General features: G+C 56.7%; 105 protein-coding genes (2 of these 105 running past the window's edge). 57 read left to right on the top strand and 48 right to left on the bottom strand.

The annotated features are described in order from the left end of the window. A protein-coding gene (locus B150_RS21400; RefSeq protein WP_020400837.1) for a TonB-dependent receptor crosses the window boundary here: on the top strand, positions 1 to 2,498 show its 3' portion. Its footprint begins 337 nt before the window's first position; only the last 2,498 of its 2,835 coding nucleotides appear in the window; its start codon lies beyond the left edge, outside the window; it ends in the stop codon at positions 2,496 to 2,498. A 110-nt stretch (positions 2,499 to 2,608) separates the two neighbouring features. Next, a complete protein-coding gene (locus B150_RS0115385; protein WP_020400836.1) occupies positions 2,609 to 2,992 on the top strand; it encodes an STN domain-containing protein in 384 nt (127 codons plus the stop codon). Between the two features lie 350 nt (positions 2,993 to 3,342). Here B150_RS0115385 and B150_RS22600 read toward each other — a convergent pair whose 3' ends face one another. From B150_RS22600 to B150_RS0115360, 5 genes are all read right to left on the bottom strand, one after another. Further along, on the bottom strand, positions 3,343 to 3,837 hold the full coding sequence (locus B150_RS22600; RefSeq protein WP_020400835.1) for a nuclear transport factor 2 family protein: 495 nt from the start codon (positions 3,835 to 3,837) through the stop codon (positions 3,343 to 3,345). 182 nt (positions 3,838 to 4,019) lie between these two features. After that, complete coding sequence (locus tag B150_RS0115375; protein ID WP_020400834.1) at positions 4,020 to 4,412, bottom strand: nuclear transport factor 2 family protein; 393 nt, start codon at positions 4,410 to 4,412, stop codon at positions 4,020 to 4,022. 59 nt (positions 4,413 to 4,471) lie between these two features. Continuing rightward, positions 4,472 to 5,629, bottom strand: a complete 1,158-nt coding sequence (locus B150_RS0115370) for an NHL repeat-containing protein (RefSeq protein WP_020400833.1) — start codon at positions 5,627 to 5,629, stop codon at positions 4,472 to 4,474. A 5-nt stretch (positions 5,630 to 5,634) separates the two neighbouring features. Further along, positions 5,635 to 6,084, bottom strand: a complete 450-nt coding sequence (locus B150_RS0115365; protein WP_020400832.1) for a YiiD C-terminal domain-containing protein — start codon at positions 6,082 to 6,084, stop codon at positions 5,635 to 5,637. Between the two features lie 83 nt (positions 6,085 to 6,167). Next, entirely contained in the window at positions 6,168 to 8,798 is a 2,631-nt protein-coding gene (locus B150_RS0115360) for an ATP-binding protein (RefSeq protein ID WP_020400831.1), read from the bottom strand. A 117-nt stretch (positions 8,799 to 8,915) separates the two neighbouring features. On the opposite strand from B150_RS0115360, the gene B150_RS0115355 reads away from it, so the two are divergent. The 3 genes from B150_RS0115355 (at position 8,916) to B150_RS0115345 (ending at position 11,819) form a co-directional block, all read left to right on the top strand. Beyond that, a complete protein-coding gene (locus B150_RS0115355; RefSeq protein ID WP_238322396.1) occupies positions 8,916 to 9,203 on the top strand; it encodes a DUF4212 domain-containing protein in 288 nt (95 codons plus the stop codon). Between the two features lie 13 nt (positions 9,204 to 9,216). Continuing rightward, positions 9,217 to 10,992: a sodium:solute symporter family protein gene (locus tag B150_RS0115350; RefSeq protein ID WP_020400829.1), complete on the top strand. Its 1,776-nt coding sequence runs from the start codon at positions 9,217 to 9,219 to the stop codon at positions 10,990 to 10,992. 62 nt (positions 10,993 to 11,054) lie between these two features. Next, entirely contained in the window at positions 11,055 to 11,819 is a 765-nt protein-coding gene (locus B150_RS0115345) for a MauE/DoxX family redox-associated membrane protein (protein ID WP_020400828.1), read from the top strand. A gap of 49 nt (positions 11,820 to 11,868) precedes the next feature. On the opposite strand, the gene B150_RS0115340 is transcribed toward B150_RS0115345, so the two are convergent. Genes B150_RS0115340 through B150_RS0115325 form a run of 4 tightly spaced genes read right to left on the bottom strand, consistent with a single transcriptional unit; the run spans position 11,869 to position 16,159 of the window. Continuing rightward, the gene (locus tag B150_RS0115340; protein ID WP_020400827.1) at positions 11,869 to 13,056 is read right to left on the bottom strand and encodes an ABC transporter permease; all 1,188 of its coding nucleotides are present in this window, start codon (positions 13,054 to 13,056) and stop codon (positions 11,869 to 11,871) included. A gap of 2 nt (positions 13,057 to 13,058) precedes the next feature. Then, a complete protein-coding gene (locus B150_RS0115335; protein WP_020400826.1) occupies positions 13,059 to 14,360 on the bottom strand; it encodes an ABC transporter permease in 1,302 nt (433 codons plus the stop codon). After that, positions 14,357 to 15,052: an ABC transporter ATP-binding protein gene (locus tag B150_RS0115330; protein WP_020400825.1), complete on the bottom strand. Its 696-nt coding sequence runs from the start codon at positions 15,050 to 15,052 to the stop codon at positions 14,357 to 14,359. Before B150_RS0115330 ends, B150_RS0115335 begins: the two co-directional genes overlap by 4 nt. Before the next feature lie 51 nt (positions 15,053 to 15,103). Further along, a complete protein-coding gene (locus B150_RS0115325) occupies positions 15,104 to 16,159 on the bottom strand; it encodes an efflux RND transporter periplasmic adaptor subunit (protein ID WP_020400824.1) in 1,056 nt (351 codons plus the stop codon). A 277-nt stretch (positions 16,160 to 16,436) separates the two neighbouring features. On the opposite strand from B150_RS0115325, the gene B150_RS23285 reads away from it, so the two are divergent. Further along, positions 16,437 to 18,509 (top strand): M10 family metallopeptidase, encoded by a 2,073-nt coding sequence (locus B150_RS23285; RefSeq protein ID WP_020400823.1) that lies wholly within the window; start codon positions 16,437 to 16,439, stop codon positions 18,507 to 18,509. A gap of 77 nt (positions 18,510 to 18,586) precedes the next feature. Here the strand turns inward: B150_RS23285 and B150_RS0115315 are convergent, their stop codons facing one another. Next, positions 18,587 to 20,431: an alkaline phosphatase D family protein gene (locus tag B150_RS0115315; RefSeq protein WP_020400822.1), complete on the bottom strand. Its 1,845-nt coding sequence runs from the start codon at positions 20,429 to 20,431 to the stop codon at positions 18,587 to 18,589. Positions 20,432 to 20,754: 323 nt separating this feature from the next. Between B150_RS0115315 and B150_RS0115310 the strand changes: the two genes are divergently transcribed. After that, positions 20,755 to 22,323 carry an EAL domain-containing protein gene (locus B150_RS0115310; protein ID WP_020400821.1) on the top strand — a complete coding sequence of 523 codons (1,569 nt, stop codon included), beginning with the start codon at positions 20,755 to 20,757 and terminating at the stop codon, positions 22,321 to 22,323. Positions 22,324 to 22,340: 17 nt separating this feature from the next. On the opposite strand, the gene B150_RS22590 is transcribed toward B150_RS0115310, so the two are convergent. Further along, complete coding sequence (locus B150_RS22590) at positions 22,341 to 22,988, bottom strand: TetR/AcrR family transcriptional regulator (protein ID WP_025895804.1); 648 nt, start codon at positions 22,986 to 22,988, stop codon at positions 22,341 to 22,343. Between the two features lie 242 nt (positions 22,989 to 23,230). On the opposite strand from B150_RS22590, the gene B150_RS21385 reads away from it, so the two are divergent. From B150_RS21385 to B150_RS0115290, 3 genes are all read left to right on the top strand, one after another. Further along, complete coding sequence (locus B150_RS21385; protein WP_081611483.1) at positions 23,231 to 24,169, top strand: alpha/beta hydrolase; 939 nt, start codon at positions 23,231 to 23,233, stop codon at positions 24,167 to 24,169. 14 nt (positions 24,170 to 24,183) lie between these two features. After that, positions 24,184 to 25,014, top strand: a complete 831-nt coding sequence (locus B150_RS0115295; RefSeq protein WP_020400819.1) for an SDR family NAD(P)-dependent oxidoreductase — start codon at positions 24,184 to 24,186, stop codon at positions 25,012 to 25,014. A gap of 138 nt (positions 25,015 to 25,152) precedes the next feature. Continuing rightward, entirely contained in the window at positions 25,153 to 26,592 is a 1,440-nt protein-coding gene (locus B150_RS0115290; RefSeq protein WP_020400818.1) for an aldehyde dehydrogenase family protein, read from the top strand. A 72-nt stretch (positions 26,593 to 26,664) separates the two neighbouring features. Here the strand turns inward: B150_RS0115290 and B150_RS21380 are convergent, their stop codons facing one another. Continuing rightward, a complete protein-coding gene (locus B150_RS21380) occupies positions 26,665 to 29,550 on the bottom strand; it encodes a TonB-dependent receptor plug domain-containing protein (protein ID WP_020400817.1) in 2,886 nt (961 codons plus the stop codon). A 379-nt stretch (positions 29,551 to 29,929) separates the two neighbouring features. On the opposite strand from B150_RS21380, the gene B150_RS0115280 reads away from it, so the two are divergent. Continuing rightward, positions 29,930 to 30,652, top strand: a complete 723-nt coding sequence (locus tag B150_RS0115280; protein ID WP_020400816.1) for a PepSY domain-containing protein — start codon at positions 29,930 to 29,932, stop codon at positions 30,650 to 30,652. A gap of 3 nt (positions 30,653 to 30,655) precedes the next feature. On the opposite strand, the gene B150_RS0115275 is transcribed toward B150_RS0115280, so the two are convergent. Then, positions 30,656 to 31,264: a thymidine kinase gene (locus B150_RS0115275; protein ID WP_020400815.1), complete on the bottom strand. Its 609-nt coding sequence runs from the start codon at positions 31,262 to 31,264 to the stop codon at positions 30,656 to 30,658. Between the two features lie 117 nt (positions 31,265 to 31,381). Between B150_RS0115275 and B150_RS21375 the strand changes: the two genes are divergently transcribed. The 4 genes from B150_RS21375 to B150_RS0115255 are packed head-to-tail and all read left to right on the top strand — an operon-like array spanning position 31,382 to position 38,037. Further along, positions 31,382 to 32,926: an amidohydrolase family protein gene (locus B150_RS21375; protein ID WP_162139713.1), complete on the top strand. Its 1,545-nt coding sequence runs from the start codon at positions 31,382 to 31,384 to the stop codon at positions 32,924 to 32,926. A 44-nt stretch (positions 32,927 to 32,970) separates the two neighbouring features. Next, positions 32,971 to 34,590 (top strand): SulP family inorganic anion transporter, encoded by a 1,620-nt coding sequence (locus B150_RS0115265; protein ID WP_020400813.1) that lies wholly within the window; start codon positions 32,971 to 32,973, stop codon positions 34,588 to 34,590. 55 nt (positions 34,591 to 34,645) lie between these two features. After that, on the top strand, positions 34,646 to 35,617 hold the full coding sequence (deoC, locus tag B150_RS0115260; protein WP_020400812.1) for a deoxyribose-phosphate aldolase: 972 nt from the start codon (positions 34,646 to 34,648) through the stop codon (positions 35,615 to 35,617). Between the two features lie 11 nt (positions 35,618 to 35,628). Beyond that, on the top strand, positions 35,629 to 38,037 hold the full coding sequence (locus tag B150_RS0115255) for an aldehyde dehydrogenase family protein (protein ID WP_020400811.1): 2,409 nt from the start codon (positions 35,629 to 35,631) through the stop codon (positions 38,035 to 38,037). Positions 38,038 to 38,108: 71 nt separating this feature from the next. Here the strand turns inward: B150_RS0115255 and B150_RS0115250 are convergent, their stop codons facing one another. Genes B150_RS0115250 through upp form a run of 3 tightly spaced genes read right to left on the bottom strand, consistent with a single transcriptional unit; the run spans position 38,109 to position 40,142 of the window. Beyond that, positions 38,109 to 38,927, bottom strand: coding sequence for a purine-nucleoside phosphorylase (locus tag B150_RS0115250; RefSeq protein ID WP_020400810.1), 819 nt, complete (start codon positions 38,925 to 38,927; stop codon positions 38,109 to 38,111). A gap of 15 nt (positions 38,928 to 38,942) precedes the next feature. After that, entirely contained in the window at positions 38,943 to 39,497 is a 555-nt protein-coding gene (locus tag B150_RS0115245; RefSeq protein WP_020400809.1) for a phosphoribosyltransferase, read from the bottom strand. A gap of 6 nt (positions 39,498 to 39,503) precedes the next feature. Next, positions 39,504 to 40,142, bottom strand: coding sequence for a uracil phosphoribosyltransferase (gene upp, locus B150_RS0115240; protein WP_020400808.1), 639 nt, complete (start codon positions 40,140 to 40,142; stop codon positions 39,504 to 39,506). A 240-nt stretch (positions 40,143 to 40,382) separates the two neighbouring features. Here upp and B150_RS0115235 point away from each other — a divergent pair, with 240 nt between their 5' ends. The 10 genes from B150_RS0115235 to B150_RS0115190 all read left to right on the top strand — a co-directional run bounded on the left by B150_RS0115235 (position 40,383) and on the right by B150_RS0115190 (position 53,320). Next, entirely contained in the window at positions 40,383 to 41,375 is a 993-nt protein-coding gene (locus tag B150_RS0115235) for a BMP family lipoprotein (RefSeq protein ID WP_020400807.1), read from the top strand. Between the two features lie 21 nt (positions 41,376 to 41,396). Next, positions 41,397 to 42,932 carry an ABC transporter ATP-binding protein gene (locus B150_RS0115230; protein ID WP_020400806.1) on the top strand — a complete coding sequence of 512 codons (1,536 nt, stop codon included), beginning with the start codon at positions 41,397 to 41,399 and terminating at the stop codon, positions 42,930 to 42,932. Beyond that, on the top strand, positions 42,932 to 44,041 hold the full coding sequence (locus B150_RS0115225) for an ABC transporter permease (RefSeq protein WP_020400805.1): 1,110 nt from the start codon (positions 42,932 to 42,934) through the stop codon (positions 44,039 to 44,041). The genes B150_RS0115230 and B150_RS0115225 overlap by 1 nt, the downstream gene beginning before the upstream one ends. After that, positions 44,041 to 45,012, top strand: a complete 972-nt coding sequence (locus B150_RS0115220; RefSeq protein ID WP_020400804.1) for an ABC transporter permease — start codon at positions 44,041 to 44,043, stop codon at positions 45,010 to 45,012. The genes B150_RS0115225 and B150_RS0115220 overlap by 1 nt, the downstream gene beginning before the upstream one ends. Next, positions 45,013 to 45,441 carry a cytidine deaminase gene (gene cdd, locus B150_RS0115215; RefSeq protein ID WP_020400803.1) on the top strand — a complete coding sequence of 143 codons (429 nt, stop codon included), beginning with the start codon at positions 45,013 to 45,015 and terminating at the stop codon, positions 45,439 to 45,441. After that, the gene (gene deoA, locus B150_RS0115210) at positions 45,434 to 46,780 is read left to right on the top strand and encodes a thymidine phosphorylase (protein ID WP_020400802.1); all 1,347 of its coding nucleotides are present in this window, start codon (positions 45,434 to 45,436) and stop codon (positions 46,778 to 46,780) included. The genes cdd and deoA overlap by 8 nt, the downstream gene beginning before the upstream one ends. Positions 46,781 to 46,782: 2 nt before the next feature. Continuing rightward, positions 46,783 to 48,000, top strand: coding sequence for a phosphopentomutase (locus B150_RS0115205; RefSeq protein ID WP_020400801.1), 1,218 nt, complete (start codon positions 46,783 to 46,785; stop codon positions 47,998 to 48,000). 28 nt (positions 48,001 to 48,028) lie between these two features. Beyond that, the gene (locus B150_RS0115200) at positions 48,029 to 48,817 is read left to right on the top strand and encodes a S1/P1 nuclease (protein ID WP_020400800.1); all 789 of its coding nucleotides are present in this window, start codon (positions 48,029 to 48,031) and stop codon (positions 48,815 to 48,817) included. 425 nt (positions 48,818 to 49,242) lie between these two features. After that, complete coding sequence (locus B150_RS0115195; RefSeq protein WP_020400799.1) at positions 49,243 to 52,539, top strand: TonB-dependent receptor; 3,297 nt, start codon at positions 49,243 to 49,245, stop codon at positions 52,537 to 52,539. 124 nt (positions 52,540 to 52,663) lie between these two features. Then, a complete protein-coding gene (locus B150_RS0115190) occupies positions 52,664 to 53,320 on the top strand; it encodes a TetR/AcrR family transcriptional regulator (protein ID WP_020400798.1) in 657 nt (218 codons plus the stop codon). Here the strand turns inward: B150_RS0115190 and B150_RS0115185 are convergent. The 6 genes from B150_RS0115185 to B150_RS0115160 all read right to left on the bottom strand — a co-directional run bounded on the left by B150_RS0115185 (position 53,317) and on the right by B150_RS0115160 (position 63,364). Then, a complete protein-coding gene (locus B150_RS0115185; protein WP_020400797.1) occupies positions 53,317 to 54,969 on the bottom strand; it encodes a sulfatase-like hydrolase/transferase in 1,653 nt (550 codons plus the stop codon). The two genes, B150_RS0115190 and B150_RS0115185, sit on opposite strands and share 4 nt — an antisense overlap. A gap of 64 nt (positions 54,970 to 55,033) precedes the next feature. Continuing rightward, entirely contained in the window at positions 55,034 to 56,326 is a 1,293-nt protein-coding gene (locus tag B150_RS0115180; RefSeq protein WP_020400796.1) for a spinster family MFS transporter, read from the bottom strand. Positions 56,327 to 56,492: 166 nt separating this feature from the next. After that, the gene (locus B150_RS0115175) at positions 56,493 to 59,780 is read right to left on the bottom strand and encodes a S41 family peptidase (protein WP_020400795.1); all 3,288 of its coding nucleotides are present in this window, start codon (positions 59,778 to 59,780) and stop codon (positions 56,493 to 56,495) included. Positions 59,781 to 59,923: 143 nt separating this feature from the next. After that, entirely contained in the window at positions 59,924 to 61,120 is a 1,197-nt protein-coding gene (locus B150_RS0115170) for a dipeptidase (protein ID WP_026168421.1), read from the bottom strand. A 124-nt stretch (positions 61,121 to 61,244) separates the two neighbouring features. Beyond that, on the bottom strand, positions 61,245 to 63,086 hold the full coding sequence (feoB, locus tag B150_RS0115165; protein ID WP_020400793.1) for a ferrous iron transporter B: 1,842 nt from the start codon (positions 63,084 to 63,086) through the stop codon (positions 61,245 to 61,247). After that, on the bottom strand, positions 63,083 to 63,364 hold the full coding sequence (locus B150_RS0115160; RefSeq protein ID WP_155860092.1) for a FeoA family protein: 282 nt from the start codon (positions 63,362 to 63,364) through the stop codon (positions 63,083 to 63,085). The genes feoB and B150_RS0115160 overlap by 4 nt, the downstream gene beginning before the upstream one ends. A 162-nt stretch (positions 63,365 to 63,526) precedes the next feature. Between B150_RS0115160 and B150_RS0115155 the strand changes: the two genes are divergently transcribed. Beyond that, complete coding sequence (locus B150_RS0115155; protein ID WP_020400791.1) at positions 63,527 to 64,801, top strand: NAD(P)/FAD-dependent oxidoreductase; 1,275 nt, start codon at positions 63,527 to 63,529, stop codon at positions 64,799 to 64,801. 9 nt (positions 64,802 to 64,810) lie between these two features. On the opposite strand, the gene B150_RS0115150 is transcribed toward B150_RS0115155, so the two are convergent. From B150_RS0115150 to B150_RS0115125, 6 genes are all read right to left on the bottom strand, one after another. Then, the gene (locus B150_RS0115150) at positions 64,811 to 65,272 is read right to left on the bottom strand and encodes a Dps family protein (protein WP_020400790.1); all 462 of its coding nucleotides are present in this window, start codon (positions 65,270 to 65,272) and stop codon (positions 64,811 to 64,813) included. A gap of 86 nt (positions 65,273 to 65,358) precedes the next feature. Beyond that, positions 65,359 to 66,018, bottom strand: coding sequence for an SdpI family protein (locus tag B150_RS21370; RefSeq protein ID WP_020400789.1), 660 nt, complete (start codon positions 66,016 to 66,018; stop codon positions 65,359 to 65,361). Next, positions 66,002 to 66,292, bottom strand: a complete 291-nt coding sequence (locus B150_RS0115140; protein WP_025895827.1) for an autorepressor SdpR family transcription factor — start codon at positions 66,290 to 66,292, stop codon at positions 66,002 to 66,004. Before B150_RS0115140 ends, B150_RS21370 begins: the two co-directional genes overlap by 17 nt. 70 nt (positions 66,293 to 66,362) lie before the next feature. Further along, positions 66,363 to 67,199: an EamA family transporter gene (locus B150_RS0115135; RefSeq protein ID WP_020400787.1), complete on the bottom strand. Its 837-nt coding sequence runs from the start codon at positions 67,197 to 67,199 to the stop codon at positions 66,363 to 66,365. Between the two features lie 21 nt (positions 67,200 to 67,220). Continuing rightward, the gene (locus B150_RS0115130; protein ID WP_020400786.1) at positions 67,221 to 68,423 is read right to left on the bottom strand and encodes a pyridoxal phosphate-dependent aminotransferase; all 1,203 of its coding nucleotides are present in this window, start codon (positions 68,421 to 68,423) and stop codon (positions 67,221 to 67,223) included. Between the two features lie 457 nt (positions 68,424 to 68,880). Beyond that, positions 68,881 to 69,600, bottom strand: a complete 720-nt coding sequence (locus B150_RS0115125) for a TorF family putative porin (RefSeq protein WP_020400785.1) — start codon at positions 69,598 to 69,600, stop codon at positions 68,881 to 68,883. 331 nt (positions 69,601 to 69,931) lie between these two features. Between B150_RS0115125 and uvrB the strand changes: the two genes are divergently transcribed. From uvrB to B150_RS0115110, 3 genes are all read left to right on the top strand, one after another. Further along, a complete protein-coding gene (uvrB, locus tag B150_RS0115120; protein ID WP_020400784.1) occupies positions 69,932 to 72,076 on the top strand; it encodes an excinuclease ABC subunit UvrB in 2,145 nt (714 codons plus the stop codon). An 11-nt stretch (positions 72,077 to 72,087) separates the two neighbouring features. Beyond that, entirely contained in the window at positions 72,088 to 72,468 is a 381-nt protein-coding gene (locus B150_RS0115115) for an MmcQ/YjbR family DNA-binding protein (RefSeq protein ID WP_020400783.1), read from the top strand. Between the two features lie 90 nt (positions 72,469 to 72,558). Then, positions 72,559 to 72,873 (top strand): cupin, encoded by a 315-nt coding sequence (locus B150_RS0115110; protein WP_026168417.1) that lies wholly within the window; start codon positions 72,559 to 72,561, stop codon positions 72,871 to 72,873. Here B150_RS0115110 and B150_RS0115105 read toward each other — a convergent pair. The 3 genes from B150_RS0115105 to B150_RS21365 form a co-directional block, all read right to left on the bottom strand. Next, a complete protein-coding gene (locus B150_RS0115105) occupies positions 72,870 to 73,712 on the bottom strand; it encodes a hypothetical protein (protein WP_155860091.1) in 843 nt (280 codons plus the stop codon). The genes B150_RS0115110 and B150_RS0115105 overlap by 4 nt on opposite strands. An 82-nt stretch (positions 73,713 to 73,794) precedes the next feature. Next, positions 73,795 to 74,289: a GNAT family N-acetyltransferase gene (locus B150_RS0115100; RefSeq protein WP_020400780.1), complete on the bottom strand. Its 495-nt coding sequence runs from the start codon at positions 74,287 to 74,289 to the stop codon at positions 73,795 to 73,797. Between the two features lie 75 nt (positions 74,290 to 74,364). After that, positions 74,365 to 74,661, bottom strand: a complete 297-nt coding sequence (locus B150_RS21365; RefSeq protein WP_020400779.1) for a hypothetical protein — start codon at positions 74,659 to 74,661, stop codon at positions 74,365 to 74,367. A 136-nt stretch (positions 74,662 to 74,797) separates the two neighbouring features. On the opposite strand from B150_RS21365, the gene B150_RS0115090 reads away from it, so the two are divergent. The 3 genes from B150_RS0115090 to B150_RS0115080 are packed head-to-tail and all read left to right on the top strand — an operon-like array spanning position 74,798 to position 76,291. Beyond that, entirely contained in the window at positions 74,798 to 75,229 is a 432-nt protein-coding gene (locus B150_RS0115090; protein WP_020400778.1) for an MAPEG family protein, read from the top strand. Between the two features lie 3 nt (positions 75,230 to 75,232). Then, positions 75,233 to 75,775: a pyridoxamine 5'-phosphate oxidase family protein gene (locus tag B150_RS0115085; protein WP_020400777.1), complete on the top strand. Its 543-nt coding sequence runs from the start codon at positions 75,233 to 75,235 to the stop codon at positions 75,773 to 75,775. Positions 75,776 to 75,781: 6 nt separating this feature from the next. Then, entirely contained in the window at positions 75,782 to 76,291 is a 510-nt protein-coding gene (locus B150_RS0115080; RefSeq protein ID WP_020400776.1) for a hypothetical protein, read from the top strand. Here the strand turns inward: B150_RS0115080 and B150_RS0115075 are convergent. The 9 genes from B150_RS0115075 to B150_RS0115035 form a co-directional block, all read right to left on the bottom strand. Further along, a complete protein-coding gene (locus B150_RS0115075) occupies positions 76,286 to 78,478 on the bottom strand; it encodes a xanthine dehydrogenase family protein molybdopterin-binding subunit (RefSeq protein ID WP_020400775.1) in 2,193 nt (730 codons plus the stop codon). The genes B150_RS0115080 and B150_RS0115075 overlap by 6 nt on opposite strands. Before the next feature lie 11 nt (positions 78,479 to 78,489). After that, the gene (locus B150_RS0115070; protein ID WP_020400774.1) at positions 78,490 to 78,957 is read right to left on the bottom strand and encodes a (2Fe-2S)-binding protein; all 468 of its coding nucleotides are present in this window, start codon (positions 78,955 to 78,957) and stop codon (positions 78,490 to 78,492) included. 119 nt (positions 78,958 to 79,076) lie between these two features. Continuing rightward, complete coding sequence (locus tag B150_RS0115065; protein ID WP_020400773.1) at positions 79,077 to 80,456, bottom strand: glutamate--cysteine ligase; 1,380 nt, start codon at positions 80,454 to 80,456, stop codon at positions 79,077 to 79,079. A 123-nt stretch (positions 80,457 to 80,579) separates the two neighbouring features. Then, on the bottom strand, positions 80,580 to 81,119 hold the full coding sequence (locus B150_RS22585) for a cysteine dioxygenase (RefSeq protein WP_020400772.1): 540 nt from the start codon (positions 81,117 to 81,119) through the stop codon (positions 80,580 to 80,582). Between the two features lie 207 nt (positions 81,120 to 81,326). Beyond that, a complete protein-coding gene (locus B150_RS0115055; RefSeq protein ID WP_020400771.1) occupies positions 81,327 to 82,070 on the bottom strand; it encodes a 16S rRNA (uracil(1498)-N(3))-methyltransferase in 744 nt (247 codons plus the stop codon). A gap of 24 nt (positions 82,071 to 82,094) precedes the next feature. Next, positions 82,095 to 82,574: a GNAT family N-acetyltransferase gene (locus tag B150_RS0115050; protein ID WP_020400770.1), complete on the bottom strand. Its 480-nt coding sequence runs from the start codon at positions 82,572 to 82,574 to the stop codon at positions 82,095 to 82,097. A gap of 15 nt (positions 82,575 to 82,589) precedes the next feature. Further along, the gene (locus B150_RS0115045; RefSeq protein WP_026168415.1) at positions 82,590 to 84,269 is read right to left on the bottom strand and encodes an acyl-CoA dehydrogenase family protein; all 1,680 of its coding nucleotides are present in this window, start codon (positions 84,267 to 84,269) and stop codon (positions 82,590 to 82,592) included. A 61-nt stretch (positions 84,270 to 84,330) separates the two neighbouring features. Continuing rightward, the gene (locus tag B150_RS0115040) at positions 84,331 to 86,034 is read right to left on the bottom strand and encodes a monovalent cation:proton antiporter-2 (CPA2) family protein (protein ID WP_020400768.1); all 1,704 of its coding nucleotides are present in this window, start codon (positions 86,032 to 86,034) and stop codon (positions 84,331 to 84,333) included. Positions 86,035 to 86,131: 97 nt separating this feature from the next. Next, positions 86,132 to 86,764 carry a LysE family translocator gene (locus tag B150_RS0115035; RefSeq protein WP_020400767.1) on the bottom strand — a complete coding sequence of 211 codons (633 nt, stop codon included), beginning with the start codon at positions 86,762 to 86,764 and terminating at the stop codon, positions 86,132 to 86,134. 120 nt (positions 86,765 to 86,884) lie between these two features. On the opposite strand from B150_RS0115035, the gene ubiA reads away from it, so the two are divergent. The 4 genes from ubiA to B150_RS0115015 all read left to right on the top strand — a co-directional run bounded on the left by ubiA (position 86,885) and on the right by B150_RS0115015 (position 90,213). Continuing rightward, positions 86,885 to 87,817, top strand: coding sequence for a 4-hydroxybenzoate octaprenyltransferase (ubiA, locus tag B150_RS0115030; RefSeq protein WP_020400766.1), 933 nt, complete (start codon positions 86,885 to 86,887; stop codon positions 87,815 to 87,817). 62 nt (positions 87,818 to 87,879) lie between these two features. Continuing rightward, positions 87,880 to 88,413 carry an inorganic diphosphatase gene (gene ppa, locus B150_RS0115025; RefSeq protein WP_020400765.1) on the top strand — a complete coding sequence of 178 codons (534 nt, stop codon included), beginning with the start codon at positions 87,880 to 87,882 and terminating at the stop codon, positions 88,411 to 88,413. A 140-nt stretch (positions 88,414 to 88,553) separates the two neighbouring features. Then, the gene (locus tag B150_RS0115020; RefSeq protein WP_020400764.1) at positions 88,554 to 89,732 is read left to right on the top strand and encodes a serine hydrolase domain-containing protein; all 1,179 of its coding nucleotides are present in this window, start codon (positions 88,554 to 88,556) and stop codon (positions 89,730 to 89,732) included. 49 nt (positions 89,733 to 89,781) lie between these two features. After that, positions 89,782 to 90,213 (top strand): truncated hemoglobin, encoded by a 432-nt coding sequence (locus B150_RS0115015; protein WP_155860089.1) that lies wholly within the window; start codon positions 89,782 to 89,784, stop codon positions 90,211 to 90,213. An 11-nt stretch (positions 90,214 to 90,224) separates the two neighbouring features. On the opposite strand, the gene B150_RS0115010 is transcribed toward B150_RS0115015, so the two are convergent. The 3 genes from B150_RS0115010 to B150_RS0115000 form a co-directional block, all read right to left on the bottom strand. Continuing rightward, positions 90,225 to 90,941: a glutathione S-transferase family protein gene (locus B150_RS0115010; RefSeq protein WP_020400762.1), complete on the bottom strand. Its 717-nt coding sequence runs from the start codon at positions 90,939 to 90,941 to the stop codon at positions 90,225 to 90,227. An 11-nt stretch (positions 90,942 to 90,952) separates the two neighbouring features. Further along, positions 90,953 to 91,675, bottom strand: coding sequence for a glutathione S-transferase family protein (locus B150_RS0115005; protein WP_020400761.1), 723 nt, complete (start codon positions 91,673 to 91,675; stop codon positions 90,953 to 90,955). A gap of 160 nt (positions 91,676 to 91,835) precedes the next feature. Next, positions 91,836 to 92,105, bottom strand: coding sequence for a hypothetical protein (locus tag B150_RS0115000; protein WP_020400760.1), 270 nt, complete (start codon positions 92,103 to 92,105; stop codon positions 91,836 to 91,838). A gap of 250 nt (positions 92,106 to 92,355) precedes the next feature. Between B150_RS0115000 and B150_RS0114995 the strand changes: the two genes are divergently transcribed. Both B150_RS0114995 and B150_RS0114990 read left to right on the top strand, forming a co-directional pair. Then, positions 92,356 to 93,060 (top strand): CoA transferase subunit A, encoded by a 705-nt coding sequence (locus B150_RS0114995; RefSeq protein WP_020400759.1) that lies wholly within the window; start codon positions 92,356 to 92,358, stop codon positions 93,058 to 93,060. Continuing rightward, complete coding sequence (locus tag B150_RS0114990) at positions 93,060 to 93,689, top strand: CoA transferase subunit B (RefSeq protein ID WP_020400758.1); 630 nt, start codon at positions 93,060 to 93,062, stop codon at positions 93,687 to 93,689. The genes B150_RS0114995 and B150_RS0114990 overlap by 1 nt, the downstream gene beginning before the upstream one ends. Here the strand turns inward: B150_RS0114990 and B150_RS0114985 are convergent, their stop codons facing one another. After that, positions 93,690 to 94,583: a LysR substrate-binding domain-containing protein gene (locus B150_RS0114985; RefSeq protein WP_020400757.1), complete on the bottom strand. Its 894-nt coding sequence runs from the start codon at positions 94,581 to 94,583 to the stop codon at positions 93,690 to 93,692. It lies immediately after the preceding gene. Positions 94,584 to 94,710: 127 nt separating this feature from the next. On the opposite strand from B150_RS0114985, the gene B150_RS0114980 reads away from it, so the two are divergent. Then, positions 94,711 to 95,406, top strand: a complete 696-nt coding sequence (locus B150_RS0114980) for an FMN-dependent NADH-azoreductase (protein ID WP_020400756.1) — start codon at positions 94,711 to 94,713, stop codon at positions 95,404 to 95,406. Here the strand turns inward: B150_RS0114980 and B150_RS0114975 are convergent. Continuing rightward, positions 95,384 to 96,097: a transporter substrate-binding domain-containing protein gene (locus tag B150_RS0114975; RefSeq protein ID WP_162139712.1), complete on the bottom strand. Its 714-nt coding sequence runs from the start codon at positions 96,095 to 96,097 to the stop codon at positions 95,384 to 95,386. The genes B150_RS0114980 and B150_RS0114975 overlap by 23 nt on opposite strands. 209 nt (positions 96,098 to 96,306) lie before the next feature. Between B150_RS0114975 and B150_RS0114970 the strand changes: the two genes are divergently transcribed. After that, positions 96,307 to 96,882 carry a PAS domain-containing protein gene (locus tag B150_RS0114970; RefSeq protein WP_081611480.1) on the top strand — a complete coding sequence of 192 codons (576 nt, stop codon included), beginning with the start codon at positions 96,307 to 96,309 and terminating at the stop codon, positions 96,880 to 96,882. Here B150_RS0114970 and tldD read toward each other — a convergent pair. Further along, positions 96,879 to 98,312: a metalloprotease TldD gene (gene tldD / locus B150_RS0114965; RefSeq protein ID WP_020400753.1), complete on the bottom strand. Its 1,434-nt coding sequence runs from the start codon at positions 98,310 to 98,312 to the stop codon at positions 96,879 to 96,881. The genes B150_RS0114970 and tldD overlap by 4 nt on opposite strands. Before the next feature lie 324 nt (positions 98,313 to 98,636). Here tldD and coxB point away from each other — a divergent pair, with 324 nt between their 5' ends. From coxB to B150_RS0114910, 11 genes are all read left to right on the top strand, one after another. Beyond that, positions 98,637 to 99,530, top strand: a complete 894-nt coding sequence (gene coxB / locus B150_RS0114960) for a cytochrome c oxidase subunit II (RefSeq protein WP_020400752.1) — start codon at positions 98,637 to 98,639, stop codon at positions 99,528 to 99,530. Between the two features lie 22 nt (positions 99,531 to 99,552). Then, positions 99,553 to 101,157, top strand: a complete 1,605-nt coding sequence (gene ctaD, locus B150_RS0114955; protein ID WP_020400751.1) for a cytochrome c oxidase subunit I — start codon at positions 99,553 to 99,555, stop codon at positions 101,155 to 101,157. Positions 101,158 to 101,187: 30 nt separating this feature from the next. Beyond that, on the top strand, positions 101,188 to 102,108 hold the full coding sequence (locus B150_RS0114950; RefSeq protein WP_020400750.1) for a heme o synthase: 921 nt from the start codon (positions 101,188 to 101,190) through the stop codon (positions 102,106 to 102,108). After that, on the top strand, positions 102,105 to 102,233 hold the full coding sequence (locus tag B150_RS23545; RefSeq protein ID WP_020400749.1) for a hypothetical protein: 129 nt from the start codon (positions 102,105 to 102,107) through the stop codon (positions 102,231 to 102,233). The genes B150_RS0114950 and B150_RS23545 overlap by 4 nt, the downstream gene beginning before the upstream one ends. Then, a complete protein-coding gene (locus B150_RS0114940; protein WP_020400748.1) occupies positions 102,230 to 102,796 on the top strand; it encodes a cytochrome c oxidase assembly protein in 567 nt (188 codons plus the stop codon). The genes B150_RS23545 and B150_RS0114940 overlap by 4 nt, the downstream gene beginning before the upstream one ends. Positions 102,797 to 102,851: 55 nt before the next feature. Further along, entirely contained in the window at positions 102,852 to 103,703 is an 852-nt protein-coding gene (locus B150_RS0114935; protein ID WP_020400747.1) for a cytochrome c oxidase subunit 3, read from the top strand. Between the two features lie 3 nt (positions 103,704 to 103,706). After that, the gene (locus B150_RS0114930) at positions 103,707 to 104,126 is read left to right on the top strand and encodes a DUF983 domain-containing protein (protein WP_026168414.1); all 420 of its coding nucleotides are present in this window, start codon (positions 103,707 to 103,709) and stop codon (positions 104,124 to 104,126) included. Beyond that, positions 104,119 to 104,832: an SURF1 family protein gene (locus B150_RS22580; RefSeq protein WP_020400745.1), complete on the top strand. Its 714-nt coding sequence runs from the start codon at positions 104,119 to 104,121 to the stop codon at positions 104,830 to 104,832. The genes B150_RS0114930 and B150_RS22580 overlap by 8 nt, the downstream gene beginning before the upstream one ends. Positions 104,833 to 104,902: 70 nt before the next feature. Beyond that, a complete protein-coding gene (gene thrC / locus B150_RS0114920) occupies positions 104,903 to 106,312 on the top strand; it encodes a threonine synthase (protein WP_020400744.1) in 1,410 nt (469 codons plus the stop codon). Further along, on the top strand, positions 106,309 to 107,547 hold the full coding sequence (locus tag B150_RS0114915; RefSeq protein WP_020400743.1) for a M16 family metallopeptidase: 1,239 nt from the start codon (positions 106,309 to 106,311) through the stop codon (positions 107,545 to 107,547). The genes thrC and B150_RS0114915 overlap by 4 nt, the downstream gene beginning before the upstream one ends. Before the next feature lie 115 nt (positions 107,548 to 107,662). Then, positions 107,663 to 108,358 carry a PAS domain-containing protein gene (locus tag B150_RS0114910; RefSeq protein ID WP_162139711.1) on the top strand — a complete coding sequence of 232 codons (696 nt, stop codon included), beginning with the start codon at positions 107,663 to 107,665 and terminating at the stop codon, positions 108,356 to 108,358. 21 nt (positions 108,359 to 108,379) lie between these two features. Here B150_RS0114910 and B150_RS0114905 read toward each other — a convergent pair whose 3' ends face one another. Next, positions 108,380 to 108,943 carry a YqgE/AlgH family protein gene (locus tag B150_RS0114905; protein WP_020400741.1) on the bottom strand — a complete coding sequence of 188 codons (564 nt, stop codon included), beginning with the start codon at positions 108,941 to 108,943 and terminating at the stop codon, positions 108,380 to 108,382. A gap of 182 nt (positions 108,944 to 109,125) precedes the next feature. On the opposite strand from B150_RS0114905, the gene B150_RS0114900 reads away from it, so the two are divergent. The 6 genes from B150_RS0114900 (at position 109,126) to B150_RS0114875 (ending at position 115,190) form a co-directional block, all read left to right on the top strand. After that, on the top strand, positions 109,126 to 109,941 hold the full coding sequence (locus B150_RS0114900; RefSeq protein ID WP_020400740.1) for a protein-disulfide reductase DsbD domain-containing protein: 816 nt from the start codon (positions 109,126 to 109,128) through the stop codon (positions 109,939 to 109,941). 70 nt (positions 109,942 to 110,011) lie between these two features. Continuing rightward, the gene (locus B150_RS0114895) at positions 110,012 to 110,494 is read left to right on the top strand and encodes a peroxiredoxin (RefSeq protein ID WP_020400739.1); all 483 of its coding nucleotides are present in this window, start codon (positions 110,012 to 110,014) and stop codon (positions 110,492 to 110,494) included. Positions 110,495 to 110,634: 140 nt separating this feature from the next. Beyond that, positions 110,635 to 111,594: an SPFH domain-containing protein gene (locus B150_RS0114890; RefSeq protein ID WP_020400738.1), complete on the top strand. Its 960-nt coding sequence runs from the start codon at positions 110,635 to 110,637 to the stop codon at positions 111,592 to 111,594. A 3-nt stretch (positions 111,595 to 111,597) separates the two neighbouring features. Beyond that, the gene (locus tag B150_RS0114885) at positions 111,598 to 112,059 is read left to right on the top strand and encodes an NfeD family protein (RefSeq protein ID WP_020400737.1); all 462 of its coding nucleotides are present in this window, start codon (positions 111,598 to 111,600) and stop codon (positions 112,057 to 112,059) included. Between the two features lie 31 nt (positions 112,060 to 112,090). After that, positions 112,091 to 113,374, top strand: coding sequence for a DsbA family protein (locus B150_RS21350; protein WP_020400736.1), 1,284 nt, complete (start codon positions 112,091 to 112,093; stop codon positions 113,372 to 113,374). Positions 113,375 to 113,528: 154 nt separating this feature from the next. Next, positions 113,529 to 115,190, top strand: coding sequence for a M28 family metallopeptidase (locus B150_RS0114875; protein ID WP_155860087.1), 1,662 nt, complete (start codon positions 113,529 to 113,531; stop codon positions 115,188 to 115,190). Between the two features lie 55 nt (positions 115,191 to 115,245). Here the strand turns inward: B150_RS0114875 and B150_RS0114870 are convergent, their stop codons facing one another. Beyond that, a protein-coding gene (locus B150_RS0114870) for a serine hydrolase domain-containing protein (protein ID WP_020400734.1) crosses the window boundary here: on the bottom strand, positions 115,246 to 115,343 show its 3' portion. 964 nt of this gene lie beyond the right edge of the window; only the last 98 of its 1,062 coding nucleotides appear in the window; the start codon falls outside the window, past its right edge; it ends in the stop codon at positions 115,246 to 115,248.

Below are 115,343 nucleotides of genomic sequence, written 5' to 3'. Positions count from 1 at the left end.
TGCGCACCCGACCCGATTATGTGCCTGTGGCGCCCGCTGAGCGGCAGGTGGCAGTGGACGCACGCAAGCGCGACGAGCGCAAACACCGCCCGGCCTATGAAGCGAATGAGGTTTTCCTTGAAGAGCTGATCACCGTTGGCACGCGCAACCGCAGCCGCACAGTGGGCGAAACCGATGTGCCCATTGACCTGATTGGCACCGAAAGCCTGCGCCACACCGGGCACGTGGAAACCGGGCGGCTGCTGCAGACCCTCGCGCCCAGTTTCAACTATACGGAAACCACCATTTCTGACGGCACGGATATCGTGCGTCCCGCCACCCTGCGTGGCCTGGGGCCCGATCAGGTTCTGATCCTTGTAAACGGCAAGCGCCGCCACAGTCAGGCGTGGGTGAATGTGCAGAATACGGTGGGCAAGGGGTCCGTCGGTACAGACATGAACACCATTCCCGTCGCCGCGATCAAACGCATCGAGATTTTGCGTGACGGTGCGTCAGCGCAGTATGGCTCTGACGCCATTGCTGGGGTGATCAACGTGGTGCTCAACGACCAGCAGGAAGGTGGCATGGTCACCGCCAGCTGGGGCCAGACCTACAAGGGTGATGGCGACACCTATTATGTGGCCGCGAATGCGGGCTTGCCGCTGTCGGAAAACGGCTTTCTGAACCTGACGGCCGAGTACCGCGATAAGGGCCCCACCAACCGGGCGGGGCCCAGCTCCATCACCGGTGATGTCATCATGCTGATTGGTGACACCGATGTAGAGGCCACCTCGATGATGTGGAATGCCGAGATCGCGGGCGACGGCCCGGCAACTGTATACAGCTTCGGCGGTTTCAGTGACCGGAACGGGCTGTCGGGAGGTTTTTACCGCCACCCCTTTGTCGCAAGCCGCACGGTGCCGCAGCTTTACCCGGATGGCTTCCTGCCGCTGCAGGAGACTGAGGTGACGGACTTCAGCCAGGCTATCGGCTTCCGCTATGAAGGTGAGGACGGCTGGGACTATGACCTGAGCGCCACCTATGGCACCACAAAGTTTGCCTTTGGCGCGCGCAATACGGTGAATGTCTCGCTCGCTTCCGCCGCATATTATAACGGCGGTGACCCGGTAACGGGTAGCCCCACATCAGGCTATTCCGGTGCGCTCAGCTTTGATCAACTGACGGTGAACTTCGACGCGTCGGGCGGGAATTTCCAGTCCGGCCTGCTGTCGCACCTCGCCTACGGGTTCGAATTCAGGGACGAGCAATATACCATCGATGCCGGTGACCCCGCGTCATACAGTTGCGGTTTTGTGGACGGTGAGTATGCACCCTCAATCCTCAACCCCGACCAAGTCGCCTTTTGTGGTTTCCAGGGTTTTCCCGGTTATAGCCGCGAGGTGGAGGGCAGCAAGGGGCGTGACAGCTTTGCGCTTTATATCGAGGCCGAGCTCGAGCCGTCTGACGATATCTGGATGACAGCCGCCGCGCGGTACGAACGCTATGACGAAACGGGTGACCAACTGACCGGGAAACTGTCAGCGCGTGCGCAACTGTCGCCTGCGCTTGCCATCCGGGCGGCGGCTTCAACCGGGTTCCGCGCACCTGCGCTGGCGCAGCGTGCCTTCTCAAGCGTGATCACGAACACCACCTCCGAAGGCTTGTTGCAAACCCTGATTGCGCCTGAAGGCCATGGCTTGCCGCGTACCTACGGTGTCGACAAGCTCCGGCACGAGACCAGCACCAACTTGTCGCTCGGTGCGGTGTGGGAAGCGGATGAGGGTGTGCTTGTCACCCTTGATGCCTACCGCATCACGATTGCGGACCGCATCGTGCTTGGCCCCACGCTGTTGCTGCCGGAAGGGGTCAGCTTCGGTGCGATTGAAGCGGGCTCATTCTTCTCGAACGCGATTGACACGGAAACCTGGGGCGTGGACCTCGTGGCCTGCGTGAAGACGGATTTTGCCGGTGGTGTGCTTGACCTTTCCACCAGCCTCAGTTGGAACCGCACCCGCATTCAGGAGGTGAACGCACCAAACGGTATTCCGTCACAAGTGTTTTTCCCGCTTGCGGAACGCGTGAATGTGGAGAAGGGGCAACCGCGCTTCCGCGCCAACGCGACGGCAGACTATCACCGTGGCCCGTTTGGCGCGCTGATCCGTGCCAATTTCTACGGCAACACGGAATCTGCTTATTATACCGCTCAGGGCAACGGGATTCCGCCGCATCTTGCGTATGATGTGTATGGCCTTGACCGGTCACCGACCACAAGCGCGGGCTCGGCCGTCATTGTGGATATGGAAGTGTCCTACGATGTGACGGAAAATGTGATGTTCGCGATTGGCGCCAACAATATTCTCAATACCTACCCGGACAAGCTGCCGAACAACGCGCTCGCGCGCTGGATTTCGGAAGGTCGGCAGCAAGGGGCGTTTGGTAATTTTGTCTATCCGTGGGTCGCGATGCCGTGGGGCATCAATGGCGGATATTATTATGCGCGTGTGACCGTCAGGTTCTAAAGGCACAGCGCTGCCATATGGCTGCAATCTTTTGCCCATATGGTGATGGTTTAAGGGAAGGGCGGCTTAGGCGCCGCTTGATAAGGGATGTGATGACAGGGTCAGCAATAATGCAGCGGCTGGCGCGCAAGGCGAGCGTGCTTTCAATCGTTTTGGCGCTGATGTGTCAGGCGGCTGCTGCGCATGCGACTGATATCCCGCGAGATCTTGCGTTTGATATTCCGGCGCAGCCCATGACCGACGCGCTTCTCAGCTATTCCGAACAGGCGCGGGTGCAGCTTATTCTTGCCGCTGATACCAGCACCTTGCCGCCGTGCCTGCCGCTTCAGGGCAATATGAGCGCCGAAGATGCGCTTGCCCGCCTGCTGGCTGAAAGCGGCCTCGAATATTATTTCTCCAGCCCCAATACGGTGACGGTGCGCCGGGTGCTGCCGTACGGCTTCCGCACCGACGCGTCGGACAAATTCAAGTCGCCGCCACAGCCCGCAAACTGACGCAGTTCCCCACTTCCATACTCTTGCATTCAGCACCGAGAATTTTTGCATTTTTAAACTTGACCAAAAAGTCAGGAATGGATAGCGTCGGTGCGTTGCGTGGATGCCTGCCCATTTTGGTGGTGGTAGCAGGTATCATGGACATGGAAGCGGAGACCCAATTCCTCACCTCTCAGTGGTGGGCGCCTCCTTGGGGTGAGGGGGGTTAGATGCGCTTCGGTGTGTCGCCGGTTCCGGGACAACCCGTGCCACGGGCCGGTCTTCCAACCCATCTTCCGTGTTCTTCTGGGCGGTGATTGCTTGCAGTCACCGCCCCAGCTTTTTCAGCGTCTCGTGCAATTCCAGTTCTTCTAGAACATCGAGTTATCGTGCAGGGTTGAGTCAACAACAGGTTGCCCAACACTCCAATGCTCAGCGAACTTTCCATTTTCCATGCGGAAAATATGCATGCCTGCGTTTCCCTTGGCGTCCGGCTTTGCCTTGAAATGGATGTGCATCCAGACGAGGTCACCGTCTGCGCCGGCGCGTTTTATGTCCGCGTGCATCTTGGGAAACCTCTCGAGCTGTGCGGCAAAATAACGAAGTAAGCCTTCCTTGCCCCCGGGCACACGGGGGGCATGCTCGATATGCCCTTCCGCAACACATTCCCTGCCAAAGCGACCGACATCCAGTTCTACCTCGAGAATTTCCATACAGCGAACGGCCTTCTTGAGGTTTTGTTGTTCTAGGGCTTCCTGCGCGAGAATGTCGGCAGTGCTCATGTCCGCGAGTGTGGCAGCGCTCAATGTGAGGGCCGCAAAACCAGAAAGGCTCGTCTTCATGATGTGGTGGAGGTGGGGTGTCATAACGTGGTGTTCCTATGATAACGCAGTTGAGCCTGCGCCGGTTCGCCGCAGGCTATAGGTTACCTAGTCCCGATCAGGAATTGCGCTCGTGTGCAGGCACAATCTGTGATCTTCCCCAAGGGCACTTGAACATATCGGGGAGCATTTGGGAACCCGAAAGGGGCCCATGCCCACAAACATTCTTATGCCATCAGTGCCTTCAGCTTGTCATCAAGCGCGGCGGCAAGCGCCGTGAGCCCGTTCATGGGGCGGATCAGCACTTCAATTTCGGTGAGCAAGCCATTGTCATTCAGGGTGATGCGGTCGATGCCCTTGATCGTCTTGTCACCCACACGGGTGTTGAACTCGAGGATCAGCTCATTCCCGTCGACCCATTCTTTGGTGTAGGTCAGTTCTTGAAAGGTGTCAGATACCGCTTTCAGTACCATGGCCACCTTGTCGCGTCCGACGCGCGGCTTCCAGAACGCGGGCGACAACAGCGACGCATCCTCCGCAATGATGGAATGCAGAAGCTCCATGTCGCCGGTTTGCACGGCCTGGTGCCATTTCTTCAGGAAGCTGTCTGTATTGCTCATGTGTCTCTCCCAACTGAACCTTCCTCCATGGAGGTAGGGCAATATGGGCGGCTGTCCATTCACTCCGTGCGCAGGGTCAATACCGTTAGCGGTTTCAGGCTCCGGGTGTCGTCCGTGCCAATGCGGTCCATCTGGCTATTGGCGATATAGACGAAGCTGCCGCCAAGCCAGGTGCCGGTTGTGGGGATTGCATAGGCCGGATGGCCGATATCAAGCGTTTCAACCGCGCTGCCATCAAGTTTGGCCTTGATGATGCGTGGGAATTTGAAGCCGTTCTGCACCGCAATGAAACTGTCGCCCACAATCACAAGGCCATCGATACCGCCAAGGGTTTCACCTTCAGGCGCTTTCAGCCGTTCGGCCTTGCCGCTTGCCATATCAAGTCGCGTGATGCCGCGCCAGTCCGCCACATAAACACTGCCACCCGCACAAGCGATGCCGTTAGGGTAGCGAATGTCAGGCAGCGCAATGGTTTTAAAGTCAAGCGTATCGCGGTCGACCCGGTAAAGCGCGTGATTGCGGCTGTCGGTGACATAGGCGGCACCTTGAGTGAGACAAAGGTCATTCAGCTCAGCAAGTTCCGCGAGTTCCGCAAGCGCCGGTGATGCGGTGCGTTTCACCTCGCCCGTTTCGCCGTCCAGCACAAGTAGGTCCGCTTGCGGGTCTGGTTTGCTGTCAGCGGTCATGCCGGCGCGGTTCCTGAGCACCCATAGTTCCCCCGCGGCTTTGTCATATTTGATGCCGTAAACGGCACGCAGGTCAGCTGCGTCAGGCAGCGGCCATATGAGTTGGCCCACCTCATCGCCCACCACCATGATTTCATTGCGGGTAAGGCTGCCAATAAAAAGGCGTCCAGTGCTTTCGTCCGCTGTGATGCCTTCAGCGAAAAAGTCGCGCGCGCCGAGCATATACATCACATGGCTTGCCATCATCGGCTTTGGCATGCGGTTCAAGGTGGCAGCGAGTGGGCTATCGCTCTCGAGCCCCAAAGGCCAGCCGTTTGAGGTCAGGTAATCGAGCCACAGGAATGCGTTGCCGTCCTGCCCACGCGCGAGCGACAGGCGCGCCGCATGATAGGCGGCAGCCATGTCGCAGCTCTCCAGCAGCGGTTCCCGCACCAACTCAGGCAGGTCGTCCGCCGGGGAAGGGCAGGATGATGCCTGTACGCCAAGGGAAAAAGATGTGCCCAGAAGGGCGGATACGAGCAGGTGTTTCATGGTCTTCAGCTTTTGAGCGCCGCAAAGGAGCCGGTATAGTCGATCGCCAGTTCGTCATCCTCAACGATACTGGCGGTGAGCTGGATACGCGCCTTGCCGTGCCGGTCGAAAGTTTTGAGGAACAGTGGCCAGCGGTTGCCTTCTGGCAGGGTAGCCTCGGCCTCAAAATCCTGTGTGACCGGACGGATATAGTTGATGTTGCTGCTGGTGATGACAATCTCACCCGCGTTTGCTGCGTGGCGCAGGTTGATGTGCAACAGCGTCCAGCAACTGAGGGTGGCGAGGGCCTGTAGGCTGCCGCCAAATGCGGTGCTTTTGTGGTTGATGTTCAGGTCAAGCGGGGCACGCAGCACCACACGGTTGTCGCTGGCATGCACGGCCGTGACACCCATTGCTTTTGAAATCGGAATATGGCTGTGCAGATAGTCCTCAACAGCCTTGAGTTTGTCTTCCATCCCTATAGTCCCCGTGCGCTTAACAATGCTCCTGCGCTGTTAGCATAGCGGGGACCGCGGCGAAAGAGGGGCAACGCAAACGCTTATTCGGATGTGTTCGATGCCAGCACGCGCTGCAGTTCTTGTACAAATTTGTCCCGGTCAATGGGCTTGCCAATATAGCCCTGCATGCCGTTCTTGATGAAATTCTGCTCGGCCCCGTCAATGGCGTGCGCGGTGAAAGCAAGCGCAGGCACACGGGCCGCCCAGCCGCCCAACAGTCTGACATGTTTGAGGGCTGTCAGCCCATCCATGCCGGGCATGTTGATGTCGATGAGAAGAGCGTCTGGTGCTGGCTGCTGGCCGCTGACCATGCGGTCCACATGGTCAATAAACTCCCGCGGGCCGGGTAGTACTTCGGGCTCAATGCCGAGTGAACGACAAAGCTTGGTCAGCACCGCGCGGTTGATGGGATTGTCGTCTACTGCAAGGATACGGAGGCCTGCAACCGGGCTTGTTTTGCTGTCCTGCGCCGGTGTGTCCGGATTTTTGCTCGCGCCGATAGTTGGCTGCGGTACCGGTGCGGGCGCCGGTGTTACGGCTGGTTTTTCCGCAGTATCCAGCGGTACGGTCACGGTGAAGCGGCTACCTTTACCCGGTTCGCTTTTGAGCGACACCCCACCGCCCATCATGGTTACCAGTTCCTGCGTGATCGCAAGGCCAAGGCCGGTTGATTTCTCAGTCCGGTTCTCACTGCCCATAGTCTCGAAGCGGTCAAAAAGCCGGTGCTGCATTTCAAGCGGAATGCCGATGCCAGTATCGGCAACCGTGAAACTGAGTACCGCTTTATTGTTTGGCAGGCGGTCAAAGCGCGCCGTCAGGCGTACATAGCCGATGGACGTGAACTTGAGGGCGTTACCAATCAGGTTAATCGTAACTTGGCGCAGCACCTTGCTATCTGCTTGCGCCCACCATTCACCCGTATCAGCGAAATCGGCTTCAAGGGTAAGGCGTTTGCTTGTGGCCAGCGGTTGCAGGCTCGCAAGCGTGCTTTCAAGCAATTTATGTACATCCACCGGTGCTGTCTTGAGAACGAATTTACCCGCCTCGATCCGCGAGAGGTCCAGCACGTCGTTCACGAGTTCAAGCAGGGTTTCCGCTGACTGACGAGCCATGATGGCGCAGTCTGCGGCGTCCTCCGGCAGGTCCTGCGCGTTCATGGCGTCCAGCATGCCAAGGATGCCGGTCAGCGGTGTGCGGATCTCGTGGCTCATATTGGCGAGGAAATCAGACTTGGCAGAGCTGGCTTTCTCCGCATGGCGCCGCGCGCGCTCAAGCTGCTCGGTGCGTTCCTGAACCCGGCTTTCAAGGCCGTTCACGAGTTTGGATATCCGCCGGGCCATGCGCTCGGTCGAATAGGCCAGTTGGTCAAGTTCATTGCCTTTGCCGAGCATGCGATCGGGCCTCGGGGGTAACTTGTCAAAATGGCCTCGCGCGAGGCTTTGTGTATGCCGCACAAGCGCATGAATTGGGTGAATAATCTGTTTCGAAAGCGCAAAATAGAGCGCTATGAGAACCAGTATGATACCGGCTGCGCCGATATATAGGACCAAAACTGCATTCTGCCTTGCTTCTGCCTTGACCAGCTCACGCGGATATATGGTCACGAAGTACCAATCCGGCCCTGTGATATGGCCTGCAGCCATATAGTAGTCAGCCTCTTCAAGTTCAAACACGGCAGTCTGTTCACGGTTATGTAGCTGCGTCGCGGCGTAGATCTGTTTCAGCAGCGTGTTGTCAGATTGCGCGATCTCAAGCTGCCTGTTGTCGACCTGTCCCTGCCTCGTCAGTGTCGGGTGCGCGATCAGTTTGCCGTCAGCGGTCAGGATCATATTGGTGGCGCCTGGCGGGTGATCCGCGATGGCGTCATCCAGCAGCTTGTCGAGAAGGATACTGCTCCCCCATGCGCCGACAAACTCTCCCTGAATGTAGACCGGCGTATGACAACCTGTGGTCCACGTACGGCCCGAGGTGTCATAGATGATGGGCTGGAGGGATGTGCAGCGCATTTCCCCAAGCGTGTTATTGGCGGGGCTTACCAGTTGCACAAATTCGGTTTGTTCGAACCTGAAATCAGCTGGGGCTTTCTGGCGGTAATAGATCAGCTTGTCTGCACGCAGAGGGGCGTGGATTACAAGGTTGCGGTCTGTTGTGTAGAAATAGAAGCTCGGGATTTCCGGCATATGCGCCTTGCCGAAAGCATGGCTGAGGAAGAAGCTGTGCAGCAGTAGGCGTTTTCGCTCGGCGGTGATGTCGGCGCCGTCACCAATGAATGCGCCCATGCCGGATACGTGGCCTGCATAGGGTACCGTGGTGCCTTCATACAGCTCATCAGCGGAGCGCCTTGTGCCATCAGGGGCGACAGGGAACCAGCGATCAAACGCGGCATCCACGTCGGCGGCATCTGGTTCACTAAGTGCTTTTTCAAGGGAGGCCGTTGCCTGTTGGTGTGCTTCCTTTATGGTGCCAAAAATCTCGCTCTCGCGCTCGGTACGTTCCTTGATGAAGACATCAAGTTTGCCGAGAATTTGTTGTTCCAGAGCTTTTTCCATCGCAAGCATGCCGGCAAGGGCAACAAGCGTGATGACAAAGGCAATCCGCCAGCCAAAGCCGACGAGCGACCTGAACGCCAGTGATCTTTTCAGTCTGATAATTGGAGCAAATTTGTAACGCACATCTGTCTCCGGCCCCCGGTAGCGATAATGTCCGTCAAAGTTTAACAAAAGAAGAACGCATTGACCTTTCCTGTGCGTTCGCCCAATCTGCTTTTCTGTCCTGGGGAGGTAGTCTTTATGAATAGTGAAACGCGCGATAGTCGGTCGCCGGAAGAAGTTGCTCGCATGAGATCATACTGGCGGGCGAACCTGCACCTTTTGGGCAAGTTGCTTGTCGTCTGGTTCGTCGTTTCCTTTGTTGCGGGCATCCTGCTTGAAGACTGGCTGAACGGCTTTACGGTGCTTGGGTTCAAGCTTGGTTTCTGGTTCGCGCAGCAGGGCTCCATCTTTACCTTTGTGGTGCTGATTTTTGTCTATGCGTCGCGGATGAAAAAGCTCGACCGCGCCTTCGGCGTTGAAGACTGAGGGGGGCGAGATCATGGACGCACAGTCACTGACATATCTTTTTGTGGGCCTTTCCTTCGCGCTTTATATCGGCATCGCCATCTGGTCTCGGGTCGGCAGCACGCGGGAATTCTATGTAGCGGGCGCCGGTGTGCACCCGGTCCTCAATGGCATGGCAACGGCCGCCGACTGGATGAGCGCCGCCTCCTTCATCTCCATGGCGGGGCTTATTGCCTTCCTTGGCTATGACGGCTCTGTCTACCTGATGGGCTGGACCGGGGGGTATGTTCTGCTCGCGCTCCTGCTCGCGCCTTACCTCAGGAAATACGGCAAGTTCACGGTGCCGGAGTTTATCGGTGACCGCTATTATTCCGACGCTGCCCGGCTTGTTGCAGTGCTGTGCCTTATCTTCATCAGCTTCACCTATGTGGCGGGGCAGATGCGCGGCGTGGGCATCGTGTTCTCCCGCTTCCTCGAGGTCGACATCGACCTTGGTGTGCTTATCGGCATGGCAATCGTGTTCATGTATGCGGTGCTGGGCGGAATGAAGGGCATCACCTACACGCAGGTGGCGCAGTTCTGCGTACTCATCTTCGCCTATACAGTACCTGCTATCTTTATTTCGCTGCTGGTGACCGGTAACCCGGTGCCGCAGCTTGGTCTGGGTGCCGAGGTGCTGGACGGCTCCGGTCTGACCGTGCTTGAGAAGCTTGATAGCTCACTGATTGAACTGGGTTTCACGGCCTATACGGACGGCACCAAATCCACCATTGACGTGTTCGCGATCACCGCTGCATTAATGGTGGGCACAGCGGGCCTGCCGCACGTGATTGTGCGGTTCTTTACTGTTCCCAAGGCGTCTGATGCGCGCATTTCCGCCGGGTGGGCGCTGGTTTTTATCGCCATTCTTTATACCACGGCACCAGCCGTGGGGGCCTTCGCGCGGCTCAACTTCATCGATGAAGTGAATGAGGCGGAATATACCGCGACGCCCGACTGGTTCAAAAACTGGGAGGAGCTGGGCCTCATCGCATGGCGTGACAAAAACGGCGACGGCAAGGTGCAATACCGCGCCGGCAGCCCATTTGAAGGGGCACCAACGTTTGAGGATGACAGCCGCGGCACGCACGGCGAACGCCTGCTCACCAATGCCGAGAGTGCGGGCGAGAATGAGGTCTATGTGGACCGCGATATCATGGTGCTCGCAAACCCTGAAATCGCCAAACTGCCGGACTGGGTGATCGCGCTTGTGGCAGCGGGTGGCCTTGCTGCTGCACTGTCGACCGCCGCCGGGCTTCTGCTCGTGATCTCCACAGCCGTGAGCCATGACCTGCTGAAGAAAACCTGGATGAAAGATATCTCTGACCGGCAGGAGCTCAGGGCTGCGCGCATTGCGGCAGCACTTGCCATTGTGGTGGCGGGATACCTTGGTATCAACCCGCCCGGCTTTGTGGCACAGGTGGTGGCCTTTGCCTTCGGCCTTGCCGCTGCCAGCCTGTTCCCGGCGATCCTGATGGGTATTTTCTCCACGCGCATGAACAAGGAAGGTGCCATTGCTGGCATGCTGTCGGGGCTTTTGTTCACCTTCGGCTATATCGTCTACTTCAAGTTCATCGCGCCTGAGGCCAATGTGGCCGCCAACTGGCTCTTCGGTATTTCGCCCGAGGGCATTGGCATGGTTGGCATGTTTGTGAACTTCGGCGTCGCTTTCATCGTTGATCGTTTCACACCGCGCCCGCCTGAGAGTGTGCAGTATCTGGTTGAGGATATCCGCGTGCCCATGGGTGTGGGCGGCGCGCACGACCACTAGCCGGATTTCCAACGGAATTTTTATGAGGGCATTGCTAGGTTCACTGTGAAAGGAGCCAAGCAATGCCCGATATAACCGGCGAAAAACGTGCCGTCCTCTACCGTATGGTCATGCCCGACCATATCTGCCCCTATGGCCTGAAGTCGAAAGACTTGCTCACGCGGCAGGGCTATGAGGTGGAGGATCATCATCTCGCCACCCGCGATGAGACCGATGCCTTCATGGCCAAGCACAAGGTGGAAACCACACCGCAAACCTTCATCGGTGGTGTGCGCATCGGCGGCTATGACGACCTGCGGATACATTTCGGCCTTGATGCGCCGGAAGAGGAACAGAACGACACCAGTTATCAGCCCGTGATCGCCATTTTCGCGGTGGCTGCATTGCTCGCGCTCGGGCTCTCATGGCACCAGTATGGTGACGTTCTCACGCTTCGCGCTTTCGAGTGGTTCATCTCACTGTCCATGACCATGTTGGCGGTGCAGAAGCTGCAGGATGTGGAGAGTTTTTCCACCATGTTCCTGAACTACGATTTGCTCGCACGCAAGTGGGTGCCCTATGGCCGCATATATCCGTTCCTTGAGGCGTTGGCGGGCGTGCTGATGACGGCAGGTGCGCTTGTCTGGCTCTCGGCCCCCATTGCATTCCTGATTGGCCTTATTGGCGCGGTCAGCATCTTCAAGGCGGTATGGATTGAAAAGCGGGAGCTTAAATGCGCCTGTGTCGGGGGCGGCTCAAATGTGCCGCTTGGTTTTGTGTCCTTCACCGAAAGCATGATGATGCTCCTGATGGGCATATGGATGCCCGTGAAGGCGTGCCTGATGTAATGCAAAAGGGCGGGGAAATCCCGCCCTTTTATGTTTATATGTGCGCCGCCTAAGCTGCGTTTCGGAAGGCCACGATCACCGGCAGGCGCGCGGCGCGGAACGCCGGGAAGAAGCCTGCGAAGAAGCCGATGAAAAGCGCGATGATGCCGCCCTGGATAAAGAGGTCGGATGTCAGCTCAAACGCGAACACCACCTGCGTGAAGCTGCCACCAAGCGTGGAGGCATTCAGCCCGTCAAACAGGAGGAAGGCCACGATGGAGCCAAGCGCCCCGCCGATGGCCGCCAGTACGAGTGCTTCCACGATGGTGCCAACGAAGGCCGACAGGCTTGAGAAGCCGATGGCCCGGAGTGTGGCAATCTCCTTCGCGCGTTCTGCGACCGAAGTGTACATGGTGTTGAGTGCGCCTGCGAGGGCACCAAGCGCCATGATCGAGCTGATGACCCAGCCGAAGTAGGCCATGTAGCTCAGGGACTTGCCTTGCGCCTTGAAGTAGGCGGACTCGGTCTCAACGTCGAGGTTGAGGCGCGGGTCGCCTTCCACAAAGGCGCGGATGGCTTCGAGGTCGTTTGCGCTCGACATCTGTACACGCGCGGTCTGGTAGCTGCTGCCGCGGTTATAAAGACTTTGCAGTACCTTCACATCCGCCCACAGCTCACTCTCGAACACGTTGCCACCGGTGGTGAACACACCCACCACTTTCCAGATGACCTTGCCGAACTTGACTTCCTGCCCAAGGGCGAAGCCGTCAAATTCACGCAGGATGCCAGCGCCCACGATCATCTCGTTGGTGCCCGGCGTGAACATGCGTCCTTCGGTGATCTGCACATTCTTGCGCATGGCAAAACCGCGGTCATCAAGCCCGCGCAGCGGGATGTTGGCTTCGGTCTGGCTGGATTTTTTGATGCCGTCCACGATCACATACAGTTCAGGCGATACGACAGGGCCGTTTTCGTCCTTCACCACGCCGGGTGCGGTTTCAAGGATATTGACCTGATCCCGGCTGATGACGCTGTTGAGCTCCGCCGCGGACCCTTCGCGGGTGAAGATGGCGATATCGTCCGCCCCCGCGCTTTCAAGGGTTTTGGAGAAGCCCTGTGCCATCGCTAGGAAGGCGAGGAGGATAGCCACCACCACGGCACTTGCGATCACCATGGCAAGGGACATCCAGAACCGTTGGCCAAGGCTGCGAATGTTCATCGCAACAACAGCCGAAATTTGAGAAAAGATCGATCCCATGATTACCTCCGGCTGAATGCGGTTACGATGTTGAGCCTATAGGCGTTCAGCGCCGGCACGAGGCCGGTCACAAGCCCGAGCAGCACCATGAAGCCAATCGCCTGCATGGCCACAGCGTCCGAGAGCACAAGGCCCGGCAGGAACTGTGCGAGGAAGGTTTTCGCGCCCTCGACCATAACGTAGGCAAGGCCGAGGCCGGCGAAACCGCCGATGAACGCCAGCAGCATGGATTCCGTCAGGATCATGCCGAAGATACTTCTGGCCGAGAAGCCAAGCGTCTTGAGCGTAGCGATCTCGCCGGTGCGTTCGCGTATGGCAAGGATCATGGTATTGCCTACCACCAGAAGGATGGTGAAAAAGGCGGTGAACACGATGCCGAAGATCATAAGGCCGATGTTGCCGATCTGCTCGATAAAGGCCTTGTTGAAGGCTTTTTCGGTGCTGGTATCGGTCTGCGCCTGCGAGTTCGAGAACTCTTCGTCGATGGCTTTGGCAACCTTCTCATTGAGCGCCGGGTCTGCGGTTGTGAGCGTGAGCCAGCCAACCCAGTCGCCACCAAAGGTTTGGGTTTCCATGAAATACTTGTAGTGGAACACGGCGAAGTTGGTGCCGAACTGTTCGTCACGTCCGTCAAAAATGCCGGAGACTTCCATCTCCCACACATGGCCGCCCTCACGGTTGGAGAAAATGTTGGAGGACATGGGGATCAGGTCACCCACTTTCCAGCCAAAGGCGGTCGCAAGTGCACGACCGATGAGCATGCCGCGGCGATTGCCGAACCAGCGTGCGCGGGCCTCATCGTCAATCACCACCTCTTCATAGACCTTGAGATAATTCTCCGGGTCCACAGCCATGGTCACGATCTGCTGCGACGGTTCCTGAAAGTAGCCGCCAAACCAGTTCATGTGTACCACGTCCTTCACGCCCTCAATGGCTTTCACCTTGTTGACGTAAGCGTAGGGAAGGGGTTGCGTGAAGTTGATGCTGTTGACCACCACAAGGCGGTTGTCTGCCGATAACTCAACACCGGCGTTAAGTGCCGTTTTGAGGGTGGTAACCACCGAGAAGATCAGGAAGGCTATCATGATAGCAAAGCAGGTCAGCCCGAGCCTCAGCGGCTTGCGAAACAGGTTCTTGAAGGTGAGGTAAAGTCCGGTCGCGATCATGAAGTTCGCGATCAGCCGGTTGATACCTGTCTTTTCAAAGATGAACCAGATAATCCAGAAGGGCAGCCAGATAGGCAATGTGACCAGGAGCCCTCCATATTTGGCGACAAGCGCCAGAATATTGAGAAGCTTTGTCATGCTGCCAGGTCCTTCTCAACAAATTCGCCCTTGTCGAGGTGAAGCGTGCGCTTTGCATAGCTGGCCGCCGAAGGGTCGTGCGTCACCATAACAATGGTTTTGCCGAACTTCTCATTCAGAAGCTGCAGCATCTCAAGGATTTCATCTGCTGTGTGACGGTCTAGGTCACCGGTCGGTTCATCACAAAGCAGCAGTTTCGGGTCCGAAACAATGGCTCGCGCAATCGCAACGCGTTGCTGTTGGCCACCAGAAAGCTCCTTCGGCAGGTGCGCTGCGCGGTCCGCCAGTTCCACCAGTTGAAGCGCTGTCTCGACGCTTTGCTTGCGCTGCTTTGCACTCAGATTGGTGAGCAACAGCGGCAGTTCCACGTTGCGCGCAGCATTCAGCATCGGCATCAGGTTATAGAATTGGAAGATGAAACCGATGTTGTTGGCGCGCCATTTGGATAGCTGGCCTTCGGACAGGCTGTCGATGCGGGCACCATCGAACCACACTTCGCCCGATGATGGTTGGTCTACGCCGCCAAGCATGTTGAGAAGCGTGGTCTTGCCCGAGCCCGACGGCCCCATGATGGCAAGGAAGTCGCCCTGTTTGATTTGCATGTCGAGCCCGTCGAAGATCTTGATCGTCTCCTTGCCGCGGGTGAAGCTTTTCTTGACCCCTTTGAGGTCGAAAAGGATGTCGGTAGTCATGGTCTGTCCCCCTGTCTTTCGACAATATAATGAGCTTTTTTCCGGTCTGTTCTATGCCTTGAGAAACGCTACTTTGACCCCCATGTCAGGCAGAATACGCGGGTCTGAAATATTGATGCCGACACGCACGCGCACTGTCGCCTTGGCACGATCTGCGGTCGGAATAATGGCGATGACGGACGCCGGGATGTCCCAGTTCGGGTAGGCGTCCAGGTTCGCTTTGACCTCCTGCCCCTCGAAAACGCGCCCGATGAAGGATTCGTTTACGTCCACCTCAATCTCCAGCGAGGTCATGTCGACAATGGTGCAGATGCCTGTGCGCGTGAACCCGCCGCCTGCGGAACTGGGCGATACAATCTCGCCCGGCTGGGCGGCCTTCACCGTGACAATGCCGTCAAAAGGTGCGCGGATGGTATAATCATCCAGGCGCTCTTTCTGGCGCAGCACGCTCAGTTTCGCGACCTCAATGTCGGCGCGGGTGCTGGCGGCAGATGCGGAGAGGCTGTCCACGTCCGCTTGAGCGCGGGTGACAGACGCCTCGCTCGAGAATTCTGCATTCTTGAGCTCGGACGCGCGGGCAAGAACACGTTTCGCTTCGGCCAGGTTGGCGTTGGTGCTGGCGAGGCGCGCCTCAAGCACTTTGATTTGTGCTTGGGCGAGATCCAAGTCTACCTGTGGAAGCGTGGCATCAAGGGTCGCCAATACTTGGCCCGCCTTCACTGCCATACCTTCCTCGACCGTGACATCCTTGATCAGACCAATCACCTCGGCGGACACGGTCGCCATGCGGCGTGCCGTGATGTAGCCTGAGGCATTCAGCACAGAGTCTGACGGCGCAACCGTTGTGGACGCGGCGCTTGGCGTTGCCGTACCTGCATTGCTGCTTTGCGCGGTTGCCGCACTTTGCTGTGCGGATGTATTTGCTGCGTCGTTGGCTGTTGGTTGTTCGTCACCACCGGCACCAATCACCATATAGGCGCCGCCAAAGATCAAGGCTGCGAGCGCACCGCCACCGAGTAAATAGGCAAATTTAGAAGAAGAGCGCGGCGCTTCCTTTTGGCTGCGATCAATCTTCAGTTGGCTCAGCAGTTCACTTTTATCGTTCATCTATTATTCCCCCTCGCTGCGGCAGTTACAGTACCGCATTAACCACGTTTTCCATATGGTTAACTTGGCCTTTTCTACAATGTTGTTTTCAGTGTTTTATCTTATGTAAAGTACTTTGAATTACAAAGTATGTATTTTCAAGCAAGTTTCAAGAGCTGAATTGAGATCGCATCATATCTCTCGCACATCCGGCCATAGGGGCAGGGGCTTGTGGTGAAACCGGTGCGCGCCCATCATGGCGCTTTCCCGCAACCGGAGTGCCCATGGGGCTGAATGAATGGCCGATATACCCGATAGCAGCGATACAGATATCCAGCTTTCCCTTGGTGGTAGCGTGATCAGTAACATCGGCAATCCGGACGACCGGGACTGGATCGCACTTACCCTTGAGGCAGGAAAAACCTACAGCCTCGTCATGGAGGGTAGTGGCGCAAATGCGCTCGGTGACCCCTACATCTACGCACTTTTTGATAGTGACGGCCAATCACTGGACCGGTTCGATAACGACGGCGCTGGCTACCCGGACGCACGCCTTGTCTACACGCCGGGCGAAAGCGGCACCTATTATGTGGAATTGGGTTCCTATTTCCTGACCGCTGGCGACTACCGGTTGAGCCTGCAGGAATATGTGGCAGCCGCCGACACGCCTTACACCCTCCCTGTCGCAGAAAACGCGCCGCTCAGCGGTGATACCCTCACCGACGCGCTGATTGAAGGGGTGCGTTACCAGAACGTTGCTGGTGACGAGCGTACCGAGGTTAGCTTCAGCCTGCCGAAGGCTGGAAGCTTGTGGTCAGAAGATCCGGTGACTGGCTATGGCCCACCATCTGGCGGCGGCCTGCCGTGGGCACAGATTTCATATCTCACACCGGGCGAGGAGAGCCTGTTCAGGGACGCGCTGACGCAGATGGAAAGCTTTGCGGCGCTCAGGTTCCTGCAAGTGGCGGACAACGCCACGTCGGCCGGGGTCATCCGCGCGGCCTGGACTGGCACAAGTGACGACAGCTTTGGCGGCATCGCGGGCTACCCTGCTGCCAACGCGCAGGCTGGCGATGTCTGGTTTAATGCAAAACTGCTGCATTCGGGCGGTGCTGGCAGCTACTTTGTCTATACCATGCTGCACGAGCTGGGGCACGCCATGGGCCTACAGCACCCGCATGAAGGCCTCACCCTGCCGCGGGCGTATGACGGTGTCGATTATACCGTAATGTCCTACAATATGTCGGCCGAGTATCACAGCGTGACAGGCCTGAGCTTTTATCCCACCACATATATGTATCTGGATATTCTGGCGCTGCAGCACCTCTATGGTGGCGTCGAGAAGGCCACAGGCAACACCGTTTACCGCTTTGAGGCAGGCGAAAGCTACTATGAGACCATCTGGGATACGGGCGGCAATGACACCTACGACGCCTCTGCGCAATCTGCCAACGTTACACTTGACCTTACGCCAGGGAGTTGGAGCGGTGTGGGCACCACCATCTTCATGTCAAAGGCCAATGGTGGGCTAATTGAGAAGACGGCTACTGTTTTCACACCGCCTGAAGTGCTGATTGAAAAGGCCATTGGCGGGGCTGGGAACGATGTGCTTACCGGCAATGATGTGGCCAACAGCCTGATAGGGAACGCAGGCAACGACACCCTCACGGGCGGCGGCGGCAGGGACTGGATTGCAGGTGGTGACGGCAACGACAGCCTGCTGGGCGGCAATGGCGCCGACCAGATTGGCGGCGGTGCGGGCAACGATCTTGCCGATGGTGGTGCAGGCGCAGATACGCTGTTTGGCGGTGGCGGCAGCGCGGAGCGCTCACGTGATACCTTGCTCGGCGGTAGCGGCGACGACGTGATTTATGCAGGTGCCGGGGAAGATAGCCTGATCGGCGGCGATGACAATGACCTTCTTGGCGGTGGCGAGGGGCACGACATCATCACGGGTGGTGACGGCGATGACCGGCTTTTTGGCGGCATTGGCGTGGCCGCGCTTTCACACGATACGTTGGATGGTGGCGCGGGCGCCGACACACTATATGGCGGGCAGGGCAATGACAGTATGACTGGCGGTGCGGGGGACGATGTCATCTATGCTGGTGCCGGTGATGATGTTCTCTCGGGCGGTTTGGGGCGCGACTACTTCATCGTTGGCCCGGAAGCCGGGCAGGATCAACTGCTGGATTTTGAGGTGGGTGAAGACACGCTCGACCTCACGGCATGCGGGTTTGGAAGCATCGCTGAAATTATGGCCATCGCACACTCGGACGGAAGCGGCGTGCGCCTGCAGTTGGCAGGCACAGACCTGTTCCTTGACGGGCTGACGCTCACAGGCCTGAGCGCCGCCGATATACTCATCTAACGTTCCCGGCTTTTCTAAAGTTCCCGGACCGGGGTGTGGACCTCCCTTAAGCTTAGCAGCTCCATCCACACATCCGGTCAGGCCAGGCGGTGGGTACCTACCTTGGTTTCCACCGTCTGGCCTTCTTTCACGGTGTAGTCGCGGTCCAGAACGGTTGAGACAAAATACCAAGTGGCGCGTGCGGCATCAGGTGTCAGCGCCAGTTCGAGCCAGCCCCTGTGTTCGCTGTCCAGATATTTAAGCTCAGGACTTGCAGTCATCAGCGCGTCTTTCACCACCTCGGCTGACGCGGGAACATATGTCTCGAGCCCCGGGGAGCTGACGGCAGGGGTTGCAAACTCGACAGCGACCGGGTTGCCGCTCTCGTCTGCCAGGTCAAACGCCCATGCATTATGGCTGTCACCGGCGACAAAGATCGCGTTGTTGGCATGCTCGCGGATCGACGTGAAAACACGGTCGCGGCACGCGGGGTAACCATCCCAGAAATCCAGATTGAACGGCAGTTTCATCTGCGACAGCATTTGCGCAGCTTTCAGCCGTTCCTTGGTGAGGAAGGTTGATCGTTCAAAATCAAGGTCTTCATCCTTGAGGTACGGCATCGGCACCTTGCCGGTGATGACTTGCTGGCCAAGGATTTGCCAAGGCACGCCTGCGGCTTTTGAGGCCTCCAGTTCACTCGCGAGCCATTTTTCCTGCGCCGTCCCCATGATGCTGCGCTTCGGATCACCAAGGATTTCGGTGCGGAACCTCGTAGCGTCCGGCAGGTAGCTGAAACCCGCAGGCAGGTTCTTGGGGTCGAGCTTTTTGATGGCGGCAAGGTCTGTCATTGGCACAGGCTTCGCGCCGCGAAGGTCGAACGGTACCGGGATGTGCTTAATTGCTTCTGCGGGTACACCCGTCATAGCCTCCGCGCTCAGGATCGCCTTGGGTGCAGCGGGGTCGCGCATATCAAAAGGCAGCGTGCGGTAGGGCAGGTCCGTATCGTAGGACAGTTGTTTGTCACGTCCCTCAATGCGGGTGTCGAGCATGATGAGTGTGGCCAGGCCGCCGAAGTCGAAACTGCGGCAGATGGTGTGGGAGCCTTCCTGTTTGTCGCGGATTGGCAGCCATTCGCGGAAAGCCTGTTCGGCCACCAGTCGCCGCTTTACCCAGTCACCTTCACCTTCGTTGTGGTTCTCGGCACCATCCCGCCAGCTGTTGTTCGCGATTTCATGGTCGTCCCACACACAAATAAACGGGTGGGCGGCGTGCGCGGCTTGCAGGTCTGGGTCGGTTCGGTAAAGGCCATAGCGCTCGCGGTAGTCATCGATGCTGACAATCTCGTTCACGGGCTTGACCGAACGGCCTTGCGCAACGGCGGCTTCATTCGCGTAAACGCCCTCCGCATATTCGTAAATATAGTCGCCAAGGTGCAGCACTGCGTCTAGTTCGCGCGAGGCCAGCTCTTTGTAGACATTGAAAAAACCTTGCGGGTAGTTGGAGCAGGAGATGACGGCGAGGGTTGCCGCGTCTGTGCCTGCGGTCGGAAGCGTTTTGGTGCGCCCGACCGGGCTTTCCACGCCTTCACAGATGAAACGGTAATAATAGCCGGTGCCAGCCATAAGGCCCGAGGCGTCCACCTTCGCGATGTGGTCGCGCTTCATGGCGGCGGTGGTTTCGCCTTCGGCCACAATGCTCGCGAACGAGTCGTCCGCCGATACTTGCCATCGCACGTTCAGGTTCCGGGCGGCGCCATCACCGGGGATGACGCGGGTCCATAGGATCACACGGTCGGCAAGCGGGTCGCCGCTTGCGACACCGTGGGTGAAGTGAACCGGGCCGTCCGCCTTGACCTCATGCCCGCGCAGCGCAATGGCGCCAAGGCTTGCGCCCATAACGCCCAGAAAACCGCGGCGATTTGTTGTGAAGGCTTTTTCGAACATGACGGTCCTCCCCGACCAATTATTGATAATGCAGTCAATAGCCCTTGAAGACCCTGCCACTGGTCGTTAGCTTTATCAAGCGCGGTGGCTTTGTCCTGTTGGCTGAGTAGCGGACAATTTTGACAATGGCGTGAACCGTGCTGGGGGAAACGGCTGTGGCTCGACAGGGGAGAGCCACAAGTGCCATCGAGGTAGTATTCCACCCGCAAATAGTTGAAAGCGTTTTACTCTTTGATAACCATCTGTGTGCCTAATAGCACACTTAAGGGTGGTAGGGTGCACAGGGTGTGTGCCGCCGGTGACAGCGAGCGTCTAGGGCAACGATGAGCAAGGTACCTGACAGATTTCTGGGCTACGCGTTCTGTGTGGGCGACGTGCTTATGGAACTTGACGGTGACTTTAATATTGTAAGTGCCGACGGGGCGGTGAAGAACACGCTTGGCGATGTGCCGATCAAAACCTCGTTCCTCGATCTCCTGACCCAAAAAGGTCGCAGCACCATTGAAAGTTCGGTCAAGATGCTCACAGGCGCGAACCGCCTTGGGCCGATCATGATGGCTGTGGGGCCAGACACTTCCAAGCGGCAGGAATTTGCAATCTTTCTCGCGAAGCTGCCGACCTCTGCGGAGAAGATTTATCTCGTGCTATCCCGCCCTTACCGTTTGGGGCGCAGTGACAGTAAACATGTGCCCGAAAAGAAAGTGGAAGACAAAAAACAGGAATTCTACGAACGGCTCGAGAACCTGTTCGACGGTAACCCGGAAGCCGCACAGAATATGCTTGTCACCGTGCTTGAGGCAGGCGCGGGGCAGCAGCTTGATGACGACAAGCTCCGCGATATTGAGCAGCACCTGAAGTCTTATTCTGTCGGCGGTGCACACGCCACCATGCTGGGTGATGACAAGTTTGCCGTGGTGCATGACAAGACCGAACCCAGCACCAATCTCGCGGAAGAGGTGAAACGCGCAACAGGCGTCAATTTCACCAGTGCGACAATCGATGCTGCGGAAGCCCAGCTCAGCGACACAGACAGCCTGCGTGCGCTTGTATTCAGCCTGCAAAACTTTGCTGCGAACAAAGAAGGCTTCGATGTCGGCGATATCCAGCAAAACTGCGCAACCTTGATCGGTGAGACCACTCAGCGGGTGCGCGCTTTCCGCGATGTGCTGGATGAAGGGCGTTTCTCGCTTGTATTCCAGCCGATCGTGAGCCTCACCAAAGGCACGACCCACCATTTTGAGGCGCTGACGCGATTTGAACTGCCGTCAATTATCAAAACCCAGTGGGAAATGATCCGCTTCGCGGAAGATATCGGCCTCATTGACGAATTTGATTATGCGGTTATCAACCGTGCGATCGCAAAGATCAGGAGTATGCTCAAAAAAGGTGGCTCCCCCGGCATTGCCGTGAACGTTTCCGGTCGTTCGCTCTCAAGCCAGGGGTTCATTTTTGAACTGCTCGCGCTATTGCGCAACAACAAGGACCTGACACAGTATCTCTCTATCGAGATTACGGAATCCGCCACGATTCACGACCTTGATGCTCTCAGTCTTGTGCTGGAGGAAGTGCGCGAAATTGGTTTCCGGGTTTATCTGGACGACTTTGGTGCAGGCGCGGCCGGTTTCCAGTATCTCAAGAAACTGAAGGTGGATGCGCTCAAAATTGATGGCGCCTATATCCGCGACGCACTCACCAGTGCGGAGGACCGCGCCTTCCTGCGCTCCATGGTTGGGCTCTGCAAGGACCTGGGTATTGTCACAGTGGGGGAGTGGGTGGAAACTCAGGAACACGCAACACTGCTGCGGCAGATGGGTGTCGACTATGGACAAGGTTATTTCTTCGGCAAGCCCAGCCCGAATTTCCTCGTCGCACCCACACAGGTTGCCAGCTAACGCTGCCATCCCGCCAGCTAAATGAAGTCGGTTTCCATCTCGAGGATAGCAACGCAGGCTTGGACGACGGTGGCAACCACCTCGCGCGCGCTGGATTTACAACCGCGCAGGCACCAGCGTTTGAGCGTGAGGATCGCGGCGTCATAGGAGATTTCCTGCCGGATGATGCGTTGCTCGTCACTCAGGTGTGAGAGCAGCTGGTCGTAGAACTCGTATGCGCGTTCAAGGCCGGTGATCTCAAAGTCCTTTATGGCGTGCCTCAGGTCCCAGTCAGGCTGGGTGATGGCCTGACCAAGGAAAATCAGATAGTAGCGGCCTTTTTCATCGTTCTCAGCGCGCTCGGCCAGCGGCAGCACCAGTACTTCTATAATTTGTGCGAGGCTTGGTGCGCTGGTCCATTCTTCCATGAGCGCAAGGCGACGATCGTCAATCTCGTGCGTGCGTTCGCTGATCGTTGCGCGCACGAGCCCGGCTTTGGAACCAAAGTGATACTGAAGCGCAGACTGGTTGCGTTGCCCTGCTTCCTGTAGTATCTCGCGGGTGGATACATGCGCGATGCCCTTGAGGGCGATCAGCCGTTCCGCAGCCTCGATGAGCGATGCCCGCGTAGCGTCCGCGCGCTTCGTCTTCCCGTCGCCCGCGCCTGTTGTTGGCGTTCTGGCCACGCTACACTCCTGAAAACTATGAATTGACCCTGCGGAAATCATTAATGATTTGCATTAATGATTGCAAGCCAAATGTTTCACGCGCACGCAGGATGTTTCACGTCGGCGATGGCTGGATTATTAGCCATATCGCTTTATCTCCCGTGGGCATATAGTCGCATGGTTCGGTGGCATTGACTGCGTAATGATCCTCATTACTATGGCAGCCGCAATGCCGGTGGTCGCGCACACGAGCCATTGCGATGATGGGGGAGAGGACATTCATGTCAATTCGAGCGTGGCTTGTACGCCGCAAGATCAGGTCTGTGTTCAGGCCGTCGGTGCCGGAAGGCACGCCGGACGAAATTCGACTGCAGAACTTCAGTAAAGCGCTGAAGGGCGTGGAAGCACGCCTGCCGGGGCCGCCTAAAGGCCAGTCCAAAATAGACAAGATTGACAGAAACGACGGTATCAAGGGTGAATGGATTACCGCCAAGGGTGCGCGGGAAGACCGTATTCTGATTTATTCGCACGGTGGCGGGTATACGTGGGGCGCGCCGCGACCCTACCGAGAGCTCGGCTGGCGTTTGTCGCGAGCGGCCGATGCCCGTGTGTTCCTCTTGGATTACCGCCTTGCACCAGAGCACAAATGCCCTGCGCCAATCGAGGACGCGCTTCGCGCCTACGACTGGATTGTGGCGACCAACCCCGGCCAGCCTGTAACTATGGCAGGCGACAGTGCGGGCGGTGGCCTTACCCTCGCGGCGGTTCACGCCATCCGTGACACTGGACGCCCAATGCCAAAAGCTATTGTGCTGATATCGCCCTGGCTTGACCTGACGGGCAGCGGCAAAAGCATGAAATCCAATAACGCGACGGAAGTGATGCTGGACCCGGATGGTATCCATTATGCCGCGGACGCCTACCGGGGCGAACTGTCAGCCTATGATCCACGGTGTTCGCCACTGTTTGGCGAGCAGCGGGGGTTGCCGCCGGTATTGGTTCAGGTGGGATCTGGTGAAATTCTGCTTGATGACAGTACACGCTTCGCTGCCCGCGCGAAGGAAGCAGGCGTGCCGGTCACGCTTGAGGTTTGGCCCAATATGCATCACGTGTGGCATTTCTCCGCCATGGTGATACCGNAAGGGAAAAAAGCCATTGCTGCGATGGGCGCGTTTCTGAACGCAAGCTTTGATAACTGATTGGGGGACACTAGGTGACTGATATTAAAACCGCCTTCATTACCGGTGCGGCATCGGGCATTGGACGGGCCCTTGCCTTGGCGTTAGCGCGTGATGGTGTCAGCCTTTACCTCACCGACATCAACGCTGATGCCCTTGCCAAAACCTGTATGGAGGTGAAGGCGCTTCAGTCAAATGTGCATATGCGCGCCCTTGATGTCGCGGACCGCGATGCGGTGAATGCTGCCGCAGCGGACGCCGAAGCCAAGCTCGGTCCCGTGGATGCGGTTTTCAACAACGCCGGCGTTTCGCTGTCGGATACGGTTGACCGGATGAGCTACGAGGACCTCGACTGGCTCATGGGCATCAACTTTTACGGCGTCGTCTACGGCACCAAAGCGTTTCTGCCGTCCATGCTTGCCCGCCGGTCCGGGCATATCATCAATGTCTCCAGCCTGTTCGGGCTTATTGGTGTGGGCAGCCAGTCGGCTTACTGTGCCGCAAAGCACGCTGTTAAGGGCTTCAACGAAAGCCTGTTCTATGAGCTTGATGGTACTGGCGTTCAGGTACATAGCGTGCACCCCGGCGGGGTGGACACTAATATCGTGCTGAACGGGAAACACCTGCACAATGTGCAGGGCGACACCAGTGCCGAGCAGGCCCAAGAAGGCTTCCGCGATATGATCCAGACGACAGCGGAGGGCGCCGCCCAAATCATCCTCGACGGGGTGAAGCGCGGGCAATACCGTATCCTTGTGGGGCCTGATGCGCGCCGGATCGACCGGTTGCAGCGCTGGATGCCAAACCGCTGGCGCAAGATGTTCCTGAAAGCCATGGCGGAACGACGTAGCAAAACACCGTTCTGAGGCCAGCGTGGTGCAGCACCTGCACCAGCGGCTACCCATTTCGCGCCTTGTATAAGTGGGCGTGGGCACCATCTTAGCGTCATATTGATTTTGTAATTTGCCTGCTCTGCGGGCGAACATAAGTATCGGGAGAAGGTCATGCGGCAACTGCACAAACACTATATCGGCGGCGAATGGGTGGAGGCGGATGCCTTCAAGGTGCGCGACATCATCAACCCTGCATCCGGCCAGAAGTCGGGTGAAATGGTGCTGGGTAATGCCGCAGACGTTGACCGCGCCGTGGCCGCCGCACAGAAAGCGTTCGAGACATTCCAGTTCTCCACGCGGGAAGAGCGCCTTGAGCTGTTGCAGTCCATCCTGAACGAATACCAGAAGCGCATGGAAGAGATGGCTGAGGTCATCACGCTTGAGATGGGGGCGCCGAAAGCGCTCGCGCTCCGCGCCCACGCACCAGCGGGTGCCGGTCACCTGTCGGAAGCGATCAAAGCGCTGAAGAAATATGAGTTCTTCGAGGACCGTGGACCTACCCGTATCGTCAAGGAACCGATTGGCGTTGTCGGCATGATCACGCCTTGGAACTGGCCGATCAACCAGATCAGCTGCAAAGTGGCGCCTGCCATTGCGACCGGCTGCACCATGGTGCTGAAACCAAGCGAAGTTGCGCCTTATAGTGCGCAGCTGTTCACTGAAATTATGCATGCCGCCGGCGTGCCTGCGGGCATCTATAACCTTGTATACGGCGAGGGGCAGGCTGTGGGTGAGGCGCTTTCCGGCCATCCGGGCGTGGACATGATGTCCGTCACCGGCTCAACCCGCATGGGTGCAGCGGTGCAAGCCAATGCCGCTAAAACCATCAAGCGCGTGGCGCAGGAGCTTGGCGGCAAATCCGCCAATATTGTGCTCGATGACGCTGACCTTGAAAGCGTGGTGGCGCGCGATACCGTCGCTGTCATGCGCAACACCGGCCAGACCTGTACGGCGCTCACCCGTATGCTGGTGCCGCACTCCCGCATGGACGAGGCGGCGGCGATTGCAGCGCAGGCTGCCTCCACCGTGGTGGCGGGTGACCCGAACGCGGACGGCACCACCATGGGCCCCATCGCACATGGCGACCAGTTCAAAAAAGTAGGTGAAATGATCCAGGCGGGCATCGACGAAGGCGCGCGTCTTGTTGCGGGTGGCACAGGCTTCCCGGAAGGCTGCCCCGAAGGCGGCTTCTACGTGAAACCAACGGTGTTCGCCGATGTGAAGCCGGACATGACCATCGCACGCGAGGAAGTTTTTGGCCCGGTGCTGTCGATCATCGGTTACGAGGATGAGGACGAGGCCGTCCGCATCGCGAATGACAGCCTTTACGGCCTCTCCGGTGCGGTACAGTCGAAAGACCACGCGCGGGCGCAGCGGGTTGCCGCCAAAATGCGCACCGGCATGGTTTATATCAATGGTGCGGCGGGTGACCTCTCGGCACCCTTTGGTGGGTACAAGCAGTCCGGCAATGGTCGTGAATGGGGTGACCATGCCTTCGCTGATTTCCTTGAGGTGAAATCCATCCTTGGTCATAACCAAGGCATCGGCTGAGGCACTAAACGAGCTTCAAATGAAAAAGGCGCCCCGTGAGGCGCCTTTCTTTTGTTCACACTATCCCAAGACTTACATCTTGAAGGAGATCTGGCCGTAGAAGAAGCGGCCCGGCGTTGCGTGGATTGTGCCATCAAAGTTGTTGAGGTCACAGGTCGTGCAAAGCGGCGGGTCCTGATCCAGAAGGTTCTGCACACCAAGGGTGAAGGCAACCTTGTCCTCCCAAGCTTGTGGGCGGAAGGTAACCTGCAGGTCGGTGTAGAAGGTGCTGCCGAGCGTGTTGCCGTCAGCGCCGTCTGTGCAGTACTGAGTGAAGCCGAAGTCGCCGATCACGCCGCCGCAAGCCTCGTCAACGCTGCCGAGGTAACGGAAGGTGGCACCTACGGTCCATGCATCAAGCGTCCAATCCACAAACAGTGAGGATTTGAACTTGATGTAGGCACGTTCTGGTGAGCCAAGCTCGGTACCTGCGCGGTCAATGACATCAATACCGCCTGCGGCGTTCGGGGTGGATTCCTCGAACTTGAACAGGTGGCTGTTAAGCCATTTGAAGCGCAGTTGGCCCCAATCGGCCGGTTCCGTCTCCATGGAGATGGACCAGTCAAGGCCGTCTGTTTCAATGCCGGCAATGTTGGTGAGGATTCCGTCGATGCGGGTAACCTGACCGTTTGCCGTACGGGTCACAGCATTACAGAAGACATCAGCAAGCGTTTCAACGCAGCCGTCCAGAACTTCCGAAGCGTTCGGTGCCTGGATCACATTTTCCATGCTGATATTGTAGTAGTTGGCTTCAAAAGTGATGCCCTGCAGGCCCATACCGTCGGCAAGGCCGCGTGGGCTGAAGGTGAAGCCTGCGGTCCAGGTTTCCGCGGTTTCAGGTGTCAGGTCGGGGTTGCCGCCTGTGGTCACGCTGATTTGCGGGTTGATCTGAACCATGTCAACTGGAACGCCGAGGGCCGAGCAGTTCGGGTGCGGGGTGTTGCCGCCACCCGAGTTACACGGGTCGCTGATCGTGCTGTCGAAGCGGGAGCCGGTGTTATAAAGCTCGCCGATGTTCGGGGCACGGAAGCCTTCGGACCAGTTGCCGCGGAAGGTCAGGTCATCGTTCACCTGCCACGCTGCGCCCACCTTGAAGACCGTGTTGCTGCCGGAGGTCGAATAGTCAGACGTACGGAACGCAGCATTGAGGTCGAGGTTCTTGGCAAAAGACGCATCGGAAAGCACCGGCACGTTAATCTCGCCATAGAACTCTTTTACGTGGATCTGGCCTGCAGTCGGGCTCGCCGGAACACCAGCAGTTTCACCGGAGGATACAACGTTATCCGGGATGAAGCGGCCTTTCTCTTCACGGTATTCCCAACCAAGGGCAACACCAAGCGGGCCGGCTGGCAGGTCAAAGAGCTCGCCGGCCACGTTTGCGGACACATCAAACAGCTTCTGACGGCTTTCGTCTTTCTGCGTGAAGGTGATGTATTCCAGCATGGCTTTGGTGATGGTGCCGTTGCCGTCCGGGCCTTGGCCACCAAAGATGTTGAGCGGTACACAACCCGGGATGGCGGCACATGCAGCCGGGTCACCAAGAGCTTCGCTGATCTTGCGGGCGTTGAACGCACCGTCCTTGACCTGATTGGCCTGGCTTTGCGACCAGGTGCCGTTCACGTCCCAGAACCATTTTCGGCCAGCAAACTCAATTTCGCCCTCAACCGTGTTCGACACATACCATGTATCAACGTTTTGGGAGAAGACACGCGGGCCTGCTTCAAGCGGACGACGGCCACCGAAAGCGAAGGTTTCCGGGTTCAGCTCTATACCGAACGGGTTGTAGGGATGGTCTTCCGGGATGACGATATTGTCCATCCAGTAGCCTGCACCTGCGTCCACACCGAAGAAGAGTGGCTCAGGCGCGGCCTGGCTAACCGAGCGACGGTTGTTGTAGGCCGCGGTGGTTTTCATCTTGATGGTCTCGGTGAGATCAACTTCCGCCTTCGCGAAGATGTTGATGCGCTCCGATGGGGTCATCACCTTGTTGTACGGCGAATAGTTGAAGCGGTCCGCAAGGGTGAAGGCGTGATAGTCCGAGTTCGGGCCCGTTGGGTCGTTCGGGTCGAAGTTCGGGATTGGGCCTGCGCCGTCATTTGGTGTGATGGAGCCGAAGTCGTTGTTGAACACAAAACGGCCCTGCGGCGTGCCGGAGGACGCACCAAGGTTTTCAAACGGAATGGCGTAAGCGGTCAGCTCACGGTCTGCCGCTTCAACGGAACCCTGTTTGGTGTAGCCAACGTCCAGAAGCACACGTGCGCGGTCGCCCGAGGCACCCCAGGATACGTCATATTCCTGCGTTTTGCCGTCGCCTTCATCAAACATGCCGTAGTAGGCGCTGCCCTGGAAGCCTTCATAGTCGTCGCGGGTGATGATGTTCACCACGCCTGCAATGGCGTCGGAGCCATAAATGGTGGACGCGCCGTCCTGCAGAACCTCGATCGACTTGATGATGCCGGTCGGGATGGTGTTGAGGTCAACCGCGCCCGAGACACCCGATGCGCTTGAACCACGTACCCAGCGCTTACCGTCCACAAGAACAAGCACACGCTTGGAGGTCAGGTAGCGAAGGTCAATCTGGCTTGCACCCGCACCGATGCCGGAGCCATCAGGCGGGAAGCCGAGGTTGCCGGAGGAGTTGTTGGTGCGGTTGATGGCGGACCCTGCAATTGGCAGGCGCTGCAGGAAGTCCGCGATCGATACCTGGCCGGATTGGTCGATGTCGGCTGCGGACAGGATTTGTACTGGGCTTTGTGCCTCAAGCGGGTTTTGCCTGATGCGCGAACCGGTAACGACGACTTCCTCAATTGCCATCGGATCAGTTTCCTGCGCTAACGCAGGGGTTGTGCTCGTGAAGGCGATTGCCGCACAGCTCGCGAGCAGTAGGCCCTTCTTGGTTCGGCTAAAATGGTTTTCCATTGCCGTTTCTCCCTATTGGTTCTGAGTATATGGAATGACATTTCTTGTGTTGTCTTGAATGGTCATTCCCCCTTTTTGGTGCCCGAAAGACACATGGGCTCCGATGCCGGGACGAGCGCGTTAACCATACTGGGAATGCAAACGGCGATTTTTGTGACTGAAAAATTTCAAATGCGAAAATGTGTGACTTATATGTCGCATATTGTATGACTAACACACTAAAATATATGATTTTTTAAACGATTGATGAAATGTGAAAGAGTGTTCCGAAACTTAAGCGGGCGTAGCGGAAATTGGGGTCTCTCCCACAAATCCTTTGTCAGCTCGCTCATTTGTGCTAGCGAGCATGAAACGGGACAAATGGGTCAGGGGCAATCACATGCGCGCGCACATTCTCATCAGCAAGGTTCACAAGTGGGTTGCCTTGCTTATTGGCATCCAGTTCATATGCTGGACCCTAGGCGGCGTGATCATGACATGGATACCGATTGAGCGTGTGCGCGGCGAACACAACATTGCCGAGCAACCGCCGCTTCTCGTGGAAGCGATGAAACTTGAGGATCTGCTACATAAAATTGGCAATCCGCAGGTGGTTTCACTGACAACTCGCGCTGTTGGCGGTATCCCGGCTGTTGTTGTGCGTGATGCGGGTGGCATTCACGGCATATATGCGCTCGAGACCGCCGAGAAGCTGACGCCCGTCGGTGAAGAGGTGGCGCTTGCTATCGCCAAAGCTGACTTTGCCGGCGAAGCACCAGCACCAACTGCTGAGCTGATAGAGAAATCCGCGCCCTCAGACTATCGTGGTCCCGTGCCGGTGTGGCGCGTGGAGATGAATGATGGGGAAGGCACGGTGCTGTACGTTTCCCCGGACCGCGCACGTGTCGTCGCCCGGCGGTCTGATGTCTGGCGCTTCTACGATTTCTTCTGGATGCTGCACATCATGGACTACGGCAGCCGTGACAATTTCAACAATCCGCTGGTGATGGTTGCCGCAGGCACCGGGCTTTTGTTTGTGCTGTCCGGCTTTGGTCTCATCTACTTCCGTTTTCACCGCCGCGATTTTGGCCTCAAGGCCAAGCGGCGGCAAAAGGCGGCTTGAGTCTCACGGCGTTTGTGGCAGCGGCAGCCGTTCCGGGCCGTTGATCTTTTCCATGAAATGTTTACGGCAGAGCGCAATGTAGCGGTCATTGCCGCCAATCTCGATTGAGGCGCCTTCCTTGACCGCGCGACCTTCGCCGTCAATGCGCAGGTTCATCGTCGCCTTTGAGCCACATTTGCAGATGGTTTTCAGTTCATGCAGTTCATCCGCGATGGCGAGAAGCCATTTGCTGCCTTCAAACAGGTTGGCCTGAAAATCGGTCCGTAGGCCATAGGCCAGTACCGGGATCTTGAGCGAATCAGCAACTGACGCCAGCTGGAAAACATGGTCCTTGGTCAGGAACTGAGCCTCGTCCACAAGGATACAATGAATAGGCCGCGTCTTGAGTGCATCAGCAATCTTGACAAAAAGGTCAATATTGCCGTCGAATATGTGCGCGCCAGCCTTGAGGCCGATGCGGGAAGCGATAATTGCTTCGCCAAACCTGTCGTCAATCGAGGCGGTGAACAACATTGTGTTCATACCGCGCTCCTGATAGTTGAAACTGGACTGCAGGAGCGTCGTGGTTTTGCCCGCGTTCATCGCGGAATAATAAAAATACAGTTTGGCCATTGGGTATCTGTCTTATGTTCATTGCCCGGATGATGGGATAAGCTGTGCGCGAGCCTAGGCAGTATTGATGCCTTGAGCAAGCATTTGAGGGAGGAAAAAATGCGGGGGATGCCATTCATGGCCACACGTCTGCTTGCGGGCCTTGTTGCGCTTGGCGTGACGGCTGCTGCAGTTGCGGACGACCAGCGTGCCCTTCGGGCGCGCACGGCTGGTGATGTGCTGGCATGGTCCGCCCAGAACGGACGCCTGCGTCCGGTGATGGAAACCTTCCCCAAAGGCGGCGATATCCACAGTCACCTGAGCGGCGCGGTTTATGCCGAAACCTGGTTGGACTGGGCGGCGGAAGATGGCCTGTGCGCTGATATGTCGGTGCCGGCTATCCGTATGAAAAAGGGCGATAGCTGCGAGGCGAGCGGCTGGATCACTGCCGCAGCCGCACGCGCCAACAAGGATGACCGCCGCGACATCATCAACTCACTCTCGAACCGCTCCTATGTGCCGACGCTTAACTGGTCCGGCCACGACGATTTTTTTGTCATCTTTGACCGCAAGACCGCGAGCCCCAAGCGTTTTGGTGACCAACTCGCTGAAGTGGCGCGCCGTGCGGGACAGCAGAACATCCTCTATCTCGAGCTTATGGAAACCACCATCCTTGGTGAGCTGTTCCCGCTTGTGGGCGACGTGAAGCTGACCGGCGATCTGGATAAAGACTACCGCACCCTGATGAGCGGTGCTTTTGGTGCCGAGATGCCCAAACTTGTGGCAAGCGCGCGGCAGCAAATCAAAGCGGCGTATGAGAAGAAAGACAAGCTGCTCAAGTGCGGCACACCCGCCGCTGACGCTGGCTGTGACGTTGAAATTCGCCTGCTTCATCAAGTGGTGCGCGAATTTGAACCGGCACTTGTCTTTGCCCAGTTCATCCTTGGCTGGCAGGTCATGGCAGACGAGCCCATGGTGGTTGGTGCAAACCTTGTCGCGCCAGAGGATGGCTATATTGCGCTGCGCGACTATACCTTGCACATGCGCATGATTGATTATCTCTACCGCAACCAGGGTGCGCGTAATATCTCACTCCACGCCGGCGAGCTTACGATTGGTCTCACGCGCCCTAAGCAGCTTGATTTCCATATCCGTGAAGCGATCGAGATTGGCCACGCCAAACGCATCGGCCACGGCGTCGCCATCGTCTATGAAGACAATATGGAAGAGCTGATCGAGAAGATGGTGCGCGAAGACATCATGGTGGAGATCAATCTCACCAGTAATGATACCATCCTTGGTGTTTCGGGCGCTGATCATCCCATCGTGCTGTACCGCGACATGCAGGTGCCTTATGCGCTCTCCACCGATGATGAGGGTGTGTCGCGCATCGATCTCACACACGAATATATGCGCTTTTATCAGGACTATAACGTGCCGTATTTTGAACTGCGGCACGCGTCACGCAATTCGCTTTCCTATAGCTTCCTCAGTGGGGAAAGTATCTGGAAAAATGAGGCGTGCGAGCGTGACGTTGAAGCGGGTACCGCGCCAAGCGCGGCTTGCCAGCAGCTTCTCGACACTAGTGAAAAAGCGCGCATGCAGTGGAAACTCGAGGAACGTTTCCGCACCTTTGAAGACAATCTCCGCATACCGGTGCGCAAGCGCACCTCCTTCCAGTAAGCGGTTCGGGCTAACAATAAAATTTAGGGAAGTTAGGGGACCATATGGCCGACAGTAAACAGAAAGGCGCGTTCAGTGGCGTCGCCGCGAGCACGTCACAGTTTTCCTGCGACCTCAACGCAGGTGTGGCATTTTTCCTTGATGTAACGGTCAATATGTTCGTGCTTGCGAGCGTGCTGATGGGCGCGTTCGACTTCCCGGCGAGCCATATTTTTGGCCGCATTATTCCGGGCGCGATTGCAGGTATCATTTTCGGTAACCTCGTCTTCGCGTGGCTGACCAAAAAAACAGCGGCCGAGACAGGTAACAACGCGCTTACCAGTATCCCGCTTGGCATGGACCTGCCCACGCTCTTTGGCATGTGTTTCTTCATCGTGGGCCCAACCTACGCCATGAACGTGGCTGACCTTGGCGTTGAGGGTGCTGCGGACAAAGCCTGGATCCTTGGCATGGCTTCGACCATTTGGATGGCGGCGATCAAATTTGTGCTGTCCTACTTTGGTCGTGCGATGCAGGAACAATTGCCAACGATGGCGCTTGTGGGCGCCATGGCAGGCATTGCGACCGTGTGGCTGGGCGCTGAGGCTATCTACGGCATTTTCTCACTGCCCGAGGTGGGTATCGTGTCGCTTGTCATCATGGCTTTCGCGCTTATCGCCGGGCACCGCTTGCCGTTCAGCTTGCCGGGCTCGATCCTCGCCATCGTCGCGGGTACGGTGCTTTATTATATCCTGGCGTTCGCGGGTGCGGGCGAGGGCTATGTTGTCAACGTTGCGGTGAACTTCAATCCAGTGCTGCCAATGCCCACAATCGAGGGGTACCTGAACGTGTTTGGCGATGTGACCAACAACCTTGGCATTATCGTGCCGTTTGCCCTGCTGATTGCCGCGAGTGCGGTGAATGTGGTCGCGGGCGCGCGCATCACAGGTGATGTGTTCGATGCAGGCAAAGTCGTGCGGCTTGATGCTGCTGCGACCGCAGTGACTGCGCTGTTTGGCGGGATCGTGCAAACAACCCCGTATTTCGGCCACGCTACATACAAACGCATGGGCGCCCGTACGGGTTACGCTCTTGGTGCAACGGCCATTGTGACCGTTATCGGCTTCCTTGGCATTATCGAGGTAGCTGCGCAGCTTATTCCGGAAGCAGTCTTGAAGCCGATCCTTGTTGTAGTGGCCAGTGACATTCTTCGCCTCGCCTTCACCGGCGGTGATGTGCGACATGCGCCGGCGCTTCTGTTCGCAACGGTACCGGGGATCCTGAACTATGCGCACACAAAAGTGTCAGACTTGTACGGTAGGGTCGCACAGGTCGCCAGCGATGCCATTGGCGCTGACTGGATGGCGGGCTACATGCTGCTGGGCGCCATGGCGCGGGGGTATATCCTCACCAGCCTTATCTGGGGGGCGATGGTTGTGTGGATCATTGACCGCAAGATGGGGCGCGCCACGATTGCGGCATTTGCGGCTGCGATTTTCACCGAATTTGGTATCATCCACTCGGTGATGCCGACGGCGGAAATGTATCTGCCTTGGGCGATCCCAAGCCTTGGCGGCGCAGAAATGCTGGCGCATCGCTTGGCAGCGGGTTACCTGATTGCAGGCCTGCTTCTTTATGCGGCTGGTTTCATCAAAAATGAGGAACCGGCTTCAAGCAGTTCTTGACCTTTAGGTCAGGAACTGGCTTTTAGTCACGAGTTTATTCATATCGGGACGGAACATGACTTCTGTGAACAAGGCCGGAGACGGCGCGAACACGGGTACGGATTTCCACGTCGGTTGGCTGGACGATATCCGTGTCAACAAAAGCGCGGTGGAACGCCGCACAAGCACACTGGGTGGCCGCCGTGCGGTGAAGAAGGACGCGCAGATTGCCTTCATGCTGAAAGCGATCAGTTGCATTGACCTCACAACACTCGCAGGCGATGACACGCCAGGCCGTGTGCGCCGGTTGTGCCAGAAGGCGATGAGCCCGGTGCGCCGCGACATCCTTGAGAAATTCGGCATGGCTGATATGGGCCTGACGACAGGCGCGGTGTGCGTCTATCACGCCATGGTTCCTGAAGCCGCGAAAGTGCTGGGCAATTCGGGCGTACCCATTGCAGCGGTGTCGACAGGCTTCCCTGCAGGCCTCGCACCCATGGAAACCAAGCTTGAGGAAATCCGCCGCTCGGTCGATGCTGGCGCGCGTGAGATTGATATCGTGGTGACCCGCGCGAATGTGCTGACCGGCAACTGGGAAGCGCTTTACGAGGAAGTCAAAGCCTTCAAAAAAGCCTGTGGCCCTGCGCTGATGAAAACCATCCTTGCGACCGGCGAACACGGCAACCTCACGCAGGTGGCCAAGGCATCCATGGTGGCGATGATGGCCGGTTCCGATTTCATCAAAACCTCTACCGGTATGGAAGGCGTGAATGCCACGCTTCCGGTCAGCCTTGTGATGCTCCGCCAGATACGGGACTTTCAGGACCGTACCGGCATGAAGGTGGGCTACAAGCCCGCGGGCGGTATCAAAACAGCGAAGGATGCTGTGGCTTACCTCGCGCTCGTGAAGGAAGAAGTGGGCCGCGACTGGCTCTCGCCTGAGCTGTTCCGCTTTGGTGCTTCAAGCCTGCTCGGCGACCTTGAGCGCCAGCTTGAATATCACGCCTTTGGCGGCTACTCGGCGGGTTACCGCCATCCAATGGGCTAAGGGAGGCTTTGATGAGTGTGAAAGAAAGTTTTGAAAGCATGGACTATGCCCTGGCAGCCGAAAGCCGCAAGAATGTGGATGACTGGCTGAAGGCCAACAAGGCAAGCTTTGGCCTGTTCATCGATGGCGAATGGGTGAAACCGAAGGGCGCAAAAACATTTGCGACCTACAGCCCTGCAACCGGCGAAAAACTGGCTGACATCACTGCTGCTGGCCAGGACGAAGTTGACGCTGCGGTCGCAGCCGCACGCAAGGCGCAAGGTCGCTGGGCGCTCCTTGGTGGTCATGGCCGCGCGCGCTATCTGTATGCGCTGGCGCGCCTCGTGCAGAAACACAGCCGTATCCTTGCTGTGCTTGAAAGCCTTGATAACGGTAAGCCGATCCGCGAAAGCCGGGATATCGACATCCCGCTTGTGGCGCGCCATTTCTATCACCACGCCGGTTGGGCGCAGTTGATGGATGAAGAATTTCCGCACCATGAACCGCTTGGTGTTGCCGGGCAGGTGATCCCGTGGAACTTCCCGCTGCTGATGCTGGCGTGGAAAGTGGCCCCGGCGCTTGCGGCTGGTAACACAGTGGTGCTGAAGCCGGCTGAGTTCACCTCGCTCACCGCACTCAAATTCGCGGAACTATGTGTGGAAGCGGGCCTGCCGAAAGGTGTGGTCAACATCATCACAGGTGAGGGCGACACGGGCGCCATGCTGGTGAACTCTGACGTCGACAAAGTGGCTTTCACCGGCTCAACGGACGTTGGCAAGATCATCCGCCGCGCGATTGCGGGCTCGGGCAAGAAGCTCACGCTCGAGCTTGGTGGCAAGTCACCCTATATCGTGTTCGAAGATGCGGATATCGACGGCGCCATAGAAGGACTTGTGGACGCGATCTGGTTCAACCAGGGCCAGGTCTGCTGCGCAGGCTCGCGCTTGCTCGTTCAGGAAGGCATTGCTGACCGTTTCCTTGAAAAACTCAAGCGCCGCATGTCCACGCTTCGCGTTGGCCATAGCCTTGATAAATGCATCGACATTGGCGCCGTGGTGGACAAGGAACAGAAAGACCGCATCGAAGGCCTGATCAAACAGGGCGAAAGCGAAGGTGCTGTCATCTGGCAGGCTGAGTGCGACATGCCGGAAGAGGGTGTGTTCTACCCACCGACCCTCGTCACCGGTGTGGGCACCGACAATATCCTCTTCAAGGAAGAGGTGTTTGGCCCGGTGCTGACCGCGATCACCTTCCGTACGCAGGCGGAGGCCGTGGGCCTTGCCAATAACACGCGCTATGGCCTTGCCGCGACCATTTGGTCCGAAAGCATTTCCCGCGCGCTTGAAGTGGCACCTGCCATCAAGGCGGGTGTGGTATGGATCAACGCCACCAATATGTTCGATGCCGCAGTCGGCTTCGGTGGCTACCGGGAAAGCGGCTTTGGCCGTGAAGGTGGGCGCGAGGGCATGATGGCCTATATGCGCCCCAAATATGAAGCGGCACTCAAGGACTGGGCCCCGATTGCGAAACCGGACGCGGTTGCCATGCCAAAAGCAGGCACCGGCATGCCGGGCCTCGACCGTACCGCCAAGATGTATATCGGCGGCAAGCAGGCACGGCCTGATGGTGGCGACAGCACGCCGGTCGTGGACAAGAAGGGCAACCTCAAGGGCCTCGTGGGCGCGGGCAACTACAAGGATATAAGGAACGCGGTTGAGGCGGCGAACAAGGCCGCCGGTTGGGCTGGCACGGCCACCCACCTGCGCGCGCAGATACTATACTATATCGCCGAGAACCTCAGCTACCGTTCGGATGAGTTTACCGAACGTTTGATGGACCTGACGGGCGCGTCCGAGAAAGCGGCGATGGCGGAGGTGGACCTGTCGGTCAAACGCCTGTTCGCCGCCGCGGCCATGGCAGACAAACACGACGGTGCGGTGCATAGCCCGCCGCTGCGTGGCGTGGCGCTTGCGATGAATGAAGCCGTGGGCACCATCGGTATCGTGTGCCCGGACGAAGCACCGCTATTGGCGTTTGTTACCCTTATGGCGTTTGCGGTTGCTGGTGGCAATACGTCGGTCATCATCCCGTCCGAGCGGTATCCGCTCATCGCAACCGACTTCTACCAGATCCTTGAGACATCAGACCTGCCGGGTGGTGTGGTCAATATTGTCACCGGGAACCGGGATGAGATGGCACTGCCGATGGCCAAACACTATGGTGTGGATGGCCTGTGGTATTTCGGGTCACGTGAGGGCTCCAAAGCCATTGAAGAAGCGTCGGCCGACAACATGAAGCGCGTGTGGCTGAACTACGGTAAGGCCTATGACTTCACGAGCCCTGAGCAGATGTCCGCCCGCGGCCTCATGGACCGTGCGACGGAAGTGAAAAACATTTGGGTGCCATACGGCGACGCCAATGAGGGCGGCAAGTCCTACTAAGGCGCCGCCCCAAACTAAAAAAAAGCCCGGCAAGATTGCCGGGCTTTTCTCATTGAATAGCAGAAAAAGGTTCAAAGTACTTCTTCAACAAAGGCGCGGAGAAGTTTTTCAAGATTCACAGCGGCGATGGCGCCATATTCCATGGTTTCATGGTGCGTAAGCTCGGCCTGCATGCCAGCTGCGAGGTTGGTGATTGAGCTGATACCAATCACTTTCATGCCGACATGTTTTGCAACCAGGCATTCCGGCACGGTGGACATGCCGACGGCGTCTGCACCCATCACACGGAAGGCGCGAATCTCGGCCGGGGTCTCGAAGTTCGGGCCCTTGGCCATCAGGTAGACACCGTCATGCAGATCGATGTTCAGGCTTTTGGCGCATTTGTGCAGCTTCTTCGTCAGTGCCTTGTCCCACGCTTCGGTCACATCCGGGAAACGCACACCAAAACGGTCGTCGTTCACACCCACAAGCGGGTTGATGCCGGAGAAATTGATGTGATCGGTGATTGCCATCAGGCTGCCGGGGCCCACTTCCGCGCGCAGGCTGCCTGCCGCGTTGGTGAGAAGGAGCGTTTCAACACCCAGTGCCCACAGCACACGGGTTGAGAAAGCGAGCTTCTCTTCCGAGTGGCCTTCATAAGCGTGCGCGCGGCCCTGCATGCAGATAACCGGCTTGCCTTCAAGCTTGCCAATCAGCATGCGGCCTGCGTGGCCCTCAACCGTCGGCTTCGGAAAGCCGGGCAGGTCAGCGTAGGAGAATACAGTCGCATCATCCATGGCGTCCGCGAGGCTATTGAGGCCACTACCGAGCACCATCGCCAGTTTCGGCAAGTCGCCTTCCACCTTTGAGCGTATAAAGGCAGCGCATTCCTGAACCTTTTCAAAACTCATGACAGCGCCCCCCGCCTAGATTTCGATTTCAGGAAGATCAAGACCCTTGTGGGTCCGGATCTCGTCGCGCGACATGTCGGAAAGCTCATGCGGGAACACCAGCCAGTCGTCAGTCTCACGGCAATAGAAATCAGGCACCAGCTGGGTCACGTTGCGCTTAGGCTTGTAGAACACGGTTGCGATCTTGATGATCTCAGGCGTGTTGCGGCGGCATTTGGCGCGCAGGTGATTGACGATAGCATCAATCGAACGGCCACTATCGAACACATCATCAACAATGAGCAGGCTGTCTTCAGCGTTGATGTTGTTGATGATGTACTCGAGGCCATGAACCTTGACCTCTTTCTGCTGCTGCATGCCGATATAGGACGATGTGCGGATCGCGATATGGTCCGTATGCACACCGTAGTAATCAAGGATTTCCTGAACCGCGATGCCGGTCGGTGTACCACCACGCCAGACGCCAACAATAAACTTGGGCCGGAAGCCGCTCTGCAGGATTTGGATGCCGAGCTGGAACGAATCGTCCAGAAGTTCCTGCGCGGTTACATATTTTTTCGTCACACTCATGATGCCTTAGGCCCCTTTGGTTCCAAACAGTCTGTCTCCTGCGTCACCAAGGCCGGGTACGATGTAAGCTTTTTCATTCAGCTTCTCATCAATGGCGGCGGTGACAACAGGCACATCCGGGTGCGCTTCCGTGAAGGTCTTGATGCCCTCAGGCGCAGCGAGCAGGCATACAAAACGGATGTCGGTTGCCCCTGCATCCTTGATTTCCTGCACAGCCCGGACAGCCGAATGGCCGGTGGCGAGCATCGGGTCGAGCACGACGTTCAACCGGTCATTCAGGTCGTTTGGTACTTTAAAGAAATATTTGGTCGGTTGAAGTGTTTCTTCATCCCGTGCGAGGCCAATCTGACCAACACGCGCGGACGGTACAAGGTCCAGCATCGGCCCCAGAAGGCCGTCGCCTGCACGCAGTACAGAGATGAAGGTCAGCTTCTTGCCTGCGAGCACGGGCGCTTCCGTCGGACAAACAGGTGTCTCGATCTGGATCTTGCCAAGCGGCAGGTCGCGCAGCGCCTCATATCCAAGGAACAGGCCGATCTCGCGCAAAAGCTTCCGGAACTCCGCTGTGCTTGCTTCCTTGCGCCGCATCAGCGTGAGCTTGTGCTGCACCAGCGGGTGGTCCACCACGGTTACATTCTGGGTCATTCTGTGACTCCGTCGCCTTCAAGAAATGTCCATTTCATAGGGGTATGCACGGCGCTTGTCGACCTAATCTTGACCAAAACGTCAAAAATGGTTGACCCGCCCCGCGCGCTCTGGTTCCCTTGCGCGCGTCCACCATATCGGGGCATAAATGCAGACGCAATTTTCGTCTCATAATTATATTGCCATAAAATTATGTGGTGCTGGGGTGACAAAGACATGACCAATTCTCGGAGGACTTCTGTGTTCAAGAAACTGGCCCTGACAGTAGCGGCAGCCGTATTGGGTGCGGGCGCAAGCTTCGCAGCTGATTTTGAGCCGGTGCTGCTCTATGATATCGGCGGCAAGTTCGACAAGTCCTTCAATGAAGCTGCCTACGTAGGTGCCGAACAGTTTTCCAAGGAAACTGGTGGGTCCTTTAAGGACTTCGAACCTTCGAGCGAAACCCAGTATGAGCAGGCGCTCAAGCGCTTTGCCCGCCGCAAGGCTGACCTGATTGTTGCGGTTGGCGTAGGCTATTCGGTGGCCGTGCGTAATGTGGCGAGCCAATACCCGGATGTGAAATTCACCGTGATCGACGCGATCATCGACCTGCCCAACGTGCAGTCCATCACCTTCAAGGAAAACGAGGGTTCCTTCCTTGTAGGCATGATTGCAGCGATGAAAACCGAATCGAACACGGTTGGTTTCATCGGCGGCATGGATATTCCGCTCATCCGCCGGTTCGAGCAGGGCTATCAGGAAGGCATCAACTACATCCGCGATGACGTGAAGCTGATTGAAAACTATGTCGGCACGACGCCAAGCGCATGGAATGACCCGATCAAGGCGTCTGAAATGGCGCGCGGCCAGTTTGCGCGCGGCGCGGATATCATTTTCTCGGCTGCCGGCCCGTCGGGCCTTGGCGTCATTCAGGCTGCAAAAGACACCGGTAAGCTTGCCATTGGTGTGGACAGTAACCAGAACCATGTGGCACCCGGTTTTGTGCTTTCGAGCATGCTCAAGCGCGTGGACCTTGCGGTGCATGCTGCAATGACCGAAGCCAAGGACGGTACATGGGCACCGGGCCACCGTGTGATGGGCCTTGCCGAAGGCGGCGTTGATTATGCGGTGGACGAGCATAACAAGGACCTGATCACTGACGAGATGAAGGCGAAGCTTGAAGAAGCGCGCGCCAAGATCGTCAGTGGTGAAATTGTTGTCGGCGACGTGGCCGGCAGCAACTCCGGTCACTAAGGCATCTGTTCAGGCGCGCCCATGGAACAGCCATTTGCAATAGAGACCCGGGGCCTCTCCAAGCATTTTGGTGATGTGCGCGCGAATGACGAGCTTTCGCTCATCATCCCGAAAGGCACGGTACACGGCATCGTGGGAGAAAACGGTGCCGGTAAATCCACGCTTCTTAAAATGCTGTTCGGCTTCTACCGCCCTGATGGCGGTGAAGTGCTTGTGGACGGCGTATCGGTCCAGTTCCAGAATCCGATGGACGCCATGGGCAAGGGCATCGGTATGGTGCACCAGCACTTCATGCTGGTGGAGCCCTTCACGATCCTCGAGAATATCATCCTAGGTGCTGAAGGCAGTTCAGACCTGAAGGCCGCCAAGGCCAAGGCACGGGCTGAACTGAGGGAACTGGAAGAGAAATTCGGCTTTGACCTGCCGTTTGACGAACCGGTTGAGCGTCTGTCCGTTGGTGTACGCCAGCGTGCCGAAATCCTGAAAGCGCTGTACCGTGGTGCAGAAACCCTGATCCTTGATGAACCCACAGCGGTGCTGACCCCGCAGGAGACCGAGCAACTGTTCGGCCTCGTGCGCCAGCTTAAAGCACAGGGCAAGACTGTGTTGTTCGTCACTCACAAACTGAATGAGATCATGGCGATCACCGACGACGTGACTGTGATGCGGGCTGGCAAGGTGGTGGCGGTACGCAAAACCAATGAGACGTCGGCGGGTGAGCTCGCCGAACTGATGGTGGGTGCCAAGGTTGCCCGGGCCAAATCGCGCGAGGAAACCGGCGAGCACAAGGTACGCCTGTCGCTTGATAGTGTCTCCGCGAATGGCGACCGCGGTCATGCAGCACTGAAGAGCGTGAGCCTTGAAGTGCGCGACGGCGAGGTGCTGGGCATCGCCGGCGTGGCCGGGAATGGCCAGACCGAGCTTCTTGAAGTGATCACCGGGCTTCGCAGCGTATCTGAGGGCACCCTCCGTTACGACGGCAACGTAATTGCGAATGCCGCAATGATGACAGACCCCATCACCCTTCGCCGTATGGGCATGGCGCATGTTGCGGAAGACAGGCTCAAGACCGGCGTGGTGGACAGTATGTCCGCGCGCGAGAATGCCATCCTCGGCTACCAGCGCGAGGCGGACTTCTCGGCGCGTGGCCTGCTCAAGCTCAAGGATATTGCGGCGCGTGCGGCGGCGTATTTTGAAAGCCAGGACGTGCGGCCACGGAACCCGAACCTGCCGATTGCCTCTTTCTCTGGCGGTAACCAGCAGAAGCTTGTCATCGCGCGCGAAATTGCGCGCGACCCGCAACTGATGATCATCGGCCAGCCCACCCGGGGTGTCGACATTGGCGCCGTGACCAAAATCCATGACCAGATCACCGAGCTACGCAACAAGGGCAAGGCGATCCTTGTAGTCTCCGCCGACCTTGATGAACTGCTGGCCATCTCTGACCGTATCGCTGTGATGTGCGAGGGTGAGGTTGTCGGCACGCTGAAGGTCGAGGACGCAGACGAGCAGACACTCGGCCTGATGATGGCGGGCGAAAAAAGGAAAGTGGGTTGATGGCAGGCGCGAATAAAAAACTGCCGCTATGGGCAGAAGCGGGCCTGTTGCCGGCGCTCAATCTGCTCGCGGCCTTTATTGTGTCGGGCCTGGTGATCTGGGGGCTTGGAGAAGACCCGTTTGTGGCGCTTTCGCTGATGATTGATGGTGCCTTCGGTTTTCAGGAAGCCATTGGCTATACCTTCTATTACGCGACCAATTTTGTGTTCACGGGGCTTGCGGTCTCTGTCGCCTATCACGCCGGGCTCTTTAACATCGGCGGCGAAGGGCAGGCGATGATCGGTGGCCTTGGCCTCACGCTTGCAGTTTTTCTTGTGGGTGGTGATGCGCCGCTTTTGGCTATCCTGCTCGGCATTGTTGGGGCAGCCGTATTCGGTGGCGCGTGGGCCTTCATTCCGGCATGGCTGCAGGCCAAGCGCGGCAGCCATATCGTCATAACCACGATCATGTTCAACTTTATTGCGTCCGCACTTCTAGCTTACTTGCTCGTCGGCCCGTTGCAGCGCCCGGGCGGCCAGATGCCGGAAAGCGCTGACTTCCCCGAGGGCGTGGGCCTTAGCCACGCGCATGACCTGTTCGCCGCCATCGGCTTCAGCTTTGAAGAAAGCCCGCTCAACGTGTCGGCGCTCATCGCGCTCGCCTGCGCCTTTGCGGTCTGGTTCATGTTGAACCGTACACGATTCGGCTATGAGCTTCGTGTGGTGGGCAAAAACCATAGCGCGGCCCGCTTTGCCGGCATCCCGGTCGCACGTATGATGATCATCGCCATGATGATCTCTGGCGCGCTCGCGGGTATGATGGGGCTGAATGAAATCCTCGGCGAACAGCTGCGCCTCATCGGCAACTTCACGCTTGGCTACGGATTCGTGGGTATCGCGGTCGCCTTCATGGGCCGCAACCATCCGGTCGGTATCATCCTCGCGTCCATCCTCTTCGGTGCGCTCTATCAAGGCGGGGCGGAACTCGCGTTTGAAATGCCGAACATCACGCGTGACCTCATTGTCATGATCCAGGGTCTTGTCATCCTGTTCGCGGGTGCGATGGAACATCTGTTCCGTGACCCGATCGAGCACCTGTTCATGCGCCTCCGTCGCAAGGAGGCTGTGTGATGGAATTCCTGACGGATATCGCGCTTCTACTTGATTCTACCATCCGCACGGCGACGCCGCTCGTGCTCGCGGGCCTCGCGGGGCTGGTGGCCGAACGCTCAGGCATTGTGGACATTGGCCTTGAAGGCAAGATGCTGGCGGCGGCTTTCGCGGCTGCTGCTGCCGCGGCTGTCACCGGCAACCCATGGGCAGGTATGCTCGCGGGTGTGCTCGCGTCTATGTTCCTCGCGCTCATTCACGGCTATGTCTCCATCGCGCAGCGCGGCAACCAGATTGTCTCCGGCATGGCGATCAATATTGCCGTGGCCGGCCTCGCGCCTACGCTGGCGAACTTCTGGTTCCATCAGGGCGGTCAAACCCCGCTTTTGGGCGATGACGCGCGCTTTAGTGCCATTGTCTTGCCGTTTGCACAGAGTGCGGAAAGTGTGCCGATTGTGGGCACGATCTATGCAGAAATTCTCTCCGGCCACAACTTCATCACCTACTTGACGGTGGCTGTGATCCCTCTTGTTGCTTGGATGCTCTACCGCACTAGTTTTGGCCTGCGGTTGCGTGCGGTGGGTGAAAACCCGGAAGCGGTGGATACTGCCGGTATTTCGGTCACCAAGCTGCGCTATCAGGCTGTGCTAATCGGCGGTATGCTGTGCGGGCTTTCAGGTGTGGTACTATCCACCGGCATGGGCGCGGGTTTCATCCGTGATATGTCGGCGGGCAAAGGTTATCTGGCGCTGGCGGCGATGATCTTTGGTCGCTGGAAACCGGTGCCCACACTGCTTGCCTGTCTGCTCTTTGGTTTTGTCGATGCGCTTCAGGGCCGCCTGCAGGGTGAAGACCTGCCGCTTGTTGGCGAAATTCCGGTGCAGTTCACCATCATGCTGCCCTATGTGCTGACGGTGCTGATCCTTGCCATCTTCGCTGGCCGCATGGATGCCCCAAAGGCGAGCGGCATTCCTTACGAGAAAGACCACTAGATGACTGTGGAACTTAATGAGCTGATCAAGGCCGCGATGGATGCGCGGGGCAAGGCGTATGCGCGCTATTCGAACCACCCGGTGGGTGCGGCCATCCTTGCAGATGACGGCAATATCTATGCGGGTTGCAACGTGGAAAACGCGGCCTATCCGCTGGGTTTCTGTGCTGAAGCCAATGCCATTGGCAATATGGTGATGGGGCAGGGCAAGGCGATCAGACACATTGTGATTGCAGGGCCGGGGGAGCATTTGTGCACGCCCTGTGGCGGCTGCCGTCAACAGATACGTGAATTTGCAGGGAAAGCGGGCGCACCGGTCACCATCGTTGACCGCACAGGCGCTGTGCTTTTCGAGACCACTAGCGCGGACCTGTTGCCGCATTCCTTTGGTCCCGAAAACCTGTCCTCAGAAGGAAAAGACCATGAGTAATGCAGGCGTGTTTTTGCCGCAGGAAATGATCCGCACCAAGCGGGACGGTGGCACCATTGATGCGGCGGATATCGAGAAGTTTGTTGCGGGCATCACCGATGGCAGCGTGACAGACGGGCAGGTTGCGGCCTTCGCCATGGCTGTGTTCTTCAACGGTATGACGCCGGACGAGGGAGCCGCGCTCACGCTTGCGATGCGTGATAGCGGCGATGTGATGGACTGGACCAAATTCGGTTTTGAAGCAGACGCGCCGATCGTCGATAAACATTCCACCGGCGGTGTGGGCGACAAGGTCAGTCTGATGCTGGCGCCCATCGTGGCGGCGTGCGGTGGCTTTGTGCCGATGATCTCAGGCCGGGGCCTTGGGCACACCGGTGGCACGCTCGACAAACTTGAAGCCATCCCGGGCTATGACCCGTACCCGAGCACGGAGCGTTTTGCCGAAATCGTGAAAACTGTTGGCTGCTCAGTCATTGGCCAGACCGGTGACCTCGCGCCTGCGGACAAACGCTTCTACAGTATCCGCGACGTAACCGCGACGGTGGAGAGTATTCCGCTGATCACCGCTTCGATCCTCTCCAAGAAGCTTTCGGCAGGGCTGAATGCGCTGGTGATGGACGTGAAGTTCGGCAACGGCGCCTTTATGGACAGCTTTGAGAAAGCCGAAGAGCTGGCGCGCAATATCGTACGTGTGGCGAATGCAGCGGGTGTACCGACAACCGCGCTCTTGACCGATATGAACCAGGTGCTGGGCCGCACAGCGGGTAACGCTGTTGAGATTTTTGAGACCATTGAGTTTTTGCTTGAGCCCAAGCAGGCGGACAAGCGCCTCGTCTGTGTGACACTTGATCTCGCGGCGCATATGCTTGCGCTTTCGGGCGCGCAGCCTTCCTATGATGTGGCGCGCGACAAAGCGGCACTAGCCCTCATGAAGGGCGATGCGGCGGATGTATTTGCCAAAATGGTTGTGGCGCAGGGTGGACCCGCTGACCTTTATGAGAAGCGTGACGAATACCTGAAGCTTGCGCCGGTGGTGAAGCCGGTGAAAGCGGCAAAGGCAGGCTTTGTTACCGGCATGAACACACGCGCCATTGGTATGGCTGTGGTCGCGCTTGGTGGTGGGCGTACAGACCCCGCGGCGAAGATTGACCACAGTGTTGGCCTTACTCAGATTTGCCAGATCGGTGACCGCGTATCGGCCGACGATACGCTTGCCATGGTGTATGCTAGGGACGATGCGGCGGCGGAAGCCGCGATCAAGTCTGTGCGAGCGGCGATTGAACTGGGTGCCGCAGAGCCCAATATCGAACCCATCGTCGCGCAAACGATTGGAGAATAGACATGGCCCGCGCTTTCATTCTCGTGCTTGACAGTTTTGGCATTGGTGCAGCCCCGGACGCTGAAAAATTTGGCGACGTTGGCGCTGACACGCTGGGCCACATCGCGGACTGGTGCGCCGACGGTAATACATCGCCAGAGCGTCCGGCCGCGGGCAAAATCAAGCTACCGAATATGACCAAGCTCGGCCTTGGCAAGGCCGCGGAATTGGCGACCGGGCGTGAGCCGAGGGGCATGGAGTTCACTGGCGAGATTACGGGGGCATATGCCGCCTGCGCGGAACGTTCATTCGGCAAGGACACGCCGTCCGGTCACTGGGAAATGGCAGGTGTGCCGGTTGAGTTCGACTGGGGCTATTTCCAGCCAGAGTATCCGAGCTTTCCGGATGACTTGATCAGCAAGCTGGTTGAGCGCTGTGGCTTACCGGGAGTGCTTGGCAACAAGGCAGCTTCTGGCACCGTCATCCTTGATGAGCTGGGTGAGGAGCATATCCGCACCGGCAAGCCGATTGTTTACACGTCTGCTGACAGTGTGTTCCAGATTGCAGCGCATGAGGAACACTTCGGGCTTGAGAAGCTTTATGAAGTGTGTGAGGTCGCGCGTGAATTGGTGGACGACTATAATATCGGCCGGGTGATCGCGCGCCCGTTTGTGGGCGAGGCTGGCAAGTTTGAGCGCACGGGCAACCGGCGCGATCTGGCGACACCGCCGCATAAGCCCACGCTTCTCGAAAAACTTGAAGACGAAGGCCGCGAGGTGATCTCCGTCGGCAAGATCGCAGACATTTTTGCCCACAAGGGGTTGACCCAAAAGGTGAAGGCGAATGGCCTTGATGGTCTGTTTGAAGTTTCACTCCAGAAACTGGCGGAGGCGCCGGACGGATCGCTCACTTTCGTGAACTTTGTTGATTTCGACCAGAGCTTCGGTCACCGCCGTAACGTGGGTGGCTATGCAGCAGCGCTTGAGTATTTCGATGAGCGGTTGCCGGAGTTCCTGAACGGTATGCAGGCGGATGACGTGGTGATCCTGACCGCGGACCACGGCTGTGACCCGACGTGGCCGGGCAGTGACCACACACGGGAACATGTGCCGTTTGTTGCATACGGGCCCAAGCTCAAAGCCGGTAGCCGGGGCGTTCGCAAAAGTTTCGCAGATATCGGCCAAAGTGTCGCAAGCCATCTGGGCATTCGCCCGCTTGAAGACGGCGAAAACGCATTCTGATAAATCCATTATAGGGGAGCTAAGGGTTATGTTGCGTAAGCTATTCGTGGGATTGGCGCTGGTTGCAGGCCTTTCAGTGTCAGCGTCGGCTTATGGCCCGACTGGTCACCGTGTGATTGCAGAGCTGGCATCCCGCCACCTGACCCCAGAAGCTGAGGCAGCTGTCAAGGAACTGCTCGGCAACGAGTTTATGGCGGAGGCTGCCAACTGGCCTGATGAGATGCGCTCCGACCCGGACGCATTCTGGCGCAAGACTTCGCAGACCTACCACTATATCAACCTGCCGGACGGAGTAACCTACGAGGACAGTGAGAAGAACCCGGCGGGCGATGCACTGACGGCACTTGCCAAGTTTACAGCTGACGTAACGAACAAGGACCTACCACTAGCCGAGCGGCAACTGGCGCTGCGCTTCATCATTCACATCGTTGGTGACCTGCACCAGCCGCTGCACGCTGGCCGCGCCGAGGATTGGGGTGGCAACCGCATTGATGTGGTCTGGTTCGAAGAGATGAGCAACCTGCACAAGGTATGGGACGAAGACCTGATTGACCGCAAGGGCTTGTCATTCACGGAGTGGGTGCGGTTCCTCGAGCCCAAGATCAGCACTAACGACATGACCGAATGGCAAAAGGCTAAACCCGCTGACTGGGTGCGTGAGCTGATCGCACTGCGCGGCGATATCTATAACGTCGGCAATGCCATCTTCAGCTATGACTATGTCTATAAATACACGCCGCTTATCAAGTCGCAGCTCTCGAAGGGCGGCATCCGTCTCGCGGGCTATCTGAACGAGGTCTTCGCGAAGTCGGAGTAGGGCTGAAAAGTCGTGCGGGACTAAACGATTCGCATATACGTATAAATGGGGCGCCAATTTGGCGCCCTTTTTGTTGCATTGAGGTCACAGTTTCATCTGAAAGCGAAAGCCCTGTTTCCTGCGGTGCAGGCCCGGATTGTGCTCTTTAAGTCACGATAAAAAAGGAAATTTGTGTCTGACAGCAGGGGCATCCGCCGAATCTTGACACTTTCGTCAAAAAACTGAAAAGAACGCCGCATAAAAGACTTGCAACACGGTGTTTGCGCAGGTCCGCGCCATGCCTTGACCTTTCGGTCAGGATTTGGTTCGTATCTAAGTGCATGTTCTGTGTGTGAGACTTTTTTAAACGCAAATTAGTCGTGAAAGTGCCGAACCCTGATGGGGTTGTATACTTGGGGTATCGGCGCATCAATGGAGCTTAGGGAATGAAACGCCAATTTAAAGCCGCGCTTTTCGGCAGTGTGGCCCTTGCAGCTGTAGCTGCAACGGTTCCTGCCGTCGCGCAAGAGACTTCCTCATCCATTCGCGGTACCGTTGTTGACGCATCTGGTGCACCGCTTACGGGTGTGGACGTAGTAATCCTGCACGTACCGTCGGGTACGGTTAGCACGGTAACCACCGGTGACTCGGGCGTATTTTACGCACGTGGCCTGAAAGTAGGTGGCCCGTACATCGTTCGTTTCCCGGACGGTGCAGAATACCACACTGATGATGTTGAAGGCCTGTTCCTCCAACTCGGTCGTCCTGCGAACGTCCGCATTGTTGCTGCGCGTTCTGCTGCTGAATACGAAGAAATTCAGGTTACTGCCCGTGCGATCCAGCCGGTTGTAACGGCAATCGGCCCGTCGTCCACCTATGACCTCAGCGACCTCGAAGGTGCGCCGTCGGTGAGCCGCGACATTAAAGACGTTATCCGTCAAGACCCGCGTATCTATATCGACCAGGCGTTCAGCGACGGCGTACAGTGTGCCGGCGCGAACCCGCGCTTCAACTCGCTCACCGTTGACGGTGTTGGCCTCAACGATAACTTCGGCCTGAACAGTAACGGTTACCCGACCGAGCGTATGCCTTTCTCCTTCGACGCCATTCAACAGGTTGCTGTTGAGCTGGCTCCGTTCGACGTAGAATACGGCGCATTCACGGCTTGTAACATCAACGCTGTTACCAAATCCGGTACCAACGAATTCCACGGTTCTGCGTTCTTCGATTACACGAACGACAGCCTCCGCGGTAACCAGCTTGAAGGTGACAAGTTCACCACTGGTGACTTCTCCGAGAAGCGTTACGGCGCGACCCTCGGCGGCCCGATCATTAAAGACAAGCTCTTCTTCTTCGCATCCTACGAGAAACTCGAAGGTTCGCAGCTGTTTGACCGTGGCCCGGCTGGTTCCGGCGCAGCACGTGAAGTTGGCGGCGTTTCCGAAGAGCAGTGGAACGAGATCGTTCGCATCGCTCGCGACGTTTACGGCTACGAAGTGGGTGGTCTCCCGGCATCGCTTCCGGTGACTGACGAGAAAATCCTCGCCAAGATCGACTGGAACATCACCGACAACCACCGTCTTGCACTTACCTACAACTACAACGACGGCTACACCATCGCGCAGTCTGACGGCGATGATGACGAGCTTGAAGATTCGAACCACTACTATGAGCGTGGTACGAAGCTTCAGTCTTACGCTGGCTCGCTGTTCTCTGACTGGTCTGACCGTTTCTCGACCGAGCTCCGCGTTGCTTACGCTGACGTAGACCCGCGCGTAGCACCGCTCGGCGGTACCGAGTTTGGTGAAGTTCAGATCACCACGTTCAACGATGCCGATAACGACGGTGTTCGTGAGCGTGCGGTAGTTTACCTCGGCGCGGACGATAGCCGTCACGCAAACGAGCTGAACTACTCGACGCTGAACCTCAAGCTTGCTGCTAACTACCAGATGGACGACCACTTCTTCACCTTCGGTGTTGAGCGTGTTGACTTCGACATCTTCAACCTGTTCATTCAGGAAGCTCAGGGTGAATATCGTTTCCAGGATATCAACCGTGGTGGCCTCGAACTGACCGCGATTGAAGCGTTTGAAGCCGGCCGTCCGGAGCGCGTGATCTACGAAAACGCTTCCCCGTCGAACGACCCGAACGATGCAGCTGCATCCTTCAAATACGCCATCAACACCGTTTACCTGCAGGACGAATGGACCGTTGCTGACGGTAACCTGACCCTGACCGGTGGTGTTCGTTACGACTGGTATTCCAGCAGCGACGTTCCGCGTGAAAACCCGAACTTCATCGCTCGTAACGGTTTCTCGAACGCAACCAACCTCGACGGTAAAGGCCTGGTGATGCCACGTTTCGGCTTCTCCTGGATCGCAACTGACCGTATCGAAGTACACGGTGGTGCTGGTATCTACTCCGGCGGTAACCCGAACGTTTGGGTATCCAACAACTACTCGAACAACGGTATCACGCAGGTTGAAGTTTCCGCTCGCGACTATGACGACGGCGTAGACTCCCCGACCCTGTTTGATGATCCGACGGTAACCGGTGAAGGCCCGATCTATGACATCCCGCAGCGTCTCTATGACGGTGTTGCAAGCGGCACCGTAAACGCTGGCGTGAACGCCATCGACCCGGACTTCAAGATCCCGAGCCAGCTTAAAGTTGCCCTCGGTACCACTATCGACTTCGACGCTCCGGCTGGTCTCGGTGACGACTACCGCCTGCAGCTTGACGTTCTCTACTCCAAGAACCGTAACCCGGGCCTCGTAGTAGACAGCACGCTCGTTGAGATCGGTACTGCTCCAGACGGTCGTCCGATGTACGCCGCAATCGACAAGTCCCGTCCTGAGTGTCTGGAAGATCCAGTTGGCAACATCGGTTCCTGTAACCGTTGGTTCAACAGCGACCTGATCCTGACCAACAGCGATGGCGGCCGTCAGATTGTCTTCTCGGCAGCGCTGAGCAAGTCCTATGACAACGGCATCGACTGGACCATCGCATACGCTCACACCAACTCCACGGATGTGAACCCGATGACCAGCTCGGTAGCGTTCTCGAACTTCTCACAGTTCGCAGCGTCCGAGCGTAACGACCCAGAAGCTGCTCGTTCCAACTATGTGATCCCGAACCGCTTCACCGCGTCGTTCAAATGGGAACACGACTTCTGGGACGACAACACGACCCGCGTAAACCTGTTCGGCGTACTGAACCAAGGCCGTCCGTACAGCTTCACGTTTGTTGACATGGGTGGTTCGTTCAACTCCAACTTCACCGAATTCGGTGACGGCGTTGACGGTTCCGCACTGCTCTACATCCCGACGGGCATTGACGATCCGCTCGTACAGTTTGGTGACGACTTTGATACCGATGCGTTCTTCGAATACCTCGAAGAAAACAACCTGATGCAATATGCAGGTCAGATCGCACCGCGTAACAGCAACTTCTCCAACTGGTGGGGTAAGGTCGACCTGAAGATCGAACAGGAAATCCCTGCGTTCTTCGAAGGTCACAAGATGTCGGCTTACTTCGTAATCGACAACCTGACCAACCTCATCAACGACGACTGGGGTGTAATGTACGAAGCAAGCTTCCCACGCGCCTTCCAGGTTGTGGAAGCTTCCATCGACCGTGCGAACAACCAGTATGTCTACACGGAGTTCTTCGAGCGTGAGCAGGGCCGCGTAACGCGTCCGTCGCTCTGGTCGATCCGTATGGGCGTTAAATACAAGTTCTAATCAGGGCTTGTTATCCCGAGTTATTGCGCCCGGGGGATTCCCCCGGGCGTTTTCATTCACACCCATTGCCAATGGACCTTTGCGCGCATCTGTGTTTAAAGGTGCCTCATAAGTGGGGGGACAAATGTTCAACGACATAATAGACGACACCGGCCATAAAGCCGGGATACGCCGTGAAAATGTCACCAAGATACTGGCGGCAGCAGAAACGGTATTTGCCGAGAAGGGCTTTAAAGGGGCAAGTGTGGGCCTGATCGCCGAGCGTGCGGGCGTACCCAAGCCGAATGTATATTACTACTTTGGTGCCAAGGAAGACCTGTACCGCAAGGTGATTGAGGAAGTATGCTCAATCTGGCTTCATGCCGCCGATACCTTCGACGAAACCGAGGACCCCGCACAGGCGTTCACGACCTATGTGTCATCAAAGATGGATCTTGCACGCGCCCGCCCGCATGGGTCGCGCTTGTGGGCTATCGAGATGGCGTCCGGCGCACCGTTCCTGCAGGACTATCTTATCAACACGGTAAAGCCATGGCTTGAGAGCCGCGAACAAGTACTTGAGCGCTGGATCGCGGAAGGCAAACTGGCACCCGTGAAAGCCCGCTACCTTTTTTACATGATCTGGGCAACGACACAGCATTACGCTGATTTTGCAGCGCAGATTGATGTGATGAACGGAGGTCACGGCCTTGATAATCACCAGTTCGCGGAAGCCAAGGAAACGGTGATCGCGCTGGTGCTTAAGAGCCTAGGCCTTTGTCCTGAGAAGGTCGCAGCCTAAGGCCTTTCGGTCAAAGCCTTGAGAAGTGATTTTGCCGCCCGAAGCTGTTCCGCTTTGGGCGGCATTTTACCATCGGGGCTTGGTGTCGGGCTCAGAAATCCGTCTTCATAGATAAAATCAGTCCGGCTATCACCATCTATGACGGCAAAGCCACGAGGTACTTCCTTGTCGCAGTTGCTGAGAATGATGGGATTGCTTTGCCATGGGACCGATACACCGAGTTCGCCGAGTATATAGCTATAGAGACCCGTTTGACTTATCGGCAGTTCATTCTTTCTGCCTCCCATGACGCCAAGAGGGACAATCATCTGTTCATTGGTCAAGGCACTTGAATGCCCGACGATTCCGTCGCCGACGACGCTCTCCCCATGATCAGCGGTAATAATGGCGAGCAATTTCCCCGACTTCACCTGCGCCTCGATGTAAGGCATCAGGAGAGCTAACTCACCGTCCATATCCTTGATTGCTGTTTCATAGCCTTCGAGCGTGCCTCCTTTGCCACCCGTAATGGGTAGATCATCGCCATAAGGGAAGTGTGCTGCGTTATAGTAGGCGACATGAAAACGAGGGGATTGGCCTTGGGATTGAAGAAATTCAATTGTTCTTTCGGTAACGAAACGATCACGCTCGCGCATGGTGCCGGTTTCTGCAATGTACCGGGTGGCGGGGGTGAGCAATAGTTGTGCAATATCATACCAGTTCAGGGAGAGCGCTTCTGCGCTTGAAACTTGGTAACCGGATTGCGCAAGAATTGTTGTGAGCCCCAATGGTTCAGCGTTTAGGCGTGCTGCCCCATAGTGATTTGGCAGCAAACCAGTCATCATGGTGAACATGCTGAAATGTGTGCAGTTCGATACGCTATACTGCGCGGTGAGGAGTTGCCCGCGTGAACCCATGTTCATCAAAGTGGGCGCCAACGCTGGGTCGCGGATGATATCTTTGGAGCGCAAACTATCCATGACGATCAAGAGAATGTCCGGTTTGCGCTGCAGCGTCAGTTCGACAGTATTGCCGGGTGTTGTTGCTGTGTCTGAAGTGGTTAGGGCGAACGAATGGTTCTCGTGTGGGCCGAGCACCGGACTAAAAAGCTTTCCAATATGGTAAGGGTGTGGGGTGTGAAAAAGCGCAAGCTTGCGCTGTGTTTCCAACGTGCCGGGCACTGCATAAAAGTAGAGTAATCCATATATGAGTTGCGAGAGTCCGAACATCAACAGTGCCAGCGCGCCAAGCCAGCGCAGGCGGAAGCGGTGCGGTGGCTGGCGTCGCTTTAGTGCCAGATATAGGCTTGCTCCAAAGGCAAGAACGACGATACCCGGCAAGCCAAGGCTTATGCCAATATTGGCGAGTGCATCACGTTCGAAGAGGAGGCTGAGTGTGAAAGCATTCAGGTGAAGTCCGGTAACCTGATAGCAGGTAATCTCGACCAGAAAGAAAGTCGTCATTAGCCCAAAAAGAAAGGTACCTAATAGGCGGTGCACTCGTCGGGCGATTTCCAGAAGCAGCGCCGCGAGTGCAGCAATAAAAAGCATGTGGAACCAGCTGAAGCTGCTGGTCACTCCTGAAAAAAGGCCGGGGCTCATGGCAAGAAGGACCAGTGCCCATGTGACACTGATCTCAAAGCGACTTTGTCGGATATGGAGTTCTTTCATCCAGCATAAGGCCTTTTAAATCATGGCCTTATGCTGGCAGGTTTTCGGCGATAATGCCAGTGCTCTATACCTGTTTTTGGGCCTCAATATCTTCCGGCAGCTTCTTGCCGCCCATCCAGAACAGGTAGCCCTTGAAGATGGCGAGGCAGGTGCCGATGGTCAGTGCTGTCCGCAGGCCGTCCGAGCCCGTGCGAGCGAGTTCATAGTCGCTAATCGCGCCCACAAGCACTGGCCCAAGGCCCATACCAATCAGGTTGAGAACAAAAAACAGGATGGCGGAGGACATGGCTCGCATACGCGGTGATACCAGCCGGTGTGTGACGGCAATGGCGGGCGCAAGGTAGAAGGTAGACAGGACCACCACGACAAAATACCCCCCGAGCATAAGCTCACGACTGCCGGTATGGTAGACCACAAGCGCAAGCGGGATGGCCGCAACCGCGGAAAGGCCAGGCAGCCATAGGTACCAGCGCGGGTCCTTTGCGCCCAGTTTGTCTGTCAGTGAGCCACCAAGAAAAGTACCGATCATACCACCGATGCCGGTAACAAGGCCGAGGATAAGCCCAATGTCGCTGAGCGAGATGCCGTGATACCGCACCATGAAGCTGGGCATGAAGTTGCTGGTGCCATAGCTGACGAACGCGGACATGGCGCAGCCGAAGGCGATATAGGGAAACGACTTGAGCTTCCAGACAAACTTGAGTGTAGTGCCTATCGAAGGTGCCTCCACATCGGGCCCGGCGTCGTGAAGGCCACGGGGTGGTTCCTTGACAGTGAAGCGCAGCAGGAGGGCCAAAAGGATACCCGGAATGCCCACAATCAGGAAGGTCATGCGCCAGCCATACTCCTGACCGACAATGCCGCCTGATGTGTAGCCGAGCAGGATGCCGAGATAAAGCCCGGCCGAATAGACAGCGAGGGCGGTAGCGCGGCGTTTGGCTTCAAACATGTCCGAGATCATCGAATGCGCTGGCGGGCTGCCGCCCGCCTCACCAACGCCCACACCCATACGGGCGGCGAGAAGCTGCATAAAGTTCTGTGTCATGCCCGACAGGGCAGTCATGCCGCTCCATACCGTTAGCGCAATGGCGATGATGTTACGCCGGTTGTAGCGGTCGGCGAGACGTGCGATTGGCAGGCCGAGCGTGGTGTAGAAAATGGCGAACGAAAAACCGGACAAAAGGCCAAGCTGGGTATCGCTCAGGCCAAGGTCTGCCTTGATCAGCGGTTGCAGGATCACCAGGATCTGCCGGTCGATGAAATTGAACGCGTAAACAATGGTCAGCACTGCCAAGGCATACATCTTGGCGTTCTTGCTTAAACCGACGGCTGGCGACAGCCCGGTGGAATCCTTCATTGGTATCCCCTCAAACAGAAGGAGGCGTTCTGGCGTGCCTCCTTGACGCGCGCTTCCCCACGCGCATGAATGACGTTAGGGCAGTTTTCCGTAGCGGCAAGGGTGATAACGAAAAAGCGCCGACGGATACCCGCCGGCGCTTCCATGATTTCACGGCCTTGGTGGCCTATTCAGCCTTTGCTGCCTTCAGCATAACTTCGACCGCTTTTTCAAGCTGCGGGTCACGGCCTTCGGCGCTGTCTTCCGGCAGGTTCTTAACCTTGTAGTCCGGCTCAAGCTGCTGGTTCTCGAGGTAGTTTCCGTTAGCGTCAATCTGGCCAACCTGTGGGATACCGAAGGTGACATCGCCAGAATGCAGGGTTTCCCACCACACGGCCGTCATGGTGCCTGGAACAGGCATGCCGACGAGCTCACCAATACCGAGAGTCTTGTAAGTGTAGGGGAACGCGTGGGCGTCTGAATAGTTGCCTTCACCCATCACGACCACCGAGGGCTTGCTCCACTGGTCAAGCGGGTCACCGGCATAGACACGGTCACCACGAACTTTCATCTGCAGGTACTGCTTGCCAGACAGCAGCTTCGCGAGATCGTTATGCAGCCAGCCGCCGCCGTTCCAGCGGGTGTCGACGATTACGGCGTCCTTGTCGAAGTTGCGGCCAAGGAGGTCGGAATACACAACGCGGTAGCTGGCATCGTTCATGCCGCGTACGTGCACATAGCCAACTTTGCCACCCGAGATTTCCTCAACATAGGCTCGGCGCGACTTGACCCAGCGGTCATAAAGAAGCTCAGCTTCTTCGCGGCGGCTGATCGGCTTAATCACCTCGTCAAAGGTTTTGCCGTCAGTGTCCATTACGGTGATGCGTACACGCTCACCAGCCTTGTGGTTGAGAAGCGAGGCGAGGTTCACGTTCTCGCCAAGCGTGGTGCCGTCAACGGCCACCAGCTTCATGCCAGCCTTGACCTTGCTGTCTGCTTTTTCAAGCGGGCTGCGGTCCAGCACCTCGGTGATGGTGAGGGCACCAGAGGTGTCCTTTAGGTCGAAGATAAGACCGAGTGCAGCAGTCTCATCCGCACCGTCCACATGGCCGCGGTAGTAAGCACCAGTGTGCGATGCATTCAGCTCACCGAGCATTTCTTCCATCATGCGGGCAAAGTCACGGTTATTGCCGATGCTTGGCAGCTTCTCCGCGTATTCGGCCTTGAGGCCGTCCCAGTCGGTGCCGTGCATGTTCGGGTTATAGAATTTCTCTTTAACCTGACGCCAGATATGTTCGAAGAAGTAGGCGCGCTCGGCATCGCCGTCCAGTACCATGGACGCATTCAGGCTCACCGGTTTGCGGGTCGCGCTATCACCGTTCAGGGACAGCTTGGAGATGCGGCCATCAGCGAGCACAAAGGCGCTCTTTTCATCTTCCGACAGCTCCATGCCTGCGTTCCGGGCATCCAGCTTCAGAAGCAGTTTGGTGCTGCCTTCGCGGAAGTCCTGCATCCACAGGTCATATCCACCTTCAAAGCGTGACAGGTAATAAAGCTTGTCCGCATCCTTGGTGAGTACCATGTCAGCGATATCGCTTGAATGCGCGGTCAGGCGGACAGTGCGATCCTCAAGGCCGTCCCATTCGATCTTGATCGGGGCGACCTTGTCTTCTTCTTTTTTGTCGTCCTTCTTCTCGCCCTTATCAGCGTCGTCCTTTTTTGCCTCGTCCTTCTTGGCCTTTTCCTCTTCCTTCTTCTTGTCCTCTTCGAGCTCTTTCATAAGCTCATATTCTTCCTTGGACATGGAGAAGCGATCGAAAGCGTCTTGGTTGAGGAAGGCCGCCATGGCGTCAAACTGGGTGCCCCAGCTGCCATGGTCGCGCATGCCAAAGCGGCTGCTGGCCCAAAGCACGGCACCTTTGGAATGCCATTTCGGCACACCGTCCTGATAGCCGGACAGGCTGATATCACGCGGCGGCGCCGAACCGTCCGCCGGCACGATAGCGATATTGGTGATGAAGACGCGCTTGCGGGCGATGAAATCGACCGTCAGCCATTTGCTATCAGGTGACCAATCGAAATGGATGTCGCCATCTGCGTAGGAATAGTTGTAGGCATCGCCCAGCACTTCGGTGACTTCGCCGCTCTCAAGCGTGAGAACCTTGAGCGTGTCACGGTTGGCAAGGAAAGCGACCTTCTTGCCATCAGGCGAATATTTCGGCTGGAATGCCTCACGGTCACCGTCGTAGATGACCTTCTCATTGATGGTGGTACCAGCGAAGAAATACTTTTCGTCTTCATTCTCAAGGCTGGCTTCCACAAGGCGCCATTTGCCGTCCCGCTCTGCTGCAAATACAATTTTCTTGCCGTCAGGCGCGAAGTCGACACTGCGTTCCTGCGCGGGCGTGTCCGTGATGCGTTTGGTGGTTTTAAACTCGGTCGAGGTTACAAAAACCTCACCGCGTGCCACGAACGCGATTTCCTTACCGCTCGGCGATACTGCAAACTCGCTCACATCGCTGCTGACATTGATCACCTCATCGGTGCGGCCATGGCCATCAGCTGCGATCTTGATATCAACCTTGCTCACGCGGTCTTTGCCTTTGCCAAGGTAGATGGAGCCATGGTTGATAAAAGCCAGGGTGCCATTTTCCGCACGCGTCAGGCTGCGAACCGGGTGCTTCTTGAAGCTGGTCAGTTGTTCATTGCGGCCGTCTTTGGGGTCAAGCTGCCAAACGTTGAACGTGCTGTCACCTTTGTCCGAGAGGTAGAACACGGTACCTTCGCGGCCCCAAACGGGGTTCTGGTCGCCGCCTTCCCAGGTGGTGAGCTGTGTGTGCTTGCCGGACTTTTTGTCATACATCCAGACGTCATGGGCGAAAGCGGAGGTGTCATGCTTGCGCAGGTCGCTCTCGAGCGCTTTTTCCTCGCGGTAGACAAGCTTATCGCCCTTGTCATTCCACTTGGCCTGCTCTGCCGGGGTGGTCAGGACCATCTCAGGCGTGCCGCCGGTGACGCGCACATTATAAAGCTCGGACAGGGAACCACGCGGGAACAGGCTGCTTTCCGCGCTGTCCATGCGTGTGGAGGAGAAAGTCACTGCCTTGTCGTCCGCCGTGAAGTCGGCAGGTACGTCGTTGCTGCTCATGTAGGTCAGGCGTTTGGCTTCACCGCCGTTTGCGGACATCACATAAACATCAAGGTTGCCGTTGCGGTCGCTCGCGAAGGCGATTTGTTTGCCGTCGTGGGACCAGACCGGGTGGCCTTCCCATGCCGCGTTGACCGTAAGCGGCACTGCGGTACCGCCCTGGGCTGAAACTTTATAGAGATCACCTTTGTAGGTGAAAACGATGCTTTTGGCATCGGGCGAGATGGCGGCTTCGCCGTACCATTCGCTACTAGCTTCGGCAAAGGCCGTGGTGCTGACACCAGCCATAAGGCTGGCAACGATCGCTGTCGTTAGTGTTTTTTTCATGGTTTTCCCCCTCATGAAATTTGACGCTGAACTTTATCAAGATTTTTGTCCCGGTCCAGCAACAAGACAGTCAGGTTGTTAGACGCATGAGCGTCAGAAAGCGGAAGGCCGCCCAGAATATAGGCGGCCTTTCCTGCGTTCTTTTAGTGCGCTGCGGCGTATTCTTCGGTCGTGCGCCATACACGCATGAAGTTGCCGGAGAGAATCTTTTTAACGTCCTCTTCCTTGTAGCCACGGTTCAGGAGACCTTCGACCAGTGTCGTGTAGCTCGACACATCCTTGAGGCCTTCAGGCAGGCTATCGCCTACGCCGTCAAAGTCGGAACCGATGCCCACATAGTCGATGCCTGCGATCTTCACCACATGGTCGATATGGTCAAGCACGTCATCAAGTGTGGCGTAGGGGTAGGGGTTCGTGACGCGGTAGTCTTTCTCGAACTGGTCCTTCAGTTCAGACGTGTCTTCAAGGCCATTGTCCGCGATGTGTTTGGCGTAGGCTTCATCCATGGTCGGGCCATATTTGTTCGCGGCTTCGGTCAGGAAGGAAGAACCGTAGTTGATCATGATCACGCCGCCTTTTTTGGCCAGCGCCTGGATCATCTCGTCGGACATATTGCGCTCAAAGCCCGGCGTGAAATGCCGTGCGGAGGAGTGGGTCGCAACCGGCGGTACCGCCGTCAATTCCATCACCTGCCAGAAAGTATCGTCCGAGATATGGCTCACATCCACGATGATGCCGAGCTCGTTCATGCGGGTCACAACCTGCTTGCCGAAGTCCGAGAGGCCGTTCCACTGGTGGTTCGGGTCGTAGGACGAATCTGCGATATCGTTCGACTTGGCGTGCGCAAGCGTAATGTAGCGAATGCCGCGCTCGAAGAAATAGTCAAGGTTGGTAAGGTCGCCCATGATGGGTGAGCCATTTTCCATACCGAGCGGCAGGGCAACAACACCGTCCTTGAAAGCTTTTTCGGCGTCAGCGACCGTGCGCGCGATGCGGAACTTGGTCGGTGCGTCCGCTTCGATCTTCTCGACGATCGCGATCATTTCCTCAGCGTGGGTCTTTGCCTTTTCCGTTCCGTCGTAGCGTGACGGTGTGTAGATGGACATAAAGGCAACGTTCAGGCCGCCTGCAACAGCGCGCGGGTAGTCAAACTCGCCTTTCGCGGTGGGGCCGGATACATCTTCCCATGCATGGCCAAGGCGGTAAGGCACATCAATATGAGTGTCGACAATGATGGTCTCGCTGGCGATGCGCTTGGCGTCACCTGCCACGTCGCGAGTTTCCTCAGCCGAACAGGCGGTGAGGGCAAGCAACGATACGGCTGCTAATAAAGCTTTCACTGGTTATGCTCCCTAGATCTGACTTTATGCCGGATGGTGCCACCCAGCTATTTTTTGATCTATTTTGGCTAGCGCATTATGGGAGCGCCCGCAAGGCCCGTATGGAACCGTGCGGGACTTAAGCTTAGCTGAGGATCGCGCTTGAGAGGTGATAGGTCACAAACGATGCAAGGTACGCTAGCACGAACAGGTAGCCAACCATGAAGGACGCCCATTTCCAGCCGCCGGTTTCACGTTTGGCGACCGCAATGGTAGAAAGGCACTGCGGCGCGAACACAAACCACGCAAGGAAGGAGAAGGCTGTCGGCAGGCTCCACGCGTTATTGAGCGTGTGCACAAGCCCTTCCGCGATCATGTCTTCGTTGCCGGAAAGAGAATAGATGGTGCCAAGGGAGGCGACTGCCACTTCACGCGCGGCCATGCCGGGCACAAGCGCTGCCGAGATTTCCCAGTTGAAGCCGATGGGCGCAAAGATCACCTCAAGCCAGCCACCAATGATGCCGACAAAGCTGTAGGTGATATCCGGCTCCGTCGCGCCGACGGGCGGGTTCGGATAAGTTGACAGTATCCACAGGATAACCGTGGCGGACATGATCATGGTGCCAGCGCGGCGCAGGAAAATACGCGCGCGTTCATAAAGGCCCACAAGCACATAGCGCCAGTGCGGCGGCTGGTATTTCGGCAGCTCCAGCATGAAGACCTGCGTTTCGCCCTTGGTGATCGTGCGTTTCATGACGGCGGCCACAATGAGCGCAAATACGATACCCGCGAGATAAAGGATGAACATCACAAGGCCTTGCAGCCCGATACCGCCCCAGACAGGCATGTTAGGGATGAACGCCGCGATGATAACCGCATAAACAGGCAGGCGCGCCGAGCAGGTCATGAGGGGCGCAATCAGGATGGTGGTTAGCCGGTCCTTCGGGTCTGAGATGGTGCGCGCCGCCATGATGCCGGGGATTGCGCAGGCGAAGGACGAGAGAAGCGGGATGAACGCGCGGCCATTGAGGCCGACAGACGCCATCAGGCGGTCCATGAGGAAGGCTGCGCGTGCCATATAGCCCGAGCTTTCGAGCACAAGAATGAAGGCGAACAGGATCAGGATCTGCGGCAGGAACACGACGACGGCGCCAACGCCAGCGATAATGCCGTCATTGAAGAAGCTCAGCAGCCAGCCTTCCGAAAGTTGGCCCTCAAGGCCCGTCTGCAGGTAGGCAATGCCATCCTCAATCCAGCCCATCGGCGCTTCAGCCCAAGAGAATACCGCCTGGAACATGAAAAAGAGGATACCAAATAGAATGATGGGGCCGGCAATGCGGTTCAGAAGGATGCCGTCCAGCACGCGCGTGGTTTTGTGTCCAATGCCCTCGCTCAATGTAACGTCCGCAGCGATCTTGCGGGCAGCGCGCTGATGGTCCTTCACGCTTGTGCCAAAGTCGATGCGCGATTGTTCCGGGTTTGCAAGCACGTCATCAAGGGCAGCTTTGAGATCCGTCAGGCCCTTTTTGCGCACAGCGACGGTTTCAATAACCGGTACGCCAAGTTTTTGCGCGAGCTTGGCAGCGTCAATGCGGATTTCCTCACGTGCGGCAAGGTCTGTCATGTTGAGGGCAAGCACCATGGGCACGCCCGATGAACGCAGCTCGATGATAAAACGCAGGTGTTGTTCAAGGTTGGTGGCGTCCACCACGCAGAGAAGCGCCTGCGGCTTGCCTTCCGCGTGGTATTCACCACGGATGACGTCGCGGGTCACGGCTTCGTCAGGGCTACGCGGTGTGAGGCTATAGGTGCCGGGCAGGTCGATCAACTCGATCTCGTCGTTGCCAAGCATTGGTCCCGCCCGGCGTTCAACAGTGGCGCCCGGATAGTTGGCGACTTTCTGACGAAGGCCTGTAAGCGCGTTGAAAAGGGCCGACTTACCGCAGTTCGGGTTGCCGACGACAGCGACCAGCGTTGAGTTGCTCATACCAGTTGAACCTTGACGATGTTGGCTTCCTTGCGGCGTAGGGCAATGGTCATCTTGCCAACACGGACCGCAATGGGGTCACGCCCGAAAGGGCTTTGGTGCAGCACCTCAACTTCAAGGTTTTCCGCGAAGCCTATTTCACGCAGGCGGTCCGCGAGATCAGCCTGGGAGCCGTCCGCCGTGTCCGCCTCAAAATGTACAATCCGACCCCGTGTACCGGGACGCATGGCCCCAAGGCTTTCCAATAGCGTTTTTTCCATTGGGGTTGTCACATTCATGCTCGGCTCGCTCGTTTTACGCTGTCACTTATGGAATTACTTGAGAATGGTTCTCAATCTTGATTGGGTCATAGCATGGAAGGATTTGGGGGGCAAGCCAGAAGGAAGGGCTTCCAGCCTGCCAAGGGGCGCGATAAAGTGACGCGAGGGAGAGGAGCCACCATGGTAAAAAACTATCCGGACAGTTGGTATGCCGCGTCAGCATCATTGGGGGAGGTAGCACCTTCCCTTGAAGCCATTGAAGATGCTGACATTTGTGTGATCGGTGGCGGCTTCACTGGGCTTTCGGCGGCGCTTACGCTCGCGGAGGCGGGGCGGCAGGTGGTGCTACTTGAAGCGGCGCGTGTTGGCTGGGGCGCATCAGGCAGGAACGGTGGTCAGCTTATCCGTGGTTTTGTGGGGCAGGACCGTGTCGCCAAACATTGGGGCGCATCGCGTGCAAAGGATGTGCAGGATCTGACTTGGGCCGGGCATGACCTCATTCGCCGCCGTATTGACGAATATGATATCGACTGCGACTTGACGCCCGGCTGGCTGGAGGTGGCGCCAACGCCGCGGCAGCTTGCCATGCTCTATCACAGCTATAATGAGATGGAGACAACCTTCCCGGACCGGGGCTTCCACATGATGGGCGCACGAGAGCTTGCTGACACCATGGGCAGTGACAAATATCAAGGCGGGCTACTTAGCCTGTCCGATGGCCATTTGCACCCACTCAAGCTGTGTCTCGGCCTATATGAAGCATGTCTCAGGAAAGGTGTGCGTGTCTTTGAGTATAGCCCTGTTACCAGAATTGAAGAGGGTACGGTCGCGACCGTGCATACCGACAAGGGGCGGGTAAAGGCGAATCATGTGGTGCTTGCCGCCAATGCGCATCATGCCCTGTATCCGATGAAGCTGGGCGGACTTGCTTTCCCTGCGGGCAGTTTCCTGATCGCGACGGAGCCGTTACCTGACGATCAGTTGAACAGGCTGAACCCTAACCGCTATGCGATCTGCGATACGAAGAAGGTATGTGACTACTTCCGCATGTCAGCCGATGGCCGCGTGCTTTTCGGGGGGCGGGTAAACTTCTCTGGTCGTAAACCGAAGTCAATTCGCGACAAGCTGATGCCTCGTCTGCTTGCCATATGGCCGGAGCTTGAGGATGTGAAGGTCACACACGAATGGGGCGGCAAGCTTGGAGTGTCGCTTGGTGAAGTGCCGCTTGTTGGGCGCGTTGGCGACAATGTCTGGTACAGCTTTGGCTATACCGGCCACGGCGTGAACATGGGCAACCTGATGGGTGAGATTTTGGGTGAGGCAATCACCGGTCACATGGGCCGGTTTGAGCTTTTCGCCGGGGTGCCCAAACGGCGGCTGCCAATCGGGCGGTGGCTGGGTACGCAGGCGGTCTCAAGCGCTATATTCTACTATTGGCTCAAGGACCGCCTGTAGAGGCTTTGTTTAGCCGAGCATGGCACGCAGCATCCACTGAGCTTTCTCGTGCACCGTCAGGCGGTCGGTGAGGAGGCCTGCGGTCACATCATCGCTCGCGTCTGCGGCTGTTGCGATGATCGGGCGAATGCGCTCCGCAATTTTCGCATGAGCATCAACAAGCGACTGTACCATGTCTTCGGCAGATGCATTCTCATCACCGTCTGCAATGCTGCCAAGGCTCGCGAAGGCTTTCAGGCTCGCTGGTGCTTTGTGGCGCAGTGTGCGGATACGCTCTGCGATTTCGTCAATTGCTGGAGCAAGCTCCAGATATTGCGCTTCGGTCAGGGAGTGAACCGCCTGGAACATAGGGCCTGTCACGTTCCAGTGCACATTCTGGGTCAGTACATAGAGTTGCACGCTTTCAGCCAGCACTGGCTTCAGCGCTTCAGCAATTTTATTCTGGGCATCAGCTGTAAATTTCGTAGCCATGATTATGTCCTCCTTTGACGTGTTGAAACCAATATAAGGTTCCGCTCTCGGTGACGCCAATTGATTAGTTCTAATCAATAAATCGACTATATCGATTTATTGATCTTCTCGGCGCGCCATAACCACCAAGAGTATGTTACCGGCACCAAGACCATGATGGTGATAATGCCCATCATCAGTGTCAGTGCCATGACGGAAGTCAAAACCAGTGATAGTATTGCAATTGCGAGACCGCCCAGCACGAAGAGGCGGCTCCCCAAGCGGTGGGTCTTGTGCCATACCTGTTCGCTGGACAGCGTCCAAGGTGTGCGGATGCCCATGAAGAAGCCGGAGCGCAACTTGGGCAGATAGTTGCCTACAACGGCCAGCAACAGCCCGGTTGCGATCAGAATGGCATTGCTGCTCATGACATCGTATCCGAAAGCCTGCGCAATAAGCGCGGCTTCAAGCAGGCCCATGAAACCGATAATCGCGGTGGCGGTCGCACTGATCGCCTTGCCCGATTTTTCAAGATTAGCCTTACGCGGTTCGATAAACCGGAGGCAGGCGAAAACGGCCAACATGAGCAATTGTAGACCTGCCAGCGGCAATAGGGCTCCAAGGGGTGTCGCAGTGCCGTCTACCTCGCCATGAATGTTCCAGTGCACGGGTACTTCCGTCGCCGGGTCGAGCGCAAGACAGGCAAGCACCGCCGCGCCCATTGTCGCTGCGGTCATAATGCTGGCGGCTTTAAGCTTGATCTGCATCGCGGGTCTCCTCTTCTTGTGTGCCGAGAAGGCCAACCATAAGGGTCAACACATCCTCAACCACGCTTGTGTTCAGGCTATAGGTAATGGTGGTGCCGTCCCGCGAGGTGACTACAAGGTCGGCGGCTTTCAGCACATTGAAGTGGCCCGAAAGGGTAGATTTGGAGACCGGAATCCGGTCTCCAATCTCTCCCGCTGTCATGTCTCGGGTTTTTAGCAATTTGAGGATCTGCCGCCTTACGGGCGATGAGAGCGCATGGAATACGTCTGCCATTTCTGGACCCTATTTTGTTATTTCGCTAAATACCGAAATAATGACTGTGTATTGGTTTGTCAAGAGGAGGTTAGATAAGTTTCAAACCAACTGCCCCAAGGGCTATCAGGCTGACAGCAAGCACTTTCAGCGACGTTACTTTTTCCTTGAGCCACAGTGCGCCAATGAGAGTGGCGAAGAGAATGCTGGTTTCCCGGAGCGCAGCGATCTCGCCAATGGTGCCTACGCTGAGCGCATAGAGCGCGATGGCATATCCGGTATTGGCCATCAGTGACGCGGGCAAGCCATGGCGCCACGCACCGAGACACTGCCAAAGATAGCGCCGCCCGTGCCTGAGTGAGGTGTAGGTCATCAGGATGGGCGCAAAGGCAATGCCCGACCATATGACATAGGTGAGCGGGTTTTCGGCTGCCTTCACCGCCGTGCCATCGATCAAGGTGTAGGATGCAATCATGCACCCCGTGAGGATGGCAGCGCCAAGGCCCGCTCGGTTGCCGGTTTTGTTCCTGGTGGTCAGGAAGATGCCCGAGACAAGGACGAGAACGGCCACGAACTCAAGGGGGTCAAAATCGCCGGGCAGGAAAAAGAGACTAAAGACGGCGACAAGGAGCGGCCCCAACCCGCGGGCGATAGGGTAGACAAAGGTCAGTTCTCCTACATCCAGTGCGCGCGTTAGAGATAGCTGATAGATTAGGTGAATGGCGGTGGACGCTGCGATAAAGGCCATCATGCTGGCATCCGGGAGTGGTGCGAGCGGGATGAGGGGTAGGTACAAAAGCCCGCCCCAGCCGGAAATGAAAACCATGGCCGCCATTTTATCGGGCGAGCGTTTGACCATGGCATTCCAGACCGCATGCAGCGCGGCTGAGGTAAGGATAAGCACGGTGGCGAGGGTGCTCGGCTCCATCGTGCTTATCTCCAGGTCTACTTACTTGAGGCGGGCACAGGCTTCCTGAATGCGGGTGCAGGCTTTTGTCAGCGCCTCGGTGGAGGTGGCGTAGGATACGCGGAAGTGAGGGCTAAGGCCGAAGGCTTCCCCGTGCACCGCTGCAACGCCGTAATCCTCAAGGATATAGGTGACGAAGTCTTCATCCGTCTCGATCACTTTGCCGCTTGGTGTTTTTTTGCCGATGCAGCCCGCGATGGACGGGTAGACATAAAACGCGCCTTCGGGCGTCGGGCAGGTGATGCCGTCCGCCTCATTGAGCAGGTTTACCACAAGGTCACGCCGCGTCTGGAAGGTTGCGGCCCGGTCCTTCAGGAAATCCTGCGGCCCAAGAAGTGCACCAACGGTCGCCGCCATGCTGATGGAGCATGGGTTCGATGTGCTTTGGCTTTGTACTTTTGCCATCGCCTTGATAAGCTTGGCGTCACCGCCCGCATACCCAATGCGCCAGCCGGTCATGGCATAAGCTTTTGCAACGCCGTTCATGGTGAGTGTGCGGTGTGCGAGATCGGGCATTACCTGAGCGAAACTTTTGAAGGTGAAACCCTCATAGGTGATGTGCTCGTAAATGTCGTCCGCGAAGATCCAGACATGCTCGTGCCGTCTCAAGACCTCGCCAATCGCCTTGATCTCGTCTTCCGTATAAGCCGCGCCCGACGGGTTCGAGGGCGAGTTGAAGATGAGCCATTTGGTTTTCGGCGTAATCGCTGCCTCAAGTGCCTCTGGTGTCATCTTAAAGCCGGTCTCGATCGAAGACGGCACAAACACAGGCGTGCCACCGGCGAGCAGGGTAATATCAGGATAGCTGACCCAGTAGGGTGCCGGGATCACCACCTCATCCCCCGGGTTAAGCGTGGCGACCATCGCGTTATAAATGGTGTGCTTGCCGCCTGAGTTTACGGTGATCTGGTTTGCTGTGAAGGTCAGGCCGTTTTCGCGCTTGAATTTCTCAATCACCGCTGCCTTGCAGGCAGGCGTACCGTCCACGGCGGTATATTTGGTCTGGCCATCCCAGATAGCCTTGATGGCCGCTTCCTTGATGTGGTCGGGCGTATCGAAATCCGGCTCCCCGGCGCCAAGGCCAATCACGTCCTTACCGGCAGCCTTCAGCTCCTGCGCTTTGGTGGAAACGGCAATAGTGGGCGATGGTTTGATACGGTCAAGCGACGCGGACAGAAAAGACATGGGGATGGGTCCTGAAAAGCCATGAAAATAGGGCCGCAGAATAGCAAAGGAAATAATAGCCGCAATGGTTAGTTGCGACATTTTTGCGATATTTCTGCGCAGAACGCGCAATTTTGTTTTCAGGGAAGTGAAGGGAAGGTGGCATACCGGCCAGGCTTGCGTCAATAGCCTGGCCGGTATGCCAGGGGAGGGATGAGCGCAAGACTGGGAAGGTAGTCTTCGCGCGCTCAAATGCCACTTTCATGGCAGATACAGGGGGTGAAGGTCAGCACCGGGTCCTGTATCTTCTCTTCGGGGTAGAAGCAGGGAAGGTTGCTTGCTACCCCCTCACGCCCGTGAGTATGACGGGCAGCGCATCAGGAAATGAAGGTCGGCATTTCCGATGCGTCGGGGAAGGCGGCTCATAGTGCCCTTTGGGTGGGAAGGTACCCGTCCGGGCGAGCCGCAGTCCTCTCTCCTAGAAGCTTGCTGACAGCATGCCGACGATCGCCCCCTTGCCGATGCCAGAAACGTTGGTGTCCACGTAGCTTACTGAGAGAGAGAATTGTTCAAAGGCATAGGCAACTCCTGCGTTCCAATCCCATTTGTCATTACCGAATGCGCCGTCCTCATACGCCAAGTGACCGGAGAGGGAGAAAGGGGTATCTCCCAGAGGAACGCTTGCATCCACATATGCGTAAATATTGTCTGTGCCGCCGACATTGTCCTGGTCCCACACATAGGCTGCGCCCAGTGTCCAGTCGACGATGCCTGCAGTCCCCCCGATCGAGCTGTAGAGCTCAAGGTAGTAGGTCCCTTTAGAACCGGGGTAGGTGTAGGCTAGGAGGCCGACATCGAAGGTAAGGCCTTCGATCTCGGTCGCGTAGCCGCCGTAGATATCCATCTCGAATTCCGAGCCGGCGTAACTTTCAATTGAGGAGCCCCATGTGCCGATGTAAAATCCGCTTTCATGGCTCACGTCGAAGCCACCCTGAATGGCAGGGTCGTGGTTGGAGAGCGAAAGGCCGCGGAAGCGGTATTCCGTTACGATCGCCGCATTCGCGGAGAATGAGAACGGGCTCGTGCTCTCCTGCGCTGATGCGCCTGTTGAAATGGTTGGCGCAACTGCACCGATTGCAAGCGCCGCGAGAGCGCAAGTGGACCTGAACTTCGAACTAGAGAACAAAAACTTGGGCATGGTGTTCCTCCAGCAATTAAAAAGTATTTTTATCTTTGTCGCCCTCTTACCAGCAAGCTGTGTGCCAGATTCAAAATTAAAGTTATCTAATTGAAATATAATGATATTTATTTTATGGGTGCATATATGGCTCTATATGTATGCACACAAAATAAACAGTGATTAAAAAACGAGCATACATTTATTGTGCAGATTTCATTCAGGCCTTGAAAACAAACAGTGAACAAGGCACTGTGTCCCCAAAGCTTGTGTGCGCACCGTGCGAATTTTGTGCGAGCACTGAAAATCCAAAAGCCAGTCACGAAACCTGAAGCCAGTCGAGGAAGATGTCATGATCCCCAATGATGCGACCGTACCCTTTGTGCCTCACCGGCCCGAGCGGCCGGAAAAGTCCGAAGGCGGCATCGCGTTTGAGCTGGTGTCCGAATTCAAGCCGTCCGGCGACCAGCCGACGGCGATCAAGGAACTGGTGGAGGGCATCAACGCGCGGGAGCGAGATCAGGTGCTTCTAGGTGTCACTGGCTCAGGTAAAACCTATACCATGGCCAAGGTGATTGAGGCGACGCAGCGCCCGGCGCTTATCCTCGCGCCCAACAAAACCCTCGCCGCGCAGCTCTATGGGGAGTTCAAGAGCTTCTTCCCCAATAATGCGGTCGAATATTTTGTCTCCTACTATGACTATTACCAGCCGGAAGCCTATGTCCCGCGCACTGATACGTTTGTTGAGAAGGAAGCGACGATCAACGAGCAGATCGACCGTATGCGCCACTCCGCCACCCGCGCGGTCTTGGAGCGGGACGATGTGATCATCGTCGCATCGGTGTCCTGTATCTACGGTATCGGTTCCGTTGAGACCTATACCGCCATGACCTTTGCGCTCCGGAAAGGCATGGAGGTTGACCAGCGGGAGCTCTTGCGCCGCCTTGTGGCGATGCAATACACCCGGAATGATACCGCCTTCCAGCGCGGCACCTTCCGCGTACGCGGTGATGTGATCGACATCTTCCCGTCCCACTATGAAGATCGTGCGTGGCGGCTGATGATGTTTGGTGACGAGATTGAGGAGATTGTCGAGTTTGACCCGCTGACGGGCGAAAAGTCAGCCACGCTCGACATGGTGAAAGTTTACGCTAACAGCCACTATGTGACCCCACGCCCGACACTTGATCAGGCTATCAAGTCGATCAAGGCCGAGCTGACGCATCGGCTGAAATGGTACGAGGAGCGTGGCCGTATCCTTGAGAGTCAGCGGCTTGAGCAGCGCACGCGCTTCGACCTTGAGATGATGGAAGCTACGGGCACCTGTGCAGGCATTGAGAACTACAGCCGGTATCTCACCGGCCGTAATCCGGGTGAGCCCCCGCCGACCCTTTTTGAATATATCCCCGAAAACGCGCTCCTGTTTGTCGACGAGAGCCACGTGAGCGTTAGCCAGATTGGCGGCATGAGCCGGGGTGACGCCAGGCGCAAATCCGTGCTCGCGGACTATGGCTTTCGTCTGCCGTCTTGTATGGACAACCGCCCGCTCAAGTTCGAGGAATGGGACGCGATGCGCCCGCAGTCGCTTTATGTGTCGGCCACGCCGGGCGACTGGGAGATGGAGCGCACAGGCGGCGTGTTCACCGAACAGGTGATCCGCCCGACTGGCCTGATTGATCCCGAGATCGACATACGCCCCGTTGACACACAGGTCGACGACCTGATGCACGAGGCACGCAAAATGGCCGACAAGGGCATGCGTGTGCTCGTGACCACGCTCACCAAGCGCATGGCCGAAGACCTGACCGAATACCTGCATGAAAACGGTGTGAAGGTGCGCTACATGCACTCGGATATCGACACCTTGGAACGGATCGAGATCATCCGTGACCTGCGCCTTGGCGCATTCGATGTTCTTGTGGGCATCAACCTGCTGCGAGAGGGCCTTGATATCCCGGAGTGTGGCTTGGTCGCCATTCTGGACGCGGACAAGGAAGGTTTCCTGCGCTCGGAACGCTCGCTTATCCAGACCATCGGCCGCGCGGCGCGGAACGCGGAGGGTCGGGTTATCCTTTATGCCGACAAGATCACCGGCTCGATGGAAAAGGCGATCGACGAGACCAACCGCCGCCGTGCCAAGCAGGTTGCCTATAATGAGGAACACGGCATCACGCCAACGACGGTGAAGAAAAATGTGGGCGACTTGATGGCCCATGTGGCGGCGGGCGATTATGTCACCGTCGATATCGGCGAGGATGCGGCGCATCTCGTCGGCTCCAACCTCAAGAAACACCTTGAGGGGCTTAACGCCAAAATGCGCGAAGCGGCTGAGAACCTTGAGTTCGAGGAAGCCGCGCGGCTCAGGGACGAAATCCGCAAGCTTGAGGCTGGCGAACTGGGTATTGAGGACAAACGCCTCAAACCCAAAGGCCGCGCCACCGGCGGCCGCCCCGGCACGCGCACCAAAAAAGCCAAATCCCACAACAAGATGTATTGAGGGGAGCCATCATGACCCGCGATGAATTTGATGCTTACTGCGGCAGCCTTAAGGCGACGACCCATGTGGTGCAGTGGGGCGGGGCGAGCGTTTGGAAAGTGGGTGGCAAGATATTTGCCATCTGCTCCAACTGGGGGCCGGAGGAGAAAGAGACGGACGATGTGACTGCGCCAGCTCGCATTTCCTTCAAATGTTCAGACCTCAGTTACCAGATCCTGTGTGAGCTTGAGGGTATTATCCCCGCACCTTACCTCGCGCGGGCCAAATGGGTGCAGGCCTATGAAGGCGCGCTTTCAGAAGAAGACCTCAAAAGTTATATCACCGACGCGCACGACATAATCGCCTCAAAACTGACGAAAAAGAGGCAGCACGAGCTTGGGCTAATCGCTTAAGCCATCAAGTCTGGCAGAACTAACGCATCATTTGGCAGTCGCGCCATGTGGGCGCGTGCTATCCTTCACCCTCATGATATGAGGATGGCCATGCAGTTTATTACCCCTGAAGAGTTCACCGGCGACCGTGCCTGGGCCGCGCTTGATATCGCGGATATCGAGGGCGCGAGCGTGCGCCTGCACTGGACCGACAAGCCCTATAAGTGGCATGTCAACGATGGCGATGAGGTCTTTGTGGTGCTCACCGGCGAGGTGGATATGCGCTACCGCGACGGTGGAGGCGCAGAACACGTCTACCGTATGCTGCCGGGTGACATATACCACGCAGGGGCAGGTGATGCCCATGTGGCGCACCCCATAGGCCCCGCGCGTGTTCTGGTGATTGAGAAAAAAGGCAGCATCTAGCGCTTGTTTACCATCTCTCTGGCTTTTGCGAGCGCTGCGATATTTTGCACATCGTCGGCGAATAGGCCGGTTTCGTCATGCAGGCGGAGGATGTAGGCAGCCAGAAGTGATGTGGGGACGATGTAACGTTGGCTTGGCCCGTTTGGGCTTGTGAGATAGAGTTCGATCGGCAGGTCTAGCTCAAGCGCGCGGCGGATATGCGTGTGCGAAAGCGGTAAGCTCACGCGTTCCGTGAAAGCACATTTATCCATCCAGATATAATCACCGCTATAGCCAACCAGTTTCTTGACCGGCTGGCAATAAGCGATGGAGCGTTTGTCGAGCGTAACATCTGCGGGCGTGCCGTCTTTGAAGTGCGCCCGTTCGTAGCCACGCCAAAGGCGCTCCTCTTTCACCCGGCCAAGGCCGTCCTCCTCGCTGATATCATACATGACGGAGACTGAAAGTTGATGGCGTGCGCCCATCTCACTGCCGTGGGTGAAGAGGATGTAGTCGTCCGAGGCGTTGTCGCCGCTTACGAAAAACGGGTCGCGCACCTCATAAGGAGTGGTTGCATGTGCGGTGAAGGCGCGGTCGGGCCCGTCGAAGGCAACCTCTGTATATTTGTAGTAGTGGCGGATATTCTTGGCGCGCTGTTTTTCGAACTTGGTGCGCTGCTTTAAATGGCCGCGCGCTTGGTCATATTGCAGCTTCTCGTCAGCAGTAAGGGCTGCCCGGTCGATGGCCGCAAGTTCGGCGCCTGTCATCGAACAATAGCTGCTGTAGCAGGGAGCCGGTTTCTCAGCTATGCAGGCGACGAGGGCAAAAGCTGCGAGCGGAGCCAGAATTCTCGTGTACATTATATCCCCCTAACTCTTTGTTCTTGAAAAGAACATAAAGGGAACAAATGCAAGCTGCAATAGTTTTGTAACGACCGCTGGTTTAGAGGCCGACCGTATTACTGCGTTTTTCCATGAGCATGACGTTTTTCCAAACCCCATTCAGGTTACCCAGGCGTTCACGCACCCCCACTGTGCGGAACCCGCATGCTTCATGTAGTGCGATAGACGCTTTGTTTTCCTCGAATATGCCTGCCTGCATAGTCCAGACACCAAGCGTTTCCGAGCGGGTTGCCAATGCATTCAATAACAGCTTGCCGACACCCTTGCCGCGCGCGCTTGCCGCAACATAGACACTCACTTCGGCGACACCACGGTAGGCGCAGCGGTCAGACACGGGCCACAGCAGAGCCCAGCCACAGACCGTGCCGTCACTTGCTTCCGCGACAAGTTGCGAATTTTTCACGCTGGTATTGGTCCAGGCGTCTTCACTTTTCGGGGAGGTCTCGAAGGTGGCAAAACCGGTGCGGATGCCTTCCATATATATGGCTTCCACAACGGGCCAGTCGGCTGGCCTGAAATCACGAACAAGCGTCATAGGCTCATGTCCATCAACAGGTTTCTATGACAAAACGATGCCAGCCTTTAAGCACGCAGGCAAGCCGGTAGGCTATCAGGGTATGCTCTTGTCACGGTGGTTGTCGGTCCGGGTCAGGACGCGCTGAATGAAGTGTGGCAGGCGCGGGGTGATGGCCCGGATGTGGGCGTTGGCGCGTGGGTAACGCCCTCGGGTCCGCTTGATGAAACGCAGCATGCGCGGGTTGAACGCCGCGACCGCAAGGCCAAGCGCGATAAGGATTACCCCGGTCGGGATCGGCAATGGCAACGTTATCGCGCCGAGTATCAGCAGCACGATGCTGAGGGGCAGGGCAATCCAGCGCAGCAGAAATTTCAACCGTTTTTTGTTCATACGCACGTACCTCAGGGTGGGACTTTCCCCTTTAAGTGGATTGTGCCACACAATTATGAAGCTTGGCTTTATGGTGGCTTTTTGAAAGGACCTGTGGCTAAATTCACACAGATTTGATCATTCCGGGGAGGGAATCATGAATGTGAATATGGATATGATGGGGCCAATTTTGGCACAGGTGATCCTGTCGCTAATCGTGCTGTTGTATATGGCCTCACGGCGGTTGCCGGCGCTTGCCGCCCGCAGGCCGTCGCCAGAGCAGCTGCAACAGCGCAAGACCTATGATGAAGAACTGCCGGCCTCGGCGCGTTTCCCGTCAGAAAACTACAAGAACCTGTTTGAGCTGCCGGTACTCTTTTTTGTGCTCAGCTTCTGTGCGCTCATCACCGGGCTTGGCGGCACCATGATGGTGACGCTCGCGTGGATTTTTGTTGCCACAAGGGTTGTGCACAGCCTGATCCACTGCACATATAACAATGTCATGCATCGCTTCCTCGTTTTCCTCCTTGGGGTCCTCGTGGTGATCGTGATGCTTCTTCTTCTCATCATGCGATTTTGGATGGCATAATTCATGGCTGATTTTACCGATCACATCACCGACAAACACGCCGAGTTCATCAAGGCTCAGCCCATCTTCTTCACGGCAACGGCGTGCGCGACGGGCCGCATCAACTTAAGTCCCAAGGGCATGGACTGTTTCCGTGTGCTGGGGCCAAACCTGTGCGGTTATCTGGATGTGACAGGTAGCGGTAATGAGACATCCGCCCATATCAAAAACGATGGGCGGATTACCGTTATGTTCAATAGCTTCACACGGAATGCGCTTATCCTGCGGCTTTACGGCAAAGGTCGCGTGGTGCGCCCGCACCATGAAGGTTTTGACGAACTGGCGGCAAACTTTCCGGAGCTGCCCGGTGCGCGACAGATCATCCTGATCGATGTGGAAAGTGTGCAGACCAGTTGTGGTTACGGGGTGCCGGAAATGGAAATGAAGGCCGAGCGCCAGACCCTCAAGAAATGGGCGCAAGGCAAGGGTGATGACGGTATCGACACCTACCAGAAGAAAAATAATGTCACCTCAATTGATGGCTTTGATGCCGGACTGATGGATTAACGCTGAATGGTTCAAGTCTTTGAAGATGATAACCGGTTGGTTGTCATTCGGTCCCACCTGAACGCAGCGGAAGGGCGCTTGATGCGTACGCTTCTCGATGCGCGCGGCATTCACGCCTTTCTGGCCGGCGAAAACGTGGCGGGCATGAATGAAGGCCTGTTCGCGAACTTGATGGTGCGGGCAGGCGATCGGCAATTCGCCGAGGAAATCCTCAGCAATGTAACGGCGCTACCTGCCCAAGTGCGTCATGACCCTGACGGGGAAGAGTTGGCATGCAAGCGTTGCGGTTCCCAGCGCGTGCACCCCTATGTCGGCCCTCTGCCGACATCAGTGCCCTTCATGCGCCCAAACGCCGCGCCCGAAGATGCCTGCTACCATTGCCTTGAGTGTGGCAGCTATTATAGCGAAAAGCGGCCACGGTTTTCGAGCCTGTCACTCGCGCTCGCGTGGGGTGGCATACTGGCGCTTGCCACCCTTGGCGCGCTTTGGGTGATCAACTTCCTGCAGGCCTTATAAGCTCTCGACGATCGGCAGGCGGCGAATACGTTTGCCGCTCGCGCGGTAAATCGCGTTTGTGAGTGCCGGAATGAACGGTGGCAGCGAAGTCTCCCCCGTGCCCCGCGGCGTATCATCACCGTGGTCGAGGATATGGATGTTGATCTCTTCAGGTGCTTCCGCCATGCGCAATTTGCGGTAGGTGTCGAAGTTATTGGTGACAGGCACGCCCTTCTCGAACACCATATTCCCGTACTTGGCTGCACACAGGCCGTCGATGATTCCGCTTTCTACTTGTGCACGGATACCAAGCGGGTTGACGGCAAGGCCACAATCAATCGCGCTTGTCACCTTCACGACGCGGAAGTCCTTCTCACCCTTCATGGCAACTTCTACCACATGTGCACACAGGCTGTGGTGGGTCTGGAACACGGCAATGCCGCGGCCATGGCCTGCGGGCAGGACATTCCGGTACCCGGACTCTTCCGCGACCTTTTCAAGTGCCGCGACGTGGCGGCTCAGGTCGAGGGTCAGGTTGGGCCAGTTTTTCATCTCAACCGTCGCTTTGGAACGGAACAGGGCCAGCATGAAATCAAGTGTGTCCTGGCCAGCGGCTTCCGCAAGCTCGTCAATGAAGCTTTGTGTCACCCATGAGCGCACGTTGCTACCCGGCCCGCGCCACGCGCCGGTCGACAAGGCTGTGGGCAGCAGGAGCCATTCGCCAAGGTAATTGTCCACAAGGCCGCAGGGGATTTCCTGCGTTGCGCTGGAGAAACGGCCGTCCGCCGCGACACGGATGTGCAGAGCATTCATTTTGCCCGACGCATCAAGGCCACCGCGCAGTTTGTAGAAGGCCATATGGTTGTAAAAGTCCTGTTCCATTTCGTCTTCGCGTGACCAGGTGACCTTTACGGGCTTGCCAAGTTTTTGTGACAGGAAGCACGCTTCTTGGATGAAGTCCTTCTCGAACTTGCGGCCAAAGCCAGTGCCGATACGGTAGAAGTTCGCCTTGATGTTTCCCGCGGGAATATTGGTCGCCTCGGACGCGGCATTGATCGCCACGTCCATGAACTGGTGGCCCACCCAGATTTCAGCACTGTCGGCTTTCACATCCGCCACGCAGCTATGGGGTTCCATACAGGTGTGCGCCCAGTTGGGGTGGCTATAGGTAGCCTCCAATGTTTTGCTGGCGCGGCTCAGTGCGCCTTCGATGTCACCGTCGCGTACGGTTTCGGTCATTGATGCACTATCAAGCGCTTCCATGCCGATTTTCATGAAATGGGCGCTGTCAGTGTTCATTGCGTAGGAGCCGTCCCATTCGATCTCAAGCGCGTTCGCCGCCTTGCGTGCAGTCCAGTAGCTGTTGGCTACCACAGCAACACCGGCGGCAACGAGGCGGCGTTCTTTGGGGTCGGCGGGCAGGCGTGGCATGTCAATAACATCCACGATGCCCGGCTTGCCGCGCAGCGTTTTGCCGTTATGGCTCACAAGCCCGCCGCGCAGGTGTGGGCAGCGCCGGATGGCGACATGCAGCATGCCGGGCACATCCTGATCGATACCGTAAATCGGCTTGCCGGTTACAATGTCGGATGAGGCCACATTCCTGCGGTCGCGACCAATCACGCGTCGCTCAGCTGCGGGTTTTAACGCGACTTCTTCAAGGTTCGGCTCAGCCGCGGCTTGCACTTTGTCTACAAGCTTGGCGTATGTGATTTGAGTGCCAGTCTTGGCATTGATAACCCGCGCACCTTTCGTGGTGAGATCAGCCTTGTCGGCCTTCATCTCGCGCGCTGCTGCGTCAATCAACAGGGAACGGGCATAGGCCGCCGTTTGCCGGAGGGGCATCCACACTTCTGCCATGGCCAAGCTGCCACCAGTACCTTGATGAAGCTTGCCGAACTGGGCTTTGCCTTCATCGTTGATGCTACCAACAAAGGACATCAGTTCCACGCGCACATGCTCAAGTGCGATATCCAGTTCCTCGGCTACGAGTTGCGCGGCACCGGTGAGCATGCCTTGACCCATGTCTGGTACGGGTACACAGAGGACTGCATAGCCGTTTGCATCTACCTTCAGGACAGGCGGCATGCTGCCGCCCATAAGAGTGTCAGATGCCAGCAGGCTCGGTGTTTTGCTGACGATGACGGAAAAAGCACCAAGGCTTGCACTGGCTTGCAGGAAACGCCTGCGGGAAACATGAGTGTTCATTGCTTCTCTCCTCAGGCTTGTTGCATCTTGCTAGCGGCAAGTTTGATGGCTTTGCGAATGCGGTGGTATGTCCCGCAGCGGCAAAGATTTGTTACGCCCTCATTGATGTCGTCATCGCTGGGGTTGGGATTGCTTTTGAGAAGGGCGGCCGTCGCCATGATCTGGCCTGCCTGACAGTAGCCACATTGGGGGACATCTTCCTCAATCCAGGCTTCTTGAACCGGGTGAAGCTTGTCACCCTGTGCAAGGCCTTCGATGGTGGTAACGTTGGCGCCATCCAGTGAGGCCATGGGGAGCGAGCAACTGCGCACCGCTTCACCGTCAACATGAACGGTGCAAGCACCACACTGACCAATACCACACCCAAATTTGGTGCCCTTAAGGCCTGCTTCATCCCGTAAATGCCACAGAAGCGGCATGTCTTCATCGCCGTCGAACATCTGTTCGCGACCGTTGATGGAAAATGTGATGGATGCCACAGCTTTTCTCCCCGCCTGAAAATCCACTGGATATTATTGGGGAAGTGTACGTGACATTATAACGTCTGTCGCGACGCTTCGTCGCGAACAGATGTCATTTCATCGCATTTTCGGCTGCGTTAGTAGCTGAGCGCCTCGAATACACGTTTTGCATCGCCGCCCCACACACCGTTGAGCTTGTGCAAAATCTGGTCCGCCGGGGTCATGCCGGTGTCGGCACTTTCCCACAGCGAATTCAGGAAGCCCTGCTCGGTTTCACCGCTGGACGACAAGCGCGACCGGTTGCGGAGGCCTTTGTCAGCGATGGTCAGGACTTCCTTGGCGAGGTCAGTAAACGCGCGACCGCCAATCTCGGTTGTGAGGCCTTTTTGTGGTACGTCTGCACGCATTTGTGCAACGTCTGCAGGTGTCCAACCCTTGATCAGGTCTCTCGCGGCGTCCTGAGCTTCGGTGTCATAAAGAAGACCCACCCACAACGCAGGCAGGGCACAGAGGCGTGACCATGGCCCGCCGTCAGCGCCGCGCATCTCAAGGAACGTCTTGAGCCGCACTTCCGGGAACAAGGTGGTCATATGGTCTTTCCAGTCCTCAATGGTCGGCACCTCGCCCGGCAGGGCAGGGAGGCGGCCAGCCATGAAGTCACGGAAGCTTTGGCCGGAGGCATCAATATAGCGGCCATTCCGGCGGACAAAATACATTGGCACGTCAAGTACGTGGTCAACCCAGCGCTCAAAGCCCATGCCGTCTTCAAAGACGAAGGGCAGTGTGCCGCAGCGGTCAGGGTCTGTGTCGGTCCAAACGTGGCTTCTGAGGCTGCGGAAGCCATTCGGACGGCCTTCCTTGAGGGGAGAGTTGGCGAATAGCGCAGTCGCGAGCGGCTGTAGTGCGAGCGAGATGCGGAATTTTTCCACCATATCGGCTTCGCTGGCGAAGTCGAGGTTCACCTGTACCGTACAGGTGCGCAGCATCATATCAAGTCCCATGCTACCGCGCTTCGGCATGTAGGAGCGCATGATGTCATAGCGCGCCTTTGGCATCACCGGCACGTCTTCGCGTTTGAGCGTGGGGTGGAAACCAAGGCCGAGGAAACCGATGTCGAGCCGCTCACCAATTTCACGCGCTTCGCGGAGGTGGGTGGATGTCTCATCGCAGGTCTGGTGAATGTTTTCGAGCATGGCGCCGGAGAGTTCGAACTGCCCGCCGGGTTCAAGGGTGATGGACGCACCGTTTTTGGTGGCGGCAATCAGATTGTCGCCTTCAAGAACGGGATTCCAGCCAATGTTGACAAAGCCTTGCAGTACGTCGCGAATACCAGGCTTGCCGTTCTCGCCAGTATAGGAGAGAGGGCCGAAGCCATCGCGGTGGAAGATGAACTTTTCATGCTCCGAGCCGATGCGCCACGAAGAGCGATCAGGCTTGTTGCCTGTTTCTAGATACTCGACAAGCTGCGCCTTGCTTTCAACAAGGCGCTCGTCAGACAGTGCGCTTGGGCTGGACATAGATGATGGGTCCCTGAACCTTAACCTTTACGTAAAAGAAGTAAGGCGTAGATAAGGGGCAATCAAGATATGTAAAGCGGTTTCACGCGATGGTGAGACAGCTTTATGAATTTTGTGCTGTTCTCAGTGCTGGTACGGAACGTTGATAGCAAAAGGATTTTCCGACAAATCCATGCCGTAAATATGCAGTGTATGAGAAATTCTATCGGTCGGGTTAAATAATCTATGGATACCGCAGGGGTTGGGGTCCACACTTGCGACTGCCCCTTTGCCGGCGCGAATGACGCCCGTGCTTTCAACGGATTTGCAGTCACAATCCGTCTTGTAGGTTTCGCATCCAATCTCACCGTCAACCACGCCAACGCAGCCCCACGCATTGTGGCCGTGCACTGGTGTGCAAGCGCCCGGCATCCAGCGGAGTGCAAGAACACTGAACAGCCCGTCCGGGTGAGTGTAAAGAAGCTTGCGCGCGTAGCCGCGTTCGTTGGGTTCAACATCCACAAGGCTGGCGACATCAATATAAGGAAGGGCGAGGCGCATCAGGCTCTCCGTCGCAGAACGGCAAAGCTTGGAACCTACCGTGCGCGTCATCACGTCCGTCTCGCTAATCAGGCGCGACAGGCTTTGCGGGCCGGTAAAGAGTGCGGTTCCATCCATTGCCATTGGCTTAGTCCCCTTGTCCCAAGATTGGTTCAATATGAGGAACACTATACCAATAATCGCCTGATAAATGTTTGCGAAGTTGCGTTTCGATGTTCGGTTTTCGGGGTTAGTTTTCTGTTTTATTGGTTGAAGATAGAAAAATAATCGCCTTTGAAATTTTATTACAATTTCATCAGTGCGCATTATGGCGATTTATTGGAATGCTGATCACCAGTCGCCGAGGGCCGATTGCCACAGGCAGATGGCGGACATGGCTGCAGTATCGGCACGAAGGACGCGAGGTCCCAGTGCTACGACCACGGTGTTCTTGTGCGACCGGATCATCTTGCGCTCATCATCGTCGAAACCACCTTCGGGCCCGATAATGATCGCCCATGGTTTGGCGCTTCCCTTGGTGTCCACTTTCGCAAGGGCGTCATGTGCGCTGTCGCCCGAAAGGTCTTCATCACAGAACATGATCATGCGGTCGTCTGGCCAGCTCGCCAGCAGCTTCCCCAGCTTGATTGGTTCGTCAGATGTGGGAACGTTAAGACGCTCGCACTGTTCTGCCGCCTCAATAGCGTTGGCGCGAAGACGGTCTGTCTTCACGCGGTCAACGATTGTACGCCGCGTATAAACCGGGATCATATGGCTGACACCCAGTTCGGTCGCTTTTTGCGCCATGAAGTCGAGCCGCGCTTTCTTGATCGGCGCAAAGGCAAGCCAAAGGTCAGGCTCCGTTACTTGTTCGCGCGTTTTTTCATTCACCTTCAAGGTGACTTCGCGCTTTTTGACATCAATAACCTCGGCAGCCCACTCGCCGTCCCGCCCGTTAAAGAGTGCAACAGCGGTGCCCGCGACCGCACGCATGACATTGGCGAGATAATGGCTCTGTTCCTGACCAAGCGCAATGATGCCGCCGCCGGGCAGGTTCTCTTCAATGAACAGGCGGTGCTGGATTTTCTTGGCCATAGGGTAAGCTCCGGAGCGCGATGTTTAGAGTGTCTTCGTGAGGTAGCGTACCGTCTTGCCGTTCGCAAGCAAAGCTGTGCCCACTTCCTTAAAACCCAGTTTGGCGTGGAAGGCGTCTGAGCCCGGGTTAGGTGGGTCCATGTTCACTTCGCATCCTACGACGCTGTAACCGTCCCCCTTCGCGCGGGCGAACAGATCTTCATAAAGTGCGCGGGCAAGACCTTGGCCACGCGCTGCCTCTGCCGTGATGATGCGGTCAATGTAGGCGAAGCGCGAGTAGCGTTTCTTGAACCAAAGGAAGTTGGGGCTTGAATAGTCCCCCTCCTGATCGAAGCCGAGCAGGAATGCACGCGCAGGCTCAACGCCGCGTGCATAGTATGCGTTGCCGATCATGCGCTGAAGGTCAGCTCTCGTCAGGAACGAGGTCTCTTTCTGGTGCGCGTTGTTGAGTGCGAGAACGCCCTCAAGGTTCATCCCCGCCATATCTTCGATAACTGTCGTCATCCGTTGCCTCGTTTATTAGATGCCAAGGCTAACGGTTTCCTCAATTACCGCGCGGGTGTCAATAAAGTCAGGCAGGCAACCGTAACTGCCGTGCCGCCCACTGCCGTCAAGGCGGGTGGCGATATAGGCGCGGGCGACGTGGTCTGGCGCGCGTTCCATAAGGAGGCGTGCCGCGGCGAGTGTCGCGATACGCTCCGTGAGCCAGCGGCCCTGTGCTTCCGGCATGGTGCCGGATGAAAGAAGCGTCGCCAGTTCCTTGTAGGCTGTGTCATAGGTGGGCGCATGGCCCATGCCACCACCAAGCCATTTGATGCCGGCTTCGAACGCGTCCCGCTCCCGCATGGCGACACGCATCAGGTCAAGGCACATCACGCTGCCCGAACCTTCCCAGATGGAGTTGACCGGCAGCTCGCGGTAGATGCGCGCCAGCACACCGTCCTCTACATAGCCGTTGCCGCCATGTACTTCCATTGCCTCGTAAGCAAGGGTGGGGCCGCGCTTCGTGACCCAGTATTTAGTCACCGGCGTCATGAGGCGGGCATAGGCGCTGTCCTCGCCGCCGTCTTCCATGCGCTCGTAGGAGCCCGCGAGGCGCATCGCAAGGTGGGTGGCGGCTGTCACCTCCAAGCACATGTCGGCCAGAAGGGCGGCCATCATGGGTTGGTCAATCAGCTTGCGCTGGAATACGGTGCGGTAGCTGGCGTGGTGCACCGCGCGGCTGAGCGCCTGACGCATCAGCCCGGCTGAACCGAGCGCACAATCAAGCCGGGTATAGTTGGCCATGGTCATGATATTGGCGATACCGCGGCCCTCATCCCCAATAAGGATGCCTTCCGCTTCATGGAATTCGACTTCCGATGACGCGTTGGACTTGTTGCCAAGCTTGTTCTTGAGCCGCTGGAAGCGAAGACTGTTCATGCTGCCATCTGCGCGGAAGCGCGGCACAAAGAAGACCGAGAGCTTTTCATCTGTTTGTGCCAGCACAAGGAACGCGTCGCACATGGGAGCTGACATGAACCATTTGTGCCCGGTGATCAGGTAGCGTTCGCCCGCACCACCAGAACCCACAGGCTTAGCTGTTGTGGTGTTGGCGCGGACATCTGTGCCGCCCTGCTTTTCTGTCATGCCCATGCCCACGGTGATGCCGCTTTTCTGTTCAATGGGAATGAAGCGCGGGTCGTAGGCGCGGGAGAGTAGTTTATTCTTGAGTTGGTCAAACAGATCCGGCTGGTTCTGGAGCGCCGGGATTGCCGCATGGGTCATAGTGATGGGGCAGATGTGGCCTGCCTCAACCTGGCTCATGATGTAATGCTTGGCGGCGCGTACGGGGCCAACGCCGTCATGTTTGCGGCGGTCGTCCTGCGCGAGGCTGTCAAACGCGCCGCAGTGAATGCCCGCTTCTTTCGACCGTGCCATGAAGTGGTGATAGCTTGGGTGAAACTCCACACTATCCGCACGGAAGCCCTGATTATCAAACAGGTTCAACTCCGGCAGATGTTTGTTCGCGAGGTGCCCTTGATGAAACTCCTCCGCTGTGCCGATACTTTTGCCAAAGGCGGACAGTTCGGCGTTCGCCCAATCGGCACCTTCAGCCTTGATAGCGGCCACCAGCGGCAAGTCGCTCGTATAAAGGTCCACACCGTCATAAATCGGTGGCTGGTTGAATACCTGATGGGTTTCAAAGGCTTTTGTCATGGCTTCCCCCGCTGTCGGATACATCACCATAAACTAGCCCTAACGAGCTTGTTTTCCAGCGCTATTCTTTAACCGTTTCGGGAACAAGTGCGCGGTAGTCGTCAGCCCTGAGGGCTTGAATGACGGTATTCACATCGTCTTGGTCTGCGTCGAGGGCGCGCGCAACTTCTGCCCCAAGGCTGAGGCTTGCTTCCAGGGTTTCAGGTACCGTGTGGGTCGCGCCTAGCGCGCGAAGGGCACGGGCGGCCGTGGCATTATGGGTGCGCACGTAGGTGGGCAATGTTGCACACTCCCTGCGCGCACTCAGGATCATGCGCTCGGCCGCTTTGGGGTCGTCAAGCGTGATCACCAGCAGTGCCGCGCGGTCTGCCCCCACAGCACGCAGTATTTCCGGGCGTGCGGCATCGCCGTATACCGCCTTATAACCGCAGTCGCGCGCGTGTTTAACATGCACCGGGTCAAGGTCAACGGCCGTGAACGGGATATCAAGGTCCGACAGGATGCGGGCGATGGTTTCCCCCACCCGTCCAAAGCCCGCAATAATAACCTGCTTTCGCGCATCTTCGCTTTCGTTTGGTGTTGGCAGTGCCGCTGCCTTTTCGTGGGTCATGCGGCGGGAAAGACGTATGCCAAGCGCGAACAAAAGCGGCGTGACGGCCATCGATAGGGCAATGACGGCGGACAGTACTTCCACAAGTTCGCCAGAAAGCACACCTTCTGCCTTCGCGTAAGTGAATAGCACAAAGCCAAATTCTCCAGCTTGTGCCAGCAGTGCACCAACTTTTATGCCCTCCGGCACAGTGTAGCCCATCAGGCGCACGAGGCCGGTGATGATGACGGCTTTCAGGACCAGCAGTACCGCCAGCATGCCAAGAATAAGCCAAGTCTGGTCTGCGAGCGTGCCGAAGTTGATACCCATGCCGACGGCCATGAAAAAGAGGCCAAGCAGCAGGCCGCGGAACGGCATGATGTCAACTTCTACCTGATGGCGAAATTCGCTTTCGGCCATCAGCAGGCCGGCGATGAACGCCCCCATGGCCATAGAAAGGCCGACACTTTCCATGAACCAGCCAAACCCAAGCACAAGCAACAGGGCGAAGCCGGTGAAAACTTCCGGCGTTTTGATCGTGGCAACCATGCGGAAGAGAGGGTTGATGGCAAGCCGGCCCGCGATGACCACGCCTGCCAGAATGGCAAGTGTCTCAAGGATGGCAAGCCCGAAGGAGGCACCCACCGTGACTTCACCCTGGGCCAGCAGCGGCACCAGTGCCAGCAGTGGCACCACAGCCAAGTCTTGCAATAGGAGGATCGAAAATCCGGCCCGTCCCCATTGGCTCGAAAGCTGATTTTTTGCGGCCAGTAACTGTACACCGAAGGCGGTGGAAGACAGCCCGAGGCCAAGGCCGACCAGCGCGGCGGCGCCAGGCATCAGGTCCAGCGTATAGAAAGCGAGAAACGAGAGGACTGCACCACAGACAAGAAGCTGCAGGGAGCCAAGGCCAAACACTTGCCGCCGCATTACCCAAAGGCGTGCCGGCTTGAGCTCAATGCCGATGATGAACAGCAGGAATACCACACCAAATTCGCCGATGTGGGCGATTTGGGTAGGGTCATGTATGAGCCCAAGGCCCCATGGGCCGATGATCATGCCGCCAACGAGATACCCAAGAATGGCACCAAAACCGAGGCGCCCGAACACGGTCGCCGCCACCACGGCAACGGCCATGAGACTAAGGATTTCAACAAGCGAGGTATCGGTATGCATGGCCAGAAAAAATCCATTGAGTAAATAAGGTTAGGACGTGCGCGCACCCAATTGTAAACACCGTCCGATCACGCGTAAAGCATGTTTGCCAGCTTTGTTAGGCCGCGGTGCGGCGGCTGAGGGCGGTGAGGAGGCCGGCGCCGATGAGGAAACCGCCACCCGCGCGCTCGACCACCTTTTTGAAGCCGGGTCGGGCAAACCTTGCGCGCAGGCTGCCTGCGGCAAGCGCCCAAAGCACGGTATTTAGGCTCGCGAGCCCAATAAAGGTAGCTTCCAGAATAAGGAATTGTGGCACCAGCGCTTCATGCTGGTTGATGAACTGCGGCAGGAAAGCGGTGAAAAACACGATACCCTTTGGGTTAAGCACGGTCACAATGTAACAGCGCCAGAATACCTGCTTATCACGCCCGATCTCATTCGCAGCGAACTCAAGGGCCGCAGTACTGTTCGCGCTTCGCCACATCTTGACACCGAGGTAAATAAGGTAGGCCGCGCCAATATATTTCACCACCGTGAACAGAAACGCACTGGCCGCGAGAAGCGCACCCGCACCAATCAGCGACAGTGTCATGGCTGTGAAATCGGCTGCCGCAACACCAAGTGTGCTTGCTGGAATTGCCCGCGGCCCCTTGCTGAGTGCAAAGCTGACCACCATCATGACTGTAGGGCCAGGCATGGCAACAAGCACGGCGCTTGCGATGGCGAAGGAGAGCCACAGTTCAAAAGACATGATGAGTTCCTCACTGTTCTGCTTTTCCAAACTAAACACACGAATAGGCATGAAGGGCAAGGGGAGGCAGCAGTTTTCTTGACAGCTGAAGCGCGACACCGTAACGCCATGGGCATGACAATGCGACCAGAACATGATGTGGTGATCACCGCTGATGCGGTAGAGGGAAGCTGGGTATACCGGCAGGCGCCCAAGGCCTGGCGGCCATACCTAAAGCTCGCCCGGATGGACCGGCCGGTGGGCACGTGGCTGCTGTTGTGGCCGTGCTGGTGGTCCCTCGCGCTTGCAGTTGGTAGCGGTTTCACGCTGTATCATGCATATCTGCTTGCCATTTTCGGTATTGGTGCGCTTGCAATGCGCGGGGCGGGCTGTACCTATAATGATATCATCGACAAGGATTTTGACGCGGCGGTCGCCCGCACACGGACACGCCCCATTCCAGCGGGTGAGGTGACCATCAAACAGGCTTGGGCATTCCTTGTATTCCAGTGCCTGATCGGCCTTGCTGTTCTGCTGCAACTTGGGGCTTTTGCCATCATGGTCGGGCTGGGGTCGCTGCTGATGGTGGCGGCTTACCCGTTTATGAAGCGCATCACCGGTTGGCCACAGGCTTGGCTTGGCCTGACGTTCAACTGGGGCGTGCTGGTGGGCTGGGCCACGGTGCAGGGCGAGCTGTCGGCCGCGCCCCTGGTGCTTTACTTCGGGGCGCTCTTCTGGACGCTCGGCTACGACACCATCTATGCCCACCAGGACAAGGACGATGACGCGCTGATCGGCGTGAAGTCGACTGCGCTTACGCTCGGCGCGCAGACCAAACCGGCGCTTGTGCTGTTTTACAGTCTTTTTATAATTGCGCTCATCGTTGCGGGAAGCCTTGCCAATCTTGGATTTTTCTATTACATCGGCATCGCGCTTGCGGGGCTTCACCTCGGCGCACAGGTGGTGCGGGTCGATATTGACGATGCTGGCCTCTGTTTGAAAGTTTTCCGCTCGAACATCGCATTCGGCTGGATCGTTTTTGTGGCGCTCATTGTCGGGCAGCTCACAGCCTGACCCAGAAGGTGTGGTGCAAGGGCTTCTCCCCAACCATTCTTTAAGGCCAAGGACCCCAATCCATGGATATCAAAAAAATTCCCGTTGGCGAAAATGCCCCTTGGGACGTGAACGTCATCATCGAAGTTCCTGCTGGTACCGAACCGGTGAAATACGAGCTGGATAAAGAATCCGGCGCACTGTTTGTTGACCGCATCATGCACACCAGCATGCGCTATCCCTGCAACTATGGCTTCATCCCGCACACGCTGGCCGACGATGGTGACCCGGTTGACGTTCTGCTTGCGAACCGTACGCCGATCATGCCGGGCGCTGTTGTGCGCTGCCGTCCGCTTGGTGTTCTGATCATGGAAGACGAAGCTGGCATGGACGAGAAGCTGCTGATGGTGCCAGTGGACAAGCTGCACCCCTTCTACAGCAAAGTGAAAAGCTACGATGAACTGCCGGAAATCTTCCTTGCGCAGATATCGCACTTCTTCGAGCACTACAAAGACCTTGAAAAAGGCAAGTGGGTAAAAGTTGTGGGCTGGGAAGGCCCGGAAAAAGCAGCTTCACTCATTGAAGAAGGTATCAAAGCAGAAGCCGCAGCAAAATAAGCACGCGCTTCAAAGAATTCGGAAAAGCCCGGCTCAATCGCCGGGCTTTTTTGCATTCAGGGGCGATATTCCGCAATATTCACCTTGTAGGCATGGCATGACTTTCCAAGACTTTACCTATCAACCGACAGGAGGAAGACTTGAAAACAATAAAAACTCTGCTCGCCGCCGCCAGCCTGATGTGCGCAACTGCGGGCGCCTGCGCCGACCCCATTGATCCAGCGACAGACGATCTGATCAGGGATTTGATGGCCGAGCACAATGTGCCTGGTCTTGCCTACGTCCTGATTGAAGATGGTGAGGTTAAAGTCCAGAAAACATATGGCTATGCCAAGGTGGAAGAAGGGCTGGAGCTGAACAAAGACACGGTGATGTATGCTGCGTCGCTTACTAAGCTCGTGTTTGCCGTTTATGTGCTGCAGTTGGTGGATGAGGGGGCGCTAGACCTTGATGTGCCAATCGGTACTTACCTCAAGAAGCCGCTGCCTGAGTACACCGGTGACGGAGGTTCCATTCTCGAGAACTATACCGACCTCAAAGGTGACCCGCGCTGGCAGAAGTTGACCTTGCGGATGCTATTGTCTCATACAACTGGCCTGCCCAATTACCGGTTTTTCTCACCGGAGGGTACATTCGACCGCGGGCGCAAACTGCAGTTTTTCTTCGACCCCGATGAGCGCTACGGCTACTCGGGGGAGGGGTATTACATCGCACAGCTTGTGGTCGAGGAGGCAACGGGGCGGGAAACCGCGAGCGAGTTGCAGCGGCGTTTCTTTGACCCGCTCGACATGACCCGTACGAGCCTCACGTGGCGGGATGATTTTATGCCAAACTATACCCACGGCTACAGCGCGGAGGGTGAAAACCTGAGGCACAATATGCAGTCGAACGCACGCGCGGCAGGCTCGATGGATACAACCCCGAATGATCTTGCTGCGTGGGTCGCCGCACTTATGGGAGGCCAGTTGCTCTCTGACGCGGCATTTGCTGAACTTGTGGGTTCGGGGTTTCCAATCACCTCACGGCACCAGTTTCCAACGCTTGATGCCACCTCGTACGGTCCCAATCGTGAGATTGATCTGTCTGCGGGGGTTGGAACCGTCAATTGGAAGGGCCCGCAAGGTCGCGGCTTTGTGAAGGGCGGGCACAATGAGAAAACAGATAACCTGATGGTTTGTCTGCTCGAGAGAAACCGCTGTGTATTGCTGATGTCGAATGCCGCGAAAGGTGACCTGATATTCCCGCAGATATTCGAGAAAGCGCTGGGCCCAACGGGTTTGCCCTGGAGTTGGGAATATGCATCGCTGAGAAGTAAGTGACTGGAACCTTTCACTTAAAAATTGTAGAAGCTCAGGGGTTTGTTAATATTTGCTGGATATTGTGTCGGTTGGAATTTGTGCTCCGGCACATCAGGCAATGCAGTGGACGGGACGAATGAGCCTCTACGAACAGATTGGCGGCAAGGCGGCAGTTGATCAAGCGGTGGTGCTATTCCACGCTAAAATGATGGCGGACCCGCTCCTGAACCGTTTTTTCGATCATATCTCTCAGGATGACTATTACCGTAAACAAAGCTGGTTTCTGACCACTGTTTTGAAAGGTGAAAGCATCGGGGCCGAGAGTTATATGCGCATGAGCCACAAGACTTTGGTGCGCAAGCACGGCCTCAATGAAACGCATTTTGATGCCGTGGCATCACACCTGCAATCCTCACTTGAGGATTTGGGACTTGAGGCTGAAAAGGTCGCTGAAATCGTAGCGGCCGCAGCCAGCCTCAAGGATGCCGTGCTTAACCGCTGACAAACAAGCCGCTATGCGGCGGCTTGCCTGCTGTAGTGCGGATACCATTCTTTCAGCCCCCTTGCGACATATTGGGTGATATTGGCGTGTGATCCTACCAGCTCCTTCGCCCAGGTTTGCTCGGGCGCTTCAAGGAAATTGACCAATATTCCAAATGCTATTGCGTCGGTGATGCCGGGTGCTTCGCCACAGAAATAGGGGTTTTCGCCGAGCGCACAGGCCAGCGTATGAAGGTCCGCATCCAGCATCGCTCTCAGATCTTCCGCTTCGTGCCTGGAAAGAAGGCTGTGGTCAAAACACTTTCGCATCTGGCCGCGAATTCCTTCCGCAATGGCGTCATCAAGCTCGCCGAAGAAATGGGCCCTCGTCAGCGCCCAGCCCTTGGCGTCGACCCAGCGGGTATACACCAGAAGCAGGTAGGTATGGTTTTCCAGCATGCGGCACAAGGCGCTCTGAAGCGCGCGCTTGTTCGCATGGGTGGTACCCAAAAAGCTGGCGTTATATTTTTCCTGCAGATGCCATCTGATAAATTCTGAATCTTCCACCATGGTCTCCCCGTCCATCAGGACAGGGAGCTTTTGTTTTGGAAAGGCCGTGTGGTCATCGGGTACTTTTAGCTCGTACGTCAAGCCCGCTAGTTGTAGTAAAATCTCAGCTTTCGTGCAAAACGGGCTGAGATTGAACGCGCCAGGGTCTGTCGGGAAGACGTAAAGTGTGCGGTCGGTCATGGCTCTAGTCCTTACGCAGCCATAAGGAGTGCATGGGATGCGGGGTACCAACGTGCCAAGCCACGTTCGACATAGGTCTTGAGGGTGGCAAATTCAGCTACCATGTCAGCGGTCCAGGTTTTGATCGGCGATGCGTAGAAGTTGGCCAGCAGGCCCAGCACACAGGCGTCAACAAAGCTAGGCTCACGGCCAAAGAACCAGTCATCACTGCCGAGTATGATGGAAAGCGCGGAAAGATCCTCACGGACAAAGGCCTTGATCTCCGCGTCGCTGTGCCGCCCGAACCCGTCCAGATACAGGGTTTCGCGGACACGCTCCCGCACAGCGTTGGCAATCTCGTCCGGTGCTTGTGCAAAAAAGATCGCTTTGGTCTGTGCCCAACCATCATCCGTTGCCCAGCGTGCATGCAGCAGTGCATACCGTGTGCGTTCCTCTACCATGCGGCACAAGCTATGGCCGATGGCGCGCTGCACTTTTGCCAGATGGCGGCTGAAGTTGGCACCATGTTTTTGCTCAAGGTGCGCACGGATCATTTCGCTGTCTTCAATCACCTCGCTGGCGTCAATAAGCACAGGGAGCTTTTGTTTTGAATAGGCCTTGAAGTCTTCAGGGACCACGAGTTCGTAGTCGACTTCCGCCATTTTTAAAAGGATGTCCGCTTTAGTGCAGAAAGGGCTCAGGTTGAACATGCCTTCACCGGTTGGGAAGGCGCAAAGCTGAAGTTTCACTGTCATTTTGATTATCCTCGCTATCGTGATCGGGCGTCGAGGACAAACCTAGCCAACGCCTACTGACAAAAAATGTCAGCAACGAATGGAAGAATATTAAAAGTCGCATCAAGCGACTGAAATGTAAGGGGAAAAATAGAGTGGTGCCGAATGAAGTAGGCGGTAACTACCAGTCGTAGCCGCCAATTTCGGTTTGGCGGAGGACGCGACGATAAGGGGCAGGTGCTACCCGAGTTGCGGCATGCATGGCGCGATCAAAAAGGCCAACACGCGCCCGCGCGCCCCGAACAAGACGGGCAACCGACGGCGTGCTGGGGATGAGAAACATGAGCCCGATCACGAAAAAGATGATGCCGAACGGAATCGGTGTCAGCATTCCAAGAATGCCGAACAAACAGAAAAATGTACCTATCAGGCGGCACAACAGGCGTACCATGCCTAGTCTCCAATCGCTGTCAAATGCGCTATAGCGCTTGTCTATTTATAGCATACACATAATGTGGCTTAACAAAGGCATCAAGATGCCTCAGAAAGAAACCGCAGCTTTTCGATATTGTTGCAAATGAAACTATTTAGCGGTATGTCGATTGGCAACGGTCACGCTAGGGACGCATTTGGCTGTATTTAAGGCCTTAGAGCGCCTTCAGGCGGTCCCCTGATCCCCAATTCCTGTTCGGGAGGTTTGCATGAAAAAAGTATATGAGAGCGCGGAAGCTGCGCTGGATGGTCTGCTGTTTGACGGCATGACCATGATGGCTGGCGGCTTCGGGCTTTGCGGTATTCCGGAGAACCTGATCGCGGCTGTCCACAAGTCCGGCGTTTCAGGCCTGACAGTCATTTCCAACAACTGCGGTGTCGACGGTTTCGGCCTTGGCGTGCTTCTGGACGCCAAACAGATCGCCAAGATGGTCTCGTCCTATGTGGGTGAGAACAAGGAGTTCGAGCGTCAGTACCTTGACGGCGAGCTGCAGCTTGAGTTCAACCCGCAGGGCACGCTTGCCGAGCGTATTCGCGCAGGTGGCGCAGGTATTCCGGGCTTCTACACCAAGACCGGTGTGGGCACGCTCATCGCCGAAGGTAAGGAACACAAGGATTTTGGTGGCGAGACCTTTATCCTCGAGACCGGCCTGACAGCTGATGTCTCAATCGTGAAAGCCTGGAAGGGCGACACCGAAGGCAACCTCATCTTCCGCAAGACCGCACGTAACTTCAACCCGATGATGGCAACCGCCGGCAAGGTGACGGTGGCCGAGGTTGAAGAACTGGTGCAGCCGGGTGAACTGGACCCTGACCACATCCACACGCCAGGTATTTTTGTGCAGCGTATTGTGAAAGGCACGTTCGAGAAACGCATCGAGCAGCGCACTGTTCGTGAAAGGGAGGCAGTCTAATGGCTTGGGATCGTAACCAGATGGCCGCCCGCGCGGCACGTGAACTTGAAGACGGCTTCTACGTGAACCTCGGCATCGGTATCCCGACGCTTGTGGCCAACTATATCCCTGAGGGCATGGAAGTCACGCTCCAGAGCGAGAACGGCATGCTGGGCATGGGCCCATTCCCCTATGAGGACGAGGTTGACCCGGACCTCATCAACGCCGGCAAGCAGACGATCACTGAACTGCCGACCTCAAGCTATTTCTCATCCGCGGACAGCTTCGGCATGATCCGTGGTGGTCATATTGACCTCTCGATCCTTGGTGCCATGGAAGTGGCGGAGAACGGTGACCTCGCTAACTGGATGATCCCGGGCAAGATGGTCAAGGGCATGGGCGGCGCGATGGATCTTGTGGCTGGCGTCAAGCGCGTGGTGGTGATCATGGATCACACCAATAAGGCGGGCGCCTCGAAGCTCCTGAAGGCCTGCACCCTGCCGCTCACGGGCACGCAGGTGGTGGACCGCATCATCACCGGCCTCGGCGTCTTTGATGTGGTTGAAGGCGGCCTCAAGGTAGTTGAGCTTGCTGACGGCGTCACCATGGATGACGTCAAAGCGGCAACCGAAGCGACCATCGTCCAATAATCAAATCTCTCGAAGCGGTGCGGTGGCCTGGACAAGCCAGCCCTGCACTGCTTCGATGTCATTCTTTTTGCGTGCGTTCGCCGGATAAAGCGCATAATGCCCATGGCCTTCTAGGCTTGGCTCATAAGGGCGAACAAGAAGCCCTTCCGCAATCTCCTTGCTCATCATCCGCACACTCAAAAGCGCCATGCCGCGCCCGGCTATTGCAGCTTGTGCCGCGTGCGTGTCATCATCGAAGCTCAGGGCTGGCGCGCCATCTGGCACCTTGAGCCCCGCAGCACTGAACCAGCGCGACCAAGTGGGCGTCTTGCTGTCGGGTTTGTGCCAGCGGCTGGATATCCGTGGCACATCAGCGGCGTGTTCAAGGTCTGGTATGGGGAGTAGGGGGCTACATACCGGTGCGAAGCAATCTTGGAACAAGAAAGCGTGCATCATCTCGCCTTGAGGCGCGGGCCCATAGCGCACCGCGATATCTGCGATGCCGCTACCCAAGGGCACTACGGTCTCTGAAGCATGGAGCTGCAAGTTGATGCTGGGATGGGCCTCTGCGAATTCTGACAACCGAGGCATGAGCCACTGCGTCATGAAACTGCTGGTGACAGAAAGTACTACATTGCGGCGGCTCGTGTTTGGCCTGAGTTTACCAACGGCTTCTGCAATCAGATCAAGCGCCTCACCACACGCTGGGTAGAGCTGTGCGCCAGCCGGAGTTAGCTCCACCTTCCGAATCTGTCGGATGAAAAGCTGCGTCTGCAGGATGCCCTCAAGCGATTTGATCTGATGACTGATAGCCGTGGGAGTTACGCCCAGTTCCCGCCCAGCTTCCTTGAAACTTTGCAGCCTAGCCGCGGCTTCGAACGCACGGATGGCGGGGAGTGGGGGTAGCCTTCTCATGAATGAACTATACTCATCTGTTGGCTGAGAATATAGAGTTTGTTAGATGGGCAATAGCACAAACATAAGCCTCACGGAAAAACACAATTGAGCCATCTGGCCGATTATAGACCGAGAGGATTATGTTATGACGACCCTTCTTCACATTGATGCCAGTGCCCGGCTCGGCCGGTCGGATCAGGAGCGGTATGGCTCCCACTCCCGCCGCCTCAGCGCACGTTTCATGGAAGGTTGGCGCGCCTCACGCCCTGAGGATAAAGTGGTGTACCGTGATGTCGGTGCAATGCCGCCGCAGCCCGTCACAGGAGAGTGGATTCATGCTGCTTTCACGAAAGCAGCGGACAGGGAACCATGGATGCATGACGTGCTCCGGGAAAGCGACGAACTTGTGGATGAGCTTATGGCTGCGGATATCGTGGTCGTTGGTGTGCCAATGTATAATTTTGGCATGCCTGCGCAGTTCAAGGCCTATATCGACAATATCGTAAGGGTAGGGCGCACGTTCGGTTTCGAACGCAGTGGCGCAGATGTCAGCTACTGGCCAATGTTGACGGAAGGCAAGAAACTGGTGCTGCTCTCATCCCGCGGGGACGTGGGATACGGTGCCGGAGGCCCACTTGAGTCTAGCAACCATGTGGAGCCAGCCATCAAAACTGCGTTTGCCTATATTGGCGTGCAGGATGTGCATATGGTAGCCGCAGAATACGACGAATATGGCGGTGAGAAGCTTGAGGCATCGCTGAGTGCTGCTGAGCAGGAAATCGAAGCGCTCGTTCGTCAGTTGTGCGGCGACAGCAACACTACTCTAGCGGCTGGTATGTAAAGCCAAGGTTGGCCATGGCGTCCCCAAGGGCATTCAGCGTGCTTTTGGGGAGCCCGCGGCTACAAGCGATGAAGATGGGCAGCGAAGGCATCGTGCCGACACCGTGAATGGGTTTCAGGTTTGCAATCTCCGGGTTTTCGTCCATCGCGAAATGCCATTGGTCTTCCGGTACGATTGCATAGTGTGCGCGGCCCGCAACAACCATGTTCAGAAGTTGAAGGTCGGTTTTACCAGTGCGTAGAATCCAGCGTGGCTTTTCAGAAGCAAGGACAGTGTCAACCTCCTGCCCATATACACCGCTCTCAAGGAGGGCACCGATCAGCGACTTGTCCCGCACAAGATTGACGAGCGAGCCATGCGTTCTGATCTTGTCCGCCTGTGTGGGGTCAGCGACCACGAGGTCACCGGGAACCACATCAAAAATATAGGGCAGGAAGCTCCAGACCGCAGCGCGGTCAGGGGTGCGCAAGCGGCCAGTTGTGCAAATTAGGCGGCGGCCGTCATCAAGCATCCGTGCTTCTTCATCAATACTGGAAGGTTGCCACGCGACATCGAAGCCGGCTGCTGTAGCGATCTTTTCCACTTGTTCGGCGTAGAGGCCTGCGGGTTTACCGTCCACCACAAGAAGGTGCGGGGGATAATGGTAATAGGTTACCGCGAGCGAAGGCTTTTCGTCAGCTAAAGCTGACAAGCTCCACAAAGAAACCAGACCTGCAAACAACAAAGGAAACTTCATTCCTACTTTCCGAACCGCCCCACACGGATAGCGGGGCATACACTTGACGATTTCGTTTCGATGATCAAGCCTGAATTCAAATCACTTGCGGCTTTGGGCGCCTTCCCGCATGCTTGAGCCGCGTTTTAAGTGGTTATTAGTAGGCCAGAACCGGTTAATATCTTATGAGCGCCGCACAAAACAGTATATTTGACCAACTGCCGCCGTTCGCTGAACGCTCTGCAATTTCAGACGTGCTGAAGGCGTGGTGCCGGTGGCGCGGGCGAGAGTTGATGCCGCTTCGCAGCCAGATCAAAACAAACGATTTGCCTGACCTGATGCGGGGTATGATGCTGCTCGAAGCGCAGGCGCCTGACAGCTTTATCTTCCGTTTTTCCGGCAGTCTGTATCAGGATATTTACGGTTTTGACTTCACCGGCATGAACTACCTTGAGATCACTGATATCAGCGTGAGAGGACTTCGTTCGCGCAGGCTTTGGAGCCTTGTTGAACAACCGGCCGGGGCGGTCTGGACCACGCCATCAGTGGAAGGTCAAGATTTTGTGGGCGTTTCCGTGCCAATAGCGCCAGACGAGCCGGATACAGTTTTGAAGATTATGCAGGTGGTGGTGCCTGTCCTTGGCGTGCAAGGCCTGGCGGCCGAGCGCAAACGCCGCCGCCAAAGCCATGTCGAATTCTCTGACCAGTTTCGCTACATCGATATAGGTGCGGGCAAACCGGATAGCGCGCTTGAAGCCTAGCCCGCTGTACCGCCCACAGTGATGCCGTCAATGCGGAGCGTTGGTTGGCCAACACCCGCCGGAACACTTTGCCCGCCCTTTCCGCAAGTTCCGACGCCGCGATCAAGTTTCAGGTCATTGCCGATCATCGACACGCGCTTCAGCACGTCTGGCCCGTTGCCGATGAGGGTGGCGCCTTTAACCGGCTCCATGATCTTGCCGCCGCGTACTCGGTAGGCTTCCGTGCATGAGAAAACAAACTTGCCGGATGTGATATCCACCTGACCACCACCGAAGTTGACAGCATAGAGACCGTCGTCAACGCTCGCGAGGATCTCAGCCGGGTCTTTGTCGCCCGCGAGCATGAATGTATTGGTCATGCGCGGCATTGGTTGGTGGGCGAAACTCTGGCGACGGCCATTGCCTGTGGGCGTCATACCCATCAGTCGCGCGTTCAGCCGGTCCTGCATGTAGCCCTTAAGCACGCCGTCCTCAATTAGTACCGTGCGTTCCGTCGGCGTGCCCTCATCGTCCACGGTCAGGCTACCCCGTTTGTCCGTCAAGGTACCATCGTCAACCACGGTGATTCCCTTGGCCGCGACTTGTTCACCCATGAGGCCTGCAAAGGCCGAAGTCTTTTTACGGTTGAAGTCACCCTCTAGCCCGTGACCCACAGCTTCGTGAAGTAGTACGCCGGGCCAGCCCGGGCCGAGAACCACGGTCATCTCGCCGGCTGGCGCATCCACACTTGCCAAGTTTACTTCGGCCTGCCGGATCGCTTCCTTAACCTGCGCCTGCCAATGCCCCTCGTCAAAGAGGAAATCGTATGATTCACGGCCGCCCAAACCTTCATAGCCGACTTCCTGACGCTCACCATCGCCCATGACCACGGAAACGTTCAAGCGCACGAGGGGGCGGAAGTCGCGCACCCGGTGACCGTCGGCACGGATAATCTCTACCGCCTGCCAACTGCCGAGAAGGCTCGCGCTCACCTGTCTTATACGGTCGTCCTGCGCGCGGGCGTAGGCATCAATCTCTTCAAGAAGCCTGACCTTGCGACCAAACTCGATACCGCCGAGTGGGTTGTCGTCTGTATACAGCTGCTTGTTCGTACGGGCAGGGGCCAGGCTCATGTGACCGTCTTTACCCGTCTTCACCGCGCGAATGGTTTCACCAGCGCGCCGGATGGCGGCTTCGGACAGTTCATTTGAATGGGCGTACCCGGTTGATTCGCCTGCAACGGCACGAAGTCCGAAACCTTGACTTGAATCAAAGCTCGCCGATTTGAGCCTGCCGTCATCGAAAGTGAAAGACTCGGATTGTGTGGCCTCTAGATATAATTCGCCGTCTTCCATGCCGTGAAGCGTTTCGCCAACGAGTGCCTCTGTGCGGCTCTCATCAAGGTCTGACTCTTTAAAAAAGAAGTTGAGCGACGCTGCGGCATCGGACATGGAAAAACTCCTCACTTGGTTTTCTGCGGAAAATTGCGGCGAATTGACGCATTTTCTGCCCTCGGATGGTGTTTAACATGATATCCTGCCGCGTAAAACGCAAGCTGGTGGGGCGAAAAATTAACGATTTACGGCAGAAAAATGGCCGTTGGGCATCTCTCGGGCTTGAGCCTGAGAAAACGTCTGGTATAACGTGCCCGCATTCAATTCGATGACGATATTGTCCGGCAGGGTCAGGGCGTCATCGAACTGCCGACAGGTTGGGGTTAATTTATTAGCCGGTCGGTTGCCCGCATAGGGTAGGAACAAAAGGAAAGCAGAACTATGAACGTCAAAAGGCTTACCGCCGGAGTTATGGCCGCTCTTGTGGCATTTTTCGGTTCTACGGTTGGCGCATTGGCTCAGGACCGTGTAGGGGCACCCAAGGACAAGGGTCTGTGGCTTCAGGAAGCCGCCTCTGAACAGGCTGCCAAAATTGCCGATTTTAACGAGCTCCTGCTGTGGATCATTGTTGTGATCACAGCTTTCGTCTTCGTCCTCATGTTTTATGTGATGTGGCGCTACCGCGAGAAGGCGAACCCGGAACCTTCAAAGACCAGCCACAATACGCTGATTGAATTTATCTGGACGGTTGTGCCTATTTTCATCCTCGTGGTGATTGGCTTTATCTCTATCCCGCTGCTCTATTTCCAAGACGTAGTTCCGGAAACAGAGTTTGCTGTGAACGTGACGGGCAACCAGTGGAACTGGACCTATGCCTATCCTGATCACGACGGCATCGAATTTACTGCATCCGTACTGCCTGACAGTGCACACGTAGCGGGTTCCGCCGAGCGTGCTGAGGCTGAGCAAGCGCTTTCAGTATTCCTTGGTCGTCCAGCGAAGCTCAACGCGCGTCTTCTCGACACAGACGTACGCCTTGTGGTTCCGGTGAACACCAAAGTGAAAGTTCAGCTGACAGCTTCCGACGTGATTCACGCATGGACCGTGCCGAGCTTCGGTGTGAAGCTTGATGCTGTACCGGGCCGCCTGAACCAGACATGGTTCGAAGCAAACCAGATTGGCACTTTCTACGGCCAATGTTCGGAGCTTTGCGGTAAAGACCACGCCTTCATGCCGATTGCGGTAGAAGTTGTGTCGAAAGAAGATTTCGCCAAGTGGGTGGAGCGTGCGAAGGCAGAATATGCTGACGCGGGCACCACGGCTCTTGGTCGATAGTAGCGTAGGGAAAGGAAGAGCAATGGCTCACGAAAACCCGACTGGTTGGAAACGCTGGGTCTATTCGACCAACCATAAAGATATCGGCGTTATGTATCTGTGGTTTGCATTCTTTGCAGGCCTCATCGGCTTCACCATGTCCGGCCTGATGCGCATGGAACTGATGGAGCCGGGCGTGAACTTCCTGCCGGGCCTCTTCGGCATGACCGAAGACCAGGCACGTCATATGTTTAACGTCCTGACCACCGGCCACGGCCTTATCATGGTATTCTTCATGGTAATGCCTGCGCTGATTGGTGGCTTTGGTAACTATTTTGTTCCGCTGATGATCGGCGCGCCAGATATGGCGTTCCCACGCATGAACAACATCTCCTTCTGGCTGATGCCGCCTTCGTTCATCCTGCTTCTGCTTTCCACTTTTGTGGAAGGTACGAGCGGTATGCCGGGCTTCGGTGGTGGCTGGACTGCGTATGCACCGCTGTCGACATATGGTCACACGGGTCCGTCCATGGACCTCGCGATCCTGTCGCTTCACGTTGCAGGCGCATCCTCGATCATGGGCGCGATCAACTACATCACGACCATCTTCAACATGCGTGCTCCGGGCATGACCATCCACAAGATGCCTCTGTTCGCTTGGTCTGTGCTGATCACGGCGTTCCTTCTTGTGCTGTCGCTTCCAGTTCTCGCTGGTGCGATCACCATGCTTCTGACCGACCGTAACTTCGGTACCACCTTCTTCGATCCCGCTGGCGGTGGCGACCCGATCCTGTACCAGCACCTGTTCTGGTTCTTCGGTCACCCTGAAGTATACATCATGATCCTGCCGGCCTTCGGCATCATCAGCCACATCGTGTCCACCTTCTCGCGCAAGCCTGTATTCGGTTACCTCGGCATGGCGTACGCGATGGCAGCAATCGGCTTCATCGGCTTCGTTGTGTGGGCTCACCACATGTACACCGTTGGCCTCGATGTTGACACGAAAGCCTACTTTGTTGCGGCAACAATGGTGATCGCGGTTCCGACCGGCGTGAAGATCTTCTCCTGGATTGCAACGATGTGGGGTGGTTCCATCCGCTTCACCGTTCCGATGCTCTACGCTATCGCGTTCATCCTCCTGTTCACGATGGGTGGTGTAACCGGCGTGGTTCTGTCAAACGCAGGTGCAGACGTTCCGCTCCATGACACCTACTATGTGGTTGCTCACTTCCACTATGTACTGTCGCTTGGTGCTGTGTTCGCAATCTTCGCGGGCCTCTACTACTGGATTGGCAAAATGTCGGGCAAACAATACCCGAACTTCCTTGCCAACGTTCAGTTCTGGGTGACCTTCGTCGGTGTGAACATGATCTTCTTCCCGCAGCACTTCCTTGGTCTGCAGGGTATGCCGCGCCGCTACGTTGACTATACGGATGCGCACGCATACTGGAACAAGATCTCGAGCTACGGCTACCTCGTGACGCTGGTTGGTGTACTGCTCTTCATCCTTGTGATGGCAATGACCATCTTCAAGAAGAAGAAAGATGTACCGGATAACCAGTGGGGTGAAGGTGCGACCACGCTTGAATGGACGCTGTCGTCGCCTCCTCCGTTCCACCAGTTCAACGAACTCCCGCGCATTAAGTAAGCGCTTGATCGTTAGACAAGGAACAGTGTTTTGGCAGATAGCCTGACATCTTTTAACGACCGCTCTCAGCCTTCCGCATCGCGGGAGGCTGAGGCGCGTGACTTCTTCGCGCTCCTTAAGCCGCGGGTGATGTCACTTGTTATTTTCACCGGCTTTGTCGGCCTTGTTGCCGCGCCCGGTGAAATGAACCCGGTTCTTGCCTTTGCTGCGATCCTGTTGATCGCCGTGGGGGCAGGCGCCAGCGGCGCGCTCAATATGTGGTATGACGCGGATATCGACGCGATCATGAAGCGCACGGCAAACCGCCCCATTCCTGCTGGCAAGGTAACACCGGGTGATGCGCTCGGTTTCGGCCTTACGCTCAGCATTGCGTCTGTTGTGCTGCTCGGCCTTATCGTCAACCTGACGGCAGCCGCACTGCTTGCGCTCACGATTTTCTTCTATGTTGTGATCTATTCCATGTGGCTCAAGCGCCGCACGCCGCAGAACATCGTCATCGGTGGCGCGGCCGGTGCTTTCCCACCGGTCATTGGCTGGGCTGCGGTCACCGATAGCGTCACGATCGAGAGCCTTGTGCTCTTTGGTATTATCTTCCTCTGGACTCCGCCGCACTTCTGGGCGCTGTCGCTCTTCATCTCGAAAGATTACGAGAAGGTGGGCGTGCCTATGCTGCCTGTTGTTGCAGGCCCAGAGGAAACCCGTCGCCAGATCATGCTCTACAGCCTTCTGGTGGTTCCATGCGGCATCGCGCCGTATTTCATGGGTTTTGCGGGGCCGGTTTATGGCGTCGTATCCACACTTCTTGGTGCCTGGTTCCTTGTGCTTGCGGCCTTTGTCTGGCGCGGCCATGAGAAAGCCGACCGGAAGCTGTTCGCCTTCTCGATTTTGTATCTGTTTTCGCTGTTCGCTACGCTTGCAGCAGAACGCCTGATTGCCGGAGTTGTTGCATGACACAAGAATCTGAAATGCATCAGCGCATGAAGAAGCGCAACCGCGTGCTGGGCTTGTCGCTCGCCGCATTTGTGATTTTGATTGCTGTGATCAGCTTCTTCAAAATCAAGGCTCTCGCGCCATGAGTGATATAAGCAAGAAAAACGGCCGCATGGCCTTCATCTTTGCGGGTGTTGCTGTGGGCATGGTCGGTATGGCTTATGCCGCTGTGCCTCTATATAACCTCTTTTGTCAGGTTACGGGTTACGGCGGCACCACGCAGCAAGTAGAAGTCTCGAGCGGCGAAGTGATTGAGCGTGAGATGAAGGTTCGTTTCAACGCAGCCGTCCACCGCGATATGCCATGGGATTTCAAGCCAGTTCAGATCAGCCAGAAGATGCACATTGGCGAACAGAAGCTGGCTTACTATGAGGCCTATAATCCGACGAACAAAACCATCGTCGGTACGGCGACATACAATGTTACCCCGCACAAAGCGGGTGAATATTTTGCAAAGATTGAATGTTTCTGCTTTACAGAGCAGGAGCTGAAACCGGGCGAACGGATCAGTATGCCGGTCGTCTACTTTATCGATCCTCTGATTGCTGAGGATCGGAATCTGGATGAAGTTAGCGAGGTCACCCTTTCATACACCTTCTTCGTCAAAGAAATTGAAGACGATAAGGCGGAAAGTTCGGTGGGGCGCTAGTGCTAGGGTAGGAAAGGGCGCCGGCATTTGACCGGCACTTGTTAGGAGAGATTTTATGGCGGGTGACGTTAAGCACGATTACCACTTGGTAAACCCCAGCCCATGGCCGGCGGTAGCGTCATTTTCAGTTCTGCTGCTCACAATCGGTGCGGTCTTCACGATGAAGCCTGATGCCGAGCTGTTCGGCATGACCGGGTTTGGCAACTATTTCTTTGCGATCGGCTTCATTGGCCTGATCTACACCATGTTCGCGTGGTGGAAAGATGTTGTGAAAGAAGCAAACCAGGGCGACCACAAACCAGTGGTGCGTATTGGCCTGCGCTACGGCATGATCCTGTTCATTGCGTCCGAAGTTATGTTCTTCGTCGCATGGTTCTGGGCATTCTTTGACGCGTCGCTGTACCCCAAGATGCCAATCCCGAACTTTGGTGAGTTCTGGGATATCATCGGCAACGACGCGCCTTGGCCGCCGGCTGGCATCGAGACGTTCGACCCGTGGCACCTGCCGCTGATGAACACGCTGATCCTGCTGCTTTCGGGCACGACCGTTACCTGGGCACACCACGCTGTACTGCACGGTGATCGCGAAGGCCTCAAGAAAGGCCTGTGGCTTACGGTTCTGCTTGGCGCATTCTTCTCCTGTGTTCAGGCGTATGAGTATGCGCACGCAGCCTTCGGCTTTGCAGGCAGCATCTACGGTGCGACCTTCTACATGGCAACCGGCTTCCACGGCTTCCACGTCCTCGTGGGTACCATCTTCCTCGCAGTGTGCTTGGGCCGTGCCTACAAAGGCCACTTTACGCCTGACCACCACTTCGGCCTCGAAGCTGCAGCCTGGTACTGGCACTTTGTAGACGTCGTCTGGATCTTCCTGTTCTTCGTTGTTTACATCTGGGGCGGCCAATAAGGCATGACCGGTTCGACAAACGAACAAGAGACAACGACCGACCGGGGGGCTTCCTCCCGGTCGGTTTCTCCTTATAGGGCAGGACTTGGTGCAAAGTGCCCCAGTTGTGGCGAGGGCAAGCTGTTTGAGAACGGGCTCTCGGTGCGCCAGCAATGTGATGTCTGTGGCTTTGATCTCTCGGCTGCTGATCCCGGTGACGGCGCTCAGGTCTTCGTGATCCTGATCATGGGTGCGCTGACGGCCCTTATGGGCTTCATCGTTGTTGGTGCCCTGCATTGGCCGCTATGGGCGGTAGCCCTCAGTCTGTTCGTCTTCATTATGGCCGGTAGCATCTGGATGCTCCGTGTATTCAAGGCTTTGCTGATTGCGCTGCAGTTCCATCATGACGCGCGTGAGGGCGCGCTTGGGGGCGAGGATGAATAAACGCTTTGCACCCGGGGCACCGCTCACTGTTGCCGCTGCAATTGGCCTCTTCATCCTGCTCGGCCTCGGTACATGGCAGGCGCGCAAGGTTGGGCCAAAGACCGAACTGGTTCATAAAATTGAAGCGGGGCTGAGTGCAGAACCCATGCCGCTGCCTGTGCATCTTGATGACCCAAGCACGCTCGACTATCGCCGTGTGAGCTTTTCGGGTGAGTTGATCGAGGTTGAACCCATCCGGGTGTTCGCGACTTCAACAGAAGGTAAGGCTGGCTATCACATCTATGCACCCGTCAAGAAGCAGTACGGCATGGCTGTGCTGGTTAATTTCGGTTGGGTCCCCGCAGCGATGAAAGATGCGCCGGGCTTGCCTTATGGCGCCACGCTCGATGTAACTGGTGTGCTGCGCGTGAGCGCGCAACCGGGCAGCATGACACCCGAGAATAAGCCAGAGGCCGGCGATTGGTATACAGCGGATGTTTACCAGATGGCGGAAGCCTTCGGTCTGCGCACGAAGGAATTTTACCATTTCCGTGTGTTCGCAGATGAAGGCGTGCTGGCGACGAATTTACCCAAAGGCGGACAGGTGCGTGTAGATATTCGCAACGACCATTTCCAGTATGCGCTCACTTGGTATGGCATCGCGCTTACGCTCATCGGTGTGTATGTCGCTTTTGGCTTCAAAAGAGGCCGTGAGATGCGCGGTTAGCCTTGCATCTCCCTCCTTCTGCCCCTAAGACTATGCCCTCGCAATTCTCCAAAAACAGAGTGATGCAATCGTGAAATATATCTCGACACGTGGACAAGCGGAAACGCTTGATTTTGAAGGAGTGACGCTTACGGGCCTCGCTCGTGACGGTGGCCTGTATGTGCCTGAAGAAATCCCGACATTCAGCGCAGAAGAAATCCGTGCAATGCGTGGTAAGACATATGCCGAGATTGCATTCGAAGTCATTTCCCCCTTCGTTGGCGATTGCCTGACTGAGGGTGAGCTCAAGCGTATGCTTGATGCGACCTATGACGAAAACTATGGCGGCCAGTTCCGCCACCCTGCTGTGGCACCCCTTGTGCAGACCGGTAATAACGATTGGCTTCTGGAGCTGTTCCATGGCCCGACCTTGGCGTTCAAGGATTTTGCTTTGCAACTTCTTGGTCGTTTTTTCGATCATTTCACCGCCAAGCGCGATCAGAAACTGACCATCCTTGGCGCGACGTCCGGCGATACTGGTTCCGCCGCCATTGAAGGCTGCCGTGGGCGGGACAATGTTTCCATCTTCATGCTGCACCCCAAGGGGCGGGTCTCTGAGGTTCAGCGCCGCCAGATGACCAGCGTGATTGAACCCAATGTTGTGAACATCGCGGTCGAGGGCAATTTTGACGATTGTCAGGCACTCGTTAAAGCTTGTTTCAATGACCACGCCTTCCGTGACGAGGTGGGGCTGACGGCTGTCAATTCCATCAACTGGGCACGGGTGATGGCGCAGATCGTTTATTATTTCACCTCTGCTGTGGCACTCGGTGCACCTGACCGTCCGGTTTCCTATAGCGTGCCAACCGGCAACTTCGGTGACATTTTCGCGGGTTACATCGCCAAGCGTATGGGCCTCCCCATCGAGAAGCTGGTGATTGCAACCAATTCGAACGACATTCTGGCACGGACGCTGGAAACTGGCCGCTATGAGCGCGGTGATGTGTATTCCACGCTTTCACCGAGCATGGATATCCAGATTTCCAGCAACTTTGAGCGCATGCTATTTGATATCGCAGGTCGCGACGCAGCGGTAATTGCGAAATACATGGAAGACCTCTCCACAACAGGTGGCTTCACCCTTGACGCCAATCATCACTCCGCGCTCAAGGAGCTTTTTGCTGCAGAGCGTGTGGATGATGAGACTACCAAAGCCGTGATGCAGGAAATCTATGCATCTTCCGGCTATATCGCTGATCCGCATACGACGGTTGGTATTGAGGCCGCGAATGTATGCCTGCCTGATAACGGTGCGCCGCGCGTGACGCTCGCAACCGCACATCCGGCGAAGTTTGGTGAGGCAGTGAAGGCCGCGACAGGCGTTGACCCTGTTTTGCCTGCACATATGGCTGACCTTCTGACGCGCGAAGAGCGGATGGTTTCATTGCCGAACGATGAAGAAACCCTCAAAGCCCGCGTGCGCGAAGGGGGCTGGTCTTGAGCGTAGAGATTACTCGCCTCGCGAACGGCCTGCGTATTGTCAGCGAAAGCCGCAAGTCCATCCAGACTGTCGCCGTTGGGGTGTGGGTCGATATTGGTGCGCGTCACGAGCCGCAGAAGCTGAACGGTATTACCCACTGCCTTGAGCATATGCTCTTCAAGGGAACCGACCGTCGCAGCGCGCGAGATATCGCCTTCGAGATTGAAGCAGTTGGCGGGCACATGAACGCCTACACGTCGCGCGACAATACCACCTATTACGCTCGCGTTATGAAAGACGATATGGAGCTGGCGGTTGACCTGCTCGCAGATATTGTCCTCAACAGCGCGTGTGCGGACGTTGAGCTGAAGCGCGAGAAAGAAGTCATCCTGCAGGAAATCGGGCAAGCACTCGATACGCCGGATGATATCGTGTTTGATCACCTTCAGGCTGCAGCATATCGGGACCAGCCAATCGGTCGCACAATTCTGGGTGAGCCAGAGACTGTGCGGGCGCTCACACATGATGACTTGAAGGCTTACCTGAAGCGTAACTACACGGCTTCCAATATCGTCGTGTCTGCGGTTGGTAATCTCGAGCATGCCGACCTCGTGCGTATGGTCGAAGAGAAATTTTCAGCACTTGAAACCGGCACAGCGACAAACACCGAGGCGGCCCTCTATACCGGTGGGCGCATTACCGAAAAACGCGATCTGGAGCAGGTGCATATTACGGCAGCTTGGCCGGGCTGTTCCTTCACCGACGCCGATTATTATGCGCTGCAGGTTTACTCCACGATTCTTGGCGGTGGCATGTCTTCACGTCTGTTCCAGGAAGTGCGTGAAGAACGCGGCCTCGCATATTCGATTTACAGTTTCACGAGCAGCCACAAGGATACAGGTATCTTTGGTCTTTATGCGGGCACAGGGCCTGAAATGGCGGGCGATATGATGCCGGTGATCCGCGGTGAGATGGAAGCGCTGGCTAAAGGCCCCACGGACGAAGAATTCACCATCGCACGTGCGCAGCTCAAGTCCGGTCTTATGATGGCACTTGAAGCCACAACATCGCGGATGGAGCAGCTCGGGCGGCAACTATTGGTCTTTGACCGTATTTTGCCAATCGAGGAAATGACCGGGAATGTCGATACCGTGACGAAATCGGACGTTGCGCAAATTGCCGAGAGAATTGTTTCTTCTAAATCTGCAAGCGTCGCCATTATTGGTGGCGGCGATTTAGATGCGATTACTTTTTAACCTGATGATCTCACGGGAAAATTAGTTAAGTCGCCTCCATTAATACTACTCTCATAGGTATTGCTGATCTCGGGGCAAGATGGTATTGTCCCGCAGCTTTAGGTGTGGGGGAAACGTGCTTAGCGCTGAAGTATTGCGGCTATTGGGCTATTGGCAATCGCTTGGGGGTGGTGAACGCGTCCCGGAGCGGTCTGAACTTGACTTGCGCAAGCTGACCACAATCCTTCCCTGGATGTTTATCCTTGAAATGGCGGAAGACGGTTGTCTGCGGTATCGGCTGTCTGGCTCCGCCCTTGAAGAGGCAGTCGGGCGCGGCATGGCCGGTCGGACTTACGCCGAGATATTCTCGGACCATGAACAAGCCGCGATCATGGAAGAACTCTACGCCGTAGCACTTGTGCAGTCTTGTGGTGTGCTGCGCACCGGCTCATTGTCGTTTGATGAAGATGAACGATTTGCGATGGAAGTATTGGCGCTGCCGTTTATCGAGACGCGCGCGATGGGCGGTACGGTATTTGTTGGTGTCGTGCGGCCCTTTGCTGTTGATAACCTTGAGTTTGTCGACCGCTGGGGCGGCTTCAGACATGACCTTTCCGAGATACTCCTCGTCCCGTCGCCGCGGGTGGTACAAGAGGGGCAGTTCTCGCTGCGGGTACGTAAAGCACTCACGAGAATGCACATTCAGGTCAAGGCGCTTGATATTGAGAAGCTGCTCGAAATTGACCGTAAAGGTGGTGTGCCGGGCCTGATGGGGCTACCGGCGCTTGACCTCAGAAATCTTAGCGACAGCCAGCGACAATCTTTGAATTGACGGTGGTAATAGACGCAAGGCCTATGCGTGGCCAGCATCCGATGAGAGCATTGATATATTAACGCCAAGCATTGCCATGGCGCGGGGCCATTTCTGTTCGAGCTCTGTATTGAAAATGATTTCATCGTCCGCTTCGGAGGTGAGCCACGCGTTGGCCTGTATTTCCTGCTCCAGCTGCCCAGCGCTCCACCCGGCATAGCCAAGGGCAAGAAGATGGTAGCGTGGGCCTTTGCCCGCGGCCAACGCCTGCAGGATGTCCACTGTCGCGGAAAGGGCGAGGGTTTCGGAGACCACGAGCGTGGTTTCTTGTACAAAGTCAGCACTATGAAGCACGAAGCCGCGACCAGGCTCAACCGGTCCGCCTGAGTGCACGGGCACATCAGGTACATCACCGGGGGCCTCGATATCCAGCTGCTCCAGCAGGCTCTCAAAGCTTAGGCCGGAGAATGCTTGATTGATGACAAGGCCCATCGCGCCCGATGCATCATGGGAACACATGTAAATAACGCTGCGCTCGAAACGAGGGTCAGTCATGCTGGGCATGGCCAGCAACAATTTGCCATCCAGAAATGTTGAAGACGTCATAAGCCTCTCTCTATCTGTGCCAAGCTTAGCGCTTATATGCCTTGGGTGCAATTGGATCAGCCCCACTCTTCACCAAGGAGTTTGGCCATTTGATGCCCGATTAACGGCAATGTGAAGAAACGCGACTGGCGACAGGGCATGCAAATTGTTAAATAGGCTTTGAATTACCAAGGAGTTCCCGCATGCGTCTGTTGGCTGGTGTATTGAGTGTCATGCTTCCGATCTCGGCGGCTTTTGCTGGTGAGACATCATGGCAAAACCATCAGGACATGATCAAAACACGTCTTGTTACCACGTCGAGCGATATGGCCGCTGACGCGGGCGCGCTTGTCGCATGGGAAGCTGAGCTTGAACCCGGATGGAAAACCTATTGGCGCTCCCCGGGGGAGGCTGGTCTTCCTGTTCGTATCTATACGGACGGTGAGCCCATTGAGGTTATGTATCCGCTGCCGCACCGATTTGAGCTTTTTGGTCTTGAGACCTATGGGTACGACAATAAAGTCATGTTACCGTTTTATCTGAAAAACGACGGCAGCGCTGCTGAGATCACCGCCGACTTTATGGTGTGCAAGGATATTTGTGTGCCATTCCAAGCAACCTATCAGTTGGACGCTGGCATGCTCGAGGAAGATAGCTCCCTGCAGGATATCCGCGTAGGCGCGTGGCTTGCGAAGGTTCCAGACCGTCAGGGTGATGGTGGCGCAGGTCTTGAAGTGGAATCGGCGAAAGTGATGGGTCCTGTGGGCAGCCAACGCGTGATTGTTGACGTATCGGCATCCTCGGACCTGTCCAGCGCCGACATGTTGGCCGAAGTGGACGGCATGTTCCATTTTGGCGCACCGGAAATGCGCCTGCTTGGTGATGGCACCAAGGCGCGGTTTGTGCTCAAAGGTATAACGGGTAAGAAGCCGGAAGACCTGCGTGGGCGCACCATACGCCTGACCTTCACGGACGGGCACGGCCACTCGGTCGATAAAAATATGGCGTTGCCGGAATAAGGCGGCTTTCAGCGCCAGTGCAAACGCACTAGAGTTAGCAAAAGTTATTATCAAGCTTCAGGAGCAGGCCATGACAATTAAGGTTGGCGATAAAATCCCAAGTGCAACCCTTACCACGATGACGGCAGACGGCCCGGCGCCAGTTTCCACGGATGAATATTTTGCGGGCCGCAAGGTCGCGCTGTTCTCCGTTCCGGGTGCCTTTACGCCGACCTGTTCTGCCAAGCATCTCCCGGGCTTTATTGAGCGCGCGGACGAAATCCTCGGCAAAGGTGTGGATGAGATTGCCTGTATGGCAGTTAATGATGTTTTCGTTATGAATGCCTGGGGTAAAAGCGCTGCGGCAGAGGGTAAAGTCACCATGCTCGCTGATGGCAACGCTGCTTTTGCTCAGTCTCTCGGCCTCGAGATGGATGCTTCCGGTTTTGGCATGGGTAAACGCTCCAAGCGTTTCTCGATGGTTGTGGACGACGGCAAGGTGGTCGCTCTCAATGTTGAAGAACCGGGCGCGTTTCAGGTTTCCAGCGCGGACCATATGATCGGCCAGCTCTAAGGCGCATAAGCCACTGATATCTTGATACAAAGGGCAGCTATTTGCTGCCCTTTTTTATTGTGAAGCGCATACCTATATATGAAATGTGCACGCAATGTGCGAGCATGAGGCGTGTCATCTTATGGGGGAGGTCTCAGACCATGCTTGAAATGTCGTCAATTGTTGTCGGCCTTGTGATCCTGTTCATTGTTGTTCTTATCTTTTCGGGCGTCGTGATGGTCCGGCAGGGCTATGAATATACGGTGGAGCGCTTTGGCAGGTACACAAAAACCCTTACGCCCGGGCTCACCCTGATCCTGCCGCTCATTGACCGCATCGGTCACAAGATGATCATGATGGAGCAGGTGCTGGATATCCCGACCCAAGAAGTCATCACCCGCGATAACGCGATGGTTTCCGCCGACGGCGTGGTCTTCTTCCAAGTATTGGACGCGGCAAAAGCGGGCTATGAAGTGAGTAACCTCACCTTGGCCATACTGAACCTGACCATGACCAATCTGCGGACAGTGATGGGGTCGATGGATCTTGATGAACTGCTGTCCAAGCGGGACGAAATCAACGGCCGCTTGATGAGTGTAGTGGATGATGCGACCCAGCCATGGGGAGTGAAAATCACCCGTATCGAGATCAAGGACATTGAACCGCCACGGGATATTGTGGACGCGATGGCTCGCCAGATGAAAGCCGAGCGTGAGAAACGCGCGGCCATTCTGGAAGCTGAAGGCCAGCGCGAATCGGAAATCAAACGCGCGGAAGGCCAGAAGACCGCTGCGATCCTGCAGGCTGAAGGCCGGCGTGAGGCAGCCTACAAAGACGCAGAAGCGCGGGAACGGGAAGCCGAAGCCGAAGCAAAAGCGACCGAAATGGTTTCCCGCGCCATTGGCGAGGGGAACGCACAGGCGATCAACTATTTCGTGGCGCAGAAATATGTTGAGGCGCTGCACGGTTTCGCCCGCTCACCCAATGAGAAGCTCGTATTTATGCCAATGGAATCGACCGGTATCATCGGTGCGCTTGGCGGCGTGTCCGAGCTCTTCAAGGAACTGAACAAAGACGGGCCGAAGCCTCGTTCCGTCGGCAGTGTGCCAAGGACGGAGTAGGCCATGGAAGAACTGCTCACGTGGGGTGCGGCTAACGCGCACTGGATCTGGTGGGGTTTAGGCCTTCTCCTCCTCGCGGGGGAGATGGTCATAACTGGCGTTTATCTCCTGTGGATCGGCATCGCGGGCCTTGCGACCGGGCTTGTCGCATTCTTCATGCCAGGCATGGGCTTTGATGGTCATGGCCTCGTGTTCGCCGCATTCGGCGCGGCTTCCATCTATATCGGGAACCGCTATTTCTATGCGAAGTTTGAGGAAGCCGGTGACCCGGTCGTGAATACGCGTGGCCGATCCCACGTTGGGCGCACTTATGTTGTGTGTGCGCCAATCATAAATGGACGTGGTCACGTAAAGGTGGGCGACAGCCAGTGGTTGGCATCAGGGCCTGACGCCGCCGAAGGCACCCGCGTGAAAGTCCTCTCTGTTGATGGAACAGTATTGATGGTAGAACCTGTACAAGATTGACAGGGGCACCTTTTTCGACCATCAGCTTTCCATGACTTTGGCCAACGTTTTGAAATCTTATGCGGTCGCCTATCTGACGGGCGACACGCATCTGGCGCTTCGGCGCTCGACTGCGGAAATGGCGCGGCGACTACGCCGCCAGCCGCATGAAATTATTTATTTCCACCGTGCTGACGACCCCTACAGCCAGCTCATGGTGCAGGTTCTACCTGACCTTGCCGCCCGCTTTGATATCAAGATTTCACCACGCGTTGTAGAGCGGCTACCCGCCAATATGTACCCGGACCCGCAGCGGTTTGAGGCTTACAGCATCCTTGATGCCACGCGGCTCGCGCGCCTCTATGGCCTCGGCTTTCCGTCCAGTGCGACGGTGCCTGACCGACTGGCGGTTGGTATGGCGAACCGTTATCTAGCCCGCCTTCAGGATGATCCCAACTTTTTCAGCGTTGCAGAGGAAGTGGGTGCGGCGCTCTGGAAGCAGGATGTCAAAGCGGTGCGCAGTCTTTGTGTGGCCGCAGACATCGATGAGAAAGTGCTCGAGGACAACGAGCGCCTGCTTCGTGGCTTGGGCCACTATGCTTCCGGCAACCTCTATTACGCGGGTGAATTTTACCCAGGCCTTGACCGGCTTGACCATCTTGAGCGGCGATTAAACCGCCTTGGCCTCGGTGACGGAGAAGTGCATTTTGAGCTAACGCGCCTGTGGCGTTATGGCCTTGAAAGCTTGGACCGGACAGTAACAGGGCGCACGCTTGAGCTATTTTATTCCGTACGCAGCCCATACAGTTACTTAGGCATTCACCTCGCTTCTGAGCTTGCTGGCATCTCTGGCGTACGGCTGAAGATTCGCCCTGTACTGCCGATGGTCATGCGGGGGTTGAAGGTTCCTTCCACCAAAGCGCGGTACATTCTTTTTGATACCAAACGAGAGGCGCGCATCGAGAATTTGCCGTTTGGTCGTATAGTGGACCCGCTTGGCGAGGCAACGCGCAGGGCCATGGCCTTAGGCTTCAGACTGGCGGAGGATGGTGAAGATATAGCATTCTTCAAAGCACTCTCCCGCGCTGTGTTCGCGGAGGGGATTGACGCCAGCACTGATCGCGGCCTTGCCCAAGTTCTCGAACGTGCTGGTATTTCCGCGTCCAAGCTCTCTGGCGCCATGCCCGCCGATGTTTGGCAACCTATGGCGGAAAAGAACCGCCAGATGATGCTGATGAGTGGCAGTTGGGGCGTGCCAACGTTCCGCATCGGCAGCGAAACACTATGGGGACAGGACCGCCTTTGGGCCGTTGTGGAAGCGCTGAAGCAGCATTGATCGCTGTGGCGGCACAGCTGGGCGCATCATAGGCCGCCTTTGATTGACTAATCACCCTGCGCCGGTATCCTCACAATTGATAACAAAAGGCCCTTAAAGGGTTTGAGACACGACATGCCGTGCAGGGGTGCGCGGTGCTATTTGGGAAAGAAACGTGAAAATAAAAACAGCTTTGCGCAGGGGCCTCTCCGTCCTTGCATTTGCAACGCTTGCTGCCTGCAACGGAGCGCAGGTAGAGAAGGCGTCATCCGATAATTCCATTCCAATGTTCAGTGCAGAACGCATCAAGGCCGATGTGACCTTCCTGGCGGACGACCTGCTGCGTGGGCGCGATACCGGCAGCGAAGGCTACCGCATTGCTGCAAACTATGTGGCGGCTGAATACGCGCGTCTCGGCCTCAAGCCGCTTGGTGAGAACGGCACCTATTTCCAGGAAGTGCCGTTCCAGAAAGCCAAGCTGAACCGGGAAACCGCGGCCATGTCCCTCACCATTGCAGGTGAAGAGAAGGCGCTTGCACTCGGTGATGATTTTTATGTCAGCGGCGATGTGCGCAGCCCGGCGGGCGACGCGACAGGTGATATCGTGTTCGCAGGCTACGGCATTTATGCGCCAGAACTGGGGCATGACGACCTGAAAGGGCTGGACCTTGAAGGCAAGGTTGTGCTCGTCATTTCCGGTGCGCCAACCACCTTCCAAACGGAAATCCGTGCGCACCACGGCTCATCCACAACAAAGAAGTCCGAACTCGCGAAACGCGGTGCGGTTGGCTACATCACGGTGAACTCGCTCTCAAACGAGAAGCGCCGGCCGTTCTCTCGTCTCAAGAACTATCTGGATTATGAATCCTTTGACTGGGTAATGCCTGCTGGTACCGAAAGCGAAGTGCAGGATGTGCCTGCGAACGCAAGCATTAGCCACGACGTAGCAAAGCAGATTTTCGCAGCGGCCGGTAAATCGTTCGAAGACGAAATGCAGATCGCCGAGGCCGGTGCGCCAGAAGGTTTTGACACGGGTGTGGTCGCCCACATCAAGCGTGAGAGTGTTCTTTCTGAAGTGTTCAATAGCCCGAATGTGCTGGGTGTGATTGAAGGCTCTGATCCTAAACTGAAAGACGAATATGTCGTGCTGTCGGCGCACCTTGATCATATTGGTGAAAGCCTTCACCCCAAGGGTGATGACAAGATCAACAACGGCGCTATCGACAACGCTACCGGTGTGTCGGTGATGATGGAAGTTGCGCGCGCCTATGCACGTGCTGACGTAAAACCGCGCCGCTCTATCCTTTTTGCCGCCGTTGTCGCGGAAGAAAAAGGCTTGTTGGGGGCAGAGTATTTCGCGCATTTCCCAACAGTTGCGCGTGAGCAAATGGTTGCCAACGTCAACCTCGATATGCCGATCCTGCTATACGATTTCAGCGACGTGGTGGCGTTCGGTGCAGACCGTTCAAGCCTTGGTCCGGTGACGGAAGAAGCGCTGGCGACAATTGGGTTGACGCTTAGCCCGGACCCAATGCCGGAAGAGGGCATCTTCACGCGCAGTGACCACTATAGGTTTGTGCAGCAGGGCATACCGAGTGTGTTCCTTGTCACCGGCTGGGGCAAAACCACGCTCGGTGAAGATGGTGGCGCAATCTTCCGCGAGTTTCTCGGCAAGACCTACCACTCCCCGCACGATGATTTGTCACAGACCATCAACTATGACGCGGGGGCCAAGTTTGCGAAGGTGAACTGGCTTATCACCAATGCGGTTGCAAATGCCAACAAACGGCCAACCTGGAATTCAGGCGATTTCTTTGGTGACACCTTCGGGAAATAACCAAGGCGGTTAAATGAATTCGGAAAGCGCTCCTTCGCGAACGAAGGGGCGCTTTTTATTTCTCGCTCAGCGCGATTCCAAGTGCGTAGACGCCGATGCGAAGAAGGGCAGGGAAGGATTCCCCGTGGTTCGCCATCAAAGCGATGGCTACAT

The sequence above is a fragment of the Kordiimonas gwangyangensis DSM 19435 = JCM 12864 genome, from assembly GCF_000375545.1.
Lineage (GTDB): Bacteria > Pseudomonadota > Alphaproteobacteria > Sphingomonadales > Kordiimonadaceae > Kordiimonas > Kordiimonas gwangyangensis.
Note: the sequence above shows the minus strand (reverse complement) of the source record. Positions and strands in the feature narration are given on the sequence as shown.

Excerpts from the sequence above, each read along its gene's own strand:
- B150_RS0115385 (WP_020400836.1), top strand. The coding sequence starts at position 2,609 with ATGCAGCGGCTGGCGCGCAAGGCGAGCGTGCTTTCAATCGTTTTGGCG.
- B150_RS22600 (WP_020400835.1), bottom strand. The coding sequence starts at position 3,837 with ATGACACCCCACCTCCACCACATCATGAAGACGAGCCTTTCTGGTTTT.
- B150_RS0115375 (WP_020400834.1), bottom strand. The coding sequence starts at position 4,412 with ATGAGCAATACAGACAGCTTCCTGAAGAAATGGCACCAGGCCGTGCAA.
- B150_RS0115370 (WP_020400833.1), bottom strand. The coding sequence starts at position 5,629 with ATGAAACACCTGCTCGTATCCGCCCTTCTGGGCACATCTTTTTCCCTT.
- B150_RS0115365 (WP_020400832.1), bottom strand. The coding sequence starts at position 6,084 with ATGGAAGACAAACTCAAGGCTGTTGAGGACTATCTGCACAGCCATATT.
- B150_RS0115355 (WP_238322396.1), top strand. The coding sequence starts at position 8,916 with ATGAATAGTGAAACGCGCGATAGTCGGTCGCCGGAAGAAGTTGCTCGC.
- B150_RS0115350 (WP_020400829.1), top strand. The coding sequence starts at position 9,217 with ATGGACGCACAGTCACTGACATATCTTTTTGTGGGCCTTTCCTTCGCG.
- B150_RS0115345 (WP_020400828.1), top strand. The coding sequence starts at position 11,055 with ATGCCCGATATAACCGGCGAAAAACGTGCCGTCCTCTACCGTATGGTC.
- B150_RS0115340 (WP_020400827.1), bottom strand. The coding sequence starts at position 13,056 with ATGGGATCGATCTTTTCTCAAATTTCGGCTGTTGTTGCGATGAACATT.
- B150_RS0115335 (WP_020400826.1), bottom strand. The coding sequence starts at position 14,360 with ATGACAAAGCTTCTCAATATTCTGGCGCTTGTCGCCAAATATGGAGGG.
- B150_RS0115330 (WP_020400825.1), bottom strand. The coding sequence starts at position 15,052 with ATGACTACCGACATCCTTTTCGACCTCAAAGGGGTCAAGAAAAGCTTC.
- B150_RS0115325 (WP_020400824.1), bottom strand. The coding sequence starts at position 16,159 with ATGAACGATAAAAGTGAACTGCTGAGCCAACTGAAGATTGATCGCAGC.
- B150_RS23285 (WP_020400823.1), top strand. The coding sequence starts at position 16,437 with ATGGCCGATATACCCGATAGCAGCGATACAGATATCCAGCTTTCCCTT.
- B150_RS0115315 (WP_020400822.1), bottom strand. The coding sequence starts at position 20,431 with ATGTTCGAAAAAGCCTTCACAACAAATCGCCGCGGTTTTCTGGGCGTT.
- B150_RS0115310 (WP_020400821.1), top strand. The coding sequence starts at position 20,755 with ATGAGCAAGGTACCTGACAGATTTCTGGGCTACGCGTTCTGTGTGGGC.
- B150_RS0115290 (WP_020400818.1), top strand. The coding sequence starts at position 25,153 with ATGCGGCAACTGCACAAACACTATATCGGCGGCGAATGGGTGGAGGCG.
- B150_RS21380 (WP_020400817.1), bottom strand. The coding sequence starts at position 29,550 with ATGGAAAACCATTTTAGCCGAACCAAGAAGGGCCTACTGCTCGCGAGC.
- B150_RS0115280 (WP_020400816.1), top strand. The coding sequence starts at position 29,930 with ATGCGCGCGCACATTCTCATCAGCAAGGTTCACAAGTGGGTTGCCTTG.
- B150_RS0115275 (WP_020400815.1), bottom strand. The coding sequence starts at position 31,264 with ATGGCCAAACTGTATTTTTATTATTCCGCGATGAACGCGGGCAAAACC.
- B150_RS21375 (WP_162139713.1), top strand. The coding sequence starts at position 31,382 with ATGGCCACACGTCTGCTTGCGGGCCTTGTTGCGCTTGGCGTGACGGCT.
- B150_RS0115265 (WP_020400813.1), top strand. The coding sequence starts at position 32,971 with ATGGCCGACAGTAAACAGAAAGGCGCGTTCAGTGGCGTCGCCGCGAGC.
- deoC (WP_020400812.1), top strand. The coding sequence starts at position 34,646 with ATGACTTCTGTGAACAAGGCCGGAGACGGCGCGAACACGGGTACGGAT.
- B150_RS0115255 (WP_020400811.1), top strand. The coding sequence starts at position 35,629 with ATGAGTGTGAAAGAAAGTTTTGAAAGCATGGACTATGCCCTGGCAGCC.
- B150_RS0115250 (WP_020400810.1), bottom strand. The coding sequence starts at position 38,927 with ATGAGTTTTGAAAAGGTTCAGGAATGCGCTGCCTTTATACGCTCAAAG.
- B150_RS0115245 (WP_020400809.1), bottom strand. The coding sequence starts at position 39,497 with ATGAGTGTGACGAAAAAATATGTAACCGCGCAGGAACTTCTGGACGAT.
- upp (WP_020400808.1), bottom strand. The coding sequence starts at position 40,142 with ATGACCCAGAATGTAACCGTGGTGGACCACCCGCTGGTGCAGCACAAG.
- B150_RS0115230 (WP_020400806.1), top strand. The coding sequence starts at position 41,397 with ATGGAACAGCCATTTGCAATAGAGACCCGGGGCCTCTCCAAGCATTTT.
- B150_RS0115225 (WP_020400805.1), top strand. The coding sequence starts at position 42,932 with ATGGCAGGCGCGAATAAAAAACTGCCGCTATGGGCAGAAGCGGGCCTG.
- B150_RS0115220 (WP_020400804.1), top strand. The coding sequence starts at position 44,041 with ATGGAATTCCTGACGGATATCGCGCTTCTACTTGATTCTACCATCCGC.
- cdd (WP_020400803.1), top strand. The coding sequence starts at position 45,013 with ATGACTGTGGAACTTAATGAGCTGATCAAGGCCGCGATGGATGCGCGG.
- deoA (WP_020400802.1), top strand. The coding sequence starts at position 45,434 with ATGAGTAATGCAGGCGTGTTTTTGCCGCAGGAAATGATCCGCACCAAG.
- B150_RS0115205 (WP_020400801.1), top strand. The coding sequence starts at position 46,783 with ATGGCCCGCGCTTTCATTCTCGTGCTTGACAGTTTTGGCATTGGTGCA.
- B150_RS0115200 (WP_020400800.1), top strand. The coding sequence starts at position 48,029 with ATGTTGCGTAAGCTATTCGTGGGATTGGCGCTGGTTGCAGGCCTTTCA.
- B150_RS0115195 (WP_020400799.1), top strand. The coding sequence starts at position 49,243 with ATGAAACGCCAATTTAAAGCCGCGCTTTTCGGCAGTGTGGCCCTTGCA.
- B150_RS0115190 (WP_020400798.1), top strand. The coding sequence starts at position 52,664 with ATGTTCAACGACATAATAGACGACACCGGCCATAAAGCCGGGATACGC.
- B150_RS0115185 (WP_020400797.1), bottom strand. The coding sequence starts at position 54,969 with ATGAAAGAACTCCATATCCGACAAAGTCGCTTTGAGATCAGTGTCACA.
- B150_RS0115180 (WP_020400796.1), bottom strand. The coding sequence starts at position 56,326 with ATGAAGGATTCCACCGGGCTGTCGCCAGCCGTCGGTTTAAGCAAGAAC.
- B150_RS0115175 (WP_020400795.1), bottom strand. The coding sequence starts at position 59,780 with ATGAAAAAAACACTAACGACAGCGATCGTTGCCAGCCTTATGGCTGGT.
- feoB (WP_020400793.1), bottom strand. The coding sequence starts at position 63,086 with ATGAGCAACTCAACGCTGGTCGCTGTCGTCGGCAACCCGAACTGCGGT.
- B150_RS0115160 (WP_155860092.1), bottom strand. The coding sequence starts at position 63,364 with ATGAATGTGACAACCCCAATGGAAAAAACGCTATTGGAAAGCCTTGGG.
- B150_RS0115155 (WP_020400791.1), top strand. The coding sequence starts at position 63,527 with ATGGTAAAAAACTATCCGGACAGTTGGTATGCCGCGTCAGCATCATTG.
- B150_RS0115150 (WP_020400790.1), bottom strand. The coding sequence starts at position 65,272 with ATGGCTACGAAATTTACAGCTGATGCCCAGAATAAAATTGCTGAAGCG.
- B150_RS21370 (WP_020400789.1), bottom strand. The coding sequence starts at position 66,018 with ATGCAGATCAAGCTTAAAGCCGCCAGCATTATGACCGCAGCGACAATG.
- B150_RS0115140 (WP_025895827.1), bottom strand. The coding sequence starts at position 66,292 with ATGGCAGACGTATTCCATGCGCTCTCATCGCCCGTAAGGCGGCAGATC.
- B150_RS0115135 (WP_020400787.1), bottom strand. The coding sequence starts at position 67,199 with ATGGAGCCGAGCACCCTCGCCACCGTGCTTATCCTTACCTCAGCCGCG.
- B150_RS0115130 (WP_020400786.1), bottom strand. The coding sequence starts at position 68,423 with ATGTCTTTTCTGTCCGCGTCGCTTGACCGTATCAAACCATCGCCCACT.
- B150_RS0115125 (WP_020400785.1), bottom strand. The coding sequence starts at position 69,600 with ATGCCCAAGTTTTTGTTCTCTAGTTCGAAGTTCAGGTCCACTTGCGCT.
- uvrB (WP_020400784.1), top strand. The coding sequence starts at position 69,932 with ATGATCCCCAATGATGCGACCGTACCCTTTGTGCCTCACCGGCCCGAG.
- B150_RS0115115 (WP_020400783.1), top strand. The coding sequence starts at position 72,088 with ATGACCCGCGATGAATTTGATGCTTACTGCGGCAGCCTTAAGGCGACG.
- B150_RS0115110 (WP_026168417.1), top strand. The coding sequence starts at position 72,559 with ATGCAGTTTATTACCCCTGAAGAGTTCACCGGCGACCGTGCCTGGGCC.
- B150_RS0115105 (WP_155860091.1), bottom strand. The coding sequence starts at position 73,712 with ATGTACACGAGAATTCTGGCTCCGCTCGCAGCTTTTGCCCTCGTCGCC.
- B150_RS0115100 (WP_020400780.1), bottom strand. The coding sequence starts at position 74,289 with ATGACGCTTGTTCGTGATTTCAGGCCAGCCGACTGGCCCGTTGTGGAA.
- B150_RS21365 (WP_020400779.1), bottom strand. The coding sequence starts at position 74,661 with ATGAACAAAAAACGGTTGAAATTTCTGCTGCGCTGGATTGCCCTGCCC.
- B150_RS0115090 (WP_020400778.1), top strand. The coding sequence starts at position 74,798 with ATGAATGTGAATATGGATATGATGGGGCCAATTTTGGCACAGGTGATC.
- B150_RS0115085 (WP_020400777.1), top strand. The coding sequence starts at position 75,233 with ATGGCTGATTTTACCGATCACATCACCGACAAACACGCCGAGTTCATC.
- B150_RS0115080 (WP_020400776.1), top strand. The coding sequence starts at position 75,782 with ATGGTTCAAGTCTTTGAAGATGATAACCGGTTGGTTGTCATTCGGTCC.
- B150_RS0115075 (WP_020400775.1), bottom strand. The coding sequence starts at position 78,478 with ATGAACACTCATGTTTCCCGCAGGCGTTTCCTGCAAGCCAGTGCAAGC.
- B150_RS0115065 (WP_020400773.1), bottom strand. The coding sequence starts at position 80,456 with ATGTCCAGCCCAAGCGCACTGTCTGACGAGCGCCTTGTTGAAAGCAAG.
- B150_RS22585 (WP_020400772.1), bottom strand. The coding sequence starts at position 81,119 with ATGGCAATGGATGGAACCGCACTCTTTACCGGCCCGCAAAGCCTGTCG.
- B150_RS0115055 (WP_020400771.1), bottom strand. The coding sequence starts at position 82,070 with ATGGCCAAGAAAATCCAGCACCGCCTGTTCATTGAAGAGAACCTGCCC.
- B150_RS0115050 (WP_020400770.1), bottom strand. The coding sequence starts at position 82,574 with ATGACGACAGTTATCGAAGATATGGCGGGGATGAACCTTGAGGGCGTT.
- B150_RS0115045 (WP_026168415.1), bottom strand. The coding sequence starts at position 84,269 with ATGACAAAAGCCTTTGAAACCCATCAGGTATTCAACCAGCCACCGATT.
- B150_RS0115040 (WP_020400768.1), bottom strand. The coding sequence starts at position 86,034 with ATGCATACCGATACCTCGCTTGTTGAAATCCTTAGTCTCATGGCCGTT.
- B150_RS0115035 (WP_020400767.1), bottom strand. The coding sequence starts at position 86,764 with ATGTCTTTTGAACTGTGGCTCTCCTTCGCCATCGCAAGCGCCGTGCTT.
- ubiA (WP_020400766.1), top strand. The coding sequence starts at position 86,885 with ATGCGACCAGAACATGATGTGGTGATCACCGCTGATGCGGTAGAGGGA.
- ppa (WP_020400765.1), top strand. The coding sequence starts at position 87,880 with ATGGATATCAAAAAAATTCCCGTTGGCGAAAATGCCCCTTGGGACGTG.
- B150_RS0115010 (WP_020400762.1), bottom strand. The coding sequence starts at position 90,941 with ATGACCGACCGCACACTTTACGTCTTCCCGACAGACCCTGGCGCGTTC.
- B150_RS0115005 (WP_020400761.1), bottom strand. The coding sequence starts at position 91,675 with ATGACAGTGAAACTTCAGCTTTGCGCCTTCCCAACCGGTGAAGGCATG.
- B150_RS0115000 (WP_020400760.1), bottom strand. The coding sequence starts at position 92,105 with ATGGTACGCCTGTTGTGCCGCCTGATAGGTACATTTTTCTGTTTGTTC.
- B150_RS0114995 (WP_020400759.1), top strand. The coding sequence starts at position 92,356 with ATGAAAAAAGTATATGAGAGCGCGGAAGCTGCGCTGGATGGTCTGCTG.
- B150_RS0114990 (WP_020400758.1), top strand. The coding sequence starts at position 93,060 with ATGGCTTGGGATCGTAACCAGATGGCCGCCCGCGCGGCACGTGAACTT.
- B150_RS0114985 (WP_020400757.1), bottom strand. The coding sequence starts at position 94,583 with ATGAGAAGGCTACCCCCACTCCCCGCCATCCGTGCGTTCGAAGCCGCG.
- B150_RS0114980 (WP_020400756.1), top strand. The coding sequence starts at position 94,711 with ATGACGACCCTTCTTCACATTGATGCCAGTGCCCGGCTCGGCCGGTCG.
- B150_RS0114970 (WP_081611480.1), top strand. The coding sequence starts at position 96,307 with ATGAGCGCCGCACAAAACAGTATATTTGACCAACTGCCGCCGTTCGCT.
- tldD (WP_020400753.1), bottom strand. The coding sequence starts at position 98,312 with ATGTCCGATGCCGCAGCGTCGCTCAACTTCTTTTTTAAAGAGTCAGAC.
- coxB (WP_020400752.1), top strand. The coding sequence starts at position 98,637 with ATGAACGTCAAAAGGCTTACCGCCGGAGTTATGGCCGCTCTTGTGGCA.
- ctaD (WP_020400751.1), top strand. The coding sequence starts at position 99,553 with ATGGCTCACGAAAACCCGACTGGTTGGAAACGCTGGGTCTATTCGACC.
- B150_RS23545 (WP_020400749.1), top strand. The coding sequence starts at position 102,105 with ATGACACAAGAATCTGAAATGCATCAGCGCATGAAGAAGCGCAACCGC.
- B150_RS0114940 (WP_020400748.1), top strand. The coding sequence starts at position 102,230 with ATGAGTGATATAAGCAAGAAAAACGGCCGCATGGCCTTCATCTTTGCG.
- B150_RS0114935 (WP_020400747.1), top strand. The coding sequence starts at position 102,852 with ATGGCGGGTGACGTTAAGCACGATTACCACTTGGTAAACCCCAGCCCA.
- B150_RS0114930 (WP_026168414.1), top strand. The coding sequence starts at position 103,707 with ATGACCGGTTCGACAAACGAACAAGAGACAACGACCGACCGGGGGGCT.
- B150_RS22580 (WP_020400745.1), top strand. The coding sequence starts at position 104,119 with ATGAATAAACGCTTTGCACCCGGGGCACCGCTCACTGTTGCCGCTGCA.
- B150_RS0114905 (WP_020400741.1), bottom strand. The coding sequence starts at position 108,943 with ATGACGTCTTCAACATTTCTGGATGGCAAATTGTTGCTGGCCATGCCC.
- B150_RS0114900 (WP_020400740.1), top strand. The coding sequence starts at position 109,126 with ATGCGTCTGTTGGCTGGTGTATTGAGTGTCATGCTTCCGATCTCGGCG.
- B150_RS0114895 (WP_020400739.1), top strand. The coding sequence starts at position 110,012 with ATGACAATTAAGGTTGGCGATAAAATCCCAAGTGCAACCCTTACCACG.
- B150_RS0114890 (WP_020400738.1), top strand. The coding sequence starts at position 110,635 with ATGCTTGAAATGTCGTCAATTGTTGTCGGCCTTGTGATCCTGTTCATT.
- B150_RS0114885 (WP_020400737.1), top strand. The coding sequence starts at position 111,598 with ATGGAAGAACTGCTCACGTGGGGTGCGGCTAACGCGCACTGGATCTGG.
- B150_RS21350 (WP_020400736.1), top strand. The coding sequence starts at position 112,091 with ATGACTTTGGCCAACGTTTTGAAATCTTATGCGGTCGCCTATCTGACG.